Genomic DNA, 109371 nt, shown 5'->3' with positions numbered 1-109371 from the left:
GCATCGACAATTCAGAATGCGGCATCTCCATCGGGCAGATGCCGCATTCTGCTGCCGTGCAGCTAACTCCCATACTAGAGTTCTGACATGGTAAAGACGCCGCGCATGACACTCCAGACGCAACTGGTGCTGCGGACCCTGCTGGAGAGCCCTGCCCAGGCCCGTTACGGTCTGGAGCTCTCCCAAGCAGCTGGCCTTCCCACCGGCACCATCCACCCGATCCTTGCCCGCCTCGAGAACACAGGCTGGCTTGAGTCCTTCTGGGAAGACCAGAGCAAAATCGAGAAGACCGATCCGCCCCGGCCCCGCCGCCGCTACTACCGCTTCGCCCCAAACGGTGCCGAGTCCGCCCGACTCGCTCTCGCCAGCTCCTACCAAGGGGGCGCCACCTCCGCACGTCTCCGCCCTGCCGATGGTCTGGGGAGTTGAGCTGAGGTGCCCAGCGCCGGCAACGAGACCAGCGGAACCGTCCTCCCCTGGCTAGTGATCCGCGAGGACGACAATGGCAACCGGTATCGAGTCGGCAGGTACGCCACTCGTGAAGAAGCTCAAAGAATGAGCGACAGGCTCAGTTCCCGCGGCCATAAGCAGCTCTACTGGGCGGAGGGACTGTCAGGGCAAGGACGTCCCGACCCCAACTTGTTCCGCGACTTCACGCAAGGCATCAGAAGGGCCCAGCTGAAACCTACACCGGAGGAAGCACCACCTCCGTCCGAGGCTTCTGCTGGCCTGCAGAACGTCGCTGACCGGTGCCTACGGCGGGGGCGGCCTCTGTTCGAAGCGCTCGCCCACATCTTGCCTGCGGACGACCGCGAGCGCTGGGCAGAAGAGTGGACGGCAGAGTGGGTCGACCTCGGCGAGCGGCCCCTGCGTACGCGTATGGCCTTTCTGATGCGGGTCACGCTGCGCAGCCTCCCGTCCATCGCCTGGACCCTCTGGCTCGCAGCCCGACGACAGAGTGCCCGATGAGAGCGGTGGGAGCCACCACAGACACTCCGCCGCTTCCCTGCCAGGGGGAAGCGGCCGACCACGAGCAGTTGGCGCACCGCACATGCCCGCGCTCAGAAGGGCGGTTCGTCGGAGTAGCCCGTGCCCGGGATGCTCGGGGCCGGAGTGGGCGTGGTGGCCCACGGATCATCCTGTACGGGTTGGGTACGGGTGCCACCGCCCCACCCGGAGTTGGGCCGTGCCGACGAGACGGCGGCTGGAGCGTTCTCCAGTTCGACGCCGTCGATGTCGTCGTTCAACAACTGGCGCAGGCGCTCCCCTGCAGGTGGTCGGATCCCCGTCGTCGTTCCAGTCGGACGACTCCGGCCAGCGCCTGCGGTCAGGGTCCCGGCCACCGATCTCTGATGTGCCGTCACAGCCATACAGGGGCAACGTCCAAGCCCATTGCCGCTAGCGTGGTAGCGCCACCCCGGCACGGGCCTACAGGCCCGAACGAGGGACGTGCTCCGGCCGAAGGCCGAGCCGACAGCCGACCGCGCGGCGACCACCCGCGGACGACAGCCACCGAGCTGTCCGATCCCGCCATACCTCACTCCGCGCCGAAGGACACCCTCATGTCCCACAGCACCGATCCCACTCCCCCGCCCGCGCAGCCCCCCAGCCGCCAGCACCGGCTGATACAACGCCTCCGCGTGTTCAAGGCCCGGATCCGGGCCAGCACATGGCGCACCATGTGCCGACTCGGGATCCACTTCAGCAACGGCGCCGCGTACACTGCCGGCGTGTTCCTCGTCGTCGGCCTTGTCGCATGCTGTGCCGGGCTCCCCCTCCGGGAAGTTCTCGACGTCCTCAAGCCGTGAGCAGTGGCGGCACCCGCAGCCGGATTCCGAAGGTGGCCAGGACCGGGCAGAACAGGCCCGGGCGAGGCCGGCGTTGCCACCCGCGTGAGCAGGCATCAGCCAGCTCACGGCGGGCTCAACAGCTACTGCCGAGTTCCGGCACCCTTCCGCCAGCCGACCAGCGTCACCAATGCGGCGGCTGCGCCGGCAACGGTGGAGACGTAGCTGGCCACTTGCCACACCCGCACCAGCGACGGGTAGTCCACCGCCAGCACTCCGCAGCCCACCGCCGTCACAGCCAGGGCCGCCACCACTAGGGCCGCCGTACGCCAGGAGCGCCGCGGGGCCGCCTGCAGGGTCACCGGCTCGACCGCGGGCAGCGAAGCGACCGCGTACGCCGTTGCAGAGCCTCCGTAGGCAACTGCGTAGGCAGTCACCCGGTCCGCGGGCGGCGGCCCACCTACGGGCGGCTGAAGGGAAGGCGGCGCGAACGGCGCCGGTACCGGTGCGAGTGTCGGCGGGCAGACCAGGGTGGTCGGTGCGGGCGCCTGATGGCCTGTCGGGATCATCGTCATCGTTGTGTCTCTCTCGGTCGGGGTGCGCTGTGCACCGGGGCCGCGCCGCTTTGGCGCGATCGGGTGCCACCATCCGGCGCTGGCTCCCCCGGATCCAGTTTCCGCGAATCCGCCAAACCCCCACGTCAGAGCGCGGGTTAAGCAGAATTCGCGAGCAGTGGACCGCAGGGCCCAGCGGCGCTACGTGCAGTGGCGAGCAGCACCATGCAGGGGCCGCGGGTTAGCGGCGCAAATGCGGTGGGTGCCGGTGAAGGTGACGCGCGTCCTGCGGGATTTCGGATGCCGGAGCGCGAATTCCCCCGCTGGCCGAGCGGGGGAATTTCCGGCTGCGGAACGCCAGACACGACAAAGCCCCCGGCCGAAGCCGGGGGCGCAGGGGTGGTGCGGGCTCAGAAGTCGACGCCGGAGCCTTCCTCCTCGGGGGAGCTGGCCCCAGTTTGGGCAGCCGACGGGGCGCCATCGGAGGCCGCGGGCGGGCCGGAGCGCTGAAGTGAGGCCAGCCGCGGGCTGTCGTCGACTATGTGGCAGCGGAGCAGGCCGGCCTTCACACGCATGACCAAGCATCCGGCAACAGAATGCGGCTGACGTGGCGGCCGATGCCACCTGAGTGCCCGCTCACAGGTGAGGCTGTGGTTCAGGTGGGCTGCTGGACCGGCGCCGTCGGGTCGGGCTCTGTCGCAGTCGGTGCGGGAACCAGTTGGCGCAGTCGTGCCTGGGTTTCGGGGTCGGTGGAGTAGAGGAGGGTTCCGGACATGCCACGGGTGAGGAGGACTTTGTAGGTGTTGCGGACCAGGCGGAGGAAGGTGGCGGGGTCGGTGCCGCTGAGCGCGGGGTCCCTGCTGGCTTGAGGGTTGGGGAGCCAGCGGTCCTGCCGCCAGACGAGGTCGTCTCCGAGGATGACGCCGTTCCAGTCGTACTCGAAGCCCTGGGCGGTATAAATGCAGCCGACCTGACCGAAACCGTCGGGGTCGGTGGCCCACAGCCAGGACGGGGGGACGCCGTCGAGGCGGGACTCACCGCGCAGGTTCCACGGCTTGCGCCAGGAGCCGATCACGATGTCGTCGACCAGACGGCCGCGGCGCGGGTCGCTCCATCGCCAGCAGAAGCCGGCCGTGATGCGGGCGGTGAGGTGCTGCGCCTCCTTGGCCTGCAGGAGATCTTCCATCTGCTGGGGAGAGTCGACCACTCGGACGTGGAAGGTCGGCTCGTCGGCCCACTCGGTGGCGGGCTCGTCGGTGAGCTGCAACAGGCGCAGAACCCACTGTTCGTAGGCCCGGCTGCCGCCGTTGCGGAACTGGCCGTTGAGGTCGATGTGGCGTGGGCGCAGGCCTCGGGCGGCGGCGGCCTGGTCGATCGCATTGCGGCTGCCCATCTCGCCGGGGCGTACGACTTGGTGGTCGTCCAGCAGGAAGACAGGGACGCGGGCGGCATTGAGGAGTTCGTCGATCTGGCGTACCCCGCGGTGGCGGACGGAGTGGGCGCGGATGCGGTGGGCCTCGTCGCAGATCAGCGCGTCCAGTCCGTTCTTGGGGGCGTCGGCGAAGTTCATGAAGTAGCTGAAGATCTTGCGGACGCGGGGGTTGTAGGTACCGACGGCGTGGTGGAGGGTGCGGGTGAAGGACTTGGATCCGGTGGCGTGGACCACGGTGTGGCGGTCGTGGGCGAGGTGGCGCATAAGGTGCAGGGCGATGACGCTTTTACCGGAGCCGGGGCCGCCGGTGACGATGAGGACTTCCTTGCTGTCCGCTTCGCGGGCCTTCTTCACCGCGCGACGGACCAGGGAGACAGCGACCTGCTGTTGGTCGAGCAGGACGAACCGGTCAGCATGCAGGATCTCTTCCGCGGTCGCGCGCAGCAGGGGACGGCTGGGTGCCAGGGGGCTGTCGAGGAGTTCGTCGGCGGCTACGGTGCCGTGAGCGGGTGAGAGGCGCGACTGCAGATAGGTGATCAGCTGAGCGCGGGTGCTGCGCGTGAACAGGCGCCCGTGGTGGTCGGGTTCAAGGGCGAGCAGGTCGGCCACGCCGGTGCTGTCGGCGTTGTGGAGGTAGGCCACGCCGGCCACCGCGTCGGGTTCCGCGTCCAGCACGGTGGTGAAGTCCTGCAGGTACTGGCAGTAGCGCCGTACCTGGGCGACCGGATGCAAGAAGGCCCGGTTGTTGTTGCCGATCCCTGGCAGGCAGAGGTCCTCGGTGTCGGGCAGGGCCCGGGCGTGGGTCCACTGCTTGAGCTCAACGATGACGTAGGACGGCTGGGACGTGTGGGGGTGCCAGCCGGCCAGCACCACGTCGGCCCGCAGGCTGGACAGGGCCAGCTGGTACTCGATCAATACCTCAACATGCTGCAGTCCGGCTTCGTCCAGCACGCGGGCCAGGGCGGGCAGGCTGTTGCGCCAGGACCGTATCTCCCCGTCCTCCAGCCGGCCCAGTCGCGCCTGCCGGTGACACTCGGCCAGTTCATCGGCCACCGTGTCTTGTTGACAGCGGTCGATGAACTCGTGCACGGGCATGCGCAGTAACGGCATCGTCGTCTCCTCGGTCGGATGCGTGTCATGAAGCAGCGCGGGTGGCCCCGCGCGGGGTGAGTGCGGCCCGGTGGTGGTCGGGCGGCGTTGCTGGGCACGCGGACCGGCCCGTAGGGGGTTGTCCTCCGCCTGGCTCCGGAGGGGCCCGTCCGCACCCGTGTATGCCGCCGCGTGGATGTCGTACAGGCGCGCCCCTGGGTGCAGGGGCCAGATCGGGCGAGCCGGGCCCGGGGTTATGGCTGGGGGGCGGCGGGGGGTTGGGGGACGAGATACTGGTAGCGGGTGGGGCGCAGGTCTTCCTCGGCCGGCTGCCAGTCCTCCAGCAGCAGGACGTCGCCGCCGCTGCAGTGGTACGCGCCGTCCGTCTTGGTGACCTTTATGTCGCTGACGATGAACAGGTCGACGGTGTGGCGGGTATCGCGGGCGTGGAAGACCTCGTTCACGGTCAGCTCCACGCTGGTGGGGGCGCCGGTGGTGCCCTTGACCTCCACCCGCCGCTCCAGCCCTTCCCGCTCCAGGCGCAGGTCGTAGGGCTTGCCGACCTTGTGCGCCGTCCAGCCCCGCTCCGGATCCTGGTAGTGGGTGACGGCCTTCTCCTCTGCGTACAGCTCGACCGCCTTGCGCTTTTCCGGGTCCATCTGCCGCCCCGCGCCCCGCCGCCCGCGCCGGGGGCTGTTGGGGCCCTCCAACTGCTCCAGCGTGACCCCCGGCGTCGCGGCGAGCGCGACGTCATGGTCCGCGGACCAGTCGGCCTCGATGCCGGCCGCGTCGAACAACGGCTGCGGGTCCATTGCCACCAGGTACCCCACCCCCTGCTGGGTCCCCGACCGGCGCGCCGCCTGCGACGCCTCCGCGCTAAGCGGACCGTCCGGCCCCAGCGGCACATCGTCGAGCACGGCCAGCGGCTCCAAGCCCAGCCGGTAGGGGTAGATGACCCGCTCCTCGGCGACCTCGTCCGGCCAGTGCGGCGCGGTGCCCTCGTACACACCGACCTGCACCTTGCACAGCACCATCCGCACAAACTTCGCTTCCCACTCCCCCGGCTGCACCCGCGGCGCCGCCCCGGTCACCAGCACCGCGAAGTCCGGCTCCCGCCGTCCGTACCAGTCCGGCTTCCTCGGAAAACCCCAGGAACGCGTCACCATCCCGTGCTCCAGGTTCCGCTGGTGCCCGACCTTCTGCCCCACATGAATCATCACGAACAACGCCTCAGAAGCCATCAGGGCATCCTAAGGCCATCACTAACGACAGGTCAACAAGGTTTTCACTACTGCTCCCTGGCAGCTAGCGAAGACCGTGCACACCTCGCCAGCCTTCTCGACGAGCCGACGCCCGCGGGCACAGCCCGTTCAGCGGATTTTCCCCAGGGGCTGCTTGGAGCCAGAGCCGCACAGCACCCCGAGGACGCCCCGGAAAGACTGCTCACCGACACGTTCCTGCACGGGCTCAAGGCCCGGCTGTGCGACGACGTCGACTCCCTGGACAGCTACCTGTCGCCGCAGATGGCGACCATGGCGCGGAAGGTCGCCGGCGCTCTGGAAGTGCCGCAGCCGCCGCCCGCGTGACGTCGGGTGCGCTGCGTTGAGTCGGGAAGCCTCCGGGGCCGGCCGACCTCGGAGGCTTCGTCGTTCCCGCTCTCATCCTTGTCCGTGCGGTACGAGGCTCTGCAAGGCGTACACCTGGTACGGCACAGCGGGTCCGTCCTCGACGCACCTGTCGGATGTACCGGTACGGGTGAAGCCGGCTTTGGTCAGGACGCGGCCGGAGGCCGGGTTGGCGGGGTGGTGCATGGCCTCTAGGCGCTCCAGGCCGGCGGTGGTGAAGGCGAACTGGACGACGTGCCTGGCGGCTTCGGTGGCGTAGCCGTTACCCCAGGTGTCCTCACGGAGGATGTAGCTGAGGCTGCCCATGGACGGGGTTCGTCGCCGCAGGGAGATCAGGCCGATCATCTCGTCGGTAGTGACGATGCCCCAGCTCCACTGTGCGCGCGGGGTCTCGGTGGCTCTGGCGAGGGCGGTGCGGATCTTCTCGTGGGCCTGGTCGAGGGTGAGGGGCTTGCCGGTGGTGTGCTGGATGGAGGCGCCGCTGTAGATGCGGGCGAGGGCTGGTGCGTCCTCGAGGGCCAGGGTGCGCAGGGTCACCATGCGGCGGTCAGCTCCTTCGCGGTGGGCCGGTCAGCGGGATCGGGAGCCAAGCACCCGGTGATGGCGTCCTCGAACTCAGGGCACGGCCACGGCCGGACGTCGCGCAGCGCGGTGGTGGTGCCCTTGGCGATGACGGCCAGCTTCTCCAGCCGGTCGAGGCCGTCGTCGTAGGCGACGGGGCGGTGGCCGGTCCAGCACCAGAACAGGGAGGCGCCCAGGCTCCAGATGTCCGCGGCCGGCTGCGCCTGGATGTGGGTGCCGACGGGGGTGGAGAGGACTGCGGTGGCGACCTCGGGGGCGGTGGTGTGGGTGAGCGCTCCCCGGTACGGCAGGCGCGGCGGGCCGTCGGGGCCGCAGGCGAGGGCGTAGTCGATGACCGCGGCGCAGCCGTCTTCGGTGATGGGGGTGTTGGTGGGCTGGACGTCGGCGTGGGCCCAGCCGGCGGCGTGCATGCGGGCGAGGTGTTCGGTCCACGTGCGGGCGATGCCCGCGAGCCAGGGGCGGACCGCGGCGCGGTCTCCTTCGGGGCCGCGGGCGAGGGCGAGGGCCCGCCACAGGGGAACACCGTCGATCCAGCGCACGGCCAGCCACCAGCCACCCTCCCATGTCCCCGCGCTCACCCGGTAGTCAGGGCTGATCGCGCCGGCGGCGGTGAGGCGAAGGAGGTGGTCGTCCTCCTGGGCCATCTCGGCGGTCTTGTCACGGGCGTCGTCACCGTCGGGGTTGTTCGCCTTCAACGCGACGGCTCCCCTGGGGCCTTGGACCTTCCAGGCCCGGGAGCCGCGCCGGTCGCTCAGGAGCTGCGTGTGGGTGGGCTCGCCGATCTGTCCGGTGAGCAGGTCGACGGCTTCGCTGGGGGGAGCAGGTGCCTGGCCCATGTGCGGATCTCCTTCCACTCGGTGGGGATGTGCTCGAACACGTCGCGACCGTCGTCGTCGGCCGCGGCGAGCGCGGCCGCCAGGTCCGGGGACGCGCGCAGGAACTGCGGGTCGCGGAGTCGGACGGCGGCCCTCACGGGGAGGAACGAGGCGGGAGCGGCAGGGATCCGGCGTCCGGCCGCAGTGGTCTCCTCTGCTCCCGCGTAGAACTTGCCGAACATCACCCCGACCGGTCCGTAGAGGTTCTTCAGCACCCAGTGCGGCCAGGCCAGAAGGTCACGGTGCCGGGCGCCGGGCACCTCGCCCAGCAGGACGATGTTCTCGCACCGCAGGATGCCGTGCGGCCGGTTCAGCAAAGGCCGCAGCCACTCCGCGGCCTGGACGCCCGCATGGAAGAGCTCCGCCTGAACGGCTTCGGCACCGCCGGCGGCGCGGTAAACCGTCCAGGTCGTCAGGCCCCGCTGAAGGGAGGGGGCGAGGTAGGGACAGTGGGCGGTCATCTGCCGCGCGTAGTCGCTGAGGTCCACGGATCTGGGCTAGGGGGTGCTGGCCTCGACGAGGCGCAGCGCCCCGGCGGTGAGCCGGGGCGCTGGCGTGGTGCGGCCGGTGGTCACCGGCGGGCGGTCTCCGGCCGGTCGGGCGCGACGTCATCGCCGCCGATCGGGGCGCAGTCCCACGCGGCGACCACGATGCCAGCCGACCCGCACCGGCTCGCCGTCGTCACCAGCGGTTGAGGGGGTATGCCTTCGGCTTCCAGCAGCGTGCTCACCGTGCGCAGCAACCCGCGTCGCTCCCACTCGGCGGGGCGCCCACCCTAGTCGTATCCGAGGTTGGTGAAGCGGCGGATGTTGCGGATGCCGTCGAGGGCGGCCCGCAGCTCAGCTGACCGTGCGGTGGTCTCCGGGGGGGGCAGCGCCAGCGTGTACCGGCAGGCGGCCCGTCTGGCTGTCCTGTTCCTTCATCCCCATCTCGCCCGACCTGGTCGGTTCGACTCTGGAGTCCCTAAATGGGATCGGCCAAAGATGCAGGTCAGCATGCCGATCTTGATGCTTCAGGGGCTGAAGGGACTCAGCTTCGGTATTACGTTGACGGTTGCAGGACTCTGTCAGGTTTTCAGTTTTTGGGCAGCGTTATGCCCATCTCGCGCATGGCATCGGATGCGGGGCCGCCCTCGGAGCGTTCAGTCTTGTAGCCCTTGGCACAGGGGGCGAGGGTGCGGGGGTCGACAGCTTCGGAGGGGGCGCCGGTGGCATAGAGGCCGTCGGGTTGCTGGTCGCGGTCGTGGGGGGCGAGCCAGAAGACGCGGCGCAGGAAGGTTCCGGAGGCGCGGGAGGCTTTGGCGGTGGGGCCGAGGATGGCGTAGCCGATGAGGCGGCCGTCGCGGTGGTAGGGGGGTTGGCGTTTGCGGCTGGAGACGCGGTCGAGGGACTGGCGGACGTAGTCGAGGTCGGTGGTGTCCTCGAGCCACACGAGGTCGGTTTCGTGCGTGAGGTCCTCGGGGTCGATCAGGGCGCTCACGCGTTCTCCTCGGTGATGTCGGCGATGAGGCCGATGCCTGGGTAGTACTTCTTGGAGTTGGAGGTGGCCATCTCCTTGGGCGAGCGCAGGCCGAGGGTTTCGCGGACGCGGCCGGCGAAGGCGCGTGAGGAGACGGGGGTGGCGCCTTCGCTTTCACACCAGCGGGTGTAGGCGAGGTAGAGGTGCTTTTGCTCGGCGCGCAGTCCGGCGTCGGTCTTGCAGCATTCGGTGAGGAATCTGCCCATATGGTCTTCGGTCTCGGCGTAGGCGGTGGTGGCCAGGCGGACGCGTTCGGGGCCGGTGAGGTCTTTTTCGCCGGTGAGGTAGCGGCGTGCGCCGTCGACGAGCCAGGTAAGGATGCCGGGGCCTTCTTCGCGGACGAGGATGTCGGCGAGGTTGTCAACCTTGCGGGCGTCGGGGACGACGCGTTCGAAGGGGACCAGGCGCATGCGGCGCCAGAAGGCGAAGCCGCCGGTGCCTACCTCGGGCCGGTGGTTGCCCAGCAGGAACAGCTTGTGCGTGGGGACGAAGGAGAAGAAGTCCTGGCGCATGCGGCGGGCTTTGATGATGTCGCCGCCGGTCAGGAGTTTGACCCGGGATTCATCGAAGCGGTCGCCGGCCTTGAGTTCGGAGCAGACGATGACGCGGCGGCCGTGGAGTTCGGCCAGGTCGGTGGGGTGGCCTTCGAACTGCTTGGCCATGAGGAAGCCTGGCGGGGCGGCGTCGGCGTAGTCGCCGAGCAACTTGACGATCACATCGAGCAGGACGCTCTTGCCGTTCTTGCCCAGGCCGTAGAGGAAGGCCAGGATCTGCGCGCCGACGTCGCCGGTGATGGAGTAGCCCAGCAGGAGGTGCAGGAAGCGGATCATCTCCCGGCCTTCGGCATCGTCGCCGAAGGTGTCGGACAGGAACCGGTCCCAGCGCGGGGTGGGCATCGTCTGGGGAGCGGTGGAGGTGGAGCGGGAGTGGAAGTCGGTGTGCGGGTCGGGAGTATGGATGAGACCGGTGCGCAGGTCGACGACGCCGCCGGGTGTGCACAGCACGTAGGGGTCGGCATCGAGGCGGGAGGCGTCCAGGAGCATGCCATGAGCCGAGCGGGCCTGCTGCAGCATGGATTTGATGCCGGAGGTGGACATCGCGCGGCGGCGTTCGCGCCGCAGTTCGGCGTCGGTGTGCAGGCCGGTTGGGTCGGTGTGGGCGAGCGACTCGGCCATGTCTCCGGCCGCCCAGACGACGGTTTCGTGCTCGTCGGGCTCCCAGCGGTAGTCGGCCCACTTGTACCAACCGAGGCCGTTGACGTGCCGGTAGTCCGCCGCGTAGAGGTGGGCGAACGACTTGGCCATGCCGCGGTCGGTCAGGGAGTCCGGAAGGATCCCGGTATCCGTGGTGCGAAACGGCACGCGGTCGGCTCGGACCGCGGCGGTGGTTTGGGCCGGCACGGGGGTGGGGGGTTGGGCGAGGATTTGTCGCGCGACCTCGGCCGGGTCGAAGGCTGCGGGGTTCACGGGCGGCCTCCCGGGAAGAGGGGGCGTCGGGCACCGGCGTTCAGGCCGCTGCGGATGATGGGAAGTGCCCGCCCGTGCTGGCCGGGCCTGGCGTGTTCGGCTACTGCCAGGAGTGCTTCTTCCGCGCTGGTGTGGGTGAGGTGGCCAGCGGCGACCAGGCCGCCGGCGGTGTAGGCAGCGCGATTGAGCTTGTCGGAGAATCCGGTCCCTTCAGTCGCTGTCGCGCAGGCGGCAACTTCAGCCAACACGGTCTCCAAAGCGCGGGTTGCGGCATCGCGGCCGCCCCCGGCCGCCGCGACGGCCTGGCGTGCGCGGGACGGTGTTCTACGCACGGGGACGGCCCGGGTGGCGGGGGTCTCCTCGTTGAGGTGACCGGTGCGGGTGAGTTCTTGAGCCAACCAGTCAGGCAGGGGCGCTGGTGTGCGGCAGGAACCGACGGGGGTATAGGTGCCATCGGTGATGGTGCCGGGCGCGACGATGTATCCGCCAGTACTGCGGATATCAACTTGCCACGCCAGGGCTCTGCTCGGGCTGCTTCCGCTGCTGCACAGCCATGTGCGGCCGACTCCGGCCAGGTACCACACGTGCAGGCCTCCCGACGGGGTACGGACACGCAGGGTCTGCTCATCCTCGGCCGGGTCCGGGGCGCCGCGCAGAGCGGCGAGAACCGCCAGGGTGTGGAAGCCGCTTCGAAGCCCCGCCAGATCGACATGGTCGTGGATGGGGATGCCCGGAAGAATCCGGTCCCTGCTGGGACGTGGATGAGCATGAGCGTCGATGTCGAGGACGATCAACCCTGCGGCGCCGCAGGCAACACCGACACCGGGAGCAGGGCGGCCCGACCACCGCTTCCGGATCCGGTCCGGGTCAGTCGTTGCCGCATGGAAACCGTGACACCAGCGTCCGGCACCGATGCAGGGACAGTTGAGGTGACTATGCCCTTTCTCTGTACACGCCCGGCAGTTGCCGACCGGGGTCTTACGCCCGGGGGTGAGGGGATGCACAGGCCAACCTGCCGTCGCACACCACTGGGCGACGGCAAGCATGTCCGGATTGGGCGTGGGAGTGATGATCGGCCTTCTGTGCTCTGGCTGCTCTGGTGGTCTGGTTTTTCGGTCGCTGGCACAAAGTCGCAGGTCAGATGCTATCTGCGATAGGGCCAGCGACTGAAGCGACTGAAGTCTTGAATTAGGTCGACCACAGAGTAGCGAATAGATCTACCTATCAACTCCAAGGAAGCGGCGTGGCGCGCTCATCCTCCCGAAGCCGCTCGTCGAGTTGCTCTTGACGAGGGGAGCGACTGAAGCGACTGAGCAGCAGGAGTCGTTGGTTCTTCGTGGCCTACGCTGCCACAGGCCACTTCGGGACCTCAGTCGCTTCAGTCGCTGTTACACACTCATTGCACTCCTTCGGACATGGCGGCGGAGCCACTTGGTCCACCGTTGCCACGCGAGCGGAGCTTCAGTCGCTGCGAGTGGAGAAGATGCCGGTCAGTACTGGTGGGCAGCGACCCTGAATCCTTCGGTCGCTGCCCACCAGTACTGACAAAAGTCCAGGTCATCGCGGGGGTGCTCCCCAGTCAGCGACTGAAGCGACTCAAGTTTTGAACTATGAAGACATTCCCGGGCGCGCGTGCGCGTCATAGATACCAACCTTCAGTCGCTTCAGTCGCTGATTGCGAGACAGAGCTCTGTTGAGCTGCGATTTTTCCGAGCGACTGAAGAAGCGACGGAGCCAGCGTCGGTCGCTGACTTCTGGTTCGGTCGCTGTGGCCCAGATGCATCCTGCCCCGGCGGATTCACCGCTAGGGGCACGAGCTCGCGGAGAAGGCTGCGAACTGCTTCCCAGGGGCGAGCAGGCTGGTGACCTCGGCGATGGCCTCTGTCGAGGGCTTGAAGTACCGGCGGACGTTCTCCGCTTTCTTGTGTCGGGACTTAGCCAGCAGCATCAATCCGGAGGCGCCCTGCTCGCCGAGGTGGGTCAACCCGGAGTGCCGGTACTCATGCAGGTCCCAGCCGGTGCCCGGCCCGGCGTGTGCGGTGTGCTGGTCGAGCAGCGCTCGGGCCGGGCCGTAGGAGAGCCGGGCTAGGCCGGTGTCCGGGCAGACGTCGCGCGGCCTGACGACCTTGCCGGGTCCGGGGCGGCGATGGGTGACGAACACCGGCCCGCGGGTGCGGCCTTTGAGCAGGCGCGGCAGCAGCCGGGCAGTGTCCGCGTCCAGAACACCTTCTCCAGCACGTAGTCGGAGCGGGCAGCGCCGCGGCGGCGGACCTGGGGCTGGGCGCCCTTGGACTTCACCGGGCAGCGGCGTTCGGCCAGGTCCAGGTCTTGGTCCCCCTCACCGCCGCCGTACTCAGCAGCGACGCCGAGCAGTAGGCCACGTTGCTCGGGACTGTGCTGCACGGCCTGGCGCAGCTGCGCGCCGGCGACGCGTCCGCGGACGACCTCTCCACAACCCTGAGTGGCACCTCCGTGCTGCTGGAGCGGCTGGAGGGAGTTCGGGACGCCGCACGCGTGAGCACGCCGCACAGAGTGGGTCATACGGCGCCCTGACGAAGGCAACGAGCGTCAGCCGGGCACCGCTCAGTCCCGCCGGCGCCCGCTACCCGAGCAGCACTTGTGTGATGCCTGGGGCCGGCCTTCGCGTGTCATCGCTCTCCAGCATCCCAACAACCCGCACTCAGCCGCCGAACAGCACCACCCACCAACCCTTCCCCCCCTCGCTGCACCTGCAGCAGACACAGCAGTGCCCCGGACCCACACAGATCCGGGGCACTGCTCTTCTCAGGCTTCGACGTACGCCACGATCGTGATCGTGCGCAGGGCGGTCACGTAGTAGATCACCCGCACCCCGTCAATCTCGTCCGCGTAGTCGCGCAGCAGGGTGCCGGGCACCTCGGTGCCCAACTCCGGGTTGACGCTGATCGCGACGATGGCGCGGTCCAGGCGGTGCGTCTCGCTCGCGGTGAGCTTCGCCAGCTGGATGAGCCCGGGCTCCACCATGACGACGCGCGAGCGGCGCGCGCCGTGGTCAGGCGACACGCGGCTGCTCGTCCGCAAGGCGGGCGAGGTGGGCGTCCCTGGCGGTTTCCCACGGCACGCCGGACTCGGGCGAGGGGTAGCCGTTGGCGGCGATGTCCTCCAGCACCGAGGCGAGGACATCGACCCGCGCGCGCTGGTCCGCCGCGTACGCGCGGACGGACTCGGCGGCGTGCTCGTCGAGGGGCTGACGGTCGGGCACGGGCGCGGTGGCCGGCTGCTGGCTCATCCGGGGCTCCTGGGCTGTCATGTGGCGTGTGCCACCACGGTATCGCCGCGGCGGGGCCCAGGAGCCGGGTGCGGACAAACCGAGGGGGCTGGACCCAGGACCCAGCTGGGTCCTGGAGTGCTCTGCCAGGGAAAATGGGCGACCCAGGACCCAGCTGGCTGGGTCCTGGGTCGCCGGTGACGGTGTCGCCCAGCCCGGGGACCGGGGAGCAGGAGGGGTGTCACGCTGGCGCGCCTGTCACGCGCAAACGGCCCTGGAGGGGGTTCCTGACCTTTCGCAGCGAAGGTTGAGCGGTGTCAGCGAAGATTGGCGGCCGCTGGGTTTCCTCAGCGAAGGTTGAGTGGCTGTCCGGGGAGGCCGTGGGGGATCCTGCTCTCGGCGACTGCGATCCGGACCACTTCGACGAGAGCGAGAGCCGCTCCGCCTGCCCCGGTACTGTGGCTTCGCATGACCGACTCCGAGATCGAGATCACTGCGGACCTGGTCCACGACCTGCTGCAGGAGCAGCATCCAGACCTTGCGGAGCTGCCAATCCGCGAAGTCGCGGGAGGATGGGACAACCAGCAGTGGCGCCTCGGGGACGAGCTGGCTGTGCGGATGCCGCGTACAGAACGTGCCCCGGATCTCCAGCGCAAGGAGTGGCGATGGCTGCCCGTCCTGGCCCCGCGCCTGCCGCTCCCGGTCCCGAACCCTGTGCGGATCGGTGAACCGTCCGCGCGCTTCCCGAAGCCCTGGACCATCATGACGTGGGTTTCCGGCGAGCCGCTGGACTGCACCTCGATCAGCCGCGGCGACCACGCGGCCGAAACGCTGGCGGGCTTCCTCAGGGCGCTCCATGTGGAGGCGCCCGCCGAGGCGCCGACCGGTTCGGACCGCGGTGCTCACCCCAAGAAGTGCACGGACGGCTTCGACCACTTCTTTCAAGCCGTTGTCCCTGGCAGCATTGCCGACGAGGTCCGGGCCGTCTGGGATGACGCCGTTGCGGCCCCCGAGTGGGAGGGCCCGCCGGTGTGGGTGCACGGTGACCTTCATCCCGCAAATGTCGTCGTCTCGGACGGGACGCTCTCCGGTGTGATCGACTTCGGTGACATGTTCGCCGGCGATCCGGCATGGGACCTCGCGGCCGCATGGATAGTCCTTCCCGCGGGCGCCGCCTCACGGTTCTTCGACGTCTACGCGCATGCGGACGAGGCGACGATCCAGCGCGCCCGCGGACTGGCTGCTCTGAAAAGCCTGTTCCTCATGCTGATGGGCCGGAACGGAGACCGGGGCCTTCCCGGTGGCAAGCCGACGTGGGGACCCGCAGGCCGGGCAGCGCTCGATCGTGTCCTGAGCGGCGATCTGAAGTAGACACGGAGCATCGCTCACCCTGTTCTCCGGCATACCCGCAGCCTCCCGCGGCTCGCGAGGCCCTAACTCGGCCCCCGACCGGGCGCGCTCCAGCCAGGAGGCGAGCGCGGCGGTGGCGTCCGGGTCGGCCTGGGCAAGATGGCCGGCGAACTCCAGCTCGCTGTCGGCGGCCGAGGCGCCGGTGCCGGTGCGGGCGAGTGAGGCGAGCAGCGCGGCGTGGGCCCGCACCGCCGCGGGCAGCGAGTCGACGGCGGCCGTGCGCGTGGTCGGGTCGGCGTAGTGGCCGGAGCGGTTGGCGAGGGCCTGCGCCAGCCAGCCGTCGACCACCGGGTGGTAGTCGCCTCGGTGGACCAGGGCGTCGCGGGTGCCCTCGTCTCACGGTCGGCTGGCCACGGTCCGGTCGAGTCGGCCGGCTCGGGCGAGCGCGGCGAGTTCGTCGGCGCGGGCGGCGAACTGCTGCTTCTGGAGGCGCTGCTGCTTGGCTTCCTCGGCCCGACGGTCGGCGTCCAGCTCGTCCTGGACGAGGGCGTCGGCCCCGGGGTCGTAGACGCCGCCGGTGGTGGCAAGCAGCTGCGCGATGCGCTCCCACTCGCCGACTTCGGCCGGGCCGCGTTCGTCATCGCCCAGGTCCTCGCGGTCGCGGTCCAGGTGTTGCTGCAGCAGGGCGTCCTCGAGCGCGGCTTCGGCCTCGGCATGTGTCATGCCGGTGGTGCGGCGGCGTACCGAGCTCCGGCCGATCTGAGCTCGGTCGACTGGCAGCCGGCCGGCTGCCGGTGGGGATGGGGCGAACCGGGAGCGCCGACGGGGCGGGATGGTGGTCATCGGGCCTCGCGTTTCGTTTTCGGGATTGGGGCGGGCCGCGCGCTGGAATACCAGCGCGCGGCCCGCCGCTTTTTACACCTGGGGGCGGGTCAGGAGGTGTTGAACCCGAAATCTATGTAGTCGACATCCTCGAATTTGACGCTGGCTCCGCCCCGGAAATAGGACTCTGCGAGGGCCTGTGCCATCAGGGGATGCAGCTCTTCATCCGTCGCTCCGTCGGCCTGGGCGGCCAGGATGCGAGAGGTCGCCGTGGCCGAGGCGCGGGCGGTGATCTGGCGTGTGCGGCCGCTATCGCAGCTGCCGTACGGCCCGCTGAATCCGAACACGGCGCGGGTCTCGATCAGCAGGCCGCCCATTGTGGCCGCATGCGCTCTGGCCTGCGCACGAACCTGCGGTTGCCACTCCTGGACGGTCTCGGTCTCCAGGGTGGCCTGGAGGCGCTTGTGGGGCGTGGAGGAGGCGCCCTGGCGGGGTAGTGCTGGACGGTGCGCTGCGGACGCCCAGGAGCTCCGCCACGGCCTTCGTTGAGCTCTTGGCGCGCGTGTAGAGGAATTTCCGTGCCTGCACGGATTTCGGCGCAGAGCGGGTGAACACGGAGTGCTCGGCGCGCTGGAGCGCCTCACGGAACCGTGGCCGATCGCCGCCGACGGGCTGCTGCGGGGGCGGCTCGCTGAAAGGGGGGCGGCCTGTCCGTGCGCTAATGCTCGGCTTCTGGCGGGCAGGGTGCCGAGCGGCGTCTTGGAGATCACGAGCCACGTTCCGCGCGCCCCGTGTGAACCTCACGCCCTACGATCACCCGGTAGGCGGCCCACCCGGTCAGATCCTGGTGGCGTATATCAGTTCCGGACGGTCTTCGGGACTGCACGGCAGGCGCCGCGTGGGCAACTGCCAGCCGCTTCCAGTGTCCGCGGCAATGAGGTTCCGGCACCGGAAGACGAGCGATCCGGTCCCCGGAGGGCGCACCAGGATGTGCCGTCCTCGTTCCACATCAGCAGGTGCCAGCGGTGCGCCAGCAACTCTGGAAGGCCCGCAAATGATCTTTCCGAGACCGTGAAGCCGACGTATCTGAGGGCGAGTTGGCTCAAGCCATGTGAACCATATGTATGATTATGCGTCAGATGTAGTTCGGGGGGCATCGTTCACGTCGGATCGAGCGCCCGTAGCGCTCCCGCGCCCTTAGGTCGCCTTCCTTCAGGCTGCCGCTTGCGCCATCCATCGCTGCTCCCCGACCTGCTCCACCACCTTATGTCTACGCCGGTTAAGGGACCATGCAATTTAATTGGAAAATGCGATTCGCGGCATTCATGGTGACGCTGTCCGTATTCCTCGCCGGAGGAATGGGGGCGGCTGCCGCCGCCGAACCGCAGCAAGCCGACTTGGCGATAAAGAAATGTCTTTCGTTACCGCTGAAGGAGAGACTTTCATGCCTCGCGGATTCCATTCGCGATAATAAGGCCGTTGCGGGGCTCAGCCTCATCGTTCTCTTCATTGCTGAACATGAGTGGCATACGGAGACCAGGAATCAGCTCCCCGACCTGTACAAGAAATCGCAAGAGCTTAAGCAGCTCGCGCAACAGGCTAGCCTATACAAAATCAAAGCAGAAGACTTTAAAGATCCGAAGACCGGGGCCGAGGCTGTCGCATCACAAAAGAAGCTGATCAAGAGCCTCGAAACAGAATTCAATCTCTTCTATAAACCCACAGTGCTATCGGTGCAGCTCGTAAAAGCCATGGCTGAGCTCGCAGTACTGCTGACCCCAGTACTGGGAATGGCTTCCGAGGTGCTCGACGATAAGGAACTGTGGGGAGCTGTCGATCAAATAAATTCCGGCTTCAGCGAGATGGATAAAGCCCTCACTGGCCTGAATGCCGATGTAGCACAAATGAACCGGGGCCTGGAGGAGATGAACCAGGGCCTGAATCAAATGGACCAGGGCCTGGATCAGATGAACCACGCCCTTGATGGCATGAACAAGGCGCTCGATGAGGCCAATCGGGCCATGGACCGAACCAATCGCGCCGTTTCTGGGATGGACAAGGCTTTCGATGACTTGAACAAGCGGCTCAAGAGCGGCCCGTTCTCGAAGGACGGCAGCCCGTTCAAAGATATGGACCTCACCGGCATCGGTGACTGGATCTTTGGCGGCTCCCAGGCAGAGGACGACAAAGCCAAGCAAGTCATCATCTCTGCGATCATGAACCTCCTTCCCGGTGTGGGAGACGCGAAGGGGATCGCTGAGCTCCTCACAGGGACGGACTCAGTAACTGGAGAAGAGCTCTCCCCTGTCGATCGCGCCCTTGGCGCAGTCATCTTCCTGCGTTGGGTCAAGGCGGGAAGGTCGGCCATCAAGGCCGAAGAACTTTCCAGGGCTGTTAAGAGCGAAAAATCCTTCAACAGGATCGGGAATATCCGGTGGGGAGAGGGTGGCGGCGGAAAGACCGTACTCGGAGATTCATACAAGACACCGGTGACTGACGATCTGCGCAGAATTGTCAACCCCGGCAACGGCAACACCAACTGTCGCGCATGCGTCCTGGGCGTTGAGAAGACACTGGATGGTACGCCGGCTTCGGCTCTCCCCAACCTGAGCCGTGGCACTCTCCAATCGCTAGAAGCATACTTTCCAGGTAAGCGCTTCAGAGATAGGTCGTTCTCCAACATTGTCAAGGACGTCAAGGCGGCAGGCGACGGTTCACGGGGCATTGTGTACGGAGCAGATCCACGCGGCGGCCACGTTTTCAATGTGATTAACCGCGATGGAGATGTAGTATTCTTGGATGGGCAGAGTGGCCATGCAGCCCCTGCGGTATACAAAGGCTACAAGTTCATGAGGACAAAATGACACTCAGCCGATCCGAAGCCTTGAAGAAGGCAGAGGAGCTGCTTGTAAGCGAAACGGGGCCCTACGACCCCGCTCTCAAAATCGATCACGAACTCGTGATGGAAAGAGACGGGCTTCTCATCGTCCCGTACAACTCCGAAGAATACCTGCAAACCCGAGATCAGCATGTCATGCTTCTGGACTGCTGGCCCATCCTCGTGGACCTCGCCACAGGAAAGGCCCGCCTGGGCAAACTTGAGGAAATGGAGCTGTGGCGCGAATGAGTCACTACGCTCCACATAACGGAAAATCAGCCAGGCACCTGACTGGCCGCCAACGCCACATCACGTAGCAATAGCCCCGTTGTGCATCACGCAACGGGGCTATTACTTTCTGTTGGATTTCAGCGATATTGGGTACGTCGAACTCAAATCCTGACCTCAGCGGCATGTGGGCACCGCGCTCAGTCACACGTCTTATGACTGAGCGCCATAGCTGGCCAGTTGAGCGGGAGGGCAGACGCGCCCGGGTGGCGGCGTCAGGAACGATCACCTGACAAGGTGCCGGACTGACCTGAACCCAGGCTTCACGCCCGACCGGACGCCGGACCTGCGGCGGCAATGCCGGCCCGTGTAGGGCGGTGGCCGGCCGGCGACACGGCTCCGGTGCCGGGCGGGTCATCCGCCAAGCGCAATCGGGCCAAGGCCGGACGGCAGTTGACGCGCGGCCAGTGCCACGGCCTCGTGCGCTGTGGCGAACCGGCCGAGGTCCTCGATGATGAAACCCTTGCCCACCCCGTACATGCCGTCGCTGTTCGCGGTCAGGCACGGTCCGACGACGGTCAGGCGCGGGCGGGTGGTGGTCGAGAAGCGCAGCGCCCAGTGGCTTGTGAACGGGTAGAGGGCGCGCAGCGTCGGCTCAGAGTGCGCCGCTTCGATCAGGGCTTGGTACGTCTCCTGCCAGGCGGACTCCAGTTCGCCCGCCTCCAGCCGCATGCTCTGCCACTCGGATTCCGTCAGACGCGCCGGGTCGTGGTCGGGCACCTCGAACCGGCCGGTCAGGTGCACGAAGGGTGCCGCCCGGCGGATGTCGTCCAGGGCCGCCCCGTCATGCCACGCTCGGGCGGCCCTGGCGACCTCCGCCAGGTCGTCCGTCTTGCCGTCGATGAGGGGCATGCTCTGCAACGCCTCCGTGCCGCGGATCGACCACCGCCGTTCGTGCGACCATGCACTGATCTGCAGCGGCTCGCGGTGCGGCAGGGTGCTTGCAACGATCGCGCGGAGCAGAGGATCAGGGTCCGGGGACGTGACAGGGACGGCGTCGAGGCAGCCCTCCGACTCGGCCCGGAGCGCTGTGCCGAGGCGGCCACAGGCCGCGATGTCGGGGTACAGGGCAGCGGGATCTGTAGGGGAGGGCACGGCTCCCAATTGTGCCCGAGCCCCCGATTCCCGAGCGGGCGGCCCCGATGGATTCGCGGAAGAGCCGGCGATCGGTCTTCCACACTGCGACCGATCGACTCGATGCGCTCAACTGGTCAAGTACACCGCTCAGTGGCCAACTAGAACGCTCAGTCACACGTCTGGTACCAGGCCCTCACGCATCTCGCCGTCTAGAAGTCGATCTCCACATAGTCGATGTCGGTGAACTCCACCAGCAGGCCGTCGACACGGCGGCTGCGGCCCTTGGGCTGTTCTCCTGCAGGCCTTGAGCGACGCAGCCCTCGGAGGGGTCCGGCAGTGCACGGCGACGGCCGGGCGCCGAGAAGGCGGTCCCTGGCGAGGGTTTTGATGGTGCATTAGGAGACGCTTGACACTGACGTCACGCACTACTGACTGGTTTCTCCTTCAATTTCTTCGTGAAGTGCGGCCAAGCGGGCCTTATATTCGGCCGGCGGGATTTGCCCGAGAGCGGCGAGGCGTTCCAGTTCAGCGGCCTCGGAAGCGTGGGATATTTTGCGGCTCTGCTCTACTTGCTCTCGACTGTACTTGACGGCTTGGGCGCGCTTCCTGGCGCGACTTCTTTGTAACTGTTCATCGATTGCCCGGCCCGTTGCCTCGAAGTAACTGTCGTGTCTCCCTGACCACATGTTTTCCCTCGATTCGCCTTGGAATACCGGAAGCCGGATCCAGGATATCCTGGATCCGGCTACTTAGTTGATCATTCGTCAGATCTTGAAGTTCTCATAGTCGATGGTGCACTTGATCGCCGTCGTGCCAGCGCCGCCGCAGCCCTTCGGGTGCGATTGCCATACCCAGCCGGGCGTGAGGAAGTTCGCCCACATGTCGTGCTGCACGTGCAGGGTCGCGGGGCGCTTCACCTTCGCCGTCACCTCCGAGATGGTGGGCGTCGGGTCGAGTGGCTGGATGACGGTGCGCTCACCGTTGGCGATCGCCTTGCCGTGGTCATCCATGAGCCGTGCGCGGGATTCCCCGGTGAACTGCGGACCGTCGGGGCCTACCGCTGCGCAGTAGAATCTGGTGCTGCCGGTGACTTGGGAGACGGTGCCGGCTCCCCACTTCCAGTCGGCGTTCCACTCGCACAGGACAGTCTTGGCCTGGAGCGTCGCGCCGGTCTTCGGGTCGACCTTGGCGACCTTGGCAGTGAAGCTTCCACTGCCGCCCTGAAGACTGTTGTGTTCGACTGCTGCGGCGGGGCTGCTGGCGCCACCGATGCTGGTGGTCGTACCGCTCTGGGCGCTTGCGGGACTGGCTACCGAGATCGTCAGTGCCGACGTGGCGATGGCAGCGGTGATGGCCATCTTGGCGGTACGAGATGCATTGAGGCGCGAGAGGCTCCTGTTGGCTAACTTGCTTTTCACTTTTCCCCGTTTCTCCTGTGGATTTGCGTGATCATTTATAGCAGCGCGGTGGGTGCTCGTCGAGTGACTTTCAGGAGTTGGCTCGAACTGAAGATCTTGGCCAACACGCCGGAATTAACGCTTTCTTAGCGGGAGGGAGCGAGGTGTGGATTAGATACCGGAATTACTGATACCGAATAGGCTCCGACGTACAGGGCTCCGCCCTCACTGGAACAGAGCCCTCCGCTATGCGATGGATTCACGGTGACGGCTGGGCCCTTGTGACTGAGCGCTTCAGTTGGCCAGTTGAGCGGGATGGCTATCCACCCTGGCCAAGCCCTCCGGCCCAAGAAACCCGCTGGCTGGCTCCCCAAAGCGATCTATAGGCTGATCAGGTGGCCAATGGGAAAACCTCGTACGTCTGCCTCTCCTGCCGGGTCTCGTACAAGCAGCCTCACGACAGAGCGAGACAGCGGATCTGCCCGCGCTGCGCGGAGCCGATGATCCATGCAGGTTCGGCGTTCGCGGCGCCCCGGCGGCGAGACGTCGCAGCATGGCGGACACTCACCCTGTTGCTGAACGCAGGTGTGGGTTTCCACAAGAGCTGCTGCGGCGGACCCGGATACCGACCCCGAACGCTGCGTGACGTGCGCGAACGAATGACGTACGCGCGGCGCAGCGGTACGCCGGTCACCGAGGCACTCGTACGGCGAGACATCCCATGACGACCTCGGAACGCTCAACCGGCCAACTCAACCGCTCACTGGCCAACTGAAGCGCTCAGTCACACGTCTGGTTCCAGGCCCTCACGTGCCGCCGTCTAGAAGTCCAGCTCCACGTAGTCGATGTCGGTGAACTCGACCAGGAGGCCGCTGGCGCGGCGGCCGCGGTCCTTGAAGTAGATCTCCTGCAAGCCCTCGGCGGCGATCTCCTGCAACCGCTGCTCGGTGGCGCCCGACGCCTGGGCCTCGAAGAGCCGGGCCGCGTAGGCCGGGGGCAGGTGCTGGGTGATCAGCCGGATCCGGCCGTCATCGGTCGTGCCGGGAGCGGCGGTGAAACCGAACCGCGCCCGCGTCTCGATGACGATCCCGCCGGTGGAGGCGGCGCGCTGCTGGGCCTTTTGACGCACCTTCGGCTGCCACCGCTTGCGGACCTCACGCTCTATGCGGGCGGCCAGGTCGCGGCGAGGACGGCGGATCTGGGCTTTGACGTACCGCTCGACCGTGCGCTGGGAGACGCCCAGGAGCTGCGCGACGGCCTTGGTGGAGCCCTTCTCCTGCTTGACCAGGTACCGCATCTGCGCGCCGGCGCTCTTGGGGATCGGGCGGGTGGCGGTGTTCGCGGCGGCCTTGTCGAGGCTGTCTCCGAAGATGCCCATCAGTGCCTACTCCCCCTCGTTGAGGATGCCGGGGCCCTTGATCTCGCGGGCGGGGTTGGCGTTCTGGTTTTCGATCATGTCGGCCAGCCACAGGAAGCTCTGGGTGCCTTGGTGCTTGACCATCCCGGGGCTGACGCCGAGCCGGAACCCGCCGGGCAGCGGCTTGCCCTCGTCGGTGTGCGGCAGGAAGTCCAGCGGGCTGGGCCCGTGGGAGAGGTAGACGACGCAGTCGTGGTTGATCGCCACGGGGTAGAGGCCGACGGCGGCCAGGCGGCTCATCTTGCGGTGCATGTTGGTGCGGGTCTTGGCGATGACCTCGGCCCGAATGTGCGGGCTCCAGGCCACGCGCTTGAGGGCCGGCCACGGCTCGCCGCGCTTGTGGCGGATGCTGCGCGGCCGCTCCTGGAGCTTGCCGATGCCGCCCTTCGCGGTGGCCTTGATCGCCGCCAGCACCGCGACGGCCTGCGGATCGACGGACTTGTAGCCGGCCATCGCGGCGAGGAACTCGGCCTCGGACATTCCGGTGGTGACGCCGAGATCAGCCATGGTGGCCACGTAGGCGTCGCGCAGACGCTGGTACCAAGGATCCAGGTAGTAGCCCGACTCCTCGCGCACGAACGCCTCGATCGGCTCCACGCGGGCGCCGAGCTCGGTGGCGTAGGCGACGGTGGTCGTCGAGTACCAGCCCGGCCCGTCCGGGCGTTCGCCGTCCGGAGTGAACGGGCTGGGCAGGCGCGGGTCGGTCTCGATGCCGGAGAGGTCCACCAGCCAGGAGCCGGGCAGCTTCGGATCGAATTGGGGCGCGGTGACCTCCCGCGCGGGGCCCAGGCCGACGTTGAGGCGGTTGGCGGCCGCGGCGAAGGCCATGTTCACGTCGATGCCCACCGCGTGGGTGTAGCCCTCGGCCACCTCCCGGTCGGTCAGCGGCCGGAACCAGGTCAAGGACTCCTCATTGATCGTCTCGGACGGGGTCCGGACGTGGTGCTCGGGGAACCGCCCGACCAGATCAGGGTGTTCGTCGGGGGCCTCCGGCCACGCCGGGGCGATGGGCCGGTTCAGCGAGCCGGGCAGCGGCCACGGCACGAACGCCCCGGTGGTCTCGTCCTTGACGGCGCGGGTCGGCGGGCGCAGCGCGGTCATCAGCTCCAGGCCGCAGACCGCGGTGGTGCCGCGCGGGGTCAGGACGCGGGTGGCGTAGGTGCCGAGCACCGCCGCGACGTCCGGCGCCGGCAGCTGGCCGGTTTCACCCCAGGAGCGGACGTCGAGTGCGTCCCAGGGCAGGACGGCCAGCTGCACGCAGCGCCGCTTGCCCTGCTGCATGGGCCGGTAAATCCTGGTCCAGGGGCCAAAGCCGCCGCCGCTGAGCTGCCACTCGGCCTTCGTGAGCTGCTTGATGACCTTGTGGTCGTCGGGCAGGCGCAGCCCGCGCCGGTCCTCCAACGTCGCTGGCAGTCCGAGGCGTTCGGCGGCCGCGTCGGTCAGCACGATCAGCGGATCGCCGTCGTTGCCGTGGCGGTGCAGCCGCGGCGAGCCCAGGCGGGCCTCGGCGAGGGTCCACTCGACCAGTGCCGGGACGGTCTTGGCAGGGCAGTCCAGCACCAGGCCGCCGACGCAGTACAGCGAGCCGTTGCCGTCCAGTACGCCGAGCGGGCCGTTGGCGAACCGCTCATCGGTCCCGGCCGCGGCGGCCGGAGAGGTCGCTGGCTTCTTCGGCGCGGCCTTGCGCGCAGCGGGCCGCCTCGAGGTGGACACCGCCTTCTTCGCCGCCGGTTCTTCCGGCGCGGCAGCGGGGGCTGGTGGGGCTGGCGGCGGCTCGGTGGGTGTGCCGGAGAACGCGGCCGGCGCCGCCGGGGCGGTGGAGGGGAAGCGGGTGGCCAGCCCCTCCAGGAGCCGGGCGTAGGCGGCGCGCTTCGGCGGTCGCGGCTCGGTCCGGCCGGCCTCCCAGTTCCCCACTGCTTCTCGCCGCGCACCCAGTGCGGTGGCGATCTGGGCCTGGCTCAGGCCGGCAGCTTCGCGCAGCCGCTTGCGTTCGGCGGGGGGTGGCAGGTCGTCCTGAGCGACCTGTTCGAGCAGCGCGTCAACTGCGCTGAACAGTGCTTCTTCCTCTGTGGGCACAGGCTCACCTCCACCCTCACCCTATCGGATCGCGCGTCATATCGCCTTGATTTCGCTCATTGAATCGCGCATGGATCGCGCATTGCTGTTACGATCTCCACGAAGATCGAAAGCGGATTCGGGTGAGCGCTGTCCCGTCGGAGGAGATGCAGTGAGCGAGGACGTCGTACCGGTGGCTCTGCTCGACGAGGAGAGCCGCGACGTTCTGACTCGGGTGATCCTTCCTGCGTGCACCCGCGGTGCTGTTCGGCAGGATCAGCCGGTCGTGGTGATCGTCGGTGGTCAGCCGGGGGCCGGGAAGACTGAGATCGCAGATCTCGTGCAGGCGGCTCTGGACCGTCGTGGCGGCGCGGTGCGGATCTGCCGGGACCTCTACAAGGCAGCGCACCGGCGCTACGGCGAACTGCTGGCCGCCGATGTCCGCACGGCGGGAGTCAAGGTCCGGCCTGATACGCGCCGCTGGCAGGCCGCCGTCGAGGACCATGTGCGCGCCAGCGGGTTCGATGCGGTGGTCGAGTCCGCGCTCGCCGATGCCGACGAGCTCCGTGCGTCGGCGGCCGCGTACCGCAGGGCGGGCTGTCGGGTTGAGGTGGTGGCGGTGGCGGCCGCGGAGGCGTGGAGCCAGCTCGGGATCTCGGATCGCTTCCTGACGGAGGAGCGCTATGTGTCGTGGGAGAACCACGACACCTGCGCGGCGCAGATGCTGTGGACGCTGGCGGTCATCGAGGCCGAAGGGCTGGCTGACCGGATCAGCGTCGTGCGGCGGGACTTCACGGTGCTCTACGACAACGAGCTCGTCGACGGCGTCTGGCGGCAGCGGCCGGCTGCCGAGGGGGCAGCGGTGCGTGAGAGGGGGCGGCCGTGGAGCGCCCGGGAGACGGCCGTATTCCGCCGGGGCTTGGCCCGCACCGGCCGGCGTGTGCACCGCGAACTCGTAGATGAGGACCGGCGCCTCGCTGTTCAGCGGGATGCCGAGCGCGCCGCGGCCCTGGCCGAGCCGGTCCGCCGGATCGCGCAGCCCCGGCTCCAGCCGCCCGGCGTCGACTACCACCGGTTGTCGGCCGCCGAGCATCAGTGGATTTTCGACGAGCTGATCGCGCCGTCCTATCTGGGCGGCATCGTGCCCCGGCCCGATCCGCGAGCGGTGTACGTGATCGGGCAGCCCGGCGCGAGCAAGACCTCCGCCGCCACCCTGGTGCAGCGGGCGATGCGACCGGGAACGACGCGGCTGGTGGGCGACGACTTCAAAGCCGCCCACCCCGACTACCGGCAACTCCTCCAGGACGATCCGCGGGGTGCGGGCGCCGCGATCCGAGCCGACTACCGCTCCTGGTTCACCCGGGCCGAGGCGATGGTGCGCTCCCAGCGCGGCGACGTGCTCATCGAGGCCGCCCCCGGCAGCGCGCAGGAGTGGATGGCCAGCGCGCTGCCGTTCGCGAACGACGGCTACCCCGTCGAGCTGGTGGTGCTGGCCGTCCGGGAGGCCGACAGCCGCCTGGCGACCGCGCTGCGCTACGCACGCGCCCAGCAGCTCGGCCTCCCGGCCCGGTTCACCACCAAGGCCGGCCACAGTCGTTGCTTCCGTGCAGTCCCCGACGTCGTCGAGCTCGCCGCCTCCCACTCGGCGGTCACGGCCGTGACGGTGATCCGCCGGGACGGCCAGGCCCTGCTGCGCCAAGAGCAGGGACGCGGCCGGCGAGCGGCGTGGGCGCTGGCAGCAGAGCGGCACCGGCCGTACACCGAGCAGGAGGCCACCCAGTTCCTCGCGCTGTACCGGGCGCTGCGCAAGGCACTGCCACGGCACCGCCGTGAGCTGGACGACATCGCCGCGCTCGCCCACCCTCTGATGCCCGCTCGGGTGCAGCCAGCCCGGATCGACCCGCCGCACCCGCCCACCTGGCCTCTACCGCTCCCCCGCCGGAGCTACGACTCCGTGAGCTCCTTCAGCCGGGCCGCGTAGACGGCCGCGACGCGGGACGCCTCCTCCGGGTCCGCGGTCGCAAGCTGCGCCTGGTCGTCGAGAGCGGCCTGCCGGGCCGCCTTCAGCTCTCCCATCCGCGTCTCATCGGACACCGGCTTCCGGTGTTCGGCGACAAGCTGGGCGGTGTACCAGTTCACCACCGCACGGACGGCATCGAACGCCTGCTGCTCTTCGCCTCCCTCCAGCGCGGAGAAGTCGGGGGCGTTGGGGTCGGACACGGCGACCACCTCCTGATCTTGAAAGGGAACTCGCCATTGTCCTACCGGCCCGGCCGCACGGCAGCCATGCGACCGGCCGCGGGGCGAAGGGCGGGAAGGCGCGCTGTGGCCGCCTTGCCCATCGGGGATGCTGGTCCCAAGGCCCCGGGGGCGGGGCGTAGGTTGGGGCCGGTTGATCATCGAGTGGGGGTTGGCGTGGCGGGGGATCTGCGGGCGCTATTCAGTACAAACGACCGACAGGTAGGCACGGACGAGGCGTTCACCAACCGTCAGACGCAGTGGGAGGCGGTCGCGACCGTGCTCGCCGAGCACGTGCAGCGCACCGGCGAGTCGGCCTTCGACGTCGAAGACCTCGAGGCCCCCCGGCGCAACGTGCTGGTCTTCCACGGTGTCGGCGGCATCGGGAAGACGACGCTCTCCCGCAAGCTCGAAGCCTCCCTCGCCAGCAGCGCGGACCGGCCTGCTCAGTGGCCGCCCCACACCTGGCCCACCGGACGGATCCTGCCGGTACGCATCGACCTCGCCCGCTCCGCCAACACCGACTTCGAGCGCGTCGTCCTCACCATCCGGCTCGCGCTCGCCCAGCTCGGCCGGCCACTGCCCGCCTTCGACCTGGCGCTGCGCCGGTACTGGGAACACCACCACCCCGGCGAGCCCCTGGAGGAGTACCTGCGCCGCGGCGGATTGGCGAGCCGGTTCGGCAAGGCGCTGCCGCAGCAGATGCAGTCCGCGCTCGGCGACGTCGCCCAGGCGCTGCTGCTGCCGGGCACCGTCGGCACCGCGGTCGGCCAGGTGACCGGCACTTTGGTGCGGGCCCTGCGCGAGCGCCGGCAGACGGTCCGGGCGCTGGCCGGCTGCGCCCGGCTCGCCGACCTCCTGGAGGCCGAGCCTGACCTGGACGCGCTGTCCTTCTATCCGCATCTGCTGGCCTGGGAGCTTGCCCAGCTGCCCGTGGGCAAGGCCGTGACTCCGGTGATCTTGCTGGACGCCTTCGAGGAGACCGGCGACCGCACCCACCGGGACCTGGAGCGGCTCCTGCAGCGCGTCGTGTGGCTGATGCCGAACGCCTTCTTCGTCGTCACCGGCCGCAGCCGGCTGCAATGGGCCGACCAGGCACTGCAAGGCCAGCTCGACTGGACCGGCCCCTCGGCCTGGCCCGGCCTGGCCGACCACGGCCTCCCCCACCCCGGCACCGCCACGGCGGGCGGCCGCGGGCGTCAGATCCTGATCGGCGACTTTTCCCCCGAGGACTGCGACGACTACCTCGCCCGCCGCCTCAGCAGCGCCGGGCAGCCCCTCATCGGCGAGGAACTGAGGGAGGTCATCACCGCCCGCTCGCACGGACTGCCGCTCTACCTCGACCTGTCCGTGATGCGGTTCCTGGAGATCCGGCGCACCGGCCGCACCCCTCAGCCGGCGGACTTTGACCACGACTTCCCGGCCCTGATCGCCCGCACCCTGTCCGACCTCACCCCCGACGAACGCCATGTCCTGCGCTCGGTCAGCCTCCTCGACGCCTTCGACCTCGCCCTGGCCACCCAGGCCGCCGGCACGACCCACGACGCACCGGCCCTCCGCCTGCTGGAGCGGCCCTTCGTCCGTGAGAACCCGTTCGGACTGTGGCCCTTCCACCTCCACGCACTGATCCGCTCCACCCTGCGCACCGCCGACGACGCCTCGGACGACCGCTGGTCACCGCGCGACTGGCAGCAGGCCGCCGAACGCGCCTTCGCCGCCCTCGGAGAGCAGTGGACCACCAGCACGGCACCCGGGCGGATGGTGCTGATCGGCTGCCTGCGCCAGGGCCTGACCCTCGCCCGCGACTTCCGCCTCGATCTCGGCTGGCTGACCCAAGCGGCCTGGACCTACGTCAGCGACTCCGTCTGGGAACCGCTCACCGCCGCAGCCCAGCACGACCGCCCCGAGAACCACCTGGAGACGGCGGCCGACGCCCTGGTGGAGACGCTCAGCGCCCTCGCCCGGCGCCAGCACGAGCACCGCGAGCGCACCGCCGACCGGCTCACCACGGTGGTCGACACCGGCCAGCTGCCGGACGAACTGCACGAGATGGCCGTCTACTACCTGGCCAAGGCCCAGCGCGACCTCGGCCGCTCCGCCGACTCCCGCCGCGGGATGCAACGCGTCGCCGACGGCGGCGGCCGCCTCGCCCCTGCCGCCCGGCGCGGCCTGGCCCACCTCGCCCGGTCCGCCGGCGACTTCCCCACCGCCCTGGCCACCGCCCGCACCCTCGGCTGGGCCGGCCGCCACCACCGCATCGAAGGCGACGTGCAGTGGCCCCACGGCGACATGAACCGCGCGGCGGCCGCCTACGAAGCGGCCCGGACCGAGGCCGAAGAACACGGCATCGCGGGCGAACGGGCCACCTCCCAGGCACAGCGGGCCTTCGTCCTCGCCTTCACCGACACCGCCCGCGCCGACGACGAACTCGACCTCGCCGAGCAGCTGCTGTCCGGACTCGACCTGCGCGCCACCACGCTCACCACCCAGATCGCCGCCCTCGCCCGCGACGCCGGAACCGCGGAGGTGGAGGACCGCGCGCACGCCCTGCGCACCGAGATCAGCGTCGCCGGCCTGGCCTCCGTGGAAGCGACGCTGGAGCTCGCCCTGTGCTTTCACCACGCCGTCCGCGGCGACCACGAAGGCATCGCCGCCGGCATCGGCCGGCTGCGCGAGCTGACCAGCAGCGGCGACTACGCCTACTACACCGACATTGCCCACTTCATGGCCGGTCTCCCCCTCCCCGACGGGACCGGCTCAGGGGCGCAGTGGCTCGGCGGGGAAGGACCTTCCCGCGTCCGCTGGCGCGGCTTGGTGATGTCCCGGCGCCGCTACCTGTCCTCGGCTCGTTGACCGAGGTACCTCGCGCGACGTCCCTTCTTTGGGGAGGGCCCCGATACCTTGGGGAAGGGCTGGAGCTGCCCTTGGTGGCGTTATCAAGGAGTAGTGGCTCTGGTTTAGCTTCTGTAGTGGTGCGGTTGCCTGTGCACGGGATCCCAGGAGGCAAGATTGTGTGCGGAGTGCCGGCGGGATTCGAACCCGGGGCATGGGGAGGGGCAGGCTCGCCCGGCTCCCGCCAGTCGGCGTGAGCGGAGCCTCGCTCACGCCGATCGCAATGGGCCGCTCTGCCACTGCTCCGTTACCCACGGGAACTGCGCAGCCCCGCTCCGGGTAGAGAAAGCAGCATGCGCCGAGTGATCCCTTTATCGATCTGAAGAGTTTCCTCTGGCCTCGCGGGATTCTCATCCCAATAAGGCAGGAAGGAAGGCCCAAGCGAGAGAGTCGGTTTCGCTTCACGGATGCCGCGAAGCCTCCGACATTTTTATCCCCTCATGTGCACTGAGGCGTAGTACTCAACCAGCCTTCCCGCTCCTGCGCATACGGCGGTCGACACGTTCCCGTAGCCCTTGCCGGCGTCGGGCATGTCGCGTATAGGACCCTCCGCCGTCCAGCGATGTGCGCCGTACTTGCATACCGCTGTGACGTAGTAGTTGGTCTCCTTCCAATCCGTCCGCTTGCATCGCACGTTGGCGTCCTTTCCTGGGTTCAATGTCCACTTTTTACAGCTGCTCATCAGACTGTTGTCGCGGACGTCGACCTGCGTGGGGGAATCTGAAAGCGCCGGGCTGGACATTCCGAGCGTTGCAATCGCGGTGACGCATATGGAAATAGTAACTTTTGCGGCTTTCCTCATTGTTCCTCCTTGGGTGGGCTATCGAAGTCGGCGGTTCCTGCGGTGTTGGCAGCGAGGTATATATGCAGAGAAAAATGCACGGATGTATACAAGCGGTGCACTCTAGGGATTTATCGATAGCTTTTAGAGTTTGTTTGCGGCTAGCTTTTCTCCATCTGCGCCACGAACAACTACATTCCAGGCGGTGCCGTCGCCATCGTCACCGTCCCACCACTTCACAAAGGACTGCGCCAGGTCGGTGGCTGCCGAATGGTCGTCCCCGGTAGACGGATAATCGGTGGTCAGCTCGATGTCGTAGTCACTGCGATGCAGTTCTACGAGGGTCAGCCTGTTGACATGCGCGGGCATCGGCCGCTTGTCGGTATCACTCAGCCAGGCCTTGAAACGCTCAAGGAGATCCTGGTCGTTGGTGCGCTTGGTGACTTGGCTGCTCGGCAGGTGCTTAGCGTTTTCACTCACGCCGTCCAGGCACCCGGATACCCAGGCTCCACGGTCGGCTTCAGCCTCCTGACCGGCGCTGAGAGCGCGTCGCGTGCAGCCCCCCCAGACGACTTCACGGACTGACGAGCCTTTGCCACCTGCGTCACGGACTGCCCGACCCCGGTTGTAGCCGGCGGTGTAGGCGTCCTGCGCGGCCTTCTTCTTGTCTTTCGCAGGTGCATGGGTTGGCCGCTGCGATGAATTGCCCGGTTGCGGGCTGCCCGACTCGCTGCCACATGCCGGTATGGCTAAGACGGCAAGCATGGTCGCAGCGAGCGCGAGGCGCGGGCGATGGCGGGGTAGGTGCATGGTGTCTCCTGCCGTGTGCGCACGTTGAGTGAGGATCAGGTGCCTGCCAAGTGTTTCCTGCGGATTGCCGACTCAGGGCCACTTCGAGCAGAACGTCCGGAACGGGCCAGTGGCCTGGGCCGGCAGCTCACCGGAATGAGCCCCCGAGCCTGGCAGGCGCTCAGAGTGCGCTTCCTGGTCTCTGGCGGTGGCTTCCACGACTGATGCCGTGGAAGCCACCGCCAGCCAGCACCCTGAGCGGCTAGGGCGAGACGAGCTGGTTCTCTCGCCCGATCGATTGCGCGTTTCCGTCGGTGTAGAGGGTGAGTTCGCCATCGGACCAACGGACGATTGTGTCGTCCGCGTGGGGGTTGTCGGAGTAGTCGCCACCGGAGACGATCAGGGCGTGTGTCCAGGTGGAGTCCGGTCCGTGGAGCTTGTTCTCGCCCCATGGGGCGCCGCCGGTGAAGTCCTGGTAGTTGGTCAGCTCACCGTCAGACCAGCGCACGATGAGATCCCAGTTGTCGTTTCCGGTGTAGTCGCCGGAGCCGATCTCGGTAGCGTGTGTCCAGAGCTTGTTCGGGGCCACCACCTTCGTCTCCTTGCCTAAGCCCTTGTCGGAGACATCGGTGTAAAGGGAGAGCTCGCCGTCGGACCAGCGCACGACGAGGTCGTCCTGCCACTTGTTGGCGGAGAAGCGGCCGGCAGTGATCGCCTCTGCGTGCTTCCAGGTGGCGTTTGGCGGCTGGAGCTGCTTTTCGCCGTGGAAGCCTTTCTCATCCACCGAGGGGTAGAGCGTGAGTTCGCCGTCGGACCAGCGCACGATGAGGTCGGAGCCGTTGTCGCCGGTGAAGTCGCCTGCCGTGACTTCGACAGCGTGATCACCCCATTGTGCGTTGGGGCTCTTGATCTTGTACTCCTTGTCGAAGTGGCCACGGTCAGCGCTCGCACCGCGATAGACCGTGAGCTCTCCGTCCGACCACATGACGAGCATGTCCATCCGGTCGTTGGGGACATCCTCTCCATCGAGGGCGAAGTAGCCAGAGGCGATCTCCTCTGCGTGCTTCCAGGTCTCCGCCCCGGGGAGAACTGAGCGGGTAGGCGGCTGCTTGCCCGCCACTGCGGCGTCGAAGACCCGTTTGACGTCGTTGTCGAAGTAGGAGCTGTAGGAAGTGTCGGGGCTGTGCCCGCCGGTCTTCCACCCTCCGGTCACCCCGGCCAGCGCCAGTCCGCCGTCCTTTTTGATCAGGAAGGGCCCGCCTGAAGTGCCGGAGACGTATCCGTCACAGTTGACCTCGGCGAAGGTACCGCCCTTCCATCCGTCAGCGCTGGCGGTGGTGAACTTCTTCAAGGGCGTGGTGCAGGTGAGCGGATTCTGCTTGGGCTTGTAGCCGTCCATACCTGGCAGGTACGGGTAGCCGATGACCTGGGTGTCCGGGTGATCGAAGCCAGCATTAAGCGCGAGAGGTATTGCGCCTACCACTTCTTCGACCTTCTTTCCGTCAGACCTCGGGGAGGTCTGCAGGAACGCAAAGTCGAGATCGGTGTTGGCTTTGTCTCCGCCCGGCGTTATATAGGCGGGGTCCATGTAGATTTTCCCGACAGAAATCGGGAAGACGCCGTGCGGCCGTGGTTCCGCTTCATGGTGTTGCGGAACGAAAACCAGCTTGGTGACACGGTCACTGCTGTCGAAGCAGTGGGCCGCTGTGGCCACGATGTTCTTTCCCGGAGACGGCACGACAGTGCCGGCACAGAAACGGTACTGGTCATCCTCCTGGTAAAAGAAGGTCCCGACCTGCTTGATCCCCTTGAAGGGGTGCGAGGGAGACATCGACTGACGGCGCGGCTCGCGCGCTTCTGGCGGCAGCTTCGCCTCGCGCTCAGCTTGTTCGGCCACCGGCTTGGCCTGGTCCATACGGTCCGGCGTCCAGAAGTCTTCTAACCTTTTTGCTTCCGCCTGCGTGACCTGCGGCTGCCGGGTGTTCTCGGACGGTCTGGATTGAGGAACTGTGGGTCTGGCGCTCGGGCTCCGCTTGTCAGAAGCGCTGGGTTCCGGCGCGACCGTGGCTGAATTCCGGTCTTGCACAGTGGAACTCGACGGCGCCGGGTGCGGCACATCTGGAGACGGTGCCGCATAGGCTGCGGCAGGAACGGCAAGTGCCGCGACCGCTAATGCTGCGGGTAACAGATGTTTTATGGCCATGATCTCCCCCCCATTGTGGCGAGCCTTCAGTTAATGGGCTCAGCCGGGAGATGGACGCTACACCCTCACCCCTACCTTCAAGCGGAATTATGGTCTACCAAATGACTTGGTAAAGCAGAGATTGATATTTCAATCGCTGGACCTTGACGCGATCGCCATTCCATCGGAATTCCTACCTCCGGGTCGAAAATGTCCACGGAACTGGCAACATCACGAGAACCCCGGTCGCACTCGCAGCCCCACCGCAAGCGCAACAGCGCAGAGCTCTTCGGCGCTGCCCTGACTGCTCACCCTCATTAGATGTGAGTGAGGTCACACTGGATGTTTGGTGGCCAACGAGCGAACTCAGCTCCAACCGGGGGTACATCAGAGCGAAGAGACCAATGGCTTCGCCGTGAAAACGACAAACCAGACATAACGCTGACGGACGCGGGCCTCGGTACGGCGACGGCGCTGGCCGCTGAGCGAGTCGTACGCCGCCTGCTGGGGCGTAGAGACCGAAGCGCAAAACTGACACACCAGCCCGCGGCCGGACCGAGCTGGGTCAGGGGGCAGCGTGGGGATCGATGGCCTGCGCTGCATCCGGGGCCACCTCGACGCCGCACGGGAATACCTGACGGGTCTGCCGGACGTCGATCTCTCAGCAGTGCTGGAGTTCCTACAGCACAACGAGCTTGGACTCGCTTTCGACTGCCTGGTCGATCGCGACGGCGACCTCGCTCTGCCCTCTCCCTCTGGCAGCACCTGGACCGGGCGGCTCGTGAGATGCGCCTCTACAGCGATGCACTCAAAGAGCCCCCCTCACGGCCGCCGACCTCTGCCGCCATCATCTCGCCGCCGCGTCCGAGCAGAACCGACCCCGCCAACCCGACGAACCTTCCCAATAGAGCGCCAGACGGGGAGCCTGTTACTCGCATCCGCTGGCAACGCCAGGCGCGAACCGTCTGCGTGATCGCACAGCGGCTCCGCCGGAGTCGGCGGAGCCACAAGTCCGGTGTGCTCATGCCGACGACGCTATCCACCCGGACGGGGCAACGGGGCCAAGCTCAGGGGCGATGAGCGATGGTGTGCCCTGGTCACCGCCCGCCAAGACCACCTGTTCGGCACCCGTAGACGGCAGGGTCAACGACTCGAACTCGGGCGCTGCCTGGAAAGCGCGCGGCCGGCTGGGCGATACTGGCGGCATGTCCGTGCAGTCTCCTTCGTTTCCGGTGCAGAACGCGTTCGCGCTGCTGTGTGCCCAGTACGCACAGCGGCTGCCCGCGCTGCTGGAGGACCTGACCGGTCCCGCCCGCGGCACGGTCGACCTGCCGCTGCACGTGGTCTGGTCGGGCCGCCGCTCCTACGGCCTGGAACAGCCGCGCTCCCGGATGAGCCTGTACCGCACTGTCCTGGCCGAAGGACAGCGCCAGGACCTGATCGACTTCCTGAACCGGGATCTGCTCATCGCGCAGTGGCCCGTGCTGCGGACGCTGATCAGCCGCCCGATCAGGGACGTGTGGGAGTCGGCTTTCCCCGAGCTCGCCGCCGCGACTGCCGCGACGGCCGCGTGAACCTGACAGCTCTGCACCGCCGGCTCCTGGCCGACGTCCTCACGATCGGCACCCCCTACCCGCTGGTGATCACCGGCGGGTACGCCGTGCAGGCCCACGGCCTGGTCGACCGGCTCTCCCAGGACCTGGACGTGGCCACCGAGAACCCGGCCCCCATCGACGAGATCATCCGCACGGTCGGCGACGGCCTGGCCGAGCGCGGCTGGGGCATCCGGCACATCGAGTCCAGCCCGCTGTCGGGCCGGCTCATCGCCACCGACGCTGCCACAGGCGAGGAGTGCGAGGTCGATGTCCTCAAGGAGGCGTTCTGGGCACCGCCCACGATCACCGAGTACGGTCCAGTTCTCTCGCTGGATGATGTGATCGGCACCAAGGTCCGTGCGCTCGCCGACCGCGGCGCGGTCCGCGACCTTATCGACGTCCACGCCGCCACCCGGCATCGCTCCACCGCCGACCTCGAAAACCTCGGCCGTCGCCACGCCCGCTTCGAGTTCAGCCTTCACGACCTGCGCGACCGCCTCGCTGGCGCCGAGTGGTGGGATGACCAGGACTTCGCCGACTATGGTCTGAACCCTGAAGAGGTAGAAGACCTGCGCGCTTGGGCCCTAGCCTGGGCCGGCGACCTCGCGACCCGGCTCTACGCCGGGGAAGAGCCGGACGACAACTGAGCTGCGCAGCAGCGAAGAGATCAGCCTCAGAGGGGTGCTCGACTCGTCAAGGGCATTCCGGTAGCCACGCTTGCCCTATTTTCAATCGATGCGATCCCATGTGCCTGGTCAAGTCAGGTCATTGAGGTGAACATGCTGTTTCAAGCCACGTTTCAGCATCACTGGCTTGACGGGCATGCTCGATGTCGCCTGACTCCGATCGACCTCTCCAGGAGGGAGACATCACGAGGGCGGCGCGCTGCGCAGACCTGGGGCGGACGCGAAGCACTGCATCATCTCCAAGGGAGAATCTGGAAGTACAACCAGCATGGGTCGAAAGATGCGCCTGCTCACGACCGGGGCCGCCTTGGCGCTGGCGGTACAGATGGCGCCTGCGGCAGTTGCCGCGGAAGCCAGGGAAGCCGCCTGTGGCGTTAGCGGAGCCAACCTAGACCAGCGCCCAAACGGGCAGTACTTCCAGCAGCCTGTCAGCATCCGCACCGGTCCGGCATGGGAATGCCGTGTCTTCGACACCGCCACGACCCGCAACGCCGTCGACTACTACTGCACGACCGATGGTTTTACGTACCTGCGTACGAAGGCGAGGGTGCGCGGCTGGGTCTGGAACGGCTACCTGGTCGACGGCGGTACGAACGTTCAGTGCCAGGGGTGAACTGGTCCTGGGGTGGCAGGGCAGCCGGTTGGCGGTGAGTACGGGCACCGAGCCACTGCCCGGTGCCCGTACAGGGCAGGAGCCTGCAGCCGTTCCTGGCAGACGACCGTGACAAGCCGCAGGCCCTGTGCCCGCCCCGTTCCCGGGGGCGGTCGGCGAGCATGGGGCCGACACCGCATGGGCCCGACACCGCACCTGAGCTCCAGCACTTCGACCCCCAGCGCACGTGTGTGACCGTCGTAGCCGGTTGTTCGTTGGGCTGGTGCGTCCATCGCATCCGTCCCCGCGGATGGGGTTGAAGGGCATGAGCCGACCGGCTCATGCCCTTCACTTCTTTCCGCGCCGCTCCCCTGCTGCCGTGACCGCACCCAGCACGCAAGTTGTGCCGAGCATGAATGACATCGATGACAGGCTCCTGGCCCTGGTCGACAGCGTCGTCTCCAGCGAGGAGAAACGGCTGCCGCTGCTGGATCGATCTCGCTGACACCGTGACAGCCCACGTGGAAAGGTCAGCAGTGATCGCTGGTGACACGCGGAGGGCATTCTGTTGAGCCGTGAATCCGAGGATGACGCCCCTCGCCGCCGAGCCGTGGCGGATGAGGCGCTGAGCGCTGCTGAGCGTCAGCTGCAGAAGAACGAGCAACTCGAGGTCCACCGGCTGCGCGCCCTGGTGCGGACGTGGGAGCACGACCTGGCCGACCGCAATGCGCTCGTCCGCAGGCACCGGATAGCCGTGGCCCTCGCGGTCACCACGGTGCTCGTCTCGACCTACTGGATCACGACGCACTGGGGGCTGCCGGCCGAGGCACTGAAGGTCGGCATCCCCTGCGCCGTGGTCCTCTTCGCTTCTTTGAGCGTCGCCGTTTTCACTACGCTCCGCCTTCGCCGGATGCACAGGAGGGAAGCGATCGAGGACGGCCTGGCGACGAACCGGGACGCCCTGCGCTTCCTGACTGCACTGGCCCACCCCTCGCTCAACGAGCGCCGCAGCCTCTACCGCGCGGATGTCGCCAGCCTCATCGAGCAATACCAGAACGACAGCCGCAAGTACCGCCGCGTCCACAACTCGTTGCAGTCCCTCGTCATGGTGGGGTCAGCCCTCAGCACCTTGGTCGCCGGCCTCGAAACCGGCAAAGAGCTGACTTGGCAGAGCGTCACGCTGGTGGCGATCAGTGTCTCCATCACCCTCGCTTCCACCTTCACTGGCTACTACAAGTACCGGGAGCGCAGCTACTTCTTGCAGCAGACGGCCGACTCCGTCGAGGAGGAGGCAAACGGATACGCACTCGGCGTCGGCCCCTACGGCAACTTCGAGACTGGGCAGGAGGACCAGGCGCTGGCGCTGTTCACCAAGCGGGTCGAGGATCTGCGCAACGAGCAGCGACGACGCCAGCAGCAGCTGGACCAGCCAGCCGAGCAGGCCGTGCCGAACGGCCAGGTCCAGGGCTGATCCAGCTGTCGGCCGACATCTACGCCTCCTGGCCCGGTCGGCGCTCGTAGCGGATGCGCGGGGCGGCGGAGCCGGCGTCGCGGTAGAGCTGACGGATATCTCGGACGATGTCGTCGTGGTCGCTCAGGTTGATGCAGCTGGGGTCGACGGCGTGACCGATGAGCCCGAAGAGCATGTGCGTACGTTTCTGTTCGCCGTGTGTCACCGAGGGGGCGGCGGTGCTGGATTCCAGGAGCTCAACGAGCAGGCCGGGCCAGGGCACGGATGCCGGCTCCGGGGCGGGCTTGCCGTCCTTCGCTGCGATTTCGGTGGCCCTGGCATTGGCGGTCGCTGCCGCGGAGGACTGGTCAGCGCGTTGTTGCAGGTCGGGTACAGCCGCGAGCCGGCGGGCCAGCGCGACGATCTCGTTCTGGTGCTTGTCAGCCCACAGGAGTTCGGCGTACCGATCGCGCAGAGCACGGCAGTAGTCCACGCGTTCGCTTTGGCTCAGGGGCGCGCCGTACGCGTCGTCGAAGTCGGTGCGCAGCTGCAGATAGCGGCGTTCGGCGGACTGGCGGGTGCGCATCTCCAGCGCGGTGGCAAGCCGCGCCCAGGTCACGCCCTTCGTGCGCGCCGCGCCGATGATGCGGCCTTCATCGAGCTTGAGTTTGTCGCGCAGTGTGCGGAGCACCAGGAGCGCGGCGAGCAGGTCCGTCTCGGTGGCCTCGTCCGCCGCCTGGCGCTCGATGAGCTGGGTCACCAAGTCGTACTTGTCCGCGACTTCGCTCAGAAGTCCGCTGGTTCGCAGGGTGGTGACGGGTCTGGCCAGCTCGCCGGCCCACTCGTCTTCCTGCAAAGGCTGCGGGGTCCGCAGGTGCTGCCACGCGTAATGGCGATTGGATTCTGCTTCGGGGTGTTCGGGTGATGTCGTCTGACGGACGACGCTATTTGTCGTCTGACGGACGACTTTCTCTGTAGGCATCGAAGTTGCTACTCCAGAAATTAGAAAACTAAAGCAAAAAAGAGCTACTCGTTGGCCCCATCAGGGGAGGGCACCTGCGGCAGCTCGGCCGGGGGCCGCCGACGACGTCGGCGGCGCAGCGCCTTGAGGGCCTGGGCGCCGGCCCAGCCGGTCACCAGTACGGCAACGCCCGCGACGTACTCGGGCCACGCCTGTGTCAGAACATCGGTCATTGCAGGTCAACGCACATTCGCGGTCGCCCGGTGTGCGCCGTACTCCTTTGCGTTCGGCGTCGGACATGACGAGGTCTGCCCAGCCAAGGGGCGGTCGGACGAGGCGTTACGCCGGAATCGTCCGACGAACATTCTTATGGCATGCGCCCAGGCCGAACGGTCTTTTTCTCGGCGTTACGGAATTCGCCAGGGTTCGCCAGGGTTCACCGTGTGCGAGATGCGTCAATTACGCGCATTGACTCAATTCGAACAAAAGCGGAATAGACGCATCGCAGAAAATTCTGCTAAGCGTGGCCCCCATTGCGCGCCCGCCGGGCGTCGCGCACGGACTGCTCCAGTGCTGCCATCAGGTCCACCGGTGGCTGCGGCTCCAGCGGCGGCGTGGCCGTGCGGCCGGCGGCGAGGGTGTCCACGAGGAGGTTCAGCGCCTGGACGTAGTCGTCGTGCAGGTCGGTGATGTCCACGCCCGCCATCTCGGTCATCAGCAGCTCGGCGATCTCCAGCTCCCGGTCGGTGGTCGGCGCCGGGCTGGACAGGTCGCCGGGGTCACGGATCTCCTCGGGCCAGTGCAGGGTGTGCAGCACCAGGATTCCGTTCCTCGGCCGCAGGACGGACAGTCGCTCCCGCGACCGGAGGGCCACCTTGCACACCGCCAGGCGACCGGACCGGGCCAGGGCCTCGACCAGCAGGGCGTACGGTTTTTGGGCCCCGGGGCCGTGGGCGCCCACCCAGTACGGGCGGGCATACAGCAGCGGGTCGACGTTGGCCTCGTCGATGAACCTGACGACCTCGATCACACGCTTCGTGGGCAGCGGCAGCGCCTCGAGATCGGCGTCATGAATGACCACCGTGCGGCCGTCGGGTGCCTCCCAGCCGCGGGCGGTCTCCTCCGGCCCGACCTCCCGGCCGTCCAGCTCGCACACCCGCCGGTGGCGGACGCGGCCCCCGTCGGCGGCATGCACGAGATGGAGGCCGGGCCCGTGGTCTTCAGTGGCTGCGTAGATGTCCACGGGCAGTGCGACCAGGCCGAAGGAGACCGTTCCCTGCCAGAGCGATCGCATGGCTTCGACGGTACGCACAGCCGGGTGCGGCCGCCGCCCTTCCGCATCCGTCCGGGCGGAGGCGCGGTGCGAAATGTCCAGCAGCCGCCGCCGGCGTGATCCGACTCAGCTCCGCGGCAATCGGCCTCCCTCACGGCCCGGCCGGACGGACGGTGCTGAGGTCGGTTCACCGCTCTTGATGATCATTGCGGCAGGCCAGCTGCAGCGGCCTGGCGGAAGGCGTCGCCGCATGTGTGGCAGGGCACGGGCGTGTGTTCGGCGAGGACGATCAGTGCATGGCGCACTTCCCTGCTCAGCTGGAAGAGCCGGCGACTGGCCTGTCCGCCCTCGTAGGCGGACAGGCGGAAGAGGCTGACGGCCTGTTGGTCGCGGTCGTCGGTGAAGGTGTGCGGGAGCCCGGCGAGCAGTTCGAAGTCCCGCTTGCCGGTGGCCGCGTTGGCTACGGTCCGCAGAGGCAGGGCGTCGAGGTCTGCAGCCGGCACGGAGGCGTCGGTCGCAACGGCATGGGCGGCAAGGGCCGCGAAGACCTGGATCAGCCGTTCGCCCACCACCGTGGTGATGCCCCAGGTCCGCAGGTTCTCGTGGCGATCAGCCTGCCGCCCCGGCTCCTGGTCCACCAGCGGCAGCAGAACACGGCCCAGGTGAGCGCAACGACGCCACAGCGAGTCGTAATCGGAATCCGAGGTCACGGTTGTTCCTCTCCGGAGAATGGAGGGCCTGCGGCTGAGAGGCAACCCGGCTGCCGCAGGCCCTCCAATGTGCCACTACGTGCAGGGCACGTACAGGACGGGACCGTTCGCTGTGCCCGAGCCATGGGTCCCGCGCGAGCTCACGAGGGTGCCGACCGTGGAGGTGCGCCAGGCCACCTTCGGGTCATCGGGGTGGTTCACGTAGGTCGCTGCTGCTGTTGGCTCTGTCCACGAGAACGGAGCATCTCTTGACCAATTCGGGTTCTGGATCAGGTTCTGTGGTCGGTGACGGTGAGTTACTCGGCTTGGTCCACCTGTCCGATCACACCATCCTTGCCGCGGACGGATAGCGTGTCCGGATGCCGCCCGTGAACCTGCGTCACTCAGTCCGCGCGATCATCCTCGACGAGAACGACGGCATCCTTCTCTGCCGGTTCGCGATTCCAGATCCGGCGGGAACAGTGGTGTGGGCAGCTCCCGGCGGAGGGATCGAGCCGGGGGAGACGCCACTTGCCGCGCTGCGCCGTGAACTGCGGGAAGAGGTGGGCCTCGCCATCAGGACCGACCCGCCGCACGTGTGGCACCAGGAAGTTGTGGCCCATGGACATGCCGCGGGCTACGACGGCGTCATCAACGACTACTTCCTCGTACGTGCCACCAGGTTCAATCCGCGCGGGACTCTGTCCGACGACGAGCTCGCCGCGGAGAACATTAGCGGTCTGAAGTGGTGGAAACTGCGTGAAGTCGCCTGTTATGACGGTTCCGACATCTTCTCGCCCCGCGATCTTGCGACTTTTTTGGCGGAGTTGATCACCTCCGGCACTCCAGCCGGGCCGGTACGGCTCGGCCTCTGAGCGGACAGCCGGTGTCATGGCGCGAGCAGGACACGCTTCCGTAGAAGTACGAACCCAAGTGGCGCTAGCGCAAGCACGGATGCGGGGAGCAGCGTGACCTGCGCCTGGGTGCGTCCCGCTCACCGTCTTGCTCCCCGCACCCGCTGGGGAGCCAGGCGGCAACGCTCGGCTGCCTGTTACCGACCTTGCGGTAGCCCCAGGCTCCGTAGAGCATCTGCACCTTCGGATGATCGGGGTCGACCAGGAGAACAGCCAGGGCGTCCGCGTCTCGAAGATCAGCCCGCGCAAGGTGAAGGTGCCGTTCGGCTCCCGCCCCTCCACCTGCCCCGTCCGCGCCTGAACGCGCCTGGACCGAGTCCGCCGGCCTGAGCGACCCGGACGGCTTCGCCTTCCGCGCCCTGCACCCACGCTGGCACACCGTCACCGACGCCGGACTGTCCCCGGAGGCCATCGGCGACGTCACCACCCGGCTCACCGCCCGCGCCGACCTGCCCGTCCGCCACACCGGCCACTCCCCCCGCCGCGGCGCCGCCGAAGAATCCCGGCGCGCCGGCAACGACCGCAAGGTCATCGCCAAGCAGGGCGGGTGGGTGCCGAACTCCGGGGTCATGGAGGGCTACTTCGAGGACGCCGAGGGCTGGGAGGAGAACGCCATGATCGGGGTGCTGTAGGGCCCCGGCACGGACGGCCGGGTGGCGTGTACCACGGTCCCGCGGACCGCCCCGACAAACGACATGGCTAACTTTACTTGTGCCATCGTCGCAGGTCAGAGGGCCACGAGGTCAAATGCGGTCAAGTTTTACGCGTATAAGTGGGGTACCGTGCATCACGGATGACTCTTAAGACTTGCACGCCCCGATCGGGGTCCACGAAGGCTTAAGAGCGGTGCATGCAGGCCGCTCAGAGTCACCGCGGGCCGACCTCCCAGGTCGAAGCACGCAAAGCCAGGCCGGAGCCACGGTCTGGAGCAGGGGTCGGACCCTGACCTCCCTTGGCAGAGCAGCCAGGGTCCGACGGGAAATCGCCTGCGCCCCCGAGTGTTCCCGCACTCGGGGCGCGGTGCGTCCAGGGCCCTACTTCAGGCCCAACGCCCGCAACAGTGCCTCTCCAGCGACCGTAGCGATCACTCCGGAAACCGTGCCCGCAACAGCGTTCACCGCTGCGGTCACGACGGCGTCGCGCACTCTGCGATCTCCCCGGCGAGGTGGTGCATCACCGCCGGCCTCCTCGTCGCCATGTGGCTCCGAGTCGTCCTGCGGATCTAATCCATTGCTCACCGGGTCGCTCCTCCTGATCCTGCGATGCCGCTCATGTACCACGCGGGGCGTACGCGCGGCATCGCTAACGGCCGTACGCCCCGTCAGGCACACGAACCGGACGGAGAAGCGAAAGACAGCCTACGCGGACCCGGTAGACACCCGGCTCTGTCCACCTCCCTCAAACCATGCTGCGCAAGGCGCCTGACCGCCCGTCGCCAGCGAAACCGCAGCTCAACGGCTGGGAGTCCGGGAGTAGGGAGCCCTCCAAGCCCCGCAGCTTGAAGGAGAGTCAGAAGCTTGTGACCAGGTCTTTCACAGCCCATCTCGGCGAAAAAGTCGTCGTCGTCGTCGCAGTTGTCGACGAACTCCGTCACTTCGTTGTCCAGCGGCCAAGAGTCCGGCCACCAAGCAGCGTGAACACCCTTCTTGAACACGTGCTGCCGGGTCCGAAGGGGGATTCGCCCAGCGGCACCGTGCTGACCGGGAACCGATCGGTTCTTAGACGGACCCTCGCGTCGGATAAAAGGGGTTATCCAACGCGATATCGCCAACGGCCTGGGTCCTCAGAACATTTGATGATCTTTCCGGACGGATACGGAGAAAACCCTGAACCGCCCCGCATCGGCCCCTGACGGGGCAGACTCCTGCCCGGAGAGTTCTATCTCTGGGGTAGAAGGTAGAACTGGTCCGGCCACTCCACGCGGTGACGCGCGTGGAGCTTTAAGCACCCGCGGGCCCCGGGTGCACCGCATGCCATCAGCCGAACCCGTAAACCGAGGAGCACGGCGCGCAGCGGGCCCCTTCAGCGCGTCGGCCTACCTGTGTACAACCGCACCCGCGCTCTGCCCATGCTCGGGGCCGGAGCAGCCACTTCCGCGCCGCCCGCAGCCCTCGCCTTCGCCGGGGCCCCCTGGTGGGCCCTCGTGATCACCTCCCTGCCCGGCGCCGCCGCCCTCCTCCTGCAGGCGGCCCTCCCGCAGAACTCCAAGGACCGGCTGGAGTGGTGGCGCGACCGCCGCCGCCACCGCGAACAGCTCGCCCGCACCCGCCAGCCGCTCCCTGTGGTGCCAGAGGGACGACCCGACTAGTGGCGTACGTCGCTGGCCCACGTCAGCGCGGCCCTGATCAGACGTTCGTGGAGCCCGCGGTCGAGGACGCAAGCGCTCTTCTCGCACCCCCTACCGGATTCGGGAGCAAGTCGCGCGACTCTGCGACGACCGGCATGTTCGGCTCCTCCCCCGTACACAGCGAAGGGGCCGGACGGCCCGTCCGGCCCCTTCGGGCGCGCCTGCTGTGTGGTGGGTGGTGCTACAGCTCCCCGACCCGCACCAGGCCAGGGGCCATCTGCGCCGGTCTCACCGGGTCAGCCAGTCCCCGCGCGCTTCTTGGGGACGCGCACGACGCGACGCTTCGGGGTGAAGGCGGCGGTCTCATCCAGCCTGCCGAGCTTGAGGTAGTGGACGTTGCGCATGTGGACGACCTCGAAATCGGTGGGGTTGATGGCACGGCGCTTGGTCGTCACCAGCCCGGCCTTTGCGAGCTCTCGCAGGCCCTTGCCGCGTGTGTCCTCGCTCAGGTCGTACCTGTTCTGTGCGTCCTTGGGACTGAACCACAAGGCGGTGCCGTCGTCTGCCGGGCCGCGCTGGCACAGGAGCACGAGGAACATCGCGAGACCGGCCCCAGACAACAGGGTGAGGTGTCCGTTGAGCCAGAACGTCTTCGGGATCTGCACGTATCGGTGGACGACCGCGCCCAACAGGTTGGTGGCGGCTTCCTTCTTGGCCGCGGCACCGGGGGCGATATAGGGCTCGCCGTTGCCGGTCTCGTTGAGCACGACCACCTGGTTGGGGCGTCCCGGCTGGGATTCGACCGTGATGAAGCGGTGTTCGGTCAGCCAGCTCTGGGCGTCGCTGATCCGCCGTGCGCCGGCCTTGGGCGGGTCCGGGAGGTCGAGCAAGGTGGCCCAGGCACGTGCGGTGAACGTGAGGCCCTGGGCGACGTCGTCGCGCTGCATCCAGAGGTAGCTGAGGTAGAGCTTCAGCCGTACGTGGCCGCCGCGTCCCCCACGCAGCATCTGCGCCAGGGGCGGCGGCGGATCGTCGGGGGTGGCCCGCTCGACGAAGCTGTAGCGCAGCTGGGCCTTCTTGCGTCCGTACCGCCCGGCGCCCTCCGCGGCCTTCAAGGCGTTGTTCGACGGCGCCGTCGGCCGGGGGGCCGTCAGAGACCTTTCCGCTTGCACCGGGTCACCTGCCGTATCTCTGCAGTAGAGAATAGTAATTTTTAAAGTTACTTAGTGCCGGGTACAGAGGACCCCCGCATCCGGCACAAGGGTACCCCTCACACCAGGCGGGAACGCCCTCTAGAGGGTGCAAAGGTAGGGGGTTCAACGGCCGCAAGCAAAGAGGGTTGGCGCGGAACGGTCCGCACCCGCTACAGTCAAGAGCAGACGGATCGGAAACGGCGTCAGAAACGGGTTGTGTCCCCTGAGTTCAGCGCATGTATCGCATCTGTCGAAGAACCACTGCAGTCCACGTAATCCGCATCAACTCGTCGTCCGCTGAGAATCGGCTTCGGGTACCGGATGGAGGAGGGACCCGCCGAGGTTGTGCCCCTCGGTCCCCTCCCCTGCAGAGGTTCGCCCTGAAGGCCCGGGAGTTTCCCGGGCCTTCAGGATTTGCACCAGCCCCGGGCAGCGGCGAGCGCTCCAGGAGGGATGGCGAAGGCCCTCGCCGACGCCGCGCTGTCGATGTCCTCGCTGGAGTGGCAGAAGAACTTCGTGCCCTGACCCACCGGAACGTGCAGTGTCCCCGGTGACGCTTGCCGGGGAACACTACGTTGCTGCTTACCCCTCATTGCCCCCATTTAACCTAACAGGTCTACGACGGCCCGGTATCAGCTGCGGAGTGCCGATACCTTGGTCCCCCGTCAGCGTTTGCGGCCTCGGCTGTGCTGTTCGTGCTGGACGTCGGCGGCCTGGTGCTGGACTTGCCGGCGGTTCTGCCGGGCGGCCTCGCTGGCGCGGTAGCCCGCTTCCTGCTCGTGCCGGTCGGTGCTCAGCTACTGATCTTCTGCCGGTCCGTCTGTTCCTTGCGGACCTCGTCGATGTAGCTGCGGAACTGGTCGGCCTCCCGCGTCGAGGACTGGACTCGGCCGTGGGCGTCGTTGCGGCGGCGCAGGTCGCCGGTGTCGATCGCCTGCGCCCTGTCCGGCAGGGCGGTGCGCAGTTCCCGGAGCCTGGTGGCCAGGTCCTCGACGGTGGCCGGGCGGTTGCCGGTGGCACCGGGGGCCCGGACGTCGGCGTGCCCGGTCAGCGTCTCCCAGGCACCGGCCTGGGCGTCCTCGACGGCACGCCGGGCGCGCCTTTGCTGGTCCTCGGCCTCGATGCGCTGCTCCAGCAGGTGGCCGGTCGTCTTCTTCAGCCCTTCTTGGTGGAGAAGGCGAGCGCGAGCTTGACGTGGCCGGCCTTGCGGGCGGCCGCGGTCTGGTCGTACTGGCTGCGCATCTCCTTGGCCTTCTGCTCGGCGGCCAGAGCGGCGTCCGTCTCCTCACGGGCGCGGGTCAGCAGGGCCTCGGCGGCGGTGAGGGCGACGTTGGCCCGAGCGGCGAACTCGCGGCCGTGGGTGGTGCCGGCCGCCGCGTCGCGCTCCAGGTCCTCGGACCGCTGCCAGTACTCCTCGCGGGCCTCGGCGGCTTCCAGGAACCAGGCCAGCCGGGTCCGCAGATCCTCGTCGGGCAGGTCGCCGTACGCCCGCACGTCGGCTGGCGGATGGTGCGCAGCTCCTGCTGGCGGCGGAGGGCGTCGAGCCGGTCCTGCTGCTCCTCGGACATCTGCGGGCCGCCCGCGCCGGTCTCTTCGGTGTCGTACGCGGGCAGCTCGACGTCGTCGCGGCGCAGGTCCTGCTCGACGGCGGCGCGTTCGGCGCGGCGGGCGGCGTCCTCCCACATCTGACGCTTGGTGAAGGTGGACTTCGGCCTGGCCGCGCGCACGGTGCGCTCCCGGGCGGCGCTGGCGTTGCGCAATCAGTTCCCGTCCTTGAGGCTGTCGAGCATCTTGTTCTTGTCGAACTTGCCGTCTTCGTCGGTCCAGCCCAGGTCGTCGATGGCGACGCTCGTCACCAGGGCTGTGTAGTCCTTGCGCTTGACGCCCTCGCACTCGGCTGGCTTGCTCTTGTCGCCGTCGGCGCGTGCCTTTAGCGCCGTCAAGCAGCCCTCCGTCAGCTCCTTGTAGCTCTGGCCGCAGCCGGTGAAGCCGGCGAGCCCGACCAGCACAGCGGCAGCGGTGACAGCGGTGCGGATGCGCATGAATCCCCCAAGGTCGCGTGCGGGCATCATCCCGGGCCGGGCAGGGGTGTGAGGGAGGTGTGACGGAACAGTGACCTCCATGGGCGCGCACCGGGCCTCGACCAGGGGATGGTCGCAGTGATACGCCCACCCCATAACCACTAGAGAACGCACGCACCACCACAGCCCCCAGCCGACGGCCGGGGGCCTTTTCGTGCCGCCAACGGTCGCCCGCCCTCCACACCCATCGACCGTTCAGGCAACCGACTCCCTAGAGATTCACCACCGGCCTCACCACCGGCATTCACGACCTCGACGCCCACCACACCGCCTACCGCCTCTACCCGCGGCAAGGCCATGCCGCCATGCCCCGAACTGTTAGGAGACCCCATGCCCGCTCACCACGACACCCAGCACACGCCCGTCCTCACCGGCTACTACGACCACGACCGCAACGCCCTCTGGACCCGATGCCGGCACTGCCGCACCTGGGCCTGCCACACCATTCCGGGCATCCCCGCGGGCCGACGCCTCGAGGTCTGCGGGCGCCCCGCATGCCGGCCCGGGTGCCCGCTGAGCGTCGGCTGGTACAGGATTCGCGTCAGCCCGCATAGCTACGCCGCGGCCGTCAGCAAGTGGCGGTAGCCCCTGAGGCCGTCGCTCGGCGAGTTCGCGCTCTTGCCGGGCCCCCGGCCCTCCGTTCACCGTGAAAGGTTCACCGCCGAACGAGCCTTGGGGGACCCGTTGGCCGGCAACACCACACCCGCATCCCGCCCACGTGCACTCGCCGAGACCGTCCGCCGCTGGCAGGGCCGGGCGCTCCTCGCCTGGGCGCGGATTCTGCAACGCACCGTGGCCGGGGACCGGCTGCGGCGGCAGCACGTCGCCCGCCGCAACCGCGCCATCCGCGCCGCGGCCGCCCGCGGCGTCACCAAGGCCGCCCTCGCCCGTGCCACCGGCCTGAGCGAGGCGACCATCGGGCAGGCCCTGAAGGGTGAGGCGACCACCGACTGACCGTGTGTCGCTGCACACCGGCCCCGCCCCGGTCGTAAGGTCAGATCGCCCCGCACGTCCGGGGATGAACACCAACGCCCCCGCACCGGATCCCGGTCGGGGGTGTTCGCATGTTCGGTCCGTCCCGCTCTACCGGGCCCGCCCCGCGGCCGAGACGATGACGCCATGCCCGACGCCCACTGCTCGAAGTGCTGCCCCACCAAGCCACCCAAGCCCGAGGTGCCCGCCCCGTGGCCGTGGAGCGCCCTGGTGTGGCTGGCGATCATCTGCACCGGAGGGACGAGCCTGTACGCGCTCGTCATGTGGGCGGCGTCGAGCCTGTTCTGAGCGGCCGCCGCCGGAGGGTATTCCCTGGCGGACGACCGGCTAGCGCATCGAGCCGCGCGTTTGCTGCTCCTCGCGGGGCGTAGCGTCCCGGATCCTGCATGCTGCTGACCGATGTGCCCCGACGCAGGCCGGCTGCTTCATCTTCCTCGTCGACGAGTTCCTCCGCACCGACGTGGGTTCTGCGTTCACCTGTCTGGTGCTGTACACCGTTGTGCCACAGACCAAAGGTGTGTCCCATCCCACATGCGCAGGTAAAAGGGCTGGTCGGCGCCCCTTCTGCACACGGTCTGACCACGCTCTGACCCCTCTTCAGGAACGCATCTCAACAGAAGGGAACAGAAAGGCACTTGCGACTTGCGGTGACCCATCAAGCGGCTCACCCGACGCTCGGTACCATCAACACAACGCGAAAGAGAGCCCGTTCCCGACCCCGGTTCCTAGGCCACTGGTCGAGAGGGCTCTCCACGCGATGCACCACCCAGCAGGTCCGCGAAGACCCCAACATTTCTTGGAGGAACACCTTGAAAAACGACGGTACCACCCCGTCTGGCGACGGCAACGGCAGCCGCCGCGCCCGCTCCCACCAGCGCCTGCGCGGCGCCCTGGGCCGCACCCTGCAGTGGCGCCGGCGCCGGCGCCCGACGTGGCAGAACCTCTCGACGTGGAAGCAGCGCCCCCTGTGGCAGGAGCCCGTGCGCGGCGCCCTGTATGCGGCCGGGAGTGGCATCATCGGCTTGACGTTCGCGTGGTTCCAGCACTGGCTGTGACGCCCCACTGAACTGCGCCCCGCCCGGACCTCCCTGCGGCGGGGCGCAGGCGCGTCACCGGTGAACCCGGCACCGGCAAGACCACCCTCGCCCGCACCATCACCGCGGCCGTGGGCGCCCACCCAGTACGGGCGGGCATACAGCAGCGGGTCAACGTCGGTCTCGCCGATGAACCTGACGACCTCGATCACACGCTTCGTGGGCAGCGGCAGGGCTTCGAGGTCGGCGTCCTGGATGACCACCGTGCGGCCGTCGGGTGCCTCCCAGCCGCGGGCGGTCTCCTCCGGCCTGACCTCCCGTCCGTCCAGCTCGCACACCCGCCGGTGGCGGACGCGGCCGCCGTCGACGGAATGCACGAGATGGAGACCGGGCCCGTGGTCGTCAGTGGCTGCGTAGATGTCCACGGGCAGTGTTATCTAGATCTGGATTGCGGGCGTGAGGTACGTGAGGTCAGGGCTCATTCGTCTGTGTGGCTGATGGGTATCTGAGAGGTCGCTGGGGTGTTTGGCCCGTTAGTCCATACGTGATCTATCGAGCTGAGAAGGCTGAAGTACCGGAGTCCTCAAGAGTCGCCTGGGTGGTCGTCGACGGGGTCTTCCGGCTGCATCGTGAGGCGACCGCGTTTTTGGACCAGGTTCGTGGTCTGGGCCGGTCGGTGAACACTGAGCGGAATTGCGCGAGCCGGGTGGCTCTGTACCTGACCTGGTGTGACGAGCGTGGGCTGCGGTGGTCGGAGCCGGGTTTCGAGAACCTGCTGTGCTTCCGGGAGTGGCTGGTGAGCGTCCCTCTCCCGCCGCGGGGCTGCAAGAACCAGTCGGTGATCCGCTTCCGGCAGGACGGCAGTGCCAATGCGGTTCTGGGAACGATGACGCAGTTCCTGCTGTTCGGTGTCGGGCCTGGCTGGGTCTCCGAGCAGGTCGCATCTCCGCGACACCCTGCCTGACGCCCCGAGCGTCAGCGAGCCCTACCTGTTCCCGGCGATCACCTCCGCCGGAGGATCAGACCACCTCATGAGCAACAACTTCGGTGCCGGCATGCGGACCTGGGTGAACAACCTCGACACCCTGGGCAGTGACGCCATGGACTCTGAAGGCAACGTGATCCCCTTCAACCGGTCCCTGATCTATCCCTACGCCTTCCGGCACTCCTTCGCCCAACGGCATGCCGACGCGGGCACCCCACTTGACGTGCTCCGAGACCTCATGGACCACGATGATCCAAAAACGACCATGGGATACTACCGGGTCTCTCTGGAACGCAAGCGCAAGGCCGTCAAGACCCTGAGCCTGATGGTTGCCGACCGACACGGGACCGCGACACCCTGCTCGCCGACTGCCTACGAACAGCGCTCAGTGGGCGTTCCGTTCGGCGGTTGCACCGAACCCACCAACGTCAAGGCCGGCGGACACGCATGCCCGATCCGCTTCCAATGCTCAGGCTGCGGCTTCTACCGTCCCGATCCGTCCTACCTGCCCGCGATCGAGGACCACGCCAACAGCCTGCGAGCTGACCGCGAGAAGGCTCGGGCGATGGACGCAGCCGGCTTCGTCATCGACAACCTCACCGCTCAGATCAACTCCTACGAAGAAGTCGCGGCGACGATGCGCGAACGGATGGCAGCCCTGCTCAAGGACGATAGAGCCGAGTTGGAGGAGGCCGCCGCTGTCCTTCGCCGGGTCCGAGCCGGCGGCGACCACAAGCTCCTCCCCCTGACCGTCGCCGCCAAGAATGGAGCGTGAGATGGCTACCCGAACCCCCGCTGACGTCCTCGCCGAATCCCGGCGACAGACCAGCCTCCTCAAACGCCAACGCGTGCTCGACACCATTCGGCGCATGCTGGACGACGGCGAGCCGATCTCCTTCGCCGCCGTCGCCCGCACTGCGAAAGTGTCAACCTGGCTCGTCTACGCCGAAGGCATCCGCGAACACGTCCAAGCAGCCATCCAGCGGCAGGAACAGGCTCCCGTCACCGAAGCGGCCCAAGGCCGCCGGGCAAGCCCCGCCAGCCTCCACACCGACCTGGCCATGGCCCGCGAGGAGATCAAAGAACTCCGCACGGAACGTAATCAGCTCCGAGCCGCTATGCGGCAGCACCTCGGACATCAGCTCGATCAGATCAGCAATCGGAAGCTGACTGAGCGGATCACCGAACTTACGGAAGCCAACAGGAAGCTCGAACACGAGCTGGCCCAGCTCCGGCCACTCGCCGATCACGTGCATGAGCTTCAGCAGGACCTTGCCGCGGCCCGCACGAGCCTCCGACAGATGATCCGGGACGGCAATCAGCACGAGCCAACCTGAGTGGGTGCTTTCGACCGCGGGGTGAATGGGCAATCCCGAAGGACCTGCTTGATCATTTGAGCGTCACCCCACGCGGCAAATGAATTCGGTTGCGGCGGGGCGTCGCGAAATGTCGGTGAGAAGTGACACCACCGGAGCCGCACTCGCGGGCGGGGTTGTGGCCTTCCAAGGGGCGGTCAGGGATGCACTCGCCCTTCCACACCGGGCTGGCCACCAGCACGGTGAACACGGTGCCCGAGCGCCGCGCGAGCCCTGCCCTTCCTGTAAAGCAAGCTTGACAACCACTGAGGGGTGACAAGTAAGCTTTACACATGCGAAACAGCGTCAGGGAGCTGCGGTCGTCACGAGGACTCTCCCAGGGCCAGCTAGGCACAGCCCTCGGGGTCTCACGGCAAACGATCAACGCAATCGAGACCGAGCGGTACACACCTTCCCTGCCGCTCGCCTTGTCCATGGCCAGGTTCTTCGAGGTCAGCGTTGAGGAGATGTTCCATGTCGAAGAGAGCCCAGCAGATGACCAGTAACAGAGCCAGGCGGTCCGTCCCCGGCTTCTTCCTCGCCATCGGAGTCGCCTGCCTCGTGGCCGCGACTTTCGGCGGCCGCCTCGCTCTCGGCCTGGTGACGTTCGGGATCCTGGCGGCCTGCAGTCTTGCCTTAGTGCTGCTGGGACGCCGGAGCGAGACCTATCAGGGCCTCACCGAGAAGGCTCCCGACGAGCGCTTCGCCCGGATCGGAGGGCGAGCCTGGGCTGGCACGGGCGTGGTGCTTACCGTGGCGAATCTCTACGCCTTCATCGGTGAACTGGCATCCGGAAGAAGCGGCGATCCGTACTTCTGGTTCGTGGCAACCGCCGCCATCGCCTACATCGCGTTCGTCGCCTTCTGGTCTCGGCATACCTGAGAAGCCATCGCCTCGAACGGCTCGCCACCGTAGGTCCGACCAGGCAACGCGATCAACCTGGTCACCTCGACCGCACCGCACTTGGCCACCAGCCGGTCGAAGATCCGCTTGATGCCGCTGCTTGCACGGCGCTTCCAGGTCCGAACTGGTCCTGCCGCTCGCCGACGTGCAGGGCACCTTCCTCGTCGGCGGGCTGCTGACCGTCGGGCCTGCGCGGCCCTGCTCGGCGGGCGGCTACCGCCTGGGGCCCCTTCACGCTCCTGCGGCCAGCTCTCGGTTGACCGCCTGCGTTGACGAGACTGACCGTACGTCCCTCAGCCATTCACACTCATCTGACCTGGGCAGATAGGCACACGATCTAGATAAGCAAGACGACCAGGCCGAAGGAGACCGTTCCCTGCCAGAGCGATCGCATGGCTTCGACGGTACGCACAGGCCGGCCGGGCCGCCGCCCTTCAGCATCTGTCCGAGCGGATGCGTGGTACGAAATGTCCAGCAGTCGGCCGCGGGGGCTACCGCCAGCCTCCCTCACGTCCCGGCCGGACGGGCTGATCTGCGGTCTGGCTTCGGGGCCCCCGCGCCCTCAGGGAAGGAACCGGCTCACGCCTCCGACTTCGGGTGTGCGATGCCGTCCAGCCCGGCGACCAGTAACGCGATGTCGTCATCGCGGTCGCCGGGCCCCAGCATGTCCAGTACCTCGTCGCACAACGGCTCCAGCGGCGGCGGATTGGGGCCCGTCAGCCGGGCCGTCTCGGTCAGCCGCTCCCGCAGCTGCTCGATCCCGGTCCACACGTCACGGATCCGCGACTCGACCAGCCCGTCTGTGTAGAGCACGAGGGTGGCGCCCGCCGGGGCGTCCAGCTCCACCGCCTCGAAATCCACCCCGCCCACTCCGATCGGCGCGCCGGACGGGACCCGCAACACCTCCGCGCGGCCACCGCGGTGCAGCATCACGGGAGGCGGATGCCCCGCGTTCGCGATGACTACCCGGTGCGCGACCGGGTCATAGACCGCGAACAGGCACGTCGCCAGCACCTCGAAACCCAGCTCCCGCGCCAAACGATCGAGTCTGCGCAGTACCTCCTGCGGCGCCCGGTCCTCGCCCGCCAACGCTTGCGTCATGACACGAAATTGCCCCATGACCGCGGCCGATGCCATCGAGTGCCCCATGACATCGCCGACGACCAGCGCCATCCGGCCGCCGGGCAGTGTGAACGCGTCGTACCAGTCACCGCCCACCCGCGCCGTCTCGGCAGCCGGCAGATACCGGCTCGCCAGCCGCACACCGGCCAGCTGCGGCAGCGAGAACGGCAGCATCCTGCGCTGCAACGCGTCCGCCATCCGCGCCTCGCGACCGTAGAGCCCCGCCTTGTCCACGCCCAGCGCGGTGTGCGACGCCAACTGCGCCGCCACCAGCAGATCGTCCCGCTCGAACGCCGGCCGGCCCGGCCGCCGCAGGAACACCGCCGCGCCGATCACCCGCCGCCGCCCGCGCAGCGGGGCCAGGACCACTCGATGCCCGCCCGACAGCCGGGTAATCGGGCCCAGCAGCTCCGCCAGTGCCGTACCCGCCGCCTGCGGCTCCCCGAACACAGGGCGTACCCCCCGCAGCACATCTGCCAGCGCTCCACCGGGCTGCACCTCGACGAGCTCGGGCGCGCTGTCATCCATTGACCAGTCCAGGCCCGGCTGCGCGGGCAGCACCGGCAGCCGGGCACCATTGGAGCCCGGTTCCTCTAGGGTCCGGTCCGTACGGCGCAGCCGCAGCACCACCGGGCCGGTCGGGCGCTCGTCGCCCACCGGCAGCGGGTCACGCAGATACACCAGGATCGCGTCGGCGAACGTGGGGACCGTCGCCCGGCACAGGCCGAGCACGATCTCGTCGAGATCTATGCCCCGATTGATCCGCCGCGTCGCCGCCCCGACGTACCGGACCCGGTCTGTGCCTGCCCGCCGGGAGCGCTCAACCGCTGCTGTCATCTCGCCTGCAGAGTTGTCCGCAGTAGTTCGGGACAACCCCTCCCCCGCTTCGAGAACCTCCCCCGCCACCACTGCGCCGCGATCCGCCATGGGGTGCCAGCCCACCTCGTCGGCGGCTTCCTGCACCGCCTCGTGCTCGCGATCGAGCACGGAACGAACCTTGCCCAGCGCCTCCTCGATCTGTTCGAACGTTGTGCTGGCTGCCGGCCCGTCCGCCTCCCGCACAACCGGGAGCGCATCGAGAACAACGGGTGTGTCCGGTGGCTGACCCTCTTCGGTCCTGAGCTGCGCGAGCTCACACTCCAGCTGTTGGATGCGCCGCGCGGCATGATCCGCGACCCGCTGGGCGGTGTCACGCTCGCGCTCGGCCCTGCTCAGTGCACCGCGCAGATCGTGCTCCTGAACCACCGCCCGCTCCAGATGCTGCTCCACGAGAGCAAGCTGCGCGGGGGCCGGGGGCACAGCGATCTGCAAGCCATCGACCTGCCGTTTCAGATCCGAGATCGTGGCCTGCGCCTGGCCGAGCAGGACAAACACCATGGTGGCCATCTGCAGAGCTTGAAGGCGACCACGCTCGCTCGCCTGGAACGCCTGCCGGGCCCGATCGATCTCCTGGTAGGCGGCAATCGTCCGGTCCTTGGCCTCCAGCAGCTCGCGGGCCACCGACGGCAACGCGTCACCGCTCACCGCCGTGGGCGCGGTCTGGGCGGCGTCCCATAGCTCCCGCAGCGGAGCGAGCCGGTCTTGCGTCTGTGTTGCAGGTTCGCCGGGGAAACACACATCGGCTGCCGCTTCGACGAGCTCCCACGGCAATTCCTCGCCGGAGAGCAGGTCGCGCAGCTTCCGAAGGGGCGGCACATGCTGGTCATGAAAGTGGTCAGGGGTCAGTCGGCGGTGAAAGCCCGTCACGGTCACAGATGCCTCATCCAACCAGCACCGGACCGTCTCCACGAGGCGGTTCATCTCCGCGCAGTTGCCGCGTGCCGGAGCCCACGGCCGGCCCGCCCTCTTCACACCCATCACTCACCACAGTTGTCCCGGGACAACCCCACGTTGTCGCCTGCACAACATCCAACCGCTTCGAAGACCTCCTCCGCAGGTGCATCGTCAGACATACAAGCCAGCAACGACGCACCTCACAAGGAGAATCAGATGTCCGCCGCCTCCACCGACGGCCCCCCGAACCCCACCCGCTTCACCACCAGCAGCATCCGCTGGCTGCTGGCCATGGCAGCACTGCTCACCGCACTCGCTGTCGTGCTGCTGATCCTGACCGGGCACATCGAACTCGTCGGGCCCGTGGCCGGACTCGGCGCGGCGATCGTCGGCGGAACGGCCATCAAGGTCACCATCCAGATCCGCCGCTGAACCATTCGGCGCTGCCGGCGCGCTCCACCAGTCGTCGGCTACGTATTCCAGGTCGAGTGTCTGCCAAGGTTCAGAAGGTGATCTTCGACTGGTCGTTCACGACCACGCTCACTGGGGCCTTCGGGCAAGCCTGTTGCCTCTTAGCATCGGTCCAGTAGACCTTGAAATCGGATGTGCCGTAGCAAGGGTCGAGTGCTGTGTCGCAGTACTGGCAGAGCTGCTGCGACGTCGCGGATGCCTCGGCGCAGTCGCAGGGGAGCCCCTTGTGCTTGCGGGTATCCGGGCCGTCGCAGCGGCCGCACCATTTAGGGCGCCGAGGAGCGTGTCGCCCGGGTACGACGGAAGGCGACGACGTTGTGTGCTCCGCCTTGGCTTGCTCGGTGGTGCCGGGGTGGTACAGCCGGTATTCACCGACGCCCTTGGTAGCGTCGCCCGTAACGCCGTCCGCGTCCGTGGTGAGGGGTACGGCGGTGCCGTCCGCGTGCACAGTCCACGCCAGGATTCGGTCGGTCCAGGTGTTGCCTTCGGCGTCCTTGCAGTCGACCAACCAGCCGTCGCCGGGAACAGCGGCCACGATGGGGGCTTCGTATTCGTCCACGCGGACGAAGTTTCCGCATTCCTCGGCGCGGACCAGTCCGAGGCTGCCGACGACCATGGGGTGGCCGTCGTCGTCCCACGCGATGACCGGGCGGGTGGCGGTCGGCCGCCCCTCCGCGGTCTCGTACTTGGCGTAGTGAGATCGGGTGGAGGGGATCACGCTGTCTCCGTTCGGGAATCTGGCAAGCAGTAGGCGGGGCACAGGGAGTGTGTCAGGTGTTGCTGGCGTCCAACGGCTCCCACAGCAAGGTCGAGAGGGTGCCGGTCCGGTACTCGTGTGGATCGACTTCCAGGCGCGCCTCGACCGACTCCGGACTGGTGCGTGCGACCACGAGGGTTGGCTTGCAGACGTCCGTCATCACCATCGCTGGGTGATCGACGTGAAGCCATTTGAACAAGGGGCGGGACAGGTCAGGCACGGGGTCGACGACTGTTGTGAAGAGGGTGGGAATCTCGACCCGGACGTCGCGGACAGTCCACATCAACCGGTCTCCCCACGATTCGTTGGTGGGGTCGTCGATGGGGTCGTACGGAGCGTCGTCCCACTGGGGCTCAGGATCTTCCTGCCGTAGCCGCTCGAAGCGCTCTATGACGATGAGGCGCGGCTGCTGGCCCGCGATGAGCTTCTTGGCGCTGGCGTTGAGCTGTGTTGCGGTCGGCGCAGGAGTCTCATCGATGAGGAGCTTGGTCGGGGGTGTGGCCGGCGGATACCCGGTGAAGAGGACGACGGGGATGCCGGCTCGCGCGGCGTGGACGGCGATATCCCGGCCGACCTTTGCTTCGCGGCTCCCGCGCTGGGCGATGATGCCGACCTTGTGGCGGAAGTTGAGTTCGGCGAGTTGAGTCAGGTCGGGCCACGGCGTGGGCATCATTTCCGCCGGGTCCTGTACGTCGCCGATGATTTCTGTCATCCCATCTCCGCTTCTTGAGATTCGGTTCGGGCCAGGTGTTCAGCGGTGGGTGCGATGGCTACCGCGCGGCTGTGAGCTGCCGGCATGTCGTGTGAGGGCGTCGTGTGGAGATTTGCCGCGTTGGCTTGTCAGCGTTTGCTCGTTTCAGGTCTGTGCCATGTCGACGAAGCGTGAGTAGTGCCCCTGGTAGGCAACGGTGATCGTGGCTGTGGGGCCGTGGCGGTGCTTGGCCACGATGAGATCCGCTTCTCCGGCGCGAGGCGAGTCCTCCTCGTAGGCATCTTCGCGGTGGATGAGGATGATCAAGTCGGCGTTGTCTTCCAAAGCACCGGAGTCTCGTAGGTCGTTGACCTGCGGTTTCCTGTCTGGACGCTGTTCGGGGCTCCGGTTGAGCTGTGAGATGGCGACGATGGGAATCTCCAGCTCCTTGGCCAGGAGCTTGAGGCACCGTGAGATTTCGGAGATCTCCTCGTACCGGGAGGCGAAGGGCCGGGTGCCGTAGCTGATCAGGTTCAGGGCGTCCACGACGATGAGGCGGATGTCGCGCTGGCTGCGCAGGCGTCGGCAGTGTGCGCGCAGGTCGGTGAGCGTGGCGTATGCGCCGTCCTGGATGTAGAGGGGGGCGGCGGAGACGTCGGGCATGCGCTTGGCCAACCGTGTCCAGTCGTCGTCCGTCATCGTGCCGGAGCGCATTCTGTGCAGGGCTACGCGTGCTTCGGCTGCGAGCAGCCGCATGGAGACTTCGTGTCTGCCGGCCTCGAGTGTGAACAGAGCTGAGGGGAGGCCGGATTTGAGGGAGGCGGCGCGCAGGAAGTCCATGGCAAGGGTCGATTTGCCCATGGCGGGGCGCCCGGCGACGACAATCAGCTGTCCTGGCTGGAGCCCTCCGGTGAGTGTGTCGAGATCGGTGAAGCCGGTGGGGACTCCCGCGATCTGGCCGGTGCTGCCGACGGCTTCGATCTCGTCGAGGGTGCCTTCCAGCACCTCGGCAAGCGAGTAGGCGGGCGGCAGCCCGTGGCGGCCGCGGGCGGTGGCGGCGAAGATCTCGGTCTGCACGGCGTCAGCGATACGGTCTGCGTTGTCCGCGGTGCCTTCGGCGACAAGGTTCTCGATGTGAACGGCGGCCACTTTGGTGCGGCGCAGCACGGCGGTGGCCTGGACCCGCTCGGCGTCCTTGAGCCAGGCCTTTCCGCGTCCGGACCTGCTTGCCAACGTGTGCAGGTATTCCGTGCCGCCTGCCTTCGCCAGCTGCTTGCGTGCCCTGAGTTCTGCTCCCACCGATATGGGGTCGGGGGCTTGGCCCTGGGCGTAGAGATCCAGAATGGTGGTGTAGATCAGCTCGTGAGCGGGCCGGTAGAAGTCGTGACCGTGCAGAACTTCGACGATGTCGGCGATTGCATCGGAGGACAACAGCATCGCGCGCAGGACATTCTTTTCCGCGTTCAGGTCGCTGGGAGGCTGTGGCGGTTCGGTCTCGTCCTCAGCCACGTTCTCCCCCTTTGCTGACCAGACAACTGCCCCGTTATCTGGGCAAGCCTAGTGAGCGCGAGCGATCGTCTTGGACGGTTTCACGCCGCCTCGCGACGCCGGGCCAGGGCGCGGGCTCGGGCCAAGGCGCGGGTGTGAACGGTCCTCGGGGCGCGTGATTCGGCGTGGTGGTAGGCGAAGAGGTCTTCAGCCTCGCGTGGTGTCTGCCGGGCCTGGCGCTCGAGCGCCGCCTGCAGATCTGGGTCGGCCAGGAGGCCGGCTCTCGTCGAGTTTGGATAGTTGGCTTGTTTCTGCTGTTCCAGGGCAGCCGTCGTACTGCGATTGCCCTTTGTCGTCCCCTCAGTTCCGGGCGGGAGGAGACGGATGGTCTGTACCGTCTCGCGCTCCAGGTGCTTGTTGACCTGCCGGATGATCTGCGGCACGAGCAGACGGGCTTGTGTCGCCCAGGCCGTTGAGGCGGGGCGCAGTGCGAGGGCGCCGGTGGCGGGGTCGAAGGCGATGGCGGTCAGGCCTTTGGCGAGATCACCGATCATGGAAGGCCATTGGCTGACCAGGTTGTCGTCAACGGAGGCGAGCCAGTTGTTTTTGGCGAGGAGTTCGCTGATAGCGGCGCCCAGGGACACGGCCTCGGAACGGCCCGCCCGTCGAGAGCGGGGCATGCGGCCGGGGGGCTGGTTGCGATTGCGTCGGGCATCGGCCCGTGCAATGCGAAGGGCTGTGAGCGCCATATCCGCGCCGGAGCCGAATAGCTGCGCTTCCGTAGCGGGGCGGTGGGGCGGGTAGTCCATCTGACCTCCTGCGCGCGGTGGGGAGCTCATGGCCGGGAAGAGGTCGAGCAGGTATTCGCCTGGGCAGGGTTGTGGCGGCGACGGCAGGAGGTGCACCACGGCCAGTCGAGGCATGCGGGGCATTGCGTGTGAGGTGGCAGGACAGGCAGGCCGCACGACCCGCTCCTGCCGGTGCACTCGCCCATGGGCGGCCGGTAGGCAACGGCCTCGGTGACCGTACGGTCCGCAGCTGGGCCGGCTTCGCCGTCCTCTGGGTGCTCTTGTGCAGCCGGCGTGGTCAGGACGCGTCCGCTGTTGCATACGGCACAGGGCGTGTCGTCGCGGTCGGGGCGGTCGGGCGGCGCCGGGTGCCATCCGTCCTCGCATCGGCCGGCACAGTCGGCGGGGGCCAGAAGCCACACCGCGACATCGTCGGGCCGGTAGCCGTCCTGCTGCCCGTCTGCGCTGCGGGTCAGAGGGCGGCCGGCCCAGCTCCTCCACCAGCGGCGCTCGATCCGGGCGGAGAGTTGTACAGCCGAGCGCCACCGCAGCTCTTCGTAGATGGTCTCCACGACGGCGGGCGGGACGGCGCCGCCGCAGGCCCTGACGAGCTTGTCGGGCAGCGCGGCCAGCACGGCACGAAGGGGGTCGGCCGCGGTCGCCGCTTCCTGACAGGCGTCGCACTGGTCCCACCCCCAGGACCGGGGAAAGTAGGTGAGGTTCCATTTGCGGCGGCGGTCCTTGCGGCGCTCCGGTTCGACGTGCGTGATGCCGGAAGCGAAGTCCGGCCGGTTCGGAAGTGGGTTGGAGCAGGTGCGGCAGCGGCCCTGGCAGGCGCGGCACCGGTCGCCATTCGACGTCAGGGCCTGGCAGGTGGGGCACTCCCGACGGCACACCTGGCACAGGTGATCGTCCGGGTGCGGCTGGGGCAACCAGCGGTGCTCTCCCTGGCAGCGCACGCAACGCCGGGGGTCGGTCTCCTCCCGGTGGGTGGGCAGAATCGGCTGTCCGGGGCACTGGTCGCAACGGACGATGGTCCGGTCGGCGGTGTAACGCAGACTCATGCGGCGCTCCCGGCGTGGTCCTTGGCTACATGGGCGGCAAGCTGGTCAGCGTAGCGGCTGAGGACGGCGCACCAAGTGGCCGTCGCTGCCGATACCCGGCGTGCGTGCTGGGCGTCAGTCTCCGCTTCGGTCGCCGGAGTGTAGGCGGCGCAGGCAGCCTTCTCCGCGACACGGACGGCCTCCGGAGCGACAACCGCCAGCACACCAAGCTGTTCACGAACCGAAGCCGGCAACTGCAGTGCAGTCTTGGCAGATTGCCGCGCCGACCGGACCGCCGACGCCTGCGGACAAAGTGGCGGCTTCGGCGTTGGGGCATCCGCAGCCAACGGGGCATGCTCTGCCTCTACCTGCGGGGGCCGTGCAGCTAGGGCAGCTTCCAAAGCGCGCCGGGCCTGAACTGCCTCCTGCCATTGCAGCACCGCCAGCTCGCACGCATCGCAGCGCACCCTGTCGGTGGCCTTGGCACGCACCAGGCCCCGGCAGCCGCGGCGCGCACACGGGAGCGACGTCATCCCGCCCGGCGTATAGGGCAGGCCGATGCGCAGCACCCACGACAGGCCATCCCGGCGGAACGCATAGGGCCGCTCGGGGTCACCGGTTGCCAGGGGCTTGAGACGTTCCCGCAGCCGTGCCGCGATCATCGCGTCGTCCTCACCGTCGACCAGCAGCCCGCCCACCAGCCGCTCCAGACGATCACGCTGGTAGCCGCTGGCCGACGGGACGATGCGAGCAAGGATGTCTGCGACCTGCGGGACCTGGTAGCCCAGAGCCCATCCCAGGGGAGAAGTGTCAGGTTGAGGAGATGGGTGCCGCCGCCCTTCCGCGCGCAGCGCGAAACCACCCGAAGTCGTCATCCGCACCACTGCGTCGGCTGACGACTTCCGAGGCCCGGCGCCCTCTACTACCGGTAGGTCGCCTACGGCGGAGGAGCAAAACGCGCGCTCGTCATCAGGTGAGTCAGTCCTAGGTGATTCCCTATTCGCGAGGGATCCCTCACCAACCAGCGAACCCGATCCCTCACCAACCAGGGGACTGCTCGAGCCCTGCGTGGGGTTGTCCACAGGCTCCTGCCGGCACTCTTTGGAGGCCTGCGACGCGTCCGCGAGCGGCTGCTCGGCGACCTCCTCAGCGGCCGTTGGGGCGATGTCATGGGCGACGAACCGGTGACGTCCCTGCGTGCCCGCGCGCCGCTGCACCGTCACCCACCGCGCGGCCTCCAGGCCGTCGACAACCTCACCTGCCGCCGTCGTGGTGATGGGCTGGCCGGCCCGCTTGCCCGAGTGGTGCAGCAGGTGCCCGGCCAGCTCGGCCTCGGTCAGCGCCATGCGCATCTGTTCCGCGTACGCGATGACCGCGTACGCCCTCAGCTGCCGGGGGGTGAGGTCCTCCGCGGCCGCCACCGGCAGCCACACGAATGCCTCCGCTCGTTTCATCGGCCGGACCGTGCGCATCGCCGACGTACCCCGCCCGCCCCGCATCGTCCGCCGCTGTGAGCGCAGCTCGATCACACCGTCCGACGCCGGACGCGACAACGCCTTCAGGCCCCGCTCCACCGACGGCTTCGACAGCCCCAGGTACGACGCGATCGTCTCCGCCCGCGCCTGGCACCCCTCGGGCCGCGCCCCGAGGGCTTTGACCTTCACGTAGACGGACAGCGCGACGTCGGGTGCCGCCGACGACACCAGCCGCATCGGCACCCGAACCCGTTGCCGGCGAACCGGCCCCTCCGTGACCGTCATCGGCCCACCCCCACAGAGGTGGGTGCGGCCAGGGCGCCGAGCTGGAGGACAGCAGACGAGATGTACGAAGGGGGCAGACGCTGAGAGGGGGCTCGAGACGGGCTTGCGCAGGCCGTCGCTCCCGCCTCGCGGAATACAGCAGTAGAGAGCCGGCGTGCGGATTTGGCCACGCGTGGCGCAAAAACATACCCGTCGGGAGTGTTTTCGATCGAACGAAACGGGCTAATACCGGCCAAGCGGACACACTCGGGCTGACAATCCAGCCCTGCATCGTGCACTATGACGAGACCTACCAATCAAAAAATGGACCATGCCGCTCCCGCCCCGCGGGAACGAACCGGGGCTCACGTCTCGGGCTGGGGATCACCTCCTTGGGCGTGTGGTCTTGCTGAGAGCCCCTTGGCGGGGGCCCGCAGCCGGTTGGTGGGCCTTGGCTAGAGGCCCGCGTGTTGGCCCTGGCTAGGGGCCGCTGCAACTCCCCACTTGGCGGTGGGGAACGGTGGTGGAACTGAGAGAGAACAAACGGCTCGATGAGCCGGAGCTCAGGACCCGGGTGCAACCGGACTGAGCGAGACGGGCCGACGGCGCCGCAGAGGGTGGCTAGTCCACTCCAGGCGCCCGGCCGATGACCTAGGTCATCCCAACCCCCCAACTACGGAGGCTGGCGTCAGCATGCGCAGATAGCGCCAGAACGAATCGATCATGATGTGCAAACGGCGTAGCGCGCGGTGGAGTTCCAGAAATCCGGGTACTCTGCATACCGCGATCACCTCCTAACCAGGTGCGTCGCCGGGACGGGTTACCCGTCCGAGAGCCCCCGTGGACCCTGCCAGGTCCTTGGGGGCTTCTACTTTTAAGGATCAAGCCAGGGGTCACCCTACTCGTTTCCGCCCCACCCAAGTGCACGAGCGCACGAAGTGTCGGAAGCGGATCTGTCGGCTGCCACCGGCCCGTCAGGCCCTCCCGCACGCAGGCCGCTTGCAGGCCCGGGCGCGCACTCCAACTGCACTCCGACCTGACGAGGCATGGGGCCGTTCCGTCTCTGCGCACGGGCTCCGGGTAGGGTCCCAGACCGTGGCTAGGCTCGTGCTTTTCGATCTCGACGGCACTCTCGTCGACCGCAACGCGGCTTTCAGTGACGCCGTCGCCAGCTTGTGCCGTAGGCACGAATTCCGGCCCGAGATTGAGAAGTGGCTTCTCGTCGAGCTGGCCGATCGCGCGAACCCAGTCGACTTCACTCGCCTCCGTCGGACGTTCGGATTGACCGAGCCCGCCGCACAGCTCTGGCAGGAATACATCGACCTCATGGCTGGCTCCGTCACCTGCCGACAACCCGTCCTCGAGGGACTGGTCCGCCTCCGTGACGCTGCATGGACGATCGGCATCGCTACCAACGGCGGGGCCGACATCCAGCGCGCCAAGCTTGCCGCAACCGGCATCGCCGACCTGGTAGATGGTGTCGCGGTCTCCGGCGACCTGGAGGTGCGCAAGCCGGACATGCGCCTCTTCGAACTCGCAGCGTCCCGCTGCGGCGCCAGCCTCGCGGACGGCGGCTGGGTGGTCGGCGACAACCCGGCTGGGGACATCGGCGGCGGCCACCAGGCCGGCCTGCGCACCATCTGGCTGCGCGGCCGCCCATGGCCGGACGACCTTCGCGCCGCGCACCACGTCGTCGACGACGTCACCGACGCCATCGCCATCCTGCTCAACGAGACCTCGGAGTAGCACCGTGGCCCAACCGACCGTCGGCATCCTCCACCCCGGCAGCATGGGCGCTGCCGTCGCCGCCTGCGCCGTGGCGAACGCGGCCGAGGTCCTGTGGTGCGCGGCCGGGCGCAGCACCGCCTCTGCGGCCCGCGCCGAGCAGTTCGGCCTAACGCCGGTGCCCACGTTGCGCGAGCTGCTGGACCGCAGCGACATCGTCATCAGCCTCTGCCCGCCGGCCGCCGCCGAGGACCTGGCCCGCGACGTCGCCCAGCACCGCTTCACCGGGGTGTACGTGGAGGCGAACGCCATCAACCCCGAGCGGGCGCAGCGGATCGCTGCGCTGCTCGGGCCGGACGCGACCGTCGTGGACGGCGGCCTCGTCGGCTCCCCGCCGGTCGGCGGCAAAACACCGACCTTGTACCTGTCCGGCCCGGACGACGCGACCGAGCGGATCGAGGCGCTGTTCGCGGGCACCGATGTCCGGACGGCGGTGCTGGGCACGGAGGTCGGAAAGGCATCCGCGCTGAAGCTGGCGTACGCGTCCTTCCAGAAGACGTCGCGGGTGCTGGTGGCGCTCGCGGTCGGCATGGCCCGTGAGCACGGTGTCGACCAGGCGCTCCTCGAGGTCGCCGCTCGGCGGACCGACTCGTATCTCTCCGAGCCGGGGTACATCGCCAAGACGGCGTCGCGCGCCTGGCGCTGGGGCCCGGAACTGGACGAAGCCGCCGACGCGCTCGCGGCCGCCGGCCTCCCCGCGGAGATGCTGCGCGCAGCCGCGTCCACGCTGGCACGGTGGAACGACGCGAAGGACGCCCAGGAGCTCACGCTCACCGACGCCCTCGACCGACTCGCCCAGCCGTAGCCCACGCTCATACCGACGCCGCTCCCGCCCGCCGCATCAGCAGCTGGTCAATGAGCCGCGCCGCCTCCTGCGGTGACACCGCGGTGGTGTCCACGGTCAGATCCCAGGCCAGGTCCGGGTGCGCGTCCAGGTCCTCGTGGGTCGCGTCCCACGCCGCCAGGCGCGCCGTGGTGTCGCTGTCCCCGCGGCCGGCAGACCGCTGCGCGGTCACCGTGCGCGGGCACCACAGCAGCACCACCGACCAGTCGGCCGTGTAGCCGTCGACCAGCGCTCGGATGCCGTCGACCTGCCCGAGATGCACCACCGGCACCCCGGCCGCGAACGAGTCGTCCAGGCCGGGCCGGTCGATCACGTACGTGTTGCCGTACCTGGAGTTCGCGTAGACGACATCGCCCGCGGCCTCCAGCTCGCGCAGCCGCTCCGCGGCGCCCATCCGGTAGCCGGAGGACTTGCCCGTCCCGACCTTGAGTCGCGCGAACTGCGCGTACCGCGGGCTCTGCTTGGTGAGCGCGGTGGTGACGGTGTCCTTGCCCGCCGCCGGTGGGCCGTAGAGGATCACGCCCTGCCGACTCATGCGTACACCGCCCCCATCGCCTGCCGAGCCTGGTCCGCGAGCGACACAGCGGCCCCCAGCCGGTTGTCGACGACCAGGTGCGGCACCGCCGGGCGCAGCTCCAGATCGATCGTGGACATGTAGTCCTCCCACCGCGACAGCTTCCACGCATCCCGCGCCGCGGAGCGGAAGCCGATGTACTCGCGCATCGACTCCTCATCGCAGCGCACCCACACCGGGAAGACGTCGACGCCCAGCGAGCCTGCGCGGTTGGTCAGGCGCTGCATCCAAGCCGCGTCCGTCATCTCCGCGATGAACGGTGCGCTGAGCACCGTGCTGATCCCGCATCGGATGTTGGCCATGGCCGACTGCATCAAGCAGTCGTACTCCACCGGCCGAACGTTCTCCCGGTAGAGATCGGTATGCCGGTCGTTGGCATCACCACCCAGCGCGACCAGCAACTTCTCCACAAGCGGCCGCGTCAGCGGGTCCTTATCGAGCAGCGGCCAGCCGGTGAGCTGGACCAAGAACCGAGCCAGCTCGGTCTTCCCGCTGCCGGCGAACCCACCGACCAGAATCAGGACAGGGCGGTGCGGGTCCCCACCGGTGTGCCGGCGCTTCCAGGCATCGATGATGCGCTGCTGCAGAGCGAGGTGGTCGGCGTCCCCGCTGCCGGGTGCGATGCGGTGAATGGCTCGTTCGACGGCCAAGACATGCGACCCGTTGAGGCGGTCGTCCATCGGCGTGAGCTTGAAGGACGTCTCCTCGCCCGGCAGCGCGGCGCGGAACCCGAGGTCGGGCTCGGTTGCCCGGTAAAGGAGGCAGTAGGCGCGACGGTAATGCGGGCCCGGGTAGACCTCGCCCTGCTCGTGCTGCCACAGAGTCTGCGGATTCGCGGCGGGGATGCCCTTCAGTTTGGCCTGCTCGGCGACCTGCCGAAGCTGCTCACCCGCCCTCTCCAGAGTCAAGCCGTGGGCCTCCCGCTGCTCACGCAGCTGGTCCGGCCTCCAGCCTGCTCGGTTGAGCTTCCCCACCCTGTTCCCCTCCGTCATCGTCATGGCCGCGAGCCTAGGTCGCGACCCCCAAATTCCATGTGTACGCGGATGTTGAAAACCCGTGAACGAGAGTGCGCACGAGCTTGCACAAGCCTCTGTGATGTTCCGTTTCCGTCACCGCCGGTGTGATTGCCCCACACACCGACGAGGTCGAAGGGGGCGCAGAACCAGTGGTTACTCATCATCAGGGCGACTGCCGGGACGGATCCGAACTAGTCCAGGGCATCAGCTCTCTCGGCGAGTTTGAGCAGTTCGCGCGATGCGTTTGGCCCTGCGACCAGGACAAGCTCCCGAATGGCTGCGCGAGCGGACCGATGGGTCTGGATGATCTCGGGTGCGATGGCCTCAGCCCGCAACAGGCAGTCGAGAGCCTCGCCGCCCTGGCGCCTCTGTGCATGTGCACGCCCGAGGTCCATCAGGAGCCGGCCTTGCCGCTCGGGCGAGAGTTCGGCGGCGTTAATGGTGAGTCCGATATCCAGCGCCTCGCCCGCGTCTCCCAGATCAACGGCGGTGCTGACCGCCTGGATCTCGACGTTGACTGGGCCGAACTCCAAGTTGAAGTCGTTGCGGTTCTCGCCGAGCTGTGCGGCGATGGCACGGGCCTTGGCGATCTCTTCCTTTGCTTCTGCCCGCGCGCTGGCGCGGGCTCGAACGAGCGCAAGGGCCAGATGGAGGGAGCCAAGTACGGACAACGACTCCGCCGACTGGTTGCTCTGCTCCCCCAGCGCGCTGATCGCGGTCTGAGCAGCGTGTTCGGCCTGGCCGAGAACGCGGAGACGCACGAACGCCTGCACCATACGGAACACGCTGGCGCAGACGTGAAGAGGATTGCCGGATCGCTCGGCTGCCAAGACCGCACGATCGGCGGCCACCCACGCTGCGTCTGCCTCGTCCTGCCGAACGAACGCCGCGGACAGAGCTTGGTAGGCACGGGACAGCAGCAGGTAAAGCTCTGCCTGATGCTCGTCGGGAGCTGTCCGGACCGTTCGCTCCAGCTCGGGAAGCAGCTGCACTGCAAGGGCGCTGACCTGTGCCAACTGCCCGGCGTGTGTCAGGTCCCAGAGATCGGCAATGTCGCTGCGGAGCGACTCCAGGCCCCTGGCCGGGGCGGAGCCAATCTTGCCGGAGAGCAGGGTCCGCAGCGCGGGGTGTCCGGACAGCAAGCGGCGGGTCTCGTCCAAATCGTTGGACAGCGACTGAGCGGCGGGTGCTTGTGATGGCCCGTCTGCCGGAGTGCTGGGAAGCAGGTGCTGGACGGACACGCCCAGCTCGTCAGCGATCTGCTGGAGCAGATCCATCCGTTGGACGGGCTGTACGCCGCGCTCGACCTGAGAAAGCCAGCTGCTGGTCTTCCCCAGAGCGGCCGCGAGCTCTGCCTGCGTGCGCTTCCTTTCCTTCCGGAACTTCTGGACGCGCTGGCCGAAAGCCCGGTCCTGCGGATCGACGTCCTTGCCGGTTGGCTTCACGACTGCTCCGTCCCGGGACTCTTACTCAGGGCCTTCAGCTCATCAAGGAACGTCACTTCGACATTGCTCAGGAGCGGCTCACGGGCCGCGAGGAAGTGCCGAGTGTGGGCGTGTCCCTCGTGTGCCTGGAACGCGGCTCGGTCGGCATACAGCTCGTAGAACACCCGCACCAGGGGCTCTTCCACCGGGGTGTGCACCGCGTAGACGAGCGTGCCGGCCTCGGTGCGAACACCGTCGATGGTCTGCGCGACCAGGTCGTCGAACTGCAGAGCAGCCGAGGTGTCTCGCAGGGTGAATCGCACCAACAGTGCGTATCCGCTGGCCACGAAGTCTTCCTCTCCACATCGCGAATGCATGCACACATTCTCACACCTAAAGCGCTAGTGCTAGTTAGTAGCGCAAGTGTTGACTAGCACTTTCAGTGCTACTACTGTCCTGGGTGTTCCGCCCCGCAAGGGACGGGCCGCCAGAAGGCGCTTGTTCGGCCTGCCCGGATGCACCTGACCCGCCGCTGCCGCGGTGCCTATCGAAGGGAGCACCACCCATGAACGTCACCCGCCGCCTCGCCACCGAGCACTTCGACACCGAGACGCTCGCGCTCCTGGAGGCGATCGAGGTACCGCTCCCCGACTTCGCCGGCCTGGACCTGGACATCGCGTTCGGCACACCGCTGGAGATGTACGAGCTGGTGACCACGGACGAGCTGGCCAAGTGGGACGCCGCAGCCGCGATGCCGAAGGGCAAGACCAAGGCGCGCAACGAGGTCATCGCGGAGTCCGGGGCGCGCCGGGACGCGGCGCGGGACATCGTCGCGGCGGACCCGTCGATCACCGCCCGGGTGCGCGAGCGCCTGGTCGACGTACTCCTCCCCTATGCCGCGCAGCTGCGCATCGCGCCGCGGGCCACCGAGCCTCTGCCGCTCACGGCCTGACGCCGCCGGGTCCTCACGGACCCGGCTCCCCCACCCGGAACCGCCCGCGGGCGGCGCCGGATGAGGGAGCCGGACCACGGCCCCAGAACAACTTCAGAGCCCGTAGAGCTTTTCCGAGGTGACGAACCACGAGATCCCTCGCCGGCTACGGGAGCACCACCTCACCGTGAGCGGTGTCCACGCCCCAGGACTGCGTCATCGGCCTGGCACGCGGAGACCGCCCTCGTCCCCCCTTCCGCGACCTCATTTGGGAGCTCTCATGAAGCCCAATCTGACCCGCGAGCCTTTGAAGATCAGCACCCTTCCCTTCCACCACCTCCAGCTGCGCGACGGTGAGCGTCGCGCGATCGTCTGCCCCGATTGCCAGGAGTGGCATCCGCTGCGGCGCGGCGTTGTCTGGCCCCACCGCCTGGAGCGCACCGAGCGCGCCAAGAACGCTGCTAAGTGCCCGGGTTCGGCGCGCCGGGTCGTCATGAACATCGACGTCGAGAGTTGGGGCCAGGCCATGGCCGAGGCGTCGGCTTCTGTGGTGGGGCGGCGCAGCACGAAGGTGGTCCGTAAGCCGAAAGCTCCGGTTGCAGCCCCCGTCGGTCGGCTGGCTGCTGTCATCGCGTCTCAGGGCCCGACGGCCGTGTCGCGGCTCGCTGTTGTGCTGGAGCGGTCCCGCGGCGCCGTTGCGGCGCACCGGGTCGCCTGCACGACGTGCTGCAGCGGCGCACGATGTGCGGCGGGTGGTGAGCTGGAGCGGCGGCGCGCTGAGACCGAGGCCACGTGGACCCTCGCTCGTGAGCATCAGGCGCGTGCCGAGGCCGCCGAGGACAAGCGCCAGCGACGCCACCGCGAGCAGCAGGGCCGCACCCGGCGTGCGCAGTGGCAGAACCAGAAGCCGCCCGTCAAGTGGGAGGCGCCCGCGGGGACCGTCGCGCCGATTGGCGGCGTCGATGTGCCGCTGGAGCCGCAGGACCTGGAGGCGCACGACCGGCGCCAGGCCGACCTGGGCAAGCAGTACGGCCGGAAGGCCCCGTCGGCTGCCTGACCCGCACACCGCGACGAACGACCACGGTCGCCACCACCCCTCGGGTGGCGGCGGCCGTGGCTGCTCGACGCAGTCACGGCGACAGCCCCCGGGTGCGACCGGGGGCTGTCAGTACAGGACCTAATTGGGAGGCCCTGATGCGGATCAGCATCACACACGCCCTCACCGCCGTAACCGGCGGCGTCCTCGACGACACCATCGACGACATCGAGTCGCAGGAGGCGGGCCACGACTACGAGGCCGAGGACACCGTCCGGCACCTCGAGGACTGGAAGGCCCGGCGCGCCCGGGTCACCACCACGCAGGCAGTCCATGCCGCGGCCGGGATGCGAGGTGCGGCATGAGCGGGATGACGGACGCCGAGCGCGAAGCGATGCGGCAGAAGGTCGCGGAAGACAACCGCCGCTCCTCCGGCTCCAACAGCGGAAAGAACGGCTGATTGAAGAACACCCCGATAGGCCGAGCCCGCGCCGCGTACCTCCTCGCGGCGCGGGTCCTCGACCGCCACGGTGTGGGGCACCCGCTGGCCCGCGCGCTGCTCGATCGCGCCGACCGGGCAGCGCAGGCGGCGTTCAAGGCCGGCCACCACGTCCACGACATCCACGCCTCCTCGCCTCAAAGGACCTCATGAGGAAGCCGTTCTTCGCCCACGTCGCCGTCTTCATCTACGGCGTCACCCACTGACCGATCTGCCAGCTGCCTGATCCGCCCGTCCCGGCCTCCGGGACGGGCGGAGTCGCAAGGGAGCCGGACAGCGCGGGCTCTCCCGCAGCACTCCACCAGGCCGCCCGCCTTCGCGGACCGCCGGCCTTTCACACGGCTCCCCCGGGCCCAGCCCGGATTTCCGACCACGCAGGAGGACCGCAGGTGCACACCATCCCGCTCCGCACACCGCTGGACGACACCGGCCTGGCTCACCACCACGACCAAGCCGAACAGCCCCCGGAGCCCCGGCTCGACACCTCCCGCTTCAACCACCCCAACTTCCTCGGGACGTCGCGGGGCGAGCGTGAGGGCTGGATCGTCTACTCCTTCACACCCTTCACCGGCGCGGAGGACATGCCGCGGCTGCCGTCGGTCGCGTATCGCGACCTTCCACTGGGTTGGCAGGACTGGGAACCCCTGTCCCGCCAGTACGAAGCAGCGCGGATCCTCTGGTCCCACGCCCGTCTCCGCCGCCAGGCCACACCGCTCCTCCACAAGGCCGCCTCGCGCTGGACGGACTGGACGAAGGCGCAGGCTCAGCTGATCGCGGCCTTCGACCAGTTCTGGAGCACCGGCGACGGCCAGTGGCGCGCCCAGCTGCTCCGCCTCATTGACGCCGAACGCGCCGCCATCACGGCGGCCGACCGTTGGGACACGGTCGCCGGGCTGCTTGCCCAGGCCGCCGCCGACCAGATCGACGTCGCGGGTCGGGAAGAGGAGCTGCCGCTGACCACCGTGGCCAAGGAGATCGGATACGACGCCTCGGACTGGATGGTCCGCCCCGTCGACGACTACTGCCACCCGCTCCCCCAGTACCGCATCGTCCGGGACGGCGTCGACCTCTGGGACCGCGCCACCCCGCTCGCCGCTTTAGCGGCGAAGTTGATCGAGGCACAGCGAGAGCGACTCCGCGAGGTCGCCAGCCTCACCGGTGACACAACCACCCACCCGCTCGCCTGACTTTGTCCCACCCGGCGGGAGCGGCAAGCAGTTTCGAGCCCGCCCGCAGCACTTCCCGGACCGGTTGCCCGCTTCACGGGCGGCCGGCCTATCCATTCGCCCAGCCGTTGACAGGAGACCAGAGATGATCAAGAAGTTGCGTGCCAGGAAGACCGAGCGCCTCGCGAGGCAGCGGCACGCCCGCCTGATGAGTGCGGCGGAAAATCTGATCCGGGAAGCGGTGCTGAAGCCGACGACCTCGCCGGAGCAGGTCACCGCGACGCAGGTCGCCTGCCTGGCGTTCGCCCGGCACGAGATGCGCATCGACGAGGCCGAGGCAGCCGATTACCTGGCTGCCGCCCTGGTCGAACGCGGATACAACACCGACCACATGCCCGCCGTCCCCGCCTGACGTTTCGCTCCCGCCCGGCGGGAGCCGCAGGCAGTTTCGAGCCCACCCGGCAGCACACCCCAGACCGGCCGCCCACCCCCCTGGGCCGCCGGTCTTCTGCACGCCCGGAGCGGGGCGAGGCGGTGTCCGCTTCGCAAGCAACCATCCGCACCGACCGCCGTTTCGGGAACGCACCGACGCGTTTCGCGAGCACCGGCCGCCGTTTCGACCCCACCCTGAGCAACCCTTCCGGAGGCCCCCATGACGATCACCGACTGGCCGCGAGCCACGGCCGAACCCGACCCCGACTCGGCTTCACCGGCCGCCGTTTCGGGAACGCTCACGCCGGTTTCGCAGACCCCCGACGCCGTTTCGCAGGCACCGGATTTCACTTCGGAGACGGAAAGCGGAACCGGAACGACGCCCTCTCCGGGGAAGCTGACCGGCACCCAGAAGTGGACGGCCGCAGCGATCGTGGTCGCCGCGCTCGCCCTCGCGGGCATCGGCCTGTACCTGTCCTTCGAGCACGTCGCGGACTTCGCCTTCACCGAGCTGCGCTTCGGCTCGCTGGGCAAGGGCCAGCTGTTCGCGGTCGGCGTCGACGTCGGCATCATGGTGATGATCGCGGTCGACCTCCTGATGGCCTGGCTCAAGCGCCCCATCAGCTGGATTCGCTACCCGGTGTGGCTGCTGACGGCCGCAACGGTCGTCCTCAACGCCGCGTCCGGCGCCCCCAAGGGCCGGGCGTGGGAGCTGCTGGACTACGTCGCCGCCGGCGCCCACGGCGTCGTGCCGGTCCTCTTCATCACGGTCGTCGAACTTGGCCGCGACGCCATCGACCGCGTTGTCCGGCCTGAGCAGGCCGAACGGGACTCGATTCCGTGGCTGCGGTGGGTGCTCGCCCCGGTGGCAACGTCCCGGATCTTCCGCCGGATGCGGCTGTGGGGCGTCACCTCCTACCCGGAGATGATCCGCCGCGACCAGGACCTCATCGCCTACGAGCAGTGGCTCAAGCGCAAGCACGACGGCGACATCTCCAAGGCCAGCGAGGACGAACTGCTGCCGATGAAGATGGCGCCGTACGGCTACACCGTCGCCCAGGCCCTGGCCATGCCCGACGAGCAGGAACAGGCAGCTCAGGAGCGTGAGGAAGAGGCTGAGCGCCGCCGCCTGGACGCGGAGACCCGCGGCGAGGTCGCCAAGGCGGAGTCCGAAGCCGAGCGGCTGCGGGCCAAGGGCAAGGTGGAGCTGGTCCAGGCGGAGGTCGACGGTCAGACCGGCCAGGCCCGAGCCCACGCCCGAGCCCAGGTCAGCGCCGCAGAGCGGGCCGCTGAGCTGGAGCAGCAGGCCCTCGACAACGCCGTGGTCGCCGAAGCCCGCGCCCGCGAGGCGGAGGCGGAGCGCAAGGAAGCCCAGGAGCGCAAGGCGAGGGCCGCCGCCGACCTGGAGAAGGCCGAACTCGAACGGAAGGCCGCTGAGCAGCGCAGGGCGGCGGCCGAGGCGGACAAGGTCGCCGCCGCAGAGGCCGACGCGATCGAGACCGAGCGCATCGCGCAGGCGCGTCGGACGACGGCCGCCGCCGTCCTCGAGGCGGCCGAGCTGGAACGCCAGGCAGCCGAGAAGCGGAAGGAAGCTGCGGAGGCCGACCGGGGCGCCGCGGCGGAGGCACAGGCCATCGAGACTCAGGCCATCGCCGAAGCCCGCAAGGCCGCTGCCGAAACGGAGCGGGCCGCTGCCGAAACGGAGCGGGCTGCCGCCGAAACGCGGCGCGCTGCTGCCGAAGCCGACCGCAAGAAGGCGGAGGAGGAGCGCCGCCAGGCGTCCGCCCTCGCCGACATCGCGCGCTCCCAGAAGGAGGCCGCCGAAGCCGAGCGGGCTGCCGCCGAAACGCGGCGGGGCGCTGCCGAAATCGAGCGGGCCGCGGTCGAAGCCGAGGACACCGCGAAGCTCAAGCCGCGCGAGCGCGCGGTCCGCAAGGTCGCCCGGATGATCCTCACCGTCGGCGGCGACGCCGACCGGCTGCCGCTCGCCGAAATCCAGCACGAGCTGGCGGTCACCTCACCCGGCACCGCCTCCGAGTACCGCCAGGAGGCAGCCGAGCTGCTCGCCGGCGGCTACCGCCCGGAGCAGTGACCTGCACGAACCGCAGTTTCGACGGTTCCACCGGCCCCCGAGACGAAGTCAGCGCCTCGGGAGCGCGGTGAAGGCGCCGAAACGCCACGACAAAGCCTCCCAGATCGCCCCCGCCCCGAGAAGGAGAACCCCACCTCATGGATATCAACGCACTGTTCACGGATGAGGGCCTGCGGGCCTTCACCGCCACCGTCCGCGACCAGCACGTTCGCGACGCCCAGCAGTACGGGCAGATCGCCGACATCGTGCGCCGGCGCCTGGAGCAGACGCCCATCGAGGGCGACCGCTGGATGGCCAAGAAGCTCCGCGCCTGGAAGGTGTCGCGGCAGCTCAAGGCCATGCAGAAGGCGTCCGGCGAGGCCGCGAGCAAGGCCGAGGCCCTGTACGCGACCTACGTCAACGAGGTCCTGGAGCTCCCGCAGCGCAGGGCGGTCGCGGAGGCCAAGAAGCTCGAGCGCAAGAACGGCCGCCAGGCCGCCGTCGGCGCGGCCGTCGCCAAGTCCCTGGACAAGACGGTGACCGCGCTCAACACCCCCCAGGAGCAGGCCCCGGGCGCGGTCCCGCAGGCGAGGCCGGCGGAGTTCGTGACCCCGGACAACCCCTGGAACCAGTGGCCGGTGGCGGCCGGTGGTGAGCAGGCTCCGACCCGCTCGATCAACGACTACTTCGCGAAGGGAGAGCAGGGGTGACTACCCCTCGGCAGGTGCAAAACCGCTCGAAGTTCTGGAACGGACGGGTCGCGGAGGCCCAGAGCGACCAGGAGCGGGCCGGGGTCTGGTACGACGCGTGCCGGACCCTGGCCCGCCAGGCCGAACGGGACGGCAAGCCGAACCTGTGGCCCGCGCTCACCAAGGCGCTGCACGACTTCTACAAGAACAACGGAGGGTGACGAAGTTCTTCTTCATCACCGCCTCCTCCTCGCCGCCCGGAGCACTCCAAGGCGCGCGCGTGTCGTGCGCGCGCGAGGGTGCCCCAGGCGGTGACCGTCTGTCAACTCCGAGAGGGAGACGTCATGGCCGACGACGACGGCCCCAACAACTTGATCCACTTCCCCCGCGTGGGCTACACCGCCCCCACCGAACCCCCCGCGGAGACCACCGCTCCGGCGCCCGCCGACGTGCCGTTCGCCGCCCCCGCAGACGCCTCCCCGGCCACCCCCGAAGCGTTTGCACCCGCGACGCGAACCGACCCGATGGGCGTCATCGCGGCCATTCCCGAGCCCGGTCACGGTGCCCCGTTCTCCGCCGACTCGGGGGCCGCCACGGCCCCCGCTTCGACGGGCGCGATGGTCCCGGCGACCTTCCGTTCGGAGGGCGCGCAGCCCGGCGCGCCGCGCCTGGGATCGCTGTCCCTGGCGGCGATCCTCGCGGTGTCCCTGGCCGCCATGCGCGGTATTCACTCCGCCGTCGCGGCGGGCCGGGCCAACCGGGAGCAGCGCGAGGCGGTCGCGAAGACCGCGAGCACCGCCAAGGACGGCTCCTCCGGAGGCGGTTCGAAGAAGCAGGTGCAGCCCAGTCACGAGTACGGCCGCAAGACTCTCCAGAGCGGCCCTGGCGGCTCGGGAGGCCGCTCGGGAGGCTCCGGTCTGGGCAGGTCCGGACGTGGTGGCAGCGGGTCGCCCAGCGGTTCGGGAGGCCGGGGGCGCGGCGGGTCGACGACCAGGTCGCCCAGCGGCTCCGGCGGCGGCGGTGGCGGGCGCGGGCACGGTCCGGGCTCCGGCTCGGGCGGCGGCGGAGGCCGCACTACCTCGCCCAAGAACGGCTCCGGGATCACCCCGCTCAAGCGAAACTCGCAGGGCGGCGGCCACAGCCTCAAGAAGAACCGCGGCCCCGGATCGTCCGGCGGATCGAGCGGCTCAGGAGGCTCCGGAGGCAGCAAGGGCCCGAGCAACAGCGGCGGCGGAGGCGGCAGGAAGAACCGCGGCCCCAGCAACGGCGGCGGGTCCGGCTCCTCCGGCGGCGGCTCCGCCACGAACCGCAAGCGCGGACCCGGCAGCACCGGGACCGGGGCCGGCGGTTCGTCCGGTAGTCCGGGCAAGAAGCGTGGACCGGGCGCTGGAACGGGGACCGGCAAGACGACGGGCCCCGGCACCAAGAGCCCCGGCAAGGGCACAGGTTCGGGCGGGAAGACCACGACCGGCGCGACCAGCTCGAAGGGGACCGGCACCGGCAAGGGAACGGCGACCGGCCCCAAGAGCGGCACGAAGAAGTCGCCGCGTGGCACGACCGGCCCGTCCGGGATCCTGCGCAAGAAGCCTGGCACCACCACCTCCGGCACCGGCCCCAAGACCAAGCCGAAGGGCAAGGGCAGCAGCGGCGCGGGCACCACGGCGCCCGGCAGCAAGCGCGGCGGCGGGAAGAAGGGCAAGACCCGCTCCGGCAAGGGCGGGACGATCCCGTCCCCGGGGCCCACGGCGCCGGGCGGGAAGTCCCGCAAGGGCAAGAAGGTGAAGCTCACGCCGGGGATCGCACACGGCACCATGGCGGCGTCCGACACGTACGGCTGCCGTTGCCGCAAGTGCCGCCGCTTCGACCGCGAGTACGGCAAGAAGATGGAGGCGGCGAGGAAGTCCGCCGCGCGCGGCCGGACCACGTTCGGCGAGGCCGTGCACGAGACCGCGAGCAAGCGGCTCAAGCGCCGCCGCAAGAAGATGGGCCCGCCGGTCATCACGAAGGTCAAGGTCAAGAAGCCGAAGAAGAAGACCGGCCCGAAGACCAAGACCACCAAGCCCGCCAGCACCACGCCCGCCGGTCCGGCCGCGAAGGCGCCGACCCGCCGTACGCCCTGGTCCACGGCCAAGGCGCGGGCTCGCAAGCGCGCCCGGATGCGTACCACCACGGTCCCCGGGCCCCGCCCGGCACCGACGGCCGGCACGACCACACCGCCCCCACCGCCAGGCCCGCCCGGTCCTCCGGCAGCTGCACCGGCCCCGGCCGCCGCGGTCGCCGGGGCCGTTGCCGCCCCGGCCTCGCCGGGCGGCGGCACGGTGCCCGGCACCGGCACTCCGCGCCTGTCGCCGTTCGAGGCGATGGGCATGGCGACGGCGGTGTCCGCTCCGGCTGATCCGATCACGGTCGAACGGGCCGACTCCCCCAAGACCGGCCCGGCGACGCCCGGCGCGGGTCTTCCCGCCGGCACCTCGAGCACGAGCACGAAGGAGAACAGCGTGAGTGACGCCTGGCTGACGAAGTGGGGCAGCGGCAGCGTCGCGGACATGGACGCGCAGCACGAGACCGAGGTCACCCTCGACGACAGCCTTGACCTCCTGGAGGAGCTCACCGAGCAGTCGTTCAAGGCGCACGAGACCTGCCGCAAGCTCTCCACGAAGGCGCGGGAGATCCGCCACGAGCTGGACGAACTCGCCGCCGACCTGCGCTCCACGCACAACGTCATCGGCCGCCTGACCGGCGCCGCGATGGCGAAGCTGGCGGAGTCCATGGAGCTGCTGGCCCGCAAGGCTGACGAGATGGCCACGAAGTCGCTGACGGCCGCGGAGCTCTCCGAGACGGCGGAGAACGAGATGTTCGACGCCTACCGGCCCCTCCAGCAGGCCACCGAGGACGCCGGCCTGCTCGTGCCCGCCGCCCGCGTCCACAACGAGAACTGAGAGGAGATCAGCACGTGAGCGACAACCTCCCCGCCATCCCGGGCATGAACAACGGCGTGGCCAGCAGCGCCGGCAGCGCCAGCACCGGCAACGGTTTCCTCGCCCTCGCGGGCCGGACCGCCAAGCTCGCCGCTTCCGCCCTCTTCCTCAAGGAGGGCATGCACCTGCTCCGCTCCCATATGCAGGCCAACGCCAACGCGGCCATGCGCCTGTCGGAGATGTGCGGCCAGGCCGAAGTCGAGCCCCAGTTCACCTCGATGATCGAGGACGTCTCCACCTCTCTCACCGGGGTCGCGGAGGCGTCCGGCGAGATGGTCAACGCCGCCGACTCCGTTGGCACCGACGCCCGCGGCTTCAACGGCGCGCACGACCGGGAGTACCGCCCCGGCTACGAAGCCTCCAACGGCTCCGGCGTCAAGCAGGCCAAGCCCGGCTTCTACCGGCGCACCGGCCGCCGCCGCTGACCCACCCCGCGCAGCAGGGGCCGCGCCCACAACGGGCGCGGCCCCTGCTGCCCTGCCCTCGAACGGAGGTTGTGTTGAGCACCATCGACCAGGCGGCGCCGACCGCCGACACCACCAAGAGCGTCCCCGGCCACGTCATCTACCGGCGCGTCCTGGCCGAACGCACCTCCTACGCCCTCGCCGCGGCCGGGATGGCCGTCGGCCCGCAGCTGGACGACAGCGCCTGGTCCTACCTCGCCTCCGGTGGAATTGGACTGGGCACCCTGGCCTGGCTGTACGTGAAGACGAAGGACCCGGACCAGGGCCTGGGCATGCTGACCCGGGCGCAGCGGGCGATCCCGTTCCTGACGGCCGCCGGCACCTACGTGGCGAACCTGATCACCCCCGGCTTCAACTGGTGGGAGGTCGTCGCCCCCGCCGCGTGGGCGTCTCTGATGGGCTGGATGGCGCCGCTCACCCGCAGCGCCGGCCTGGTCCTGGAGCTTAGCGAGCAGCAGGCGCTGGCCGACCCCGCCCGGGAGCTGACGTACACCGAGTTCCTCGCCGCGAAGTGGCAGCAGGCCACTGGGGATGGCACCCGCCTGGTGTCCATCACCCCGTATCGCGCCGACCGGCCCGACTTCGAGGCCGTCGTCGTCGCCCAGGCCGGGAAGGCGGTGCCCACCTTCACCGAGGTGCAGCTGGCCGCCGCGTTCGACTTCCCGGTCGGCACGGTGAAGATGCGCCCGATCCAGGGCTCCGGGCCCGGCCGGATGCGGCTGGTCGCCCGCCCCACCTCCGAGGACGTGGAGGCTGTCGCCGAAGGCATCCGGGGCCTGTGGGAGACCGCGGTCGCCGCCCCGGGCAAGGCCGCCCCCGGTGTCGAGCTGCTCGACTACCGGGCGGAGCCGCACCGCATCGTGCTGCTGGTCGCCTCTCCTCCGGGCAAGGAGATCCACCTGCCGCACACGGCGATCTGCTCCGCCTTCGGCATCGACGACCCCTCCCGGCTCGTCATCGAGACGGACGGCATCCGCCAGGGCGTCGTCTCCATCTACAAGACGAACCCGCTGATGAAGGTCCGCAAGGCCACCGTCGAAGACCTGACGATGGACGCCAAGGGCCGCGTCACCATCGGCGTCTGCCACGACGGCAAGCCTGCCCGGATGCGGCTGTGGGACCCGAGCCAGGGCGCCCTGCGCGGCATCACCGCTGGCGTCACCGGCGCGGGCAAGTCGGTCCTGCAGAACCTGATCCTCGCGGCGGAGAAGCGCTCCGGCGTCGTCTCCTGGGTCGGCGACGTCCAGGGCGGCATGTCGCTGCCCGAGGCGGAAGGCCGGGTCGACTGGTTCGCCAAGGGCCCGGTGGAGACGCTCCTGATGCTCACGGCCGCGCACGCGGTCATGAAGTACCGCGAGCGGATCTCCAACGAGATGGGACGCGGCGACTTCGCCCTGAACCGGCCGTGGCCGCTCATCAACATCACGCTGGACGAGATCAACCGGCTGCTGTCCCACCCGGACGAAGCGATGCGCAAGGCCACCGCCTACCTCATCGCCGACATCCAGAAGACCGGCCGCAAGGTCGGCATCGGCATCCGGCTCGCCGTGCAGTCCCTGCACCTCAAGGACCTCGGTGACGACGACGCGATCCGCCAGCAGGGCAAGGTCGGCGCGCTGTTCCTCATGCGCACCGCCTCCTCCTCCACCAAGGAGATGGGCCTGGACGGCATCGCCCCGGCCGGTTTCCAGATGGAGAACATCCCCGCCCGGATCTACGAGAACGGGCAGATCGAGGCGCTGTTCTCCGGCAAGGACGACGAGGACGGCGAGTCCACCGCGGGCATGGCGTACATGTTCCTCGACGGGCGCGCCAAGTTCATGCGCACGTTCTTCGCGGAGAAGGTCGACGGCGTCTACCCCGACCTGATCGCCCTGTACGGCGACGAACCCGCCAACGGGCTCACCGAGGGCGAGGCCAAGGCCGCGCAGGCCGGGGCCGCGATCTACGGCGTGCGGCACACCAACCCGTACGCCGACTGCGACACGCTCGCCCAGGCGTTCTCCGACGCTCCCGGCAGCACCCCGGCGGCGGCCCCGGATGCCGACGGTGGAGACGGCGATGAGGCGCCCGCCCCGTTCGAGGCGCCGTTCGGCATCCCGTTCGGCGACGGCGGCCCCGACATCGGGGAGGAGCCCGGCCTCCAGGACCAGATCCTCGACCTGCTCGCCGACGGGCCCAAGAGCCTCAAGCAGCTGCGCGAGGCCCTGCCCAGCTTCCAGCCCTCCAGCGTCAGCAACGCCTGCACCCAGCTCAAGTCGAAGGGCCTGGCCAAGTCGCTCAAGCGCGGCCACTGGCAGCTCACCGACAGCTGACCCGCACCCACCACCCACTCACCGAAGGAACCGATACCCATGGCCCTGTCGATCTCCCTGGTCGTCCTGCTCGGCATCATCGTCTTCGTCCTCGTGCGCACCGGCTACCAGCGGATCATGCCGGGCATCGCCGTCTGCCTCTTCGGCTTCTTCCTCGCCAGCACCGGCATCGCCCCCACGATCACCAGCGCCGTGTCCTCCCTCACCGAATGGATCAGCAGCTTCTGACCCGCCCCAATTCGTCCCGCCCGAACGTGAAGGAGAACACGACGATGAACCGCCCCCTGGTCCTGGTGGTCGACGACGCCGCCGACGTCCTCGCGGCCAGCCCCGAGGCCCGCGAGCTCGTCACCGAGCTCCTGCGCACCGGCCGCCGCAACGGCCTGGTGGTCCGCTTCGAGGACCGCCGACCGCTGTGGCAGTACCCGACGCTCGGCGCGCTCGAGGCCGCCGCCCAGCAGTAGCGCCGCCCGCTCCCCGCCCCTGCGCCCTTCCCGCCACCCCGGCGGGGAGGGCGCCCCGCGTCTGCCCCGAAACGGAGATCACCGTGGACTTCGACCACATCACCCGCCCGCTCACCGACGCCGAAGCCAAGGCCGAAGCCGAGCGGATCATCGCTCGGACCTTCCAGCCCGAGGCGCCCGTACGGCACATGCCGACGTCGTTCCGCGACAACACCCCGCTGCCCGCGTACGGGGACACCCCGCCCGTCCATCAGGACCACAAGCGGGTCGTCCCCGCGTGGGCGGCCGGAACCGCGGTCGCCTCCATCGGCGTCGGCGCCGGCATCACCGGCATCGGCTGCGGGGCCTGGCTGGTCCTCCAGGGCCTGGCCTCCGTCACGCTCTACGGGGTGCTGATGGTGACCTTGCCGTTCGCGGGCGTCGCGATGGTCGCCACCGCGATCGGCGGCGCTTTCAGCAAGGTCAGCAGGTCGGTGTCCAAGACGGTCTACGAGGGCCCGGTCACCCAGAACACGCAGATCAACAACACCAACAACCAGCGCGGGATGTTCTCCCGCACCCGCAACGACGTCCGCTGAACTCCGGGCGCCCTGCCTCGTATCCGACACCCCGCCCGCGGGCCGGGCTTCGGCTGCGGGACAGGCCGCCCGGCCTCGCGGTCAGTCGTAGTCGATCCAGATCCGACCGTGGTCGTCGACCTCGGCACCCCGGATCTGCCCGCCGACGATCGCCCCGTTGACCGTCACCTCGACGTCGTAGTCCACGTCGATCCACAGCACACCGTCGTCGTCGGTGAACGCGGGCCAGATCGTCCCGTCCGTGTCCACCACCTCTTCGAAGACGACTTCCTCCGGCTCATCACGGGTGAACCACCCCATCGCAGCCGCCTCCCCTCTCGCCAGGCCCGTCGCACACAGCTTGGCCCACTCGCACGCTCCGTGAACACCACATCGACACCTTGGAGTTGCCCCGTGCCGACCAACGACAACACCCCCGGCCACAACCGCCAGGAGCTCGCCTACCTCCCTGTCCACGTCCCGTTCCCGAAGACGCCGCCCAAGCCGCCGCGCCTCGCCGCGCTGCGCGAGGCCGTGCGCGACGGGTGGAACCGGGCCTGGGACATCGACGGCGTCCTCTACGAGATGTGGCAGGACGTCCTCCGCGTTCCCGAGGACGGTCCGCGGTATATGGCCCCCTGGATCCGCGCCGTGCTGATGGTCGCCGGAGTGTCTCTCGTCGTGCTGATGGCCAAGGCCGCCAGCGAAGTCGTCCTGGACGCGCTGCACCAACTGCTCACCGCCATGCCCAAGATGCAGGTCGGCGTCGACACCTCCAGCGGCGTCGCCGCCGTCGTCGACCAGCCAGTGCGCACGTACATCGCCCAGCACTCCTCCGGCCTCCCGGTCGCGGCCTCCACCGTCTACACGCTGTGGCTGCTCACCGGCATCGCCGGCCTGGTCCTCGGCTACCTCTCCCGGAACAACGGCGTGCGCGCGATGTGGTCGGGGTGGGGCGCGGCCACCGTGTTCATGGTCTGGGCGGCCACCCCGCAGGCCGGCCGTCCCGTCGCGGCCGGGCTCGCCGTCCTCGCCTGGACGTTCCTGTCCGCGTTCGCGATGCGCGGCCTGACCCTGCGCCGCCGCGTCGTCGGCCGCCCCGCGAAGGTCACGGTCAAGCCCGAGATCCACGTGCCCGTCCAGCCGCCGGCACCGGCCGCCGAACAGCACCCGCACAGCGACTGCCCGTTCCGGGACTGAGTCTCCGGTCGCTCCGCCTGGTCCTCGCCCACTCCGCTCGCGGGTGGGCGAGGGCTGGACAGGCCGACCGGCCACCTCGCACCGCGCCCCGCCGACACCAGCACGACGTCGGCGGGGCGCGGCGCTTGCTGTCCACCGACATCAGGATTAACCGCTCGTGCTCATCCCCCGCCCGCGCCGCCGGATCGGCCGGCCCCGCCCGCAGCTTCCCGGCCCCCGCTACCCGCTGCCTCAGCGCCGGTTGCCCGGTACCTGGAGCAGGTGATGGCCGAACAGGACCAGGACCTGGTCGACGTCGACCCGTACGACCCCGGCGACGGCTCCTTACCGGTCTTCCGGTGGAAGCAGGCCGGGCGCGACAACCTTGCCACCCGCCGCCAGCTGCGCCAGATGGGACTGCGCCCCGGCGGCCAGGAGCCCGTCGCCCGGATCGAATGCCGAGGCGGCAAGCGCTTCGCATGGCTGTACCGGATTGACCTGGCGAAGCCGAAGCGCCCGATGACCCTCGCCAAGGAAGCCACGCTCGACAAGGCCATGGCCGCACGCCAGACATGCCCCGGCCCATGTGGCCGGCGCTACTTCCACTGCCTCCCGCTGAAGACCTTGGGGTCCTGCCTGGAGTGCTTCGACGGCGCGCCCGCCGACCCCGCCTCCTACATCGCTCCCCCGGCCAAGCACCTGCTTGCCGCCTGATCCGAGAGGACCACCACCCATGAGCACCGCCCCGCTCGCCGCCAATTGCCGCGCCATCCCGCTGCGGTGACCGCCTGCCGTCTGCGCGTCGCCCTGCTGCTCGCCGCCGCCGTCCCGCTCGCCGCAGCGACGGCCGCCGCTGCGCTCCAGACCGGCCACTGGCAGCTGTATGCCGACCGGCACCGCATCGAGCTGACGCCCCTGCCCCGCCGCTCCTGCCCCGGCTGCCGGGGCGAGGGCGGCTGGTGGGTCGGCGGCGCGAACCCGGAGATGGAGGCGTGCGGCTGCTGGTCGGACCGGCGCGAACTGCGCGTCCGGCTCCTGCCCGTCCCGGCCTGGCCGGACGAACCCCCGTTCTGAACGACCCTCCCCCGGCCACACCGGCCGGGGGCGGACCGCTGGGTGGCCGCGCATCGGCAAAGGGCCGGCCACCCCGCTCCCTCACCCGAATTCCAGATCAGGAGAACTCCAGCATGCATCGTCCCGCCGTCTTCGCCGCCCTGCTCGGACTGACCCGCGCCGCCAGCGCGGTCGGCGACTTTTGGGTTAACGCGGCGTAGGCCGTGTCCACCCTCCCTCGTGTCTCGGCCAGGGGCTGGTGCGTGGTGCTCGCGTTCGGTCATTGGTGTCTCGGTAGTCCAGCGTCAACGCTTCGCTCCGGATTGCATCTCTCGGGGTGATCGTTGCATGACGTCCGGCGCCCGGTCGGTCAGTCCCAATCGGACGGCGGCTGGTCGACTCGGCCCCCCTTGTGGGGCATGTGGATGTAGTCATGCGCACCGCTGGGCAGTGCGGCGACGCAAGCCGATGAGCAGGCGTTCACCAGCATGGGCAATACGTCAGTGGCCACGCGCAGTGAAATCCACATCTGCCGGAGCCCAGCCTGTTCGATCGGACGGTCGCAAACGCTGCATCTGTGGACGGCTGTGGTGCCCCAGCGTCTGGGATCGAGGTCTTCCAGGGCAAGCTCCGTGACGGAGTCCAGGTCAGGCTGCAGGCGGGGAAAAGGCGGTCGCAACTTGTAGTTGCCAAACAGTGCGCGTGTACTCACCGTGCTGCGGGACAGCTTCTGGCACCGGGTGAGTTCGTAAGGAAACCAGTGCAACCGGTAAGAGGTGTAGGGCGTCAACTCCTCAAGGCTCGTCATGGCCCCGATCTCGGGCGGTATCCGGACCAGGTTGCTGCCGTAGAGCACAAGGTGCTTGACCATGGTCAGCCGCGCGATGCTCGGAGGCAGGGTGACGATCTGCCGCCGTTCCTCGGGGCTGAGTTCCACGAGAGGGCGGAATTCCTCGCGCCCGTCGGCCGCGGCTTCGTCAATCAGCTCCAGCAGACGCAGCCAGCCCGGGGCGGACGTGTCCTGGCGCTCGGTGTGAAATCCGACCCGGGCTCGGGGATGCGGCCTGGACTGGTCGAAACACGCGCAAGCATCCTGGCGAATTCCGCGTCGCTCCGGGACCGGATCCGACGTGTCACCCCAGCGGTTCACATAGAGCTGTGGCTCTCTCTCGCTCGTCATGGCGCAAAGATACGAGGGCGCCGCAGACCCCATGAGGCCATCACGTCGTCTGTAGGGCTCGACCTTGCCGGTCACCGTGGTGTGACATCAGCGGCGCGGCAGGGTGACGACACCAGCAGCGTCGTCACCCTGGTCCACTTCCGAGACTGACACCAGAGTGTTGTCGAACGTGCTCAGCTCGCGACGGAGCCGCTGGAGCTCATCGTCCTTGGCAGCCAGGACCCGAGCGCGGCCACCAGCTCCTGTCGCGTACCGAACACCGCGACACGATGCCGCCGCAGATGCATCAGCCAGTCCCGGGCCGCCAACGCGTACGCCCGCCACGAGTTCGGCGACGGCGCCCCGCTCGACGGCAGCGTACGAAGCCAGGCGTTCACCGCCCGAGTCGCCCGCGGACCGCCCGCGTCCTCGAACAGGAAGTTGTCGTCGAACAGCACCGGCATCCGCTCAGGGATCAACGGCTCGCCATCGAGCCCCCAGGACTGCCAGCCCTCGGCAGAGAAGAAGTGCACCAACACGCAGCGGGACGGTACGTCCGCGACACGACCCTCATCAACTGCTAACCCCACGTCCGATCAACGGGAGTTGAGGAATGTGAGACACGCCAAGAAAGCAGCGACAATCTGGGTCCGGAACGACTTTTGCGCCCGCGTGAAGGGCGCCTCCGACGACGCCCTGGTGATCTACGAGGACCCGGCCACCAAGGAGAAGACCACCCACGGCACCGCCGATGGCCGCAAGGCTTGCCTGCACCACTGCCTTTCTGTTGGGCTGGTGACCTAGGAGCCCTCCCCTCGGTAGGCATCTGTGCTGGTCAAAGTCTCAAGGACCGGTACAACGGTGGTCGACAGATGTCGTGCACGGCATACGAGATCATGGGCGCGGACCGATCGGGGATGACACAGGGGGTAGAGGAATCATGGTGGCGTTCCACGCATCCGCGCTGGACGGAGTGGCCCGAAATCCGGCGCTGCCGAAGCCGCTGCTGCTGCGCCTGCTCGCCTTCGGGGCAGACGGTGACCGTCCGCCCCGTGACGTTCTTCACCGGGCCGGACTTCCCGAGTCGGCCGTCGCGCTGATCCTGGCCCACCCGAACCTGGGGGCCCGGATCGATTTCGCCATGAGTGCCAGGGCGGAACCTGCACAGCGGGCTCGGCTCGCGGACGATCCTTCTCCCAAGGTGCGGGCAGCTCTCGCATATGGACCCGAGGTGTACGATCCGCGCGCAAAGGTCGCGCCGCTCCCGGATGCCGTGTGCGCCCGCCTGCTCGACGACCCCGATCATTCCGTACGCGCGGCCCTGGAGTCGCCCCATCTGGCGCCATCGTTCGTGGCATCGATGGCCACTCATCCCCGTGCGGCAGCGCGCCGGGAGGCGGTGCGTGCATGGGAGGCCCTGTCGGCGGGCGAGCGGTCGGCACTGCTGGCCGACCCCGACCCCGAGGTGCGGCGGGCGGCCGAGCTGCAGGAGTGCCGGCGGGACGCCCGCGTGACCGCCGAACTCCTCCGCGACCCGAAGTCCGCCGCCGAGGCGCTGCGCCGCGGGCTCCTTGACCGTGCCGACGCCGAGCGGTGCGTCGCCGAGCGGACGCACCTGACCTCCCTCGCCGAGAACCCGTCGCTGCCCGCCGACCTCGTAGAGCGGCTCGCCGTGGACTCCGACGAGGCCGTACGGCTCGCCGTCTCCCTTCGGCCCGAGCTGGACGAGACGCGGCGCATGGCCATCGATTTCACGGCCGGGGACCTCGACAGGGGCGACGGCGTGTGGTGGGTACGAGACGGGCTCGCCGACCCCGAGGTAATGCGCCGCGCCGCGACCTCCGCTCACCCGCTGCTCCAGCGCGCCGCCGCCCGAAGCCCCCATCTGCCGCCTGACCTGCTGCGCCTGCTTGCGCGCGTCGAGGACCCGGTGGTGGAGAACCTCCTGGGCATTCACCACCCCGACACTCCGGAGGAGGTCCTGATGCGGGTGTTTGCGCGGCTGGGTGGGACGTTCTCCGCCTGGATGGCGGAGACGCATCCTCGGTTCCCCCGCGAGGGCCTAGCCACCCGCTACGCGAACCACCCCGACGGGAACTACCGCCGGCTGGCCGTACGGGATCCGGCCGCCACGCCGGAGCTGATCGAACGGCTCAGCCACGACCCCGTCGTCTGGACGCGTCAGGCGGCGACCCGCGACCCGCGCCTCCCGTTCCACCGGCTCCGCGAGGCCCTCTTCGTCCCCGAACTGGCATCCAGCGCGGGTGCCAACCCGGCGCTCCCCGAGGACGAGATGGCCGCCGTCCTGGACCGGGCTGGCGTTCCCGCCTGACCGCCGGGCGGAACCGACTTGCTCGCACCCCAAAGTGAAGGCTGCGATCCACCGACCAGCGGTTGGTATCTGGGTTCGCAGGTCAGCGGGGGCGGTGAGGGGTGCTGTTGAGCTGGGTCATCAACTCGCGGTTCGTGGCTCGGGATGCCTGGAGGTCTTCTTCGCGTTCGGAGAGCTGGTCGCGGAGCTCGGCGACTTGTTGTTCAAGGTGGTCGATCTTCCGCTGGAGGGTGTCGGTGTCGGTGGGAGCACCGAGGCCAGTGGTGCGCCAGGCGTCTTGGCCCAAGAGCTTCGGACAGGCGTTGTTCGAGGCGGGCCACATGGCCCGCAAGGCGGGTGTTGCGTTCGGTGAGGTTGGCCAGATCGCTCAGCAGGGAGTTCCGGCTGACCTGCGGTCCGTTGGTGTTGTTGGGTGGCTGGGCGGCCTTGGCTGCCACGGCTGCGTGGAGGTCGCCGTGGCGGTAGATCAGGCTGCGGTGGACGCCGGCCAGGCGGGCGACGGCGGAGACGCTGATCGGCTGGCCGGCGCGGGTCAGGTCGTCGAGCGCGGCTAGCACGCGCCTGCGGCGGCGGGTGGAGTCATCGGTTCGGGCCTGAGCGAGCCGGTCGGCCGGAGAGGTTGGCTTCATGCTTCCCGTTCGAGTGGAAGGCCACCGGCGGCTGGCCGGAGGGTGGGCATGCCGAGCTGTACGGCGCGGGACCGGCGCAGGGCCGAGGTGGCCTGACGGATCTCCTCCCGTTCTTCGTCGGTGAGGGCGTCGAGGTTGCTCTCCACCCTGCGGATCAGACGCCGCAGGCGACTGATCTCCTCCTCGGACGGTGTTGCTTCCGCCCGAGCCCAAGCGTCGAGCTCGGTGGCCGCGGCCAGCCGTTCCCGGTCTCGAAGCAGGGTGTCCAGGTAGGTCCGCAGGCCCGGAAGGTAGGAGGAGTCGGTGCGGAAGTGATCACAGCCCAGGCATCGGAACCGGAACGGGCAGGCGTGTCCGCCGGCTTTGACGTTGCTGGGCTCGGCGCAGATCCCGAACGGTACGGCGACCTGCCCGATTCGCATCCGGGTGTGCTCGTGGTCCAGGAGGGTTTTGGCCTCGTCCCACAGCCGGCCGCCGTGTCGGTCGAACTGGAGGGTGACCAGCCGGTCGACGGCCTGACGCGTGCGCTTCTCGGAGACCCGTAATGGTGGGCTCGGGTATTGGAACCTCCCGAATGCCTGCCTGAGGGCAGCCGCCCTTTGCACCGTTTAGTTTGATCTGCCCTGTCCTTCGTAGGACAGCCTCAGCAGGTCTTGCCGCCGCTGGCTGAGGTACCAATTGCCGGACTGGTCGAGATCGATGGTGGTTCTGATGACGGCGGTGTCGCCGGAGGTCACCTCGGCCAGGACCTCTCCTCGCGGCGAGATGATCATGCTGGGGCAGTGCTGATGAGGGTCCGCGACATTCGCCGCAAGGACGAACCGCTGGTTCTCCGCTGCGCGGCTGATGAGGTGGCTTCTCCAAACCCCAGCTGGCTCGGCTGTATTTGCGGCGTGCGTGAGATAGATGAACGCCTGTGCTCCGCTGCTGGCAAGGTGCTGCCATTGCTCGGGGAAGCGGATCTCCCGGCAGATCTGGACGCCGAGGCTGAGCGGCCCGTCGGCCATCGGGATGGAAAGCGTGGAGAGGTCGGTCCCGGCTTCCAGTCGGCCGCGTTCGTTCATCGCCAGGTTGATCTTCCGGTAGATCCACCTCGTGCCGTTGGGGGAAAAGTAGACGGCGGCATTGCTCCAGACCCCCTGGTCAAAGTGCAACGTGCCGCAGAACAGATGGACGGCTTTCTGCTGTGCCAGGTCGGCAACACGGTCTGTGGCGTGTGCCAGGACCAGAGTGTCTAGGTTGCCCAGGGCGGAGAGGTCAGGCCCGTAGCCGGACAGTGCGCCCTCGGGCAGGACGACGATGTCGTCGGGCCGGGCTTCGGCCAGGACCTCGGAGATCAACTCCAGATTCCGCTTGATGTCCCAGGTGATAGGGAACTGTGCGACCGTAAGCGATACCTTCATGAATCCTTCTTCCGGCGGCTGATCTCGGCTGCGTATGCGGCCCAGTCTCCGGCGGCGGCTCGCTGCCATTTGACGGCGACGGTGATGTCGATGCCGAGGGTGCGGGCGAGGACCGCAGCGGGCAGCTCGGTGGCGAGCTGGAACAGGGCAGTTGATCGGGCTTCCGCGAGGCGGATGCCGAGTTTGCGGAGGCGTTCGCCCATGGCCCAGGCACTGATCGGGCGGCCAGGCTGGCCTCCGGGGAAGAGCCAGGGGGAATCTGTCCGGGCGAGAGCAGCATGGCTGCGGCGGACCGCGACTTGGTGGAGGGCGAGTTCAGCGACGGGTATCGGGAGTTCGACCGGGACGGTGCCGAGGTGGATACGGACGGCTGTGTCCGTCTCCTCGACGTGGTTGACAGTGAGCCGGGAGATCGTGGCGGGCCATTGGGCATAGAGGAGCAACAGCAGGCCGGCGAGGTGGTCTTCGGGCTTGAGGGTGTCGTCGTGCAGCAGGCGTCTCGCGGTGTCCCAGCGGGCCTCGTCGTCCATCGGCTGGGTGGGCCGTTCCATCTGACGGCCGGAAAGCTGAGGTCGCGGGTGATCTTCTGGGCCAGGGTCCAGCGAACGAAGTGGCCTGCCTCTGTGCGAAGGAGGACGTCGTCGCTGGTCATCCAGGGATCAAGATCGGCCTGTCGGCAGGTGGTCAGGGTCAGATTCTGTTCCTCGAGCCAGTCCAGGAGATAGACGGCCGCCCGCAGGTGCTGCCGCGCGGTCGCGAGCTGGTAGTGCGTGATCTCCTTGCCGCGGCTGCGTCGGCGAAGCCGACGTAGAAGGTGCCAGGTTGCGTACCGACGCAGGATTTTCCGTCCCTCGACCGTCGTATGGGAGGTGACGAGGTCCTTCACGTGCCGTTCGAGACGGATCATCTGCTCGTCCCGTTTGGGCAGGACTCCGGCGGCGACGAGAACGCTGCGGATGTGCTCCACGACCTTGCCTTCCGCGAGCTCATCCAGGGCCTGGTGGGTGAGAGGGCGGCGGCCGGAGCCAAGATCGGACAGGACGGTGGACACGATGCCTTTGGAGAGCCAGCTCATCGCGGTGCGGGCCCGTTCGGTGCTGGCCAGGGCGTCGTAGAGGGGCTGCAGCTTCGAGGGTATGGAGCCGGTGTCGTCAGCGAGGAGATCGTGGAGCCGCTGCTTGAGAGTGCAGCGAGGACACGGACCCGGCGCGTGAAGCCGCTCGGCTTGTCCGCAAGTGGGACATGGGCGCCAGAGCTCGGCGTCCGGTGTCGTGCACGGACCGCAGATGGGCGCGTCGGCGGTGCCGGAGTGGATGCCGCGGAGTCCTCCGTAGATGGTGCAGTGAGCTTGCCGTTGGAAACAGCCGCGGCAGCGAGGGGACCGTCGGCGGTGCGGTTTTGTACTCGGCGTCGTTCGCCGCAGCTGATGCAGACCTCGGTATTCGCGGGGTCGGTGTCTGTGACGGCGCGGTCGAGCTGGTCAGCCGTGGTCATGACCGGTCAACACCCCTGATCCGAGCCCGCTTTGGCCGCAGCCCGCCAAGGCCCTCCCCAACGCACCTCGCCATAGCCGCTACGTCGACGCCATCCCGGCCCTCGGCACAGGATGGGGAACCACCTGCTTCGACCTGCCCCACTCCCCCGCCGGCGTCGGACACCGTCGCGCCGGACAAGTCCTCAGCTGTATTCATCCGCGCCCAGATCCGCCCACATCGCCGCGTGCACGCGGGCCATGGCATCGAGGTACGGCTGCATACGCCCGCCACCCTGAGGGTGGTTTTGGTTGGGGGTGGTCGTGCCCTCGATGACGAGGTCTCGCAGATCCCGAGCGTGCCTGTCGAATTCCTTGGCGGGTGTCAGCACCGGCTTAGGGGCCAGCACCGCAAGCTCGTATCGCGCGGCCTAGCAAGCGGCGTAGGCGGTGAATGCACGGCGACCACGTTCCTCATCGGACAGGTCGGAGTCCAGGGAGAGGATCCGCAGCTGAGTGCGGCATTCGGCATGGGCTGAGAGGTAGCGCGCGTACACATCTTGCTTCGCCTTGCGATGGTCGATGACGTCTTGTCTCCGTTCTCGGCGTCGCTCGACGAGTAGTGCTGAGCCGAGTGCGATCACCGCACCCAGGAGAGTTCCGAGGAGAGGTAACCAGGTCATCTGATGACAATAGAAGGCGTCAGACCTTCGAGGTCAGCGACGCCGCTACGCTCCTGGCAGTCGCCGTTCCCCGGGGAGCAGCTGCCCCCCCGAGCGCGTCGCGCACATCGACCCGCCGGACGAGACGATGTGGTCCCTCGCCTCCTTCAAACAACCTCCGGAAGCCGGCAGCGAGTGACGGCCGTGCCCCATCCAAGTCCACACGACGCGGCCCCCGCCGCTTGGCCTTGAGCCGGGCGGCGGGGGCCGCCTTTTTGTGTTCAGAGCCAGTTCTGGCTTCAGACTGGCTGATCCTGCTCGGTCAGCTCCTGTAGCAACGCCTGGTACGCCTCGGGGTGTTGCTCGCGGAGAACTGCCATCCACACACGCCCGCCCTGTACGAAGTTGTCGCTGGTCATCTTCGCGTGCAGGTGCTTAACGACGAAGAAGGGTTCGTCATAGGGCAGCCGCTTTGGCTGGCTCGACGTGGCCGTCGCCAGTCCGTCTGCTTCAGCGGCAACCACTGGTTCCGGACCATCCGCGGCGTCATTAACGCCGTTAACGGTTGCCGGCGCCTCCGGATCGGGCTGGGCTGAGCCTCCGGAGGTATTAACGCCGTTAACGGTCGAAGCGGTGCCAGCTTCGTCCGTCGGCTTACGCCGGCGCTGACGCGGGGTCTTAACGGCGTTAATAGCCTTCTCGGCCTCGGCCTTCTGCTTCTCCTTGGGGAGCCGACCGATCCGGCGGGCAGGTTCCACCTTCAACTTGCCCGACTCGACTTTCTCCTGAAGGTCGGGAGTGAGCTCGAGGAGCGCCAACCGCTGCGACACCCATGCCGGAGTCTTCCCGAGCCTCCTGGCAACCTCCCCCTGCGACCCGTGGACCTCCACGAGTTCCTGGAGTGCTTTCGCCTGGTCCATGGGAGCAACGTCGACGCGGTGGATGTTGGCGATCAGGGCGGACTCCAGAATGTCCGCAGCCGTCCCAGCGAGATCGTCGTTGACGTCGATCCGTAGCTCGGGGAGACCAGCCAGTCCCGCAGCCTCCAGGCGCCGGTTGCCGTCGATGACGACGTACTCGGCTTCCTCTCCGAGCTCCCCGTCCTGTCCCGGATAGGCACCCAGGAAGGCCGCGCGGCGCACCACGGTCACCGGTTGGATTTGTCCCCTGGCGCGCAGCGACTCCGCCGTCTCTTCGATGTCGGTGAGTTCGTCGCGGGGGTTGAACGGGTTGCTGGCGAGCAGCTTGAGTTCGACCTTGGCCGGAGGACGCTTGCCCTCACCGCTCATGATTTGCTGACGCGTCCGGACCCGCCGAGGCTCTGGGGCAGTGCTGTCCTGGCCCCCCTCGTCCATCGTGAAGCCGCGAGTTACGCGCTGCTGCTGCTTCGGCTTGGCCTGCCTCATACCGCGAGCTCCTTCGCCAAGTCGCGCATCGCCTGCGCATGTTCACTGTCGGGTGCGTATTCCAGCAGCGGGATCTCACCGTCCGCGGCCTCTCGGCCCTCCTTGAGGTCCCCGATGACGGCGAGAACGGTGGGGGAGGTGCTGCGCTCCCACTGATCGCGGTTCTCCTTGACCAGCTTGCCGCGCCGACTGTCGTAGGCGTTGATGACCAGACCCAGGTAGTCGACGGTGATGCGTCCCTTGCGGCACAGGTCTTCCATCTGCGAGCGCAGAAGGCGGAATGCCCGGTGGGAGGCCTTGTTGGCCCACACAGGGGTGATGACACCGGAGCGATCCGAGAGTTCGCCGTCACGGCGCCGCACGTAATACAGCGCGGTGTCCATGTTCAGACCGAGGCTGGGCGGCCCGTCGATGATGATCACGTCGTAGTCGCTCTCCAGCGGCTCCAAGGCCCTCTCAAGAGCGGCCTCGCTGAAGGAGACCTTGGACAGGGCGACGTCGCGCAGGAAGGCGTCGTCGGAGGCGGGCAGCAGATGGAGTCGCTCCCCGAAGCGTTCCTGGTCGAGTGCGACCAGGAGGTCGTGGATGTCGCCCTTGGCGGTGCCGTCCATGTGCATCAGCAGCGTCTCGACGTCGTCCTCGTACATGAGGTCCTCGAAGCCCAGCTCAGCAGTGAGATGGCCCTGCGGGTCGTAGTCGACGATGAGGACGCGGTGGCCGGCCTCGGCGAGAGCCTGGGCCATGCCGCTGGAGATGAAGGTCTTGCCGACGCCACCCTTCTGGTTGGCCACTATGACGCGGACGACCGGCTGGGCGGTGAGGGGAGCCGTGGGGGAGGGGTGCGCCTCGAGCCACATCGTCAGCGCCTGGGCCAGGCCCTGGACGTAGGTGACCTCCCGCTCGTTGCAGGCGGCCTTGAACGCGTCCGGCTCACCTACGGGCAGGAACGTGCCCCATGTCCGGGCACCGTCTGTCTTCACCTCCGGCACGTTCGTGGCGCTGTACCAGGCCTTGATGGCCACTTCGGCCGCGTCCTGGATGTCCATACCGTGCTCAAAAGCACGGATCTTCAGGTGCCTGCGCAACTGGGGAGTGAGAGCAGTAATTAGCTTCTCTCGCTCCCCTCGTGGGCTTGGGATGCTCATGGGGCCAAACATACTAGGTATCCCGAGCAGAGCCAGCAGCACACACCAGCGCGGCAGATCCCACCGGACCAACTATCGCCATTCCTCCAGAAAATATGAACAACCCGGAAAACCCAGGAGCAGGTTGTCTAGGCTGCCGACACCACGGAGCTGACACCTGCAGCCCCGCTCCCACGGCACAGACAGGCGGCGCACCGGCATGGGCGGTAACGGCTACACATCCATTGAGCTGACGCAGCTCTCCCGAAAGCCCACCGGCACTGCCATCACCCCCGCGTGGAACTTTCTGACAGCAGCCCACCAGTCCGTCCAAGGGGTATTCGACGGGCTCGCTCTTGTCCGCCTCGCCAAGCAGCAAGAGTCCGGAAAAGACGCCCGCGGCCGCCTAGGACGAGATGAGACAGACCTGCTCAGGGCCGCAATCGTCTTCACGTCCAGTGGACTCGATGCCTGCTGCAAGCGCCTACTGCGCGACACCGTGCCCCTGCTCGTAGACGGCAACGCCAACGCCACACGGAAGTTCAACGACTACGTGAAGCTTGAGCTGGCCGAAGGCCCCTCCGCCGCAATGTCGGACGCCATCTTGAGCCCGACGCCGCGTGAGGAGATGATCCGCCTCTACATCGCGGCGCGCACCAAGGCCAGCTTCCAAGGGAGCAAAGACCTGAAAACGAGGCTCCGCGACACCCTCGGCATCACCAACGCCCAGATAAACGAAGGCAGGCTCAAGCAACTGGATGACTTCTTCATAGCCCGCAATGCCATCGTCCATGACCTCGACTACGAAAACCCAAGCGCACTCCGGGGCGTCGCCCGAAACAACAGGGACCTCACGGGAGTTCGACAACAATGCGACGACGCACTCACGCTGGTCGCCGAGGTCATCCGCCAGACGGCAGCCAACGTCCGGGCCCTACCCTGACGCAGGTCATGCTCTGAGGCTGGCTCTCGGGGTGCCTGCCGCCCGCAGCCCGACCGGGGTCGTCGCAGCGTCAGCCGAACATCATGTTGCCGGCGGCGAAGCTGGCGTATGGACTGCCACCAGGCCGGCCTCGGCTAGGTCTGCTACCAGGATGCGAGCCACGCCCACGGGAATCGACAGAACACTGGAAATCCTCTTGATCGACGTGGGTTGCTTGCACAAACGGCAGATGCGTTGATGCTCGGGGAGGAGGCCCAAGGACTGTGCCTGCGACTCATCCGTCAGAGCGGTGATCAGTGCGTCCTTCTGAAGCTGCCAACGGACATGCGTCCTACCCCCACTCATGCTGTAGGGCCTTACCAGAGGCTTACTGACCTCGCTGGGTTCGAGGGAGGGAATGAGAGGCAGCTCAGCGGGCGGAAGGTTGGACGACACCTCGTACGGATACGGCGTTGCGTCCTCTTGCTGTCCCGCAGGAACGTCCGTGGGCGGGGTGCGGATGCGGGCCCGGGCTCGCTCGAGGCTGTCGGCTTCAGGCCGGCCGGCGTCGCGCAACACACTGGCGAGAGCATCGCAAGCCGCTGGGGAACGGTCTTTAGCAGCGGCTTCAAGGACCCATTCGCTGTCCCGGAGGCTACCGAGGCCGTCCAGCAGGGGCAGGAGCGTATGGATGGGGCGATGCCGCCCGGCTGCAGTCAGCACCTGGTACGCCTGGGACCCCAGGCTCGCCTCCCGCAACCCGTGCACTAGGTCGACCAGTTCGCCGCTCGGGCGCTCCTTACCCGCAGCATTGATGACCCGGTACGCATCAGGGTCATGCCCGCTGTCCCGCAGCGCGGGTAGACAAGTAATGATCGCCTTGGAAGGACCTTGTCGTCCTGCAAAGTCCAGGACCTCGTCCGCGTCGTCGTCGAAGTTCCGCTCACGCAACAGGGCGACCAGGCCAGGGATGAGCTTCGCCTCGTCACAAACGAAGTCGAGAAAATCGGGGTGCCCACGCTTTTCCATGTACACGCGGAGCACTTCCTCCTGCTCCTGCAGAGCTTGCGTGTCTGAGGCGCTCCCACCACCCACGCCTGGCTGGGTCGGACCCCCCGGTTCGGGGACGAACTTGAGGTTGTCCACCGCGTCGTTGCTGCTGAGCAAGTTGTCCGTAGAGATATCCGACGAGTCCGAGGCGCTCCGATGGAGCTCGTCGGCCAGCCGCACCAGGCGGTCGGCTCCATCGTCCAGATGCCGGCGGGCCTTTGCGAGGGCTTGGTCGATGTCGTCAGCATCAGCGTCGATCGCCTCTTGCATCGCCAAGCTGGCTGCGCCCGCCAACTGCTCCTCGTGGGAACGCTGCTGGGCACCCGCGCCACCCCGACGCAGACTTTCCAGCTCCTCCTTGAGGGCCTGGAGCTGTTCCGCGGCTTCTTCAGCAAGCCGGTCGGCTTTGCTCCGCTCCGCTCTCGCCCGCTCAAGCTCGGCTTCAGCTGTTCTGCGCTGATCCTCGCTGCGAGCCAGCCGTTCGTGGATTGCCTCCATCGGGGTATGCCGGGCACTAGCCGGGCGCTGTCCGTCGCGCTCTGCGGACAGTGTCTCGATGGTGCGCTGCAACCGGTCCACCATGGCCAACAGCACGAGCACCATCTGGTTGGCGCTATTGCGCTCTCGCTCCAACTCGACGGCACGCTCCATTGCAAGCAGGAGCTTGTCGGACAGGACCAAGGACTGCCGCTGCACAGCAACAAGTTCTGCCGCCTGGGCAGCCACTTCCGCCGATGGCTCCGCGAGTTCTCTCGAACCAGCACCCGACCTGCCGGCCTTCTGAATCGTCCGGGCCTGTTCCAGCAGGCGCTGATGCTGGGCTGCGCTGTCGGGAGAGCAGGCATCCGCCACGGCCTCGACGAAGTCCCACTCCAATCGCACACCTGCCAACCGCTCCGACACGGTTGTACGGCCAGGTACCCGGCGGCTCAGGAAATGCTCCGGCTTTAACTCCGACATCAGGCGGTCCAACGACATGTCCGCCTCGTCCAGCCAACCTCGCAAAAGCAGCGCCAGGTCGTTGGCCTCATCCGAGGCACCCTTCAACGCACTCCACGGACGTGTCCGCCTTCTTCCCTGCGCCAACTCTCCCCCTACGCGTACGCACAACTCGGTCATTGTTCGATCTTGTCCGCAGGACACGTGAACAAGTGGACCCGCCCATCTCACCAGACGCAGCGTGTACTTCGCCGCCCAACGCCCATCGGCACCTGCGGCTCCCTCCTACGATCCACATCGACGCATCCGCGCTGCCTGTCTGGAGACTTGATGCACCACATCGCCGACCTGATGATCCAACAGCTGATCACACAGCTGCCGACCGAAATCCTGGGCGCAGCGATTGTCACAGCCGCTGCTGCTGCGTGGCGCTCCTGGCGGCGCAATCGCGGATCGCGAAAGTCGCGCCAGAAGCAGTGGACGAATGACGCGACACAGCACAGCCTCAGGACCCCCGATTGCCGCTGGATCGCTGCGTCGCGCCCAGAGTGTCGATGCAAGGATCGGAACGACTGCCTGGAGACAGAAGATCAAATCAGAGGACGAAGCTGAGCCGAAAGCCGCCCGCAGACGCGCCCGGCCACGCAGCAGGAGCGATCGCTCATTTAACTGCGAGCGTGATGGAGGAAGGGCATCATTCACGCCCTTCGGGTCCGAAGCGATCGACTCCCCCTCGCGCGCCACCCCATGATGCGGGGGCTTCCAGCAGGCCCGCCCCCGTCTGGCGCCAGCTGTGCACCGGCGGTAACCCCTTGGGGCGTCTGGATTGGTGTAAGGGGTGTTGCGTTTGTCCTGGTGGATGCGGGGGAGTGCGCGCCTGGCGCAGCACGGTTGCGCACATATCTGTGTCTTGTAACACCAAATTGGATTTCTTCCGGCAATGCGTGACGGGGCGTCACTGTGTGGGGGTCCGGTCAAACCGGCCGGACTTCCAGATTCCGCACCCCTTAGCGGGGTGCCTCAAGGGGGTTCTCTGTGTCCCGTCACATCTCACGTATCGCCGTTGCCGTCGCCGGTGCTGCGGCTCTCGCCGCCACCGTCGCGCTGCCCGCCGTTGCGGCCGGCCACGGCCACCACGCGCCGGCTCCGCACCACAGTCGCTCGGCTGTGGTTCTGGGCGCGATCCAGTACGACAGTCCCGGGCGGGATGACCGTTCCAACCGGAGCTTGAACGCGGAGTGGGTCACGGTGAAGAACACCGGCCGCCTCCCGGTGAACATCAAGGGCTGGACCCTGTCCGACAAGTCCGGCCACAGCTACCGCTTCGGCAACCTCCGCCTCCACGGCCACAGCCAGATCCGTGTCCACACCGGCATCGGCCACGACAACCGCCGCGACGTCTACCAGGACCGCCGCGCCTACGTCTGGGACAACACCGGCGACACCGCCACCCTGCGAAACGACCACCACCGGGTCGTCGACGCCGAAAGCTGGGGACGCCACGGTCACTGACCGTCCCTGAACCGGCCGGTGAGCTGTGCCGCTCACCGGCCGGCACGGTGCGCTGCAGGCCCGCGCCTGCAGCGCACCGCTGCGTTCAGGTACCTGGACGAGCCTGATGAGAGCGAGGTTGTGTCACTGGCAGCCTCTTGCGTGAGCTGCTTGGGCAAGCAGGGAGCTCATGAGCTTCGCCAGCTCAGGGCGGACCGTTTTCGCGTTGGTGTAGTGGTTGACGGAGATTTCCAGGGAATAGCTACGGGCCGGTTGACCATCGCTGTCGGACGGCTTTCCGGAGCAGGGGGCGGTGCCGTAGACGGTGCCGGCATAGCCCGCTATGCGTCCGCCGGACTGTGCCCAGGACTTGAGGTGGGCGGGGTCGGCGTAGCGTTTTGCGAGCTGTGTTGCAGTCTCGTCCTGCGCGCTGCGTCTACCGTCCACGGTCAGAGCGGTGTTCCCGTCCACGTAGTACTGGCAGAAGGACTTGGCTTTCTGGCCGTCGAAGGCGTCACCGTCGAACTCGACCCGGTCTCCCGGCGGAAAGAAGGGCTGCACCAGGTCGCGGTCCACGGATAGGCCACAAATGTTAGTTGGCAGGGCGTAGTTGACCTGCGGGCCACCGCAACCGGACGCGGCCAGGGCGAGTGAGAGTGCGGACGCAGCTGACACCGCTGCTCTGCGCCATGCCGGCGCGTGCGACCTCTGATTTCGGATGGCGTCGGAGCGGTCAGCCATGACGTGAGTCCTCCCATTGGGCGCCCGCGGTGTGCCCGTCCGTGGCGGCGTCCGCCGCGGCGTTCTTGAGGTCCCGCAGGGTCGAGCTGCTGAAGTGACCGCGGCGGGCAGCTTGGTCGACGGCCGCCTGCGCCGAGTCCTGAGCCGCTTCCATTCCTCCGCTGTATTTCTGGCCGGCGTCGTGCTGCGCGTCCGTGGTGGTGTCGTGCTTGATGCTGTCCACGACCTGCTCCTGGATTTCGCCGACGCCCCAGCCCACGACACTGCCGCCGACGTTGCCCGGGATCGAGCCGGTGCCGATCAGGATGCCCTTGCTGACGGCCCTGTTCACTGCGTCCACGTGGTCGTTGAAGTCCTTGTCGTCGGCGGTATGGGTGTCGTGGACGGCTTCGGCGCGTGCCTGGCTCATGATGCCTGCGATGGTCGCGCCGGGGTGGACGGCATTGGCCACCCGGCCGTCCGTGCTCACGGTGGAGTCGGTGGGCGCATTCATCGCCTGATCAACCTGGACGGCTGTGTAGGCGCGCTGAGACGCGCTGATGGAGGCGTAGGCCTCCGGGTCCTGTCCCACTTGTCCCAGGAACGTGCGTGCGGAGTCGGCGTCGAGGTTGGCGCGTGCTCCGTAGGAGGGCAGGTCGCCGTGCGCGGACAGGGTCCGCTGGAAGTCGCCCATGTACTCCGAGGTGATGTGGCCGAGGCTGTCCCGCATCGTCTTGTACGGCGCGCTGTCGTGGCCGTTCAGTAGCCCGGGGCCATCCTTCTCGGCGAACCTGTCGACAACCTGCTCCACGAGTTTGGCCTGCTCGGGGGAGTGCTTGAGGGGCGGGGCGTCGGCGTCGTCGTAGGGGTGGCCGGTGGTGGCGGCTTCCAGGGCGTGGCCCAAGGAGTCGGCGAAGCCGTCGGGGGAGCTGCCGCGGTTGGTGTTCATGCCCGGGAGTTCATCGGGGTCCTTGTGGCTGAGGAAGTCGAAGTACCCGCTCTTGTCACCGATCTTGTCCATTGACCCCTTAAGCGTGCCGTCTTCGCTGTACTCGTGCATGGGGCCGGTGAAGTAGTCCTTGGCGGCTTCAGGGCTGTGGCCCAGGGCTTCCATGACTCCGGTCAGCGGGTCGTTGTCGCCGCTCTTGTCACTGGACGGGTTGAAGTCCGGCCGGTCGATCGCTATCGACCGCAACTCGAACATGTCCGGGTGCTTCTGATTGAGCTGTGTCACGTGCTCGGCGACCGGCGTCAGGAAGTGTGAATCGTAGTCGCCGTATCGCAGGAGACCGCCCAGGAGCTGGTAGCCGTAGACCCCGTCTTTGCCCGGCTGGAACATGTCGAGGTTGACGCTGTGGTCGAGCTGGATCCGCTCGGTGCCGACCTTCCGCAGTTGCGCCGACCAGCTGTCCGACAGGTGTGGTTTGTTGTCCGGGTCGGTTGCCGTGGCCAGGTTCGCGCCCATGTTCCGTTGCAGATCCTCGATGAGGGTCTTCCGCCCGTCGCCGGCGTCGCTGTCCATACTCACGTCACCGTAGAGCTTCAGCGCCTGCTTGGGGCCGAGCTCGTTGTAGAAGGCTGTGGAGAAAGCAGGATCGTCCCGATGGTGGGCGAGGATCCTGTCGAGCTCTCTCAGGTCTGCGTCCGACATCTTCGAGCCCTTCTTCAAGAGCCCAGCGGCGTAGTCGGCATCGGCTGATTCCAAGGACTTGGCGACCTTGGAATTGAAATCGCTCTTGTCGCTGCCCAGATCACGACGGAGCGCACGCGTGGCACTGGCGTCGACCTCGTCGGCCTCGTCGAGGACGGAGGCAATCAGGCCCGCGAACATCTGCACCTTCAGCGTACGGTCATCGAAGATCCCGTGGGCGCTGTCGTCGATGTCCGTGACCTCGCCGGTGTCACTGACATGCAGTTTCTCTTTCTTCGCGTCCTCATTGGCCAGCTTATGAAGTTTGTCCTGGCACTTCTTCAGCCCGGCCTGCGCTTCGGCGAGCGCTGTCCGTATCGCTCCGGCCTCCGCACTCGCGTCGGATATCTCCTGGCCCGTCGCCTTGAGCAGATTCCCGGCGGATGCTGAGGCACCGTCGGAGCTTTCCCAGCCGGCTGCCCGGAAGGGCCGCTCGACGCTCTCGGACATCTCATGGGTTAACGAGGTGAACCGCCGGGCCATCTGCCCCCACGCCTCGGCCGCCTCGCCCAGTTTGGCGTGATCCAGGTTGTAGAGCTGCTCGTAAGTGGGCACTGCTGGAACTCCTGCGTCGGTTACCCGAAAGGGCTGGGTTCGGCATTGCGGAGCGACGCCATCGCCTGCGCATTGGCGGTCTCGCTCTGGGCGTAGTTGTCCGCTGTGGCGTCGCACCTGTCGTGCAGCGAACGGCACTTGTTGACGAGGGCAGACGTCTGGCTCTGCCAGGACTCGAGCACCTGGTCCAACGCGGACCCCAGTGAACCATTCCAGGAGCCGCCCTTCAGGGAGCTGGCGGCCGTTCGCGTGGAGTCTTCCGCCAGCGCCCCGGTTGTCCTGACATCACCAGCCAGTTCATTGGCACCGCGTGCTGCTTTCTTCAGCGATGCCGGCTCTTCGACGCGCGTCGTTCCCGGGCTGCTCCCAGGCGGTGGCCCAGCCCCGGGCTGCCCTGGCAACGGCGGTCCTGGAACAGGAAACATGGCTGAGCATTCCCCCCATACAGCGGCAGGGTGGCATGGCCATGCCACCCTGATTTCTCTCATCAGCGTAGATCGCCGAAAGCCCCTGACGGGCAATGATCACTTAGATCCAGCCACCCCCGGTCGAAGTGCGGGGCACGCAGATGGAGGGGGACTGCATAGACTCGCGCCCGCCATGGAGCCGGGTGCCGGTCGGGCCCACACTCAGAAGATGCGCCCTGCAAGCACAAGGTGCGTCACGTCCTCGGCGGAGGGCGAAGGCTGCGGAGCACGCAAAAACTGGTGCCCCGTCGCCTGAGGCGATGCGCTCTGCAATGCCTTGTGGAAGTTGAGGGGTGGGAATGGAAGAGCCGGTCTTCGAATCCGTCAGGTACAGCGCTCCGTGCGTGGACTGCGGGGCGCAGCTGGAGTGCTGGGGCGTGCACGGTCTGATCGGTGGATCACTGCGGTGGGACGTGGAGTCCGTGTGCTCGGCCTGCGGGCAGATAACGGCCGACTGCGGCCAGGACCTCCCCGCACGGCTGCGGGACCGGCTACTCGCCGACCACGGGCCGGCCACGTTGCACCTGCCGCATCCGTCTGGGGAGCGCGTCACCGTCATGCGGGTGCTGCGCGCTGAACTCGGCCTTGGCCTGACCGAGGCCAAAGCTGTTGCAGGCCAGGTGCTGGCAGGGGCCTACTCAGGAACGCTGCTCGAAATGGAAGCCCTTGCCCGCAAACTGCGGGGAGCAGGAGTCAAAGTGGTAGCTGCCCGCCCCTGACGAGCCGTCGGCGGCGAGGCGTTCAGCAGGTGCCGGTACCAAAGCTGCCGCCGGGCAGGGGCGTGCGGCGCAGGTCGGCGTAGGCGCGGACGGTGACGCCGGCTTGGCCGGGGGTGTGCCAGGGGGCGGAGGGCCCGCTGGAGAGCCACAGCCCGCCGAGCGCCGTCGCGGCCTGGGTGGCGGTCGCTTCGTCGGCCGCGGTGATGTCAATGACGACCAGGCCCGACTCGCGCAGATGCTCTTCAGAGATCTTCATGGCCAGACAGACGCCCCCGACCGCACGAGGGTTCGTCGTGACGACGGAAGTCACCCGGACGTGGACAGACGCTCCTAGACGGCCGCGCTGCGCGGTGCGAAAACGTCGGTTCTCCGGTTGACGCGGCCTGCCCCTATGGGTAGACCCATGGAGCTGTCTCCACCTCACCTGTCCTGGGAGCTCCATGTTCTCCGCGCGCCGCCTGACCGCATTGGCCTGCCCGCTGCTGATCCTGTCTGCAGCAGCGTGCACTCCCAGCCCCTCGCACCAGGGCGCGAAGCCACCGTCGGCGAAACCGAGCGCATCGTCTCCCGACAGCAAGAACGGCACGCTGCGCCTGACGGACGCGATAGGCCGGTTGAAGGTGGCCAACGAGGCCCGGGCCGGATACGAGCGCGACAAGTTCCACCTGTGGACCGACGCGGACCACGACGGCTGCGACACCCGCAAGGAAGTCCTCATGGCCGAAGCCGTGAAGAAGCCGCGCCAGGGCAAGAGCTGCAAGCTGACCGGCGGCAGCTGGCGCTCGTACTACGACGACAAGACTGTCACCGACGCCCGCAAACTCGACATCGACCACGTCGTCCCCCTCGCCGAAGCCTGGGACTCCGGCGCATCGAAGTGGACTGCGCAGCGCCGCGAGCAGTACGCCAACGACCTGGGAGCAGAGCGGAGTCTCGTCGCGGTCAGCCTGGGGCCCAACCGGACCAAGGGCGACAAAGATCCGGCCGAGTGGATGCCGCCGGCCAAGGACGCCACCTGCACCTACGCCACCGACTGGATCGCCGCGAAGCTCCGCTGGAAACTGACCGCCGACAGCACCGAGGTCAAAGCTCTGGGGACGGTCGCAGCCGAATGCCCGGATGCCACCGTGAAGTTCGTGCCGGCACCCTAGACCCGCACGTATGCGCAGAGCACCGCCAAACAGCGCGTTTTGGTCGTGATGCGCGGGGCACACGACTTGCAGTCCCCGGCTGGCCACCCCCGTCCAGCCGGGGACTTGCGATGTCAGCCCCGCGGCGCGTCCCTTGCCGCTGTGGGCAGGCACCGCCGACCTCGGCGGCACCGCGCGTGGGCACAAGCGTCGGCCGGGTACCCCAGAGATGCGGTACGGCCCGGACCGCCCCCTCAGCGCACTCACACCCACCGGACTCGCACCGTACGACATTGCCGCGCACCAACAGGCCGCGATGGCCGAGCAACTGCTCGCGCACCAGGACGCCGACCCCGGTGCCCGGGCCCGCGACCGGGCCCTGGCCAGCGATCGATCTGACGGCGCTGCGCGCCCTGAAGGAATCGCGTACGGACGTGGAAGCCCTCGATCTCACCAACGAGCGGTTGCGCCACCTCACGGACGCCTTCACCAGGGCGGCCGACCGGGCCCAGGCGACCATGCTGGCGCACCGCACCCGTTGCGAGGATGACCCGCGGGCGTACCGCCCCGAGCAGCCCGGCCCGCGCCACGGTCGGGAAGCCGACCGCTGAATGCACCCGGTGTGGTGGTGCGCACCACCACACCGGACGCGGCGCGGTGGTGGGCAGCCTGCGTCACCGCTTGAGTATCGCGATGAGGATGCCGACGAGGGGGGTGAGGATCACGCCGATGACGGTGCCGGCTGTGGCTATCGGCGTGGCCAAGGAAGGGTGTCGCCAGAGCAGGTAGATCAGAAAGCCGCCTATGGGGAGCAGCACCACGACCGACAGAAGCATCATGATGACGAGTTGCAGGGTCCTGTTGGGATCCTGCGAGGGTTGTTGGGGCGGCGGAGGTTCGGCCGACGCAGGGTTGGACACGTCTTCTCCTGAAGAGGGTGTGCGAGGTAATGGCGAAACTGAGCGAGGCAGGGCGACGCTCAATGAAGGGGGCAGAGCCGGCGGTGTTATCCGAACGCGGCGGCGGGGATGGTCGGCGTCACAGGGTGTGGTGCTGTTGACCGCAGCGGTCGCCACAGATTGCGCATGCGCTCGCGATCCCCGCGCAGCGCCTTGGTGAGGGCGGCGACGGTCGGCCAGCTGAGCTGCTCAGCTCCCTTCGCGGTGGTGGGGCCCAACAGCGATTCGATGAGGCGCAGCTCCATACGGGAAGCCGTTTCAAGGGCATTGCTGAACGTCTCCAGGGGAGAGCGAGCCGTCGCGAGGTGCAGGCCGCGGAAGGCACCCTGGAAACGTGCGAGCGCCTGGGCGTACGTGGGCTGCGTCCCACTGTCATCGTCCGTGAAGCCCTGCGCGGCGTTCCACAGGTCCAGCAGGTCTCCGGGATCGCAGTCGCAGGCGCGTGCGAAGCCCTGGACCGTCTCCCACGCCGGATTCCGCTCGCCGGCCATGACGCGGTACACATAGGAAGCCGAGACACCCGATCTGAATCCGAGCGTGCGAACGGGCAGTCCCGAGCTCCGGTGCAGATAGGACAGCGCCCGGGCAAGGGCATCGCGGGCCCACTGCCAGGACGGCAGCTCGACGTAAACCGGTGCTTCTCCCGCATGCCAGCTCGCGGAGGCCGCCGCCGACGGCCGGGGCCGCGTCGGCCTGCGCTTCCTGCGCTTGCTGCGCACCTTGGAGACCTGCGGCTGGGAGAAGCGGCTCTTGAGCAGACTGGTGCTGGTGGCCGTCAAGGCCGAGATCTCGTCCCACTCGGCACCGCGGGCGAGAGCCTGGCGAACTGCGATGGCGATGTAGTCCTCGAGGTCGCGCTGGAGCGCGACGTAAAGCCGGATCGACTCAAGCGGCAGCGTCGGCACAGGCAAGGCCGATGCATGTGCGAGCATGCGGGCTCGGCTGGCCACGGACTGGCCGATGACCTCGACCTCCTGGTCGTAGTTCTCCGCAGGCGCGGCGGTAGGTGAGATGTGCCGAGCACGATGGGCAGCCGAGCGGCACTTTGACGAGCAGTACTGCGGGGCCCGCCCAGCCCCGTGGGGCCGGAAGAAGAGCCCGTCACAGTGCTTGCACCGGATCTTGCGAGGAGGTGTGTCGATGTCAGACATGTCAATTCGTCAGAATTCGGTCGTAGTCGTGCGAGAGTGAATACACGCATGGGTGTTGACGTGTTCAGGGTGATTCGTCATTGCACGGGTTCGGCTGTTGCCGCGGCAGTGCAACGAAATGCCGCAGAATGCTCGTCGGAACCGCCGTCAGAGCCGACGGGCCTCAAGCGCGCCCGTGGACCTCAGCCCCGAAAAACGCGCTGCGCACCGGTAAGCAGGGGCGGGTGAACGCAGAGCCCCGGCAACGGAACACCTTGGAGCGGCGTGCCGAGCGATGAACGAGCTTTGTTGACAGGCGTGTCGACATGAATCGACCTCGGCTACTCGCAGAGCCATCGTGCTACGGTCGAATCCACTGGTCAGAGCCATCGCGCCAGGGCCAGGTGAAAGCGAATCAGAGGACACAGCAGTCTCCTTTCGTTTCGCAACTGCAGGGATACGGAAGGGCCTTGAGCAACTGGCCTGCGAACCGAGCCTTGAGACCCTTCCGTAGCCGCACCCTAACCCAGCACGTCACCCACAGCGCACGTATCGTCACTAAAGCTGTGGAACGTGCTATCGAATGCGATCCGCGCGATTCCCGCCCTCTGCCGGCGCATCCCGGAGCCGCCCTCCGAGCCCCTACGCCCTCGCGCAAGCTCCTATGCCGCCCTACAAAGCCCGGCTTCCGTTCCCTTGCGTCGACGACGAACCGTGCCCCGCCGCATTGGAGTACGCAGGGGCGCGCGCCCTGTTCCATGAGCCGCATCGGCAGATGCGAGAACCTCAAGGGTCGAGCCTGTCGCTGGCCGGAGCGGGGCCCGAGCTGGAGACGTGCTCGCGATACTCAAGGAAGCCGTCCGCGCGGCGCGCACCGAGGGCGGGGGCGCGGACATCCGGGTGGCCGCCGCCACGGTCACCTTCACCCTGCTGGGCATCCCTGTCCTGATGCCCAGCGAAAGCACCGGCACCCCCGACGCCGCCGGCCACCTCGGCGCCCGCGCCGTAACGACCGCGGTCAACAACGTCGTAACAACGGCCCGCACCTCCTCGCCGAACCGGCCGACGACACCCACAACGCCCGAGCCGCACCACATCAGCCAAGCCACCCGACCCGCTGGGTGCCGCCGGGAGCCCTGATTCACCCGTGCGCGTGCTGCGCCGCAATTCGAACATGTGATGCAATCCAGGGGTGATGTCCTCGTACGACTTCCCCGACGACCTTCTCCACACTCAGCGCGCCTGGTACACCGCCTACCGCCAGCTCGCCCAGGAAGAGAACCCCTCTCAGACCACTGTCCTGCGCCGTACCCTGCAGCGGCTGTCGGTGCGGATCGCCACGCATCCGTACTGGGCGACGATCCCTGGCCGGGCCCCAGCGGCCAGGATGGCGCTGAGGCAGCAGACGTGGGCACCGGTTGCTGAAGAGGCCCGGCGGTGACCGCCTACCTCACCGACAGCGAGCGGCGGATAACTCGGGCGCTGCGGGAGCTGACTGATGAGGCCGGCTACCCGCCGTCGATACGGGAGCTCGCCGAGACGGTAGCGCTGTCCGCCTCGACGGTTGCCTACCACCTGCAGGCCTTGGAGCGCCGAGGGCTCGTCACCCACGCCCCGCACCGCAGCCGCTCGTACCAAGTGCGATGAGAGGTCAGGTGCCGCAGCCGAGCGCGCAGGGCCGACGCGGCCGCGGGGCGCCCAGCGCCTTGGCCCTGGCGGGCTTTGGTCTTCGCCCGGCATGTGGTGCACGGCAGGTCGTGCCCGTAACGGAGACAGGGCTGCCTGACAAGCCGCACAAAGCCCTACCTCCAGCCGGTGTCAGTGGCCGGGGGCTGTGTGCGCGAGATCGAGGTGTAGCCAACCGGCACGACGAAGGGGCGAACCGTCATCAGGTGGCCCGCCCCTTCGTCGCGCTGGGCCGACGCTTGGGAGGCGCGACCCGTAGGTGCTCAGTACCGGTCAGTGCAGAGCAGCTGCTGAGCGCCAATGACGACCGTGGGGCCGCCCAGCAGGACGCCCAAGAGGTCGATCAAGTTGGCAATATATGTGTCACGGTGCGTAACTACGCAAATCAAGATCACGATTATCAAGATCAAAAAAGGTCGGGGACGGTATTGCTGTCCGATGTCTGCCGGAGGCCAGCGCAGGGGTCGAGCGCGAAAAGTGGACCGGCCGGAGCCTCTAGCGGCTCCAGGAACGGTCCAGGTCGATGGCGGAATGAGGCAGGCGGTAGTAAGTGCCCCCAAGATCAAGCTGAGCAGGATCAACATCATGTCTCCAATGGTTGAGAGTGGACAGACAGGGCAATCCCTACCGTTCTACTGCAGAACGCCGCGAGCTGGCATGTTCCGTTCGGGAGAAGTACGCGTGTTGCGTTGTCCGTGCCGGACATAGAACAAGGCGCACAGGCTCACCGAGCCGCTCTAGCGCTCGGCGAGCGAGATTCTTGAAGCCCGAAAGATCCTGCCCGGGCGAAGCCGAGGGCCTGGCCACGAGGAGGACCTACCGCGTGCCGCCGAAGCGGTTCCAGGAGCCGCACGGAGGCTGCACGGCAGGCCGGTGAGGCGCATCCATCCCCGATTGCTCCATCATGAACAAATAGCTCAGACGCGTTCATCCTCATCGGAAGAGTGCACCGACCACCGCCCGTACGTGCCGCTACCGCATCGCGGAATGCCGCCGACTGTGTCGGTGGCCGGGCGGCCTGAGCGTGCTCCTCTCGCTCGAACCTG

The 109371-nt window shown here is 68.1% G+C and carries 116 protein-coding genes and 3 pseudogenes; 58 read left to right on the top strand and 61 right to left on the bottom strand.

Annotation, left to right across the window (positions count from 1 at the left end; all coding sequences use genetic code 11):
* Positions 1 to 87 precede the first annotated feature (87 nt).
* Both AB0411_RS30720 and AB0411_RS30715 read left to right on the top strand, forming a co-directional pair.
* The gene (locus tag AB0411_RS30720) at positions 88 to 429 is read left to right on the top strand and encodes a PadR family transcriptional regulator (protein ID WP_366420538.1); all 342 of its coding nucleotides are present in this window, start codon (positions 88 to 90) and stop codon (positions 427 to 429) included.
* A 6-nt stretch (positions 430 to 435) separates the two neighbouring features.
* Positions 436 to 627, top strand: a pseudogene (locus AB0411_RS30715) (SPOR domain-containing protein); the annotation flags it as partial.
* A 434-nt stretch (positions 628 to 1061) separates the two neighbouring features.
* Here the strand turns inward: AB0411_RS30715 and AB0411_RS30710 are convergent.
* The gene (locus AB0411_RS30710; RefSeq protein WP_366420537.1) at positions 1062 to 1250 is read right to left on the bottom strand and encodes a hypothetical protein; all 189 of its coding nucleotides are present in this window, start codon (positions 1248 to 1250) and stop codon (positions 1062 to 1064) included.
* 312 nt (positions 1251 to 1562) lie between these two features.
* Between AB0411_RS30710 and AB0411_RS30705 the strand changes: the two genes are divergently transcribed.
* Positions 1563 to 1808: a hypothetical protein gene (locus tag AB0411_RS30705; protein ID WP_366420536.1), complete on the top strand. Its 246-nt coding sequence runs from the start codon at positions 1563 to 1565 to the stop codon at positions 1806 to 1808.
* A gap of 122 nt (positions 1809 to 1930) precedes the next feature.
* Here AB0411_RS30705 and AB0411_RS30700 read toward each other — a convergent pair whose 3' ends face one another.
* From AB0411_RS30700 to AB0411_RS30690, 3 genes are all read right to left on the bottom strand, one after another.
* Complete coding sequence (locus AB0411_RS30700) at positions 1931 to 2224, bottom strand: hypothetical protein (RefSeq protein WP_366420535.1); 294 nt, start codon at positions 2222 to 2224, stop codon at positions 1931 to 1933.
* Positions 2225 to 2996: 772 nt separating this feature from the next.
* Positions 2997 to 4883 (bottom strand): DUF2075 domain-containing protein, encoded by a 1887-nt coding sequence (locus AB0411_RS30695; protein WP_366420534.1) that lies wholly within the window; start codon positions 4881 to 4883, stop codon positions 2997 to 2999.
* A gap of 233 nt (positions 4884 to 5116) precedes the next feature.
* Positions 5117 to 6103 carry a protein NO VEIN domain-containing protein gene (locus AB0411_RS30690; protein ID WP_366420533.1) on the bottom strand — a complete coding sequence of 329 codons (987 nt, stop codon included), beginning with the start codon at positions 6101 to 6103 and terminating at the stop codon, positions 5117 to 5119.
* Between AB0411_RS30690 and AB0411_RS30685 the strand changes: the two genes are divergently transcribed.
* Positions 6071 to 6448: a hypothetical protein gene (locus AB0411_RS30685; protein WP_366420532.1), complete on the top strand. Its 378-nt coding sequence runs from the start codon at positions 6071 to 6073 to the stop codon at positions 6446 to 6448. The genes AB0411_RS30690 and AB0411_RS30685 overlap by 33 nt on opposite strands.
* 72 nt (positions 6449 to 6520) lie before the next feature.
* Here the strand turns inward: AB0411_RS30685 and AB0411_RS30680 are convergent, their stop codons facing one another.
* The 10 genes and pseudogenes from AB0411_RS30680 to AB0411_RS30635 all read right to left on the bottom strand — a co-directional run bounded on the left by AB0411_RS30680 (position 6521) and on the right by AB0411_RS30635 (position 14196).
* Complete coding sequence (locus AB0411_RS30680) at positions 6521 to 7027, bottom strand: GNAT family N-acetyltransferase (protein ID WP_366420531.1); 507 nt, start codon at positions 7025 to 7027, stop codon at positions 6521 to 6523.
* Positions 7021 to 7905 carry a protein kinase domain-containing protein gene (locus AB0411_RS30675; RefSeq protein WP_366420530.1) on the bottom strand — a complete coding sequence of 295 codons (885 nt, stop codon included), beginning with the start codon at positions 7903 to 7905 and terminating at the stop codon, positions 7021 to 7023. Before AB0411_RS30675 ends, AB0411_RS30680 begins: the two co-directional genes overlap by 7 nt.
* Positions 7821 to 8405 carry a DUF6875 domain-containing protein gene (locus tag AB0411_RS30670; RefSeq protein ID WP_366420540.1) on the bottom strand — a complete coding sequence of 195 codons (585 nt, stop codon included), beginning with the start codon at positions 8403 to 8405 and terminating at the stop codon, positions 7821 to 7823. The genes AB0411_RS30675 and AB0411_RS30670 overlap by 85 nt, the downstream gene beginning before the upstream one ends.
* A 110-nt stretch (positions 8406 to 8515) precedes the next feature.
* Positions 8516 to 8674 carry a hypothetical protein gene (locus tag AB0411_RS30665; protein ID WP_366420529.1) on the bottom strand — a complete coding sequence of 53 codons (159 nt, stop codon included), beginning with the start codon at positions 8672 to 8674 and terminating at the stop codon, positions 8516 to 8518.
* Positions 8675 to 9018: 344 nt separating this feature from the next.
* Positions 9019 to 9423, bottom strand: coding sequence for a DUF6009 family protein (locus tag AB0411_RS30660; RefSeq protein WP_328743659.1), 405 nt, complete (start codon positions 9421 to 9423; stop codon positions 9019 to 9021).
* Positions 9420 to 10928, bottom strand: a complete 1509-nt coding sequence (locus tag AB0411_RS30655) for a DNA primase family protein (RefSeq protein ID WP_328743658.1) — start codon at positions 10926 to 10928, stop codon at positions 9420 to 9422. The genes AB0411_RS30660 and AB0411_RS30655 overlap by 4 nt, the downstream gene beginning before the upstream one ends.
* The gene (locus AB0411_RS30650) at positions 10925 to 11974 is read right to left on the bottom strand and encodes a bifunctional DNA primase/polymerase (RefSeq protein ID WP_366420528.1); all 1050 of its coding nucleotides are present in this window, start codon (positions 11972 to 11974) and stop codon (positions 10925 to 10927) included. Before AB0411_RS30650 ends, AB0411_RS30655 begins: the two co-directional genes overlap by 4 nt.
* 758 nt (positions 11975 to 12732) lie before the next feature.
* Positions 12733 to 13271: pseudogene (locus tag AB0411_RS30645) on the bottom strand (site-specific integrase); the annotation flags it as partial.
* Between the two features lie 441 nt (positions 13272 to 13712).
* Positions 13713 to 13970, bottom strand: coding sequence for a hypothetical protein (locus AB0411_RS30640; RefSeq protein ID WP_328743656.1), 258 nt, complete (start codon positions 13968 to 13970; stop codon positions 13713 to 13715).
* On the bottom strand, positions 13960 to 14196 hold the full coding sequence (locus AB0411_RS30635) for a hypothetical protein (RefSeq protein ID WP_328743655.1): 237 nt from the start codon (positions 14194 to 14196) through the stop codon (positions 13960 to 13962). Before AB0411_RS30635 ends, AB0411_RS30640 begins: the two co-directional genes overlap by 11 nt.
* A gap of 447 nt (positions 14197 to 14643) precedes the next feature.
* Here AB0411_RS30635 and AB0411_RS30630 point away from each other — a divergent pair, with 447 nt between their 5' ends.
* Positions 14644 to 15546, top strand: coding sequence for an aminoglycoside phosphotransferase family protein (locus AB0411_RS30630; protein ID WP_366420527.1), 903 nt, complete (start codon positions 14644 to 14646; stop codon positions 15544 to 15546).
* A 375-nt stretch (positions 15547 to 15921) separates the two neighbouring features.
* On the opposite strand, the gene AB0411_RS30625 is transcribed toward AB0411_RS30630, so the two are convergent.
* On the bottom strand, positions 15922 to 16248 hold the full coding sequence (locus AB0411_RS30625; RefSeq protein WP_366420526.1) for a hypothetical protein: 327 nt from the start codon (positions 16246 to 16248) through the stop codon (positions 15922 to 15924).
* A gap of 209 nt (positions 16249 to 16457) precedes the next feature.
* Positions 16458 to 16991, bottom strand: coding sequence for a telomere-protecting terminal protein Tpg (gene tpg, locus AB0411_RS38175; protein WP_437043914.1), 534 nt, complete (start codon positions 16989 to 16991; stop codon positions 16458 to 16460).
* Positions 16992 to 17654: 663 nt separating this feature from the next.
* Between tpg (AB0411_RS38175) and AB0411_RS30615 the strand changes: the two genes are divergently transcribed.
* Together AB0411_RS30615 and AB0411_RS30610 are read left to right on the top strand one after the other, a co-directional pair.
* Positions 17655 to 19211 carry a toxin glutamine deamidase domain-containing protein gene (locus AB0411_RS30615; RefSeq protein ID WP_366420524.1) on the top strand — a complete coding sequence of 519 codons (1557 nt, stop codon included), beginning with the start codon at positions 17655 to 17657 and terminating at the stop codon, positions 19209 to 19211.
* A complete protein-coding gene (locus AB0411_RS30610; RefSeq protein ID WP_366420523.1) occupies positions 19208 to 19474 on the top strand; it encodes a YrhB domain-containing protein in 267 nt (88 codons plus the stop codon). The genes AB0411_RS30615 and AB0411_RS30610 overlap by 4 nt, the downstream gene beginning before the upstream one ends.
* Positions 19475 to 19867: 393 nt before the next feature.
* Here AB0411_RS30610 and AB0411_RS30605 read toward each other — a convergent pair whose 3' ends face one another.
* Together AB0411_RS30605 and AB0411_RS30600 are read right to left on the bottom strand one after the other, a co-directional pair.
* Entirely contained in the window at positions 19868 to 20365 is a 498-nt protein-coding gene (locus tag AB0411_RS30605) for a DUF6193 family natural product biosynthesis protein (RefSeq protein WP_366420522.1), read from the bottom strand.
* 989 nt (positions 20366 to 21354) lie between these two features.
* Positions 21355 to 21948: a hypothetical protein gene (locus tag AB0411_RS30600; protein WP_366420521.1), complete on the bottom strand. Its 594-nt coding sequence runs from the start codon at positions 21946 to 21948 to the stop codon at positions 21355 to 21357.
* 434 nt (positions 21949 to 22382) lie between these two features.
* Between AB0411_RS30600 and AB0411_RS30595 the strand changes: the two genes are divergently transcribed.
* Positions 22383 to 22712, top strand: a complete 330-nt coding sequence (locus tag AB0411_RS30595; RefSeq protein ID WP_366420520.1) for a deoxyxylulose-5-phosphate synthase — start codon at positions 22383 to 22385, stop codon at positions 22710 to 22712.
* Positions 22713 to 22807: 95 nt separating this feature from the next.
* Here the strand turns inward: AB0411_RS30595 and tpg (AB0411_RS30590) are convergent, their stop codons facing one another.
* Both tpg (AB0411_RS30590) and tap read right to left on the bottom strand, forming a co-directional pair.
* Positions 22808 to 23365 carry a telomere-protecting terminal protein Tpg gene (gene tpg, locus AB0411_RS30590; protein WP_328743645.1) on the bottom strand — a complete coding sequence of 186 codons (558 nt, stop codon included), beginning with the start codon at positions 23363 to 23365 and terminating at the stop codon, positions 22808 to 22810.
* Positions 23366 to 23371: 6 nt separating this feature from the next.
* A complete protein-coding gene (gene tap / locus AB0411_RS30585) occupies positions 23372 to 25480 on the bottom strand; it encodes a telomere-associated protein Tap (RefSeq protein ID WP_366420519.1) in 2109 nt (702 codons plus the stop codon).
* A gap of 151 nt (positions 25481 to 25631) precedes the next feature.
* Here tap and AB0411_RS30580 point away from each other — a divergent pair, with 151 nt between their 5' ends.
* The gene (locus AB0411_RS30580) at positions 25632 to 27440 is read left to right on the top strand and encodes a zeta toxin family protein (RefSeq protein ID WP_366420518.1); all 1809 of its coding nucleotides are present in this window, start codon (positions 25632 to 25634) and stop codon (positions 27438 to 27440) included.
* On the opposite strand, the gene AB0411_RS30575 is transcribed toward AB0411_RS30580, so the two are convergent.
* Positions 27404 to 27679 (bottom strand): hypothetical protein, encoded by a 276-nt coding sequence (locus AB0411_RS30575; protein ID WP_328743642.1) that lies wholly within the window; start codon positions 27677 to 27679, stop codon positions 27404 to 27406. The two genes, AB0411_RS30580 and AB0411_RS30575, sit on opposite strands and share 37 nt — an antisense overlap.
* 195 nt (positions 27680 to 27874) lie before the next feature.
* On the opposite strand from AB0411_RS30575, the gene AB0411_RS30570 reads away from it, so the two are divergent.
* On the top strand, positions 27875 to 30550 hold the full coding sequence (locus AB0411_RS30570) for an ATP/GTP-binding protein (RefSeq protein ID WP_366420517.1): 2676 nt from the start codon (positions 27875 to 27877) through the stop codon (positions 30548 to 30550).
* A 469-nt stretch (positions 30551 to 31019) separates the two neighbouring features.
* On the opposite strand, the gene AB0411_RS30565 is transcribed toward AB0411_RS30570, so the two are convergent.
* The 3 genes from AB0411_RS30565 to AB0411_RS30555 all read right to left on the bottom strand — a co-directional run bounded on the left by AB0411_RS30565 (position 31020) and on the right by AB0411_RS30555 (position 34074).
* Complete coding sequence (locus AB0411_RS30565) at positions 31020 to 31391, bottom strand: hypothetical protein (protein ID WP_366420516.1); 372 nt, start codon at positions 31389 to 31391, stop codon at positions 31020 to 31022.
* Positions 31392 to 31514: 123 nt separating this feature from the next.
* The gene (locus tag AB0411_RS30560) at positions 31515 to 32180 is read right to left on the bottom strand and encodes a hypothetical protein (protein WP_366420515.1); all 666 of its coding nucleotides are present in this window, start codon (positions 32178 to 32180) and stop codon (positions 31515 to 31517) included.
* Positions 32181 to 32421: 241 nt separating this feature from the next.
* Positions 32422 to 34074, bottom strand: coding sequence for a trypsin-like serine peptidase (locus tag AB0411_RS30555; RefSeq protein ID WP_328743638.1), 1653 nt, complete (start codon positions 34072 to 34074; stop codon positions 32422 to 32424).
* A 1472-nt stretch (positions 34075 to 35546) separates the two neighbouring features.
* On the opposite strand from AB0411_RS30555, the gene AB0411_RS30550 reads away from it, so the two are divergent.
* From AB0411_RS30550 to AB0411_RS30535, 4 genes are all read left to right on the top strand, one after another.
* On the top strand, positions 35547 to 35915 hold the full coding sequence (locus AB0411_RS30550; protein WP_366420514.1) for a hypothetical protein: 369 nt from the start codon (positions 35547 to 35549) through the stop codon (positions 35913 to 35915).
* Positions 35912 to 36583: a nucleotidyl transferase AbiEii/AbiGii toxin family protein gene (locus tag AB0411_RS30545; protein ID WP_328743635.1), complete on the top strand. Its 672-nt coding sequence runs from the start codon at positions 35912 to 35914 to the stop codon at positions 36581 to 36583. Before AB0411_RS30550 ends, AB0411_RS30545 begins: the two co-directional genes overlap by 4 nt.
* A 319-nt stretch (positions 36584 to 36902) precedes the next feature.
* Positions 36903 to 37235 (top strand): hypothetical protein, encoded by a 333-nt coding sequence (locus tag AB0411_RS30540; protein ID WP_366420513.1) that lies wholly within the window; start codon positions 36903 to 36905, stop codon positions 37233 to 37235.
* A gap of 547 nt (positions 37236 to 37782) precedes the next feature.
* On the top strand, positions 37783 to 38685 hold the full coding sequence (locus tag AB0411_RS30535) for a DUF4231 domain-containing protein (RefSeq protein WP_366420512.1): 903 nt from the start codon (positions 37783 to 37785) through the stop codon (positions 38683 to 38685).
* A gap of 19 nt (positions 38686 to 38704) precedes the next feature.
* Here AB0411_RS30535 and AB0411_RS30530 read toward each other — a convergent pair whose 3' ends face one another.
* The 4 genes from AB0411_RS30530 to AB0411_RS30515 form a co-directional block, all read right to left on the bottom strand.
* A complete protein-coding gene (locus AB0411_RS30530) occupies positions 38705 to 39646 on the bottom strand; it encodes a hypothetical protein (RefSeq protein ID WP_366420511.1) in 942 nt (313 codons plus the stop codon).
* A gap of 44 nt (positions 39647 to 39690) precedes the next feature.
* Positions 39691 to 39858 carry a hypothetical protein gene (locus tag AB0411_RS30525; protein WP_366420510.1) on the bottom strand — a complete coding sequence of 56 codons (168 nt, stop codon included), beginning with the start codon at positions 39856 to 39858 and terminating at the stop codon, positions 39691 to 39693.
* Positions 39859 to 40142: 284 nt separating this feature from the next.
* Positions 40143 to 40919 carry a Ku protein gene (locus tag AB0411_RS30520; RefSeq protein WP_366420509.1) on the bottom strand — a complete coding sequence of 259 codons (777 nt, stop codon included), beginning with the start codon at positions 40917 to 40919 and terminating at the stop codon, positions 40143 to 40145.
* A gap of 182 nt (positions 40920 to 41101) precedes the next feature.
* Complete coding sequence (locus tag AB0411_RS30515; protein ID WP_366420508.1) at positions 41102 to 41608, bottom strand: hypothetical protein; 507 nt, start codon at positions 41606 to 41608, stop codon at positions 41102 to 41104.
* 359 nt (positions 41609 to 41967) lie between these two features.
* On the opposite strand from AB0411_RS30515, the gene AB0411_RS30510 reads away from it, so the two are divergent.
* Together AB0411_RS30510 and AB0411_RS30500 are read left to right on the top strand one after the other, a co-directional pair.
* Positions 41968 to 42462, top strand: a complete 495-nt coding sequence (locus tag AB0411_RS30510) for an NUDIX hydrolase (protein WP_366420507.1) — start codon at positions 41968 to 41970, stop codon at positions 42460 to 42462.
* A gap of 2182 nt (positions 42463 to 44644) precedes the next feature.
* Positions 44645 to 44809 (top strand): hypothetical protein, encoded by a 165-nt coding sequence (locus AB0411_RS30500; RefSeq protein ID WP_366420506.1) that lies wholly within the window; start codon positions 44645 to 44647, stop codon positions 44807 to 44809.
* Between the two features lie 275 nt (positions 44810 to 45084).
* On the opposite strand, the gene AB0411_RS30495 is transcribed toward AB0411_RS30500, so the two are convergent.
* Positions 45085 to 45903 carry a hypothetical protein gene (locus AB0411_RS30495; protein WP_366420505.1) on the bottom strand — a complete coding sequence of 273 codons (819 nt, stop codon included), beginning with the start codon at positions 45901 to 45903 and terminating at the stop codon, positions 45085 to 45087.
* A gap of 764 nt (positions 45904 to 46667) precedes the next feature.
* Here AB0411_RS30495 and AB0411_RS30490 point away from each other — a divergent pair.
* On the top strand, positions 46668 to 46829 hold the full coding sequence (locus tag AB0411_RS30490) for a hypothetical protein (protein WP_328743612.1): 162 nt from the start codon (positions 46668 to 46670) through the stop codon (positions 46827 to 46829).
* A 307-nt stretch (positions 46830 to 47136) separates the two neighbouring features.
* Here the strand turns inward: AB0411_RS30490 and AB0411_RS30485 are convergent, their stop codons facing one another.
* Positions 47137 to 47475: a hypothetical protein gene (locus AB0411_RS30485; protein ID WP_366420504.1), complete on the bottom strand. Its 339-nt coding sequence runs from the start codon at positions 47473 to 47475 to the stop codon at positions 47137 to 47139.
* A gap of 266 nt (positions 47476 to 47741) precedes the next feature.
* On the bottom strand, positions 47742 to 48023 hold the full coding sequence (locus AB0411_RS30480; RefSeq protein WP_366420503.1) for a hypothetical protein: 282 nt from the start codon (positions 48021 to 48023) through the stop codon (positions 47742 to 47744).
* Between the two features lie 369 nt (positions 48024 to 48392).
* On the opposite strand from AB0411_RS30480, the gene AB0411_RS30475 reads away from it, so the two are divergent.
* The 4 genes from AB0411_RS30475 (at position 48393) to AB0411_RS30460 (ending at position 50110) form a co-directional block, all read left to right on the top strand.
* Complete coding sequence (locus AB0411_RS30475) at positions 48393 to 48647, top strand: hypothetical protein (protein ID WP_328743609.1); 255 nt, start codon at positions 48393 to 48395, stop codon at positions 48645 to 48647.
* A gap of 87 nt (positions 48648 to 48734) precedes the next feature.
* Positions 48735 to 49016, top strand: coding sequence for a hypothetical protein (locus AB0411_RS30470; RefSeq protein ID WP_366420502.1), 282 nt, complete (start codon positions 48735 to 48737; stop codon positions 49014 to 49016).
* Between the two features lie 165 nt (positions 49017 to 49181).
* A complete protein-coding gene (locus AB0411_RS30465; protein WP_328743607.1) occupies positions 49182 to 49343 on the top strand; it encodes a hypothetical protein in 162 nt (53 codons plus the stop codon).
* A gap of 521 nt (positions 49344 to 49864) precedes the next feature.
* Entirely contained in the window at positions 49865 to 50110 is a 246-nt protein-coding gene (locus AB0411_RS30460; RefSeq protein ID WP_328743606.1) for a hypothetical protein, read from the top strand.
* Positions 50111 to 50232: 122 nt separating this feature from the next.
* Here AB0411_RS30460 and AB0411_RS30455 read toward each other — a convergent pair.
* A pseudogene (locus tag AB0411_RS30455) lies at positions 50233 to 50514 on the bottom strand (Ku protein); the annotation flags it as partial.
* Positions 50515 to 50687: 173 nt separating this feature from the next.
* Between AB0411_RS30455 and AB0411_RS30450 the strand changes: the two are divergent.
* The 5 genes from AB0411_RS30450 to AB0411_RS30430 all read left to right on the top strand — a co-directional run bounded on the left by AB0411_RS30450 (position 50688) and on the right by AB0411_RS30430 (position 53311).
* The gene (locus AB0411_RS30450) at positions 50688 to 51053 is read left to right on the top strand and encodes a hypothetical protein (protein WP_366420501.1); all 366 of its coding nucleotides are present in this window, start codon (positions 50688 to 50690) and stop codon (positions 51051 to 51053) included.
* 67 nt (positions 51054 to 51120) lie between these two features.
* Positions 51121 to 51849 carry a tyrosine-type recombinase/integrase gene (locus AB0411_RS30445; RefSeq protein WP_366420500.1) on the top strand — a complete coding sequence of 243 codons (729 nt, stop codon included), beginning with the start codon at positions 51121 to 51123 and terminating at the stop codon, positions 51847 to 51849.
* A gap of 1 nt (position 51850) precedes the next feature.
* Positions 51851 to 52411: a DUF6262 family protein gene (locus tag AB0411_RS30440; RefSeq protein WP_328743603.1), complete on the top strand. Its 561-nt coding sequence runs from the start codon at positions 51851 to 51853 to the stop codon at positions 52409 to 52411.
* Between the two features lie 311 nt (positions 52412 to 52722).
* Positions 52723 to 52935 (top strand): helix-turn-helix transcriptional regulator, encoded by a 213-nt coding sequence (locus tag AB0411_RS30435; RefSeq protein ID WP_328743602.1) that lies wholly within the window; start codon positions 52723 to 52725, stop codon positions 52933 to 52935.
* A complete protein-coding gene (locus AB0411_RS30430; protein ID WP_366420499.1) occupies positions 52904 to 53311 on the top strand; it encodes a hypothetical protein in 408 nt (135 codons plus the stop codon). Before AB0411_RS30435 ends, AB0411_RS30430 begins: the two co-directional genes overlap by 32 nt.
* Positions 53312 to 53911: 600 nt before the next feature.
* Here AB0411_RS30430 and AB0411_RS30425 read toward each other — a convergent pair.
* Positions 53912 to 56206, bottom strand: coding sequence for a PP2C family protein-serine/threonine phosphatase (locus AB0411_RS30425; RefSeq protein WP_366420498.1), 2295 nt, complete (start codon positions 56204 to 56206; stop codon positions 53912 to 53914).
* A 237-nt stretch (positions 56207 to 56443) separates the two neighbouring features.
* On the opposite strand from AB0411_RS30425, the gene AB0411_RS30420 reads away from it, so the two are divergent.
* Positions 56444 to 56659: a hypothetical protein gene (locus tag AB0411_RS30420; protein ID WP_328743597.1), complete on the top strand. Its 216-nt coding sequence runs from the start codon at positions 56444 to 56446 to the stop codon at positions 56657 to 56659.
* Between the two features lie 70 nt (positions 56660 to 56729).
* Here the strand turns inward: AB0411_RS30420 and AB0411_RS30415 are convergent, their stop codons facing one another.
* From AB0411_RS30415 to AB0411_RS30390, 6 genes are all read right to left on the bottom strand, one after another.
* Positions 56730 to 57416, bottom strand: a complete 687-nt coding sequence (locus tag AB0411_RS30415) for a hypothetical protein (RefSeq protein ID WP_328743596.1) — start codon at positions 57414 to 57416, stop codon at positions 56730 to 56732.
* Positions 57417 to 57468: 52 nt separating this feature from the next.
* Positions 57469 to 58167 carry a hypothetical protein gene (locus tag AB0411_RS30410; RefSeq protein WP_328743595.1) on the bottom strand — a complete coding sequence of 233 codons (699 nt, stop codon included), beginning with the start codon at positions 58165 to 58167 and terminating at the stop codon, positions 57469 to 57471.
* 144 nt (positions 58168 to 58311) lie between these two features.
* Positions 58312 to 59583 (bottom strand): replicative DNA helicase, encoded by a 1272-nt coding sequence (gene dnaB, locus AB0411_RS30405; protein WP_366420539.1) that lies wholly within the window; start codon positions 59581 to 59583, stop codon positions 58312 to 58314.
* A gap of 152 nt (positions 59584 to 59735) precedes the next feature.
* On the bottom strand, positions 59736 to 60443 hold the full coding sequence (locus AB0411_RS30400) for a DciA family protein (RefSeq protein WP_366420497.1): 708 nt from the start codon (positions 60441 to 60443) through the stop codon (positions 59736 to 59738).
* 26 nt (positions 60444 to 60469) lie between these two features.
* Positions 60470 to 61486 carry a hypothetical protein gene (locus AB0411_RS30395; RefSeq protein ID WP_366420496.1) on the bottom strand — a complete coding sequence of 339 codons (1017 nt, stop codon included), beginning with the start codon at positions 61484 to 61486 and terminating at the stop codon, positions 60470 to 60472.
* On the bottom strand, positions 61483 to 63225 hold the full coding sequence (locus AB0411_RS30390; protein WP_366420495.1) for a hypothetical protein: 1743 nt from the start codon (positions 63223 to 63225) through the stop codon (positions 61483 to 61485). Before AB0411_RS30390 ends, AB0411_RS30395 begins: the two co-directional genes overlap by 4 nt.
* A gap of 1074 nt (positions 63226 to 64299) precedes the next feature.
* Between AB0411_RS30390 and AB0411_RS30385 the strand changes: the two genes are divergently transcribed.
* Both AB0411_RS30385 and AB0411_RS30380 read left to right on the top strand, forming a co-directional pair.
* Positions 64300 to 64950 carry an HAD family hydrolase gene (locus tag AB0411_RS30385; RefSeq protein ID WP_366420494.1) on the top strand — a complete coding sequence of 217 codons (651 nt, stop codon included), beginning with the start codon at positions 64300 to 64302 and terminating at the stop codon, positions 64948 to 64950.
* 4 nt (positions 64951 to 64954) lie between these two features.
* Positions 64955 to 65794, top strand: coding sequence for a DUF1932 domain-containing protein (locus AB0411_RS30380; RefSeq protein WP_366420493.1), 840 nt, complete (start codon positions 64955 to 64957; stop codon positions 65792 to 65794).
* A 7-nt stretch (positions 65795 to 65801) separates the two neighbouring features.
* Here AB0411_RS30380 and AB0411_RS30375 read toward each other — a convergent pair whose 3' ends face one another.
* From AB0411_RS30375 to AB0411_RS30360, 4 genes are all read right to left on the bottom strand, one after another.
* Positions 65802 to 66368: a phosphotransferase-like protein gene (locus AB0411_RS30375; protein ID WP_366420492.1), complete on the bottom strand. Its 567-nt coding sequence runs from the start codon at positions 66366 to 66368 to the stop codon at positions 65802 to 65804.
* Complete coding sequence (locus AB0411_RS30370; RefSeq protein WP_366420491.1) at positions 66365 to 67405, bottom strand: AAA family ATPase; 1041 nt, start codon at positions 67403 to 67405, stop codon at positions 66365 to 66367. The genes AB0411_RS30375 and AB0411_RS30370 overlap by 4 nt, the downstream gene beginning before the upstream one ends.
* A gap of 209 nt (positions 67406 to 67614) precedes the next feature.
* Positions 67615 to 68868 carry a helix-turn-helix domain-containing protein gene (locus AB0411_RS30365; RefSeq protein ID WP_366420490.1) on the bottom strand — a complete coding sequence of 418 codons (1254 nt, stop codon included), beginning with the start codon at positions 68866 to 68868 and terminating at the stop codon, positions 67615 to 67617.
* Complete coding sequence (locus AB0411_RS30360) at positions 68865 to 69194, bottom strand: putative quinol monooxygenase (protein WP_366420489.1); 330 nt, start codon at positions 69192 to 69194, stop codon at positions 68865 to 68867. Before AB0411_RS30360 ends, AB0411_RS30365 begins: the two co-directional genes overlap by 4 nt.
* A 218-nt stretch (positions 69195 to 69412) precedes the next feature.
* Here AB0411_RS30360 and AB0411_RS30355 point away from each other — a divergent pair, with 218 nt between their 5' ends.
* From AB0411_RS30355 to AB0411_RS30285, 15 genes are all read left to right on the top strand, one after another.
* Complete coding sequence (locus tag AB0411_RS30355; protein WP_366420488.1) at positions 69413 to 69799, top strand: hypothetical protein; 387 nt, start codon at positions 69413 to 69415, stop codon at positions 69797 to 69799.
* Between the two features lie 259 nt (positions 69800 to 70058).
* On the top strand, positions 70059 to 70835 hold the full coding sequence (locus tag AB0411_RS30350; protein ID WP_366420487.1) for a hypothetical protein: 777 nt from the start codon (positions 70059 to 70061) through the stop codon (positions 70833 to 70835).
* Positions 70836 to 70972: 137 nt separating this feature from the next.
* Positions 70973 to 71179: a hypothetical protein gene (locus AB0411_RS30345; protein ID WP_366420486.1), complete on the top strand. Its 207-nt coding sequence runs from the start codon at positions 70973 to 70975 to the stop codon at positions 71177 to 71179.
* A 95-nt stretch (positions 71180 to 71274) separates the two neighbouring features.
* Positions 71275 to 71466: a hypothetical protein gene (locus AB0411_RS30340; RefSeq protein WP_366420485.1), complete on the top strand. Its 192-nt coding sequence runs from the start codon at positions 71275 to 71277 to the stop codon at positions 71464 to 71466.
* A 236-nt stretch (positions 71467 to 71702) separates the two neighbouring features.
* Positions 71703 to 72500, top strand: coding sequence for a hypothetical protein (locus AB0411_RS30335; RefSeq protein ID WP_366420484.1), 798 nt, complete (start codon positions 71703 to 71705; stop codon positions 72498 to 72500).
* A gap of 124 nt (positions 72501 to 72624) precedes the next feature.
* The gene (locus AB0411_RS30330) at positions 72625 to 72891 is read left to right on the top strand and encodes a hypothetical protein (protein ID WP_366420483.1); all 267 of its coding nucleotides are present in this window, start codon (positions 72625 to 72627) and stop codon (positions 72889 to 72891) included.
* 240 nt (positions 72892 to 73131) lie between these two features.
* Positions 73132 to 75003 (top strand): DUF2637 domain-containing protein, encoded by a 1872-nt coding sequence (locus tag AB0411_RS30325; RefSeq protein WP_366420482.1) that lies wholly within the window; start codon positions 73132 to 73134, stop codon positions 75001 to 75003.
* 137 nt (positions 75004 to 75140) lie between these two features.
* Positions 75141 to 75692 carry a hypothetical protein gene (locus AB0411_RS30320; protein ID WP_366420481.1) on the top strand — a complete coding sequence of 184 codons (552 nt, stop codon included), beginning with the start codon at positions 75141 to 75143 and terminating at the stop codon, positions 75690 to 75692.
* Positions 75689 to 75892, top strand: a complete 204-nt coding sequence (locus tag AB0411_RS30315; protein WP_328743579.1) for a hypothetical protein — start codon at positions 75689 to 75691, stop codon at positions 75890 to 75892. The genes AB0411_RS30320 and AB0411_RS30315 overlap by 4 nt, the downstream gene beginning before the upstream one ends.
* 123 nt (positions 75893 to 76015) lie before the next feature.
* Entirely contained in the window at positions 76016 to 78610 is a 2595-nt protein-coding gene (locus AB0411_RS30310; RefSeq protein WP_366420480.1) for a hypothetical protein, read from the top strand.
* Between the two features lie 14 nt (positions 78611 to 78624).
* A complete protein-coding gene (locus AB0411_RS30305) occupies positions 78625 to 79074 on the top strand; it encodes a conjugal transfer protein TraB (protein WP_366420479.1) in 450 nt (149 codons plus the stop codon).
* 74 nt (positions 79075 to 79148) lie between these two features.
* Complete coding sequence (locus tag AB0411_RS30300; protein ID WP_366420478.1) at positions 79149 to 81428, top strand: hypothetical protein; 2280 nt, start codon at positions 79149 to 79151, stop codon at positions 81426 to 81428.
* A gap of 39 nt (positions 81429 to 81467) precedes the next feature.
* The gene (locus tag AB0411_RS30295; protein WP_366420477.1) at positions 81468 to 81656 is read left to right on the top strand and encodes a hypothetical protein; all 189 of its coding nucleotides are present in this window, start codon (positions 81468 to 81470) and stop codon (positions 81654 to 81656) included.
* A gap of 44 nt (positions 81657 to 81700) precedes the next feature.
* Positions 81701 to 81892 (top strand): hypothetical protein, encoded by a 192-nt coding sequence (locus tag AB0411_RS30290; RefSeq protein ID WP_366420476.1) that lies wholly within the window; start codon positions 81701 to 81703, stop codon positions 81890 to 81892.
* Between the two features lie 83 nt (positions 81893 to 81975).
* Positions 81976 to 82470 (top strand): hypothetical protein, encoded by a 495-nt coding sequence (locus AB0411_RS30285; RefSeq protein WP_366420475.1) that lies wholly within the window; start codon positions 81976 to 81978, stop codon positions 82468 to 82470.
* A gap of 81 nt (positions 82471 to 82551) precedes the next feature.
* Here the strand turns inward: AB0411_RS30285 and AB0411_RS30280 are convergent, their stop codons facing one another.
* Positions 82552 to 82770, bottom strand: a complete 219-nt coding sequence (locus AB0411_RS30280) for a hypothetical protein (protein ID WP_366420474.1) — start codon at positions 82768 to 82770, stop codon at positions 82552 to 82554.
* Positions 82771 to 82863: 93 nt separating this feature from the next.
* On the opposite strand from AB0411_RS30280, the gene AB0411_RS30275 reads away from it, so the two are divergent.
* From AB0411_RS30275 to AB0411_RS30265, 3 genes are all read left to right on the top strand, one after another.
* Entirely contained in the window at positions 82864 to 83649 is a 786-nt protein-coding gene (locus tag AB0411_RS30275; RefSeq protein WP_366420473.1) for a hypothetical protein, read from the top strand.
* Between the two features lie 264 nt (positions 83650 to 83913).
* Positions 83914 to 84342 carry an RRQRL motif-containing zinc-binding protein gene (locus AB0411_RS30270; RefSeq protein ID WP_366420472.1) on the top strand — a complete coding sequence of 143 codons (429 nt, stop codon included), beginning with the start codon at positions 83914 to 83916 and terminating at the stop codon, positions 84340 to 84342.
* A 66-nt stretch (positions 84343 to 84408) separates the two neighbouring features.
* Entirely contained in the window at positions 84409 to 84702 is a 294-nt protein-coding gene (locus AB0411_RS30265) for a hypothetical protein (RefSeq protein ID WP_366420471.1), read from the top strand.
* Between the two features lie 349 nt (positions 84703 to 85051).
* Here AB0411_RS30265 and AB0411_RS30260 read toward each other — a convergent pair whose 3' ends face one another.
* Entirely contained in the window at positions 85052 to 85861 is an 810-nt protein-coding gene (locus AB0411_RS30260; RefSeq protein ID WP_366420470.1) for a leucine-rich repeat domain-containing protein, read from the bottom strand.
* Positions 85862 to 86034: 173 nt separating this feature from the next.
* The gene (locus AB0411_RS30255) at positions 86035 to 86379 is read right to left on the bottom strand and encodes a hypothetical protein (protein ID WP_366420469.1); all 345 of its coding nucleotides are present in this window, start codon (positions 86377 to 86379) and stop codon (positions 86035 to 86037) included.
* Positions 86380 to 86455: 76 nt separating this feature from the next.
* Between AB0411_RS30255 and AB0411_RS30250 the strand changes: the two genes are divergently transcribed.
* Together AB0411_RS30250 and AB0411_RS30245 are read left to right on the top strand one after the other, a co-directional pair.
* Positions 86456 to 86644, top strand: a complete 189-nt coding sequence (locus AB0411_RS30250) for a hypothetical protein (protein ID WP_366420468.1) — start codon at positions 86456 to 86458, stop codon at positions 86642 to 86644.
* Positions 86645 to 86780: 136 nt separating this feature from the next.
* Positions 86781 to 88172, top strand: coding sequence for a Mucin-2 (locus tag AB0411_RS30245; protein ID WP_366420467.1), 1392 nt, complete (start codon positions 86781 to 86783; stop codon positions 88170 to 88172).
* Positions 88173 to 88254: 82 nt separating this feature from the next.
* Here AB0411_RS30245 and AB0411_RS30240 read toward each other — a convergent pair whose 3' ends face one another.
* Positions 88255 to 88458 carry a hypothetical protein gene (locus AB0411_RS30240; protein WP_366420466.1) on the bottom strand — a complete coding sequence of 68 codons (204 nt, stop codon included), beginning with the start codon at positions 88456 to 88458 and terminating at the stop codon, positions 88255 to 88257.
* Between the two features lie 34 nt (positions 88459 to 88492).
* Here AB0411_RS30240 and AB0411_RS30235 point away from each other — a divergent pair, with 34 nt between their 5' ends.
* Positions 88493 to 88726: a hypothetical protein gene (locus tag AB0411_RS30235; RefSeq protein WP_366420465.1), complete on the top strand. Its 234-nt coding sequence runs from the start codon at positions 88493 to 88495 to the stop codon at positions 88724 to 88726.
* A gap of 71 nt (positions 88727 to 88797) precedes the next feature.
* Here the strand turns inward: AB0411_RS30235 and AB0411_RS30230 are convergent, their stop codons facing one another.
* The 7 genes from AB0411_RS30230 to AB0411_RS30200 all read right to left on the bottom strand — a co-directional run bounded on the left by AB0411_RS30230 (position 88798) and on the right by AB0411_RS30200 (position 94789).
* Positions 88798 to 89406 carry a hypothetical protein gene (locus AB0411_RS30230; RefSeq protein ID WP_366420464.1) on the bottom strand — a complete coding sequence of 203 codons (609 nt, stop codon included), beginning with the start codon at positions 89404 to 89406 and terminating at the stop codon, positions 88798 to 88800.
* A 3-nt stretch (positions 89407 to 89409) separates the two neighbouring features.
* Positions 89410 to 90204, bottom strand: coding sequence for a carbon-nitrogen hydrolase family protein (locus AB0411_RS30225; protein ID WP_366420463.1), 795 nt, complete (start codon positions 90202 to 90204; stop codon positions 89410 to 89412).
* Positions 90201 to 90755 (bottom strand): hypothetical protein, encoded by a 555-nt coding sequence (locus AB0411_RS30220; protein ID WP_366420462.1) that lies wholly within the window; start codon positions 90753 to 90755, stop codon positions 90201 to 90203. Before AB0411_RS30220 ends, AB0411_RS30225 begins: the two co-directional genes overlap by 4 nt.
* Positions 90756 to 91881: 1126 nt before the next feature.
* Entirely contained in the window at positions 91882 to 92085 is a 204-nt protein-coding gene (locus AB0411_RS30215) for a hypothetical protein (RefSeq protein ID WP_366420461.1), read from the bottom strand.
* A gap of 21 nt (positions 92086 to 92106) precedes the next feature.
* Positions 92107 to 92358, bottom strand: coding sequence for a hypothetical protein (locus AB0411_RS30210; RefSeq protein WP_366420460.1), 252 nt, complete (start codon positions 92356 to 92358; stop codon positions 92107 to 92109).
* 278 nt (positions 92359 to 92636) lie between these two features.
* Positions 92637 to 93743: a ParB/RepB/Spo0J family partition protein gene (locus AB0411_RS30205; protein ID WP_366420459.1), complete on the bottom strand. Its 1107-nt coding sequence runs from the start codon at positions 93741 to 93743 to the stop codon at positions 92637 to 92639.
* Positions 93740 to 94789, bottom strand: a complete 1050-nt coding sequence (locus tag AB0411_RS30200; protein ID WP_437043866.1) for a ParA family protein — start codon at positions 94787 to 94789, stop codon at positions 93740 to 93742. The genes AB0411_RS30205 and AB0411_RS30200 overlap by 4 nt, the downstream gene beginning before the upstream one ends.
* A gap of 298 nt (positions 94790 to 95087) precedes the next feature.
* Between AB0411_RS30200 and AB0411_RS30195 the strand changes: the two genes are divergently transcribed.
* On the top strand, positions 95088 to 95810 hold the full coding sequence (locus tag AB0411_RS30195; RefSeq protein WP_366420457.1) for a hypothetical protein: 723 nt from the start codon (positions 95088 to 95090) through the stop codon (positions 95808 to 95810).
* Between the two features lie 81 nt (positions 95811 to 95891).
* Here the strand turns inward: AB0411_RS30195 and AB0411_RS30190 are convergent, their stop codons facing one another.
* A complete protein-coding gene (locus AB0411_RS30190) occupies positions 95892 to 97886 on the bottom strand; it encodes a DUF742 domain-containing protein (RefSeq protein ID WP_366420456.1) in 1995 nt (664 codons plus the stop codon).
* Positions 97887 to 98813: 927 nt separating this feature from the next.
* Between AB0411_RS30190 and AB0411_RS30185 the strand changes: the two genes are divergently transcribed.
* Complete coding sequence (locus AB0411_RS30185; RefSeq protein WP_366420455.1) at positions 98814 to 99290, top strand: lamin tail domain-containing protein; 477 nt, start codon at positions 98814 to 98816, stop codon at positions 99288 to 99290.
* Between the two features lie 123 nt (positions 99291 to 99413).
* Here AB0411_RS30185 and AB0411_RS30180 read toward each other — a convergent pair whose 3' ends face one another.
* The 3 genes from AB0411_RS30180 to AB0411_RS30170 all read right to left on the bottom strand — a co-directional run bounded on the left by AB0411_RS30180 (position 99414) and on the right by AB0411_RS30170 (position 102659).
* A complete protein-coding gene (locus tag AB0411_RS30180) occupies positions 99414 to 99845 on the bottom strand; it encodes a hypothetical protein (protein ID WP_366420454.1) in 432 nt (143 codons plus the stop codon).
* A 157-nt stretch (positions 99846 to 100002) separates the two neighbouring features.
* A complete protein-coding gene (locus AB0411_RS30175) occupies positions 100003 to 102234 on the bottom strand; it encodes a DUF6571 family protein (RefSeq protein WP_366420453.1) in 2232 nt (743 codons plus the stop codon).
* A gap of 20 nt (positions 102235 to 102254) precedes the next feature.
* Positions 102255 to 102659 (bottom strand): type VII secretion target, encoded by a 405-nt coding sequence (locus AB0411_RS30170; protein WP_328743551.1) that lies wholly within the window; start codon positions 102657 to 102659, stop codon positions 102255 to 102257.
* Positions 102660 to 103000: 341 nt separating this feature from the next.
* Between AB0411_RS30170 and AB0411_RS30165 the strand changes: the two genes are divergently transcribed.
* Complete coding sequence (locus tag AB0411_RS30165; RefSeq protein ID WP_328743550.1) at positions 103001 to 103420, top strand: hypothetical protein; 420 nt, start codon at positions 103001 to 103003, stop codon at positions 103418 to 103420.
* 22 nt (positions 103421 to 103442) lie between these two features.
* Here AB0411_RS30165 and AB0411_RS30160 read toward each other — a convergent pair whose 3' ends face one another.
* Positions 103443 to 103676, bottom strand: a complete 234-nt coding sequence (locus AB0411_RS30160; protein ID WP_328743549.1) for a DUF6207 family protein — start codon at positions 103674 to 103676, stop codon at positions 103443 to 103445.
* A gap of 184 nt (positions 103677 to 103860) precedes the next feature.
* Between AB0411_RS30160 and AB0411_RS30155 the strand changes: the two genes are divergently transcribed.
* A complete protein-coding gene (locus AB0411_RS30155; protein ID WP_328743548.1) occupies positions 103861 to 104571 on the top strand; it encodes an HNH endonuclease family protein in 711 nt (236 codons plus the stop codon).
* Between the two features lie 335 nt (positions 104572 to 104906).
* Positions 104907 to 105161: a hypothetical protein gene (locus tag AB0411_RS30150; protein ID WP_366420452.1), complete on the top strand. Its 255-nt coding sequence runs from the start codon at positions 104907 to 104909 to the stop codon at positions 105159 to 105161.
* A gap of 63 nt (positions 105162 to 105224) precedes the next feature.
* On the opposite strand, the gene AB0411_RS30145 is transcribed toward AB0411_RS30150, so the two are convergent.
* Positions 105225 to 105470: a hypothetical protein gene (locus tag AB0411_RS30145; protein ID WP_366420451.1), complete on the bottom strand. Its 246-nt coding sequence runs from the start codon at positions 105468 to 105470 to the stop codon at positions 105225 to 105227.
* Between the two features lie 86 nt (positions 105471 to 105556).
* Positions 105557 to 106660 carry a helix-turn-helix domain-containing protein gene (locus tag AB0411_RS30140; protein ID WP_366420450.1) on the bottom strand — a complete coding sequence of 368 codons (1104 nt, stop codon included), beginning with the start codon at positions 106658 to 106660 and terminating at the stop codon, positions 105557 to 105559.
* An 813-nt stretch (positions 106661 to 107473) separates the two neighbouring features.
* Here AB0411_RS30140 and AB0411_RS30135 point away from each other — a divergent pair.
* The 3 genes from AB0411_RS30135 to AB0411_RS30125 are packed head-to-tail and all read left to right on the top strand — an operon-like array spanning position 107474 to position 108286.
* A complete protein-coding gene (locus tag AB0411_RS30135) occupies positions 107474 to 107779 on the top strand; it encodes a hypothetical protein (protein ID WP_366420449.1) in 306 nt (101 codons plus the stop codon).
* A gap of 55 nt (positions 107780 to 107834) precedes the next feature.
* The gene (locus tag AB0411_RS30130; RefSeq protein WP_366420448.1) at positions 107835 to 108080 is read left to right on the top strand and encodes a hypothetical protein; all 246 of its coding nucleotides are present in this window, start codon (positions 107835 to 107837) and stop codon (positions 108078 to 108080) included.
* On the top strand, positions 108077 to 108286 hold the full coding sequence (locus AB0411_RS30125) for a LexA family protein (protein WP_366420447.1): 210 nt from the start codon (positions 108077 to 108079) through the stop codon (positions 108284 to 108286). The genes AB0411_RS30130 and AB0411_RS30125 overlap by 4 nt, the downstream gene beginning before the upstream one ends.
* Positions 108287 to 109371: the final 1085 nt, after the last annotated feature.

The sequence above is a fragment of the Streptomyces angustmyceticus genome (genome assembly GCF_040701845.1).
GTDB classification, from domain to species: Bacteria; Actinomycetota; Actinomycetes; order Streptomycetales; family Streptomycetaceae; genus Streptomyces; species Streptomyces angustmyceticus_A.
Note: the sequence above shows the minus strand (reverse complement) of the source record. Positions and strands in the feature narration are given on the sequence as shown.

Excerpts from the sequence above, each read along its gene's own strand:
- AB0411_RS30720 (WP_366420538.1), top strand. The coding sequence starts at position 88 with ATGGTAAAGACGCCGCGCATGACACTCCAGACGCAACTGGTGCTGCGG.
- AB0411_RS30705 (WP_366420536.1), top strand. The coding sequence starts at position 1,563 with ATGTCCCACAGCACCGATCCCACTCCCCCGCCCGCGCAGCCCCCCAGC.
- AB0411_RS30695 (WP_366420534.1), bottom strand. The coding sequence starts at position 4,883 with ATGCCGTTACTGCGCATGCCCGTGCACGAGTTCATCGACCGCTGTCAA.
- AB0411_RS30685 (WP_366420532.1), top strand. The coding sequence starts at position 6,071 with ATGAATCATCACGAACAACGCCTCAGAAGCCATCAGGGCATCCTAAGG.
- AB0411_RS30690 (WP_366420533.1), bottom strand. The coding sequence starts at position 6,103 with ATGGCTTCTGAGGCGTTGTTCGTGATGATTCATGTGGGGCAGAAGGTC.
- AB0411_RS30680 (WP_366420531.1), bottom strand. The coding sequence starts at position 7,027 with ATGGTGACCCTGCGCACCCTGGCCCTCGAGGACGCACCAGCCCTCGCC.
- AB0411_RS30675 (WP_366420530.1), bottom strand. The coding sequence starts at position 7,905 with ATGGGCCAGGCACCTGCTCCCCCCAGCGAAGCCGTCGACCTGCTCACC.
- AB0411_RS30670 (WP_366420540.1), bottom strand. The coding sequence starts at position 8,405 with ATGACCGCCCACTGTCCCTACCTCGCCCCCTCCCTTCAGCGGGGCCTG.
- AB0411_RS30650 (WP_366420528.1), bottom strand. The coding sequence starts at position 11,974 with ATGCTTGCCGTCGCCCAGTGGTGTGCGACGGCAGGTTGGCCTGTGCAT.
- AB0411_RS30635 (WP_328743655.1), bottom strand. The coding sequence starts at position 14,196 with ATGAGCCAGCAGCCGGCCACCGCGCCCGTGCCCGACCGTCAGCCCCTC.
- AB0411_RS30630 (WP_366420527.1), top strand. The coding sequence starts at position 14,644 with ATGACCGACTCCGAGATCGAGATCACTGCGGACCTGGTCCACGACCTG.
- AB0411_RS30625 (WP_366420526.1), bottom strand. The coding sequence starts at position 16,248 with ATGACACATGCCGAGGCCGAAGCCGCGCTCGAGGACGCCCTGCTGCAG.
- AB0411_RS30615 (WP_366420524.1), top strand. The coding sequence starts at position 17,655 with ATGCGATTCGCGGCATTCATGGTGACGCTGTCCGTATTCCTCGCCGGA.
- AB0411_RS30610 (WP_366420523.1), top strand. The coding sequence starts at position 19,208 with ATGACACTCAGCCGATCCGAAGCCTTGAAGAAGGCAGAGGAGCTGCTT.
- AB0411_RS30605 (WP_366420522.1), bottom strand. The coding sequence starts at position 20,365 with ATGCCCCTCATCGACGGCAAGACGGACGACCTGGCGGAGGTCGCCAGG.
- AB0411_RS30600 (WP_366420521.1), bottom strand. The coding sequence starts at position 21,948 with ATGGCCATCACCGCTGCCATCGCCACGTCGGCACTGACGATCTCGGTA.
- tpg (WP_328743645.1), bottom strand. The coding sequence starts at position 23,365 with ATGGGCATCTTCGGAGACAGCCTCGACAAGGCCGCCGCGAACACCGCC.
- AB0411_RS30565 (WP_366420516.1), bottom strand. The coding sequence starts at position 31,391 with ATGAGGAAAGCCGCAAAAGTTACTATTTCCATATGCGTCACCGCGATT.
- AB0411_RS30560 (WP_366420515.1), bottom strand. The coding sequence starts at position 32,180 with ATGCACCTACCCCGCCATCGCCCGCGCCTCGCGCTCGCTGCGACCATG.
- AB0411_RS30555 (WP_328743638.1), bottom strand. The coding sequence starts at position 34,074 with ATGGACCAGGCCAAGCCGGTGGCCGAACAAGCTGAGCGCGAGGCGAAG.
- AB0411_RS30550 (WP_366420514.1), top strand. The coding sequence starts at position 35,547 with ATGTCCGTGCAGTCTCCTTCGTTTCCGGTGCAGAACGCGTTCGCGCTG.
- AB0411_RS30540 (WP_366420513.1), top strand. The coding sequence starts at position 36,903 with ATGCGCCTGCTCACGACCGGGGCCGCCTTGGCGCTGGCGGTACAGATG.
- AB0411_RS30530 (WP_366420511.1), bottom strand. The coding sequence starts at position 39,646 with ATGCCTACAGAGAAAGTCGTCCGTCAGACGACAAATAGCGTCGTCCGT.
- AB0411_RS30525 (WP_366420510.1), bottom strand. The coding sequence starts at position 39,858 with ATGACCGATGTTCTGACACAGGCGTGGCCCGAGTACGTCGCGGGCGTT.
- AB0411_RS30520 (WP_366420509.1), bottom strand. The coding sequence starts at position 40,919 with ATGCGATCGCTCTGGCAGGGAACGGTCTCCTTCGGCCTGGTCGCACTG.
- AB0411_RS30510 (WP_366420507.1), top strand. The coding sequence starts at position 41,968 with ATGCCGCCCGTGAACCTGCGTCACTCAGTCCGCGCGATCATCCTCGAC.
- AB0411_RS30480 (WP_366420503.1), bottom strand. The coding sequence starts at position 48,023 with ATGCGCATCCGCACCGCTGTCACCGCTGCCGCTGTGCTGGTCGGGCTC.
- AB0411_RS30475 (WP_328743609.1), top strand. The coding sequence starts at position 48,393 with ATGCCCGCTCACCACGACACCCAGCACACGCCCGTCCTCACCGGCTAC.
- AB0411_RS30465 (WP_328743607.1), top strand. The coding sequence starts at position 49,182 with ATGCCCGACGCCCACTGCTCGAAGTGCTGCCCCACCAAGCCACCCAAG.
- AB0411_RS30445 (WP_366420500.1), top strand. The coding sequence starts at position 51,121 with ATGAGCAACAACTTCGGTGCCGGCATGCGGACCTGGGTGAACAACCTC.
- AB0411_RS30440 (WP_328743603.1), top strand. The coding sequence starts at position 51,851 with ATGGCTACCCGAACCCCCGCTGACGTCCTCGCCGAATCCCGGCGACAG.
- AB0411_RS30435 (WP_328743602.1), top strand. The coding sequence starts at position 52,723 with ATGCGAAACAGCGTCAGGGAGCTGCGGTCGTCACGAGGACTCTCCCAG.
- AB0411_RS30430 (WP_366420499.1), top strand. The coding sequence starts at position 52,904 with ATGTCGAAGAGAGCCCAGCAGATGACCAGTAACAGAGCCAGGCGGTCC.
- AB0411_RS30420 (WP_328743597.1), top strand. The coding sequence starts at position 56,444 with ATGTCCGCCGCCTCCACCGACGGCCCCCCGAACCCCACCCGCTTCACC.
- AB0411_RS30410 (WP_328743595.1), bottom strand. The coding sequence starts at position 58,167 with ATGACAGAAATCATCGGCGACGTACAGGACCCGGCGGAAATGATGCCC.
- dnaB (WP_366420539.1), bottom strand. The coding sequence starts at position 59,583 with ATGCTGTTGTCCTCCGATGCAATCGCCGACATCGTCGAAGTTCTGCAC.
- AB0411_RS30400 (WP_366420497.1), bottom strand. The coding sequence starts at position 60,443 with ATGGACTACCCGCCCCACCGCCCCGCTACGGAAGCGCAGCTATTCGGC.
- AB0411_RS30395 (WP_366420496.1), bottom strand. The coding sequence starts at position 61,486 with ATGAGTCTGCGTTACACCGCCGACCGGACCATCGTCCGTTGCGACCAG.
- AB0411_RS30390 (WP_366420495.1), bottom strand. The coding sequence starts at position 63,225 with ATGACGGTCACGGAGGGGCCGGTTCGCCGGCAACGGGTTCGGGTGCCG.
- AB0411_RS30375 (WP_366420492.1), bottom strand. The coding sequence starts at position 66,368 with ATGAGTCGGCAGGGCGTGATCCTCTACGGCCCACCGGCGGCGGGCAAG.
- AB0411_RS30370 (WP_366420491.1), bottom strand. The coding sequence starts at position 67,405 with ATGACGATGACGGAGGGGAACAGGGTGGGGAAGCTCAACCGAGCAGGC.
- AB0411_RS30355 (WP_366420488.1), top strand. The coding sequence starts at position 69,413 with ATGAACGTCACCCGCCGCCTCGCCACCGAGCACTTCGACACCGAGACG.
- AB0411_RS30350 (WP_366420487.1), top strand. The coding sequence starts at position 70,059 with ATGAAGCCCAATCTGACCCGCGAGCCTTTGAAGATCAGCACCCTTCCC.
- AB0411_RS30345 (WP_366420486.1), top strand. The coding sequence starts at position 70,973 with ATGCGGATCAGCATCACACACGCCCTCACCGCCGTAACCGGCGGCGTC.
- AB0411_RS30330 (WP_366420483.1), top strand. The coding sequence starts at position 72,625 with ATGATCAAGAAGTTGCGTGCCAGGAAGACCGAGCGCCTCGCGAGGCAG.
- AB0411_RS30325 (WP_366420482.1), top strand. The coding sequence starts at position 73,132 with ATGACGATCACCGACTGGCCGCGAGCCACGGCCGAACCCGACCCCGAC.
- AB0411_RS30320 (WP_366420481.1), top strand. The coding sequence starts at position 75,141 with ATGGATATCAACGCACTGTTCACGGATGAGGGCCTGCGGGCCTTCACC.
- AB0411_RS30310 (WP_366420480.1), top strand. The coding sequence starts at position 76,016 with ATGGCCGACGACGACGGCCCCAACAACTTGATCCACTTCCCCCGCGTG.
- AB0411_RS30295 (WP_366420477.1), top strand. The coding sequence starts at position 81,468 with ATGGCCCTGTCGATCTCCCTGGTCGTCCTGCTCGGCATCATCGTCTTC.
- AB0411_RS30290 (WP_366420476.1), top strand. The coding sequence starts at position 81,701 with ATGAACCGCCCCCTGGTCCTGGTGGTCGACGACGCCGCCGACGTCCTC.
- AB0411_RS30280 (WP_366420474.1), bottom strand. The coding sequence starts at position 82,770 with ATGGGGTGGTTCACCCGTGATGAGCCGGAGGAAGTCGTCTTCGAAGAG.
- AB0411_RS30270 (WP_366420472.1), top strand. The coding sequence starts at position 83,914 with ATGGCCGAACAGGACCAGGACCTGGTCGACGTCGACCCGTACGACCCC.
- AB0411_RS30260 (WP_366420470.1), bottom strand. The coding sequence starts at position 85,861 with ATGACGAGCGAGAGAGAGCCACAGCTCTATGTGAACCGCTGGGGTGAC.
- AB0411_RS30245 (WP_366420467.1), top strand. The coding sequence starts at position 86,781 with ATGGTGGCGTTCCACGCATCCGCGCTGGACGGAGTGGCCCGAAATCCG.
- AB0411_RS30235 (WP_366420465.1), top strand. The coding sequence starts at position 88,493 with ATGGCCCGCAAGGCGGGTGTTGCGTTCGGTGAGGTTGGCCAGATCGCT.
- AB0411_RS30225 (WP_366420463.1), bottom strand. The coding sequence starts at position 90,204 with ATGAAGGTATCGCTTACGGTCGCACAGTTCCCTATCACCTGGGACATC.
- AB0411_RS30220 (WP_366420462.1), bottom strand. The coding sequence starts at position 90,755 with ATGGAACGGCCCACCCAGCCGATGGACGACGAGGCCCGCTGGGACACC.
- AB0411_RS30210 (WP_366420460.1), bottom strand. The coding sequence starts at position 92,358 with ATGACCTGGTTACCTCTCCTCGGAACTCTCCTGGGTGCGGTGATCGCA.
- AB0411_RS30205 (WP_366420459.1), bottom strand. The coding sequence starts at position 93,743 with ATGAGGCAGGCCAAGCCGAAGCAGCAGCAGCGCGTAACTCGCGGCTTC.
- AB0411_RS30200 (WP_437043866.1), bottom strand. The coding sequence starts at position 94,789 with ATGGACATCCAGGACGCGGCCGAAGTGGCCATCAAGGCCTGGTACAGC.
- AB0411_RS30195 (WP_366420457.1), top strand. The coding sequence starts at position 95,088 with ATGGGCGGTAACGGCTACACATCCATTGAGCTGACGCAGCTCTCCCGA.
- AB0411_RS30170 (WP_328743551.1), bottom strand. The coding sequence starts at position 102,659 with ATGTTTCCTGTTCCAGGACCGCCGTTGCCAGGGCAGCCCGGGGCTGGG.
- AB0411_RS30165 (WP_328743550.1), top strand. The coding sequence starts at position 103,001 with ATGGAAGAGCCGGTCTTCGAATCCGTCAGGTACAGCGCTCCGTGCGTG.
- AB0411_RS30160 (WP_328743549.1), bottom strand. The coding sequence starts at position 103,676 with ATGAAGATCTCTGAAGAGCATCTGCGCGAGTCGGGCCTGGTCGTCATT.
- AB0411_RS30155 (WP_328743548.1), top strand. The coding sequence starts at position 103,861 with ATGTTCTCCGCGCGCCGCCTGACCGCATTGGCCTGCCCGCTGCTGATC.
- AB0411_RS30140 (WP_366420450.1), bottom strand. The coding sequence starts at position 106,660 with ATGTCTGACATCGACACACCTCCTCGCAAGATCCGGTGCAAGCACTGT.
- AB0411_RS30130 (WP_366420448.1), top strand. The coding sequence starts at position 107,835 with ATGTCCTCGTACGACTTCCCCGACGACCTTCTCCACACTCAGCGCGCC.